Raw genomic sequence first — 115,343 nt, forward strand, 5'->3', positions numbered from 1 at the left:
GCCGGCCGGTGGGCCGACCGTCAGCGGCGGCACCGGCGCGGACGGGCTGTGCGCGCAGATTTCGCCCGGCGCTTCGGTCAGCGCGTAGGCCTGGAGCACCGGCACGCCGAGTGCGTCCCCGAGCCGCAGCCGCAAGGTCTCCGGCAGCGGGGCCGACGCGGACCGCACGAACCGCAGCCGGTGGCCGTCGAGCTGCCCGTCGGCGGCGAACGCGGCCACCCGCGCGTGGATCGCCGGGACCGCGCTGTACCACGTCGGCGCGAAGGAACGGAACGCGGCGAGCATCCCGTCGTCGCTGTACCCGGGCAGGCAGACGACGCTCGCCCCGGCCGTCAGCGTCGACAGCACCACCCCGACGAGACCGTGCGTGTGGTGCAGCGGCAGCACGTTCAGCCCGCGGTCGGCGGGGGTGAGTTCGAGGGTCCCGGCGACGAGCGACGCCGCGTGCCGCAACGCCTCACGCGGCAGCGGCACGAGCTTCGCCGCGCCGGTGCTGCCGGAGGTCCGCACGAGCAAAGCGGTTCCCGGCACCGAACACCGCGGCCCGGACAGCCTGCCGACCTCGTCGAAGGGCCTGACCACCGGAATCCCGGCCTCGGCTTCGGACGTCTCGGAAACGAGCACGGACGCGCCGAGGTCCGCCGCCGGCTGCCCGGACGGCAGCGGCGCGCAGACCGCGACCGAGGCCGTGGCGAGCAGCGTGGCGACCGCGAGCGGCGAGTTGCCCATGGCCACCGCGACGACCTGGTCGGGTGCCACGAGCCCGCGCAGCCACTCGGACAGCGCGTCGACCTGTTCGGCCAGCTCACGGTAGGTGGTGACCGTGCCGTCCTCCGCGAGCAACGCCGGCCGGTCGCCGCGGGTGGCCAAGGCCGGCTCGATCATCGACGCGCTCCTTCTCCCCGCCGCTCCCGCAGGGCCTGGATGCCCACGACGTCGTCGGGCAGCGCGTCCGGCATGTCCTCGTCGAAGCGCGAGAGCACGCGGGTGCGCAGCGCCGCCAGGCCGAGCGCGACGATCAGCAGCCCGAGCACGACGTAGCTGAACCCGATGCCCCGGCCCGGGCCGGTCCCGAGCACCGCGCCGACGCTCGCGGCGAGCCCGCCGCCGGGCATGAGCAGCGGCTCGAACAACCCGATCACCAGCGGCGCCACCACGATCAGCCCGAGCGGGATGGTCGACCACGCGATCATCTGGTCCAGCGCGAACACCCGGCCGTGGTACCGCTGCGGCACCTTGACCTGCACGATCGTCGCGTGGATGCCGTTGACCAGCGCCACGCAGAAGAACATCCCGGCCAGCCCGGTCGCGACCACGGCGACGTCCGCGTGCAGCCCGGCGAACGCACCGCAGAAGCCCATCACGACGCCGGCGGTCAGCATCCCGCGCATCCGCCGCCGTCCCGGCCCGCCCCACATCGACATCGCCAGGCCGCCGAGCGCGGCGCCGATCCCGCCGAGGAACGACACCGTGGCCACTGTGGACAGTGACCCGAAGGACAGCACCAGCGGGAAGATCAGCAGGATCACCGCGGAGAGGAAGATGTTGAGCAGCCCCATGTAGGCGACCATGCCGCGGATGTAGCGGTTGCCCATCGAATAGCGCCAGCCGTGGACGATCTCGCGGCCGAGCGACTCGCGGTGCTTGTGCGGCATCGACCGCGGGAACCGGACCGCGGCGACGACGGCGACCGCGACCGCGAAGCTGACCAGGTCGAACACCAGGATCCCGCCCAGGCTGAACAGCGAGATCGCGGCGGCGGCGAGCAGCGGCGCGATGAACTGGCCGATGCCGGTGGACAGCTGCACGACGCCGTTGGCGTGGCCGAGGAAGTGCTTCGGCACCAGCTGCGGCACCGCGGACTGGTAGGCCAGCCGCTGGAAGACCAGCGCGACCGACAGCAGCCCGAGCCCGATCCAGATCTGCCAGATCTGCAGGTCCCCGGTGAAGTAGACCAGCGCGAAGACACCCTGGATGACGCCGGACGCGCAGTCGGCGGTCAGCATCACCTTCCGCCGGTCGCAGCGGTCCACGATCGCCCCGGCCACCGGCGCCAGGAACAGCCCGAGCATGCCGAAGATCCACGACGTCGCGTACGACGTCAGCGAGCCCGTGGTGAGGTAGATCCACAGGGGGATCGCGTACTCGGTCAGCTGCGAGCCGGTGATCGACACGAGCTGGCCCGCCGCGACCGTCAGGAACCGGCCCAGGCTCGGCTGGGGCGTTCGTGGTGGCGGCACGTCGTCGGGGGCCTCGGAGACTTCGGCGAACCACCAGCTCGCGTCCTCGCCGCGGGCCTCGTGCGTCAGCTCGTCCGTGGTCCCGGCGGCGAGGGCCGGGTGCACGGAGGTGATGATCTCGGCGAGCTCTTCGGGGCGGAACCGCAGGAAGTAGTGCCCGGCCTCGTCGAGGACCACCAGCGCCGTCTTCCGGGTGACGATCTGCCACTCCCGGTACCGCTCTTGGTAGTACTCGGTGATCGGGTCGCGCTCGCCGACCACCGAGATGATCGGCGCGCGCAGCTTCGCGGCGCCGGTGTCGAGCAGCGCGGAGAAGTAGTCCTCCGCGTTCGCGCCGTCCTCGCGCATCAGCTTGACGATCAGCTGGATCTCTTCGGGCGGCAGGCCTTCGAGGTCGGCGCCCATGCCGCGCAGCCAGTTGGCCCACGACCGGTCGCTGCGCAGCCGCTTCAGCTTGGTCAGCTGTCCCAGCTTGCCGAGCGCGCCGCGAACCGGCAGCGCGAACGGGAAGTTCGCGGCGACGTAGATCGCGTCGATCTCGCGCCCGGCCGCCTCCAGCCGCCGCGCGATCTCGGTGGTCAGCGCGCTGCCCAGGCAGTGGCTGTAGAGGACCAGGGGGCCGGTGACGCGCTCGAGGATCTCCTCGACGCACTCCTGCGCGATCTCCTCCAGCGGCAGTGATTCCTCGACGACGCCGGGGTCGTGGCCCGGCAACGCCACGGCGAACAGGGTGCACCCGTGCGGCAGCGCGTCGGCCAGCGGCTGGAAGACGACCGCGCTGGTGCCCGCATACGGCACGCCGACGTAGGTGACCAGCCGCTCGTGGCCGGGGATCGGCCGGGTCAGCTCGTAGAGCCGTTTGCCCGCACGGCTTTCCGCGCCCGGCGTTTCGATCATCGCGGCCAGCTCGCGGATCGTCGGCTCGGCGAAGACGTCCATCACCGTGATCCCGGGCGTGCCCTCGGGCAGGCGGCGGCGCAGCCGCGAAACCACCTTGGTGGCCAGCAGGGAGTGCCCGCCGAGGTCGAAGAAGTCGTCGTCGATGCCGACCCGGTCCAGCCCGAGGACCTCCTGCCACAGCTGCGCCATCAGCTTCTCGATGTCCGTGCGCGGCTCGGTGCCGCCGGCGTCCGCAGTGGACGATGCCGGTGCGGGAAGCGCCTTCCGGTCGAGCTTCCCGTTCGGGGTCAGGGGAAAGGTGTCGAGCGTGACGTAGGCGCTGGGCACCATGTCGTCGGGCAGGAGGCGCTTGAGCCGGTCCTTCAGCTCCTCCGGCCGCGGTGTCGCGCCCACGAGGTAGGCGACCAGGCGCTGGTCGCCGGGCCGGTCCTCGCGCAGGGCCACGACGGCGTCGCGCACGTCGTCGCCGCGCAGCGCGGCCTCGATCTCGCCCAGCTCGACGCGCTGGCCGCGGATCTTGACCTGCGTGTCGATCCGGCCGAGGAACTCGAGGGTGCCGTCGGGCCGGTGACGCGCCAGGTCGCCGGTCCGGTACAGCCGCGCGCCGGGTTCGAAGGAGTCCGGCACGAACCGCTCTTCGGTCAGCTCGGGCCGGTTCAGGTAGCCGCGCGCGACGCCGACGCCGCCGATGTGCAGCTCACCGGGCGTCCCCGGCGGAACGAGCCGCCGGTCCGCGTCGAGGACGTACAGCCGGATGTTGTCGATGGGCCGCCCGATCGGCACCCGCGTCAGCCCGTCCAGGAGCTCCGGCCGGCAGTGCCAGTGGCTGACGTCGATCGCCGCTTCGGTGGGGCCGTACAGGTTGTGCAGCTCGACGCCGGGGAAGCGGCCGGTGAACCGGCGGGCGAGGTCGGCGGGCAGTTCCTCGCCGCTGCAGATCACCCGGCGCAGCGCCGGCGCGCCGGCATCCTCTTCGGCGAGGAACACCTCCAGCATGGACGGGACGAAGTGGACGGTCGTGACGTCTTTCGCGATCAGGCTCTGGAGGTAGGCGGCGTCCTTGTGCCCGCCCGGCTTGGCGAGCGTCAACCGGGCGCCGGTGATCAGCGGCCAGAACAGCTCCCACACCGAGACGTCGAAGCTCACCGGCGTCTTCTGCAGCACCACGTCGTCGGCGCCGAGCCCGTAGGTCTGCTGCATCCAGTGCAGCCGGTTGACGATCGCCCGATGTTCGGTGACCACGCCTTTCGGGCGGCCGGTCGAGCCCGAGGTGTAGATGACGTAGGCCGCATTGTCCGGCCCCGCAACGGGTTCCAGGCGCTCGCCGCGGACGACGTCGTCGAGCTGGATCGGCTTGCGTTCCAGCGGCGGCAGCTCGTCGAGCAGGCGTCGCTGGGTGAGGATCGCGGCGGGGCGAGCGTCGGAAAGCATGAACGCGAGCCGCTCGGCGGGATATTCGGGATCCAGCGGCAGGTAAGCCGCCCCGGCCTTGAGGATCGCGAGGAGCCCGACGACCAGCTCGGGTGAGCGCTCGGCGCAGATCGCGACGACGTCGTCGGTGCCCACGCCCTGATCCCGCAGCAGCCGCGCGATGCCGTTGGCACGGGCGTCGAGGTCCGCATACGACAGTTCGCTGCCTTCGAAAGTGACGGCCACCGCGTCCGGCGTCCGAGCCGCCTGCGCCTCGATCATCGCGGTCAGCGTGGTCTCGGGGAAGCCGGCGGCGGTGTCGTTCCACGCGGTCAGGACGTTCGCCAGCTCGGCCTCGCCGAGCACCGGCAGCTCGCCGAGCGGGGTGTCCGGCGCGCTGACGGCGGCGTCCAGCAGCGTGCGCAGGTGCTCGCCGACGCGGGTGACGTCGGCGTGGCCGATCCGGCGGCTGCTGTACTGCAGGATCAGGGTGGGCTCGCCGTTGCCGGCGACGACCTGGAAGTGCAGCGCGTTGCGCGCGGCGAACGCGAACTCCGTCCAGTCCACGGTGGCTTCCAAGCCGGTGAACTCCGGCGCGGCGGACCGGTCCCGGTAGCTCAGCGACACCGGCGCGAGTGCGGTCGCGGGCCGGACGCCCGAGACCGCTCGCGCGAGTGGCACCTCCCAGTGCCGGTACAGCTCGCGTAGCTCGGCCCGTACTCCTTCGCCGAACGTCCGGAACGGAGTCGTCGCGTCGGCGTCGAGGGCGATCGGCAGCTCGTTGACGAACACGCCGACCGCGTGCCGGTGGCGCGGGGTGCGGGTCGACAGGTCGATCGCCACCGAAGGCCGCGCGTTGCCGTAGCGGAAGAGCAGCGCCTGGATCGCGGCGAGCAGCAGCTCGAACTGGGACAGCCCGAGGTCGCGTGCCGACTCCCGGAGCCCGGCGGGGAGGGTCAGCTTGACGAACTCGCCGTCACGGGTGTCCGGTGGGCCGTCGAGCCCGGGCAGCACGACGTCCTCCGGAAGCGGCCGCGTCGCCCAGAATGCCTTGGCCTGCTCGAGCGCCGCCGCGACCCGTTCGGTCTCGCCCTCGACGTGCTCCCGATAGTCCGGGGGAGCGGCCGGGAGGTCCGGCTCGGTCCCGGCGACGCGGGCGTTGTAGCAGGCGGCCAGATCGCGCAGCAGGACGTCCTTCGACGCGCCGTCGAACACCAGGTGGTGCACGACGATCAGTAGTTCGTGCCCCTCGAACAGGACGAACCTCGAGAGTGGCCCGTCCCCGAACGGCCGCGTGATCAGCTCGCGCCGGGTACCCGCCGCGCGTTCCAGGACCGGCGGATCCTTCTCGACGAGGGTGACGGAACCGTCGTTTTCGGACAGTCCACACGCGAGCAGCGGATGCCGCGCGACGACGTCGCCGCACGCCGCGGCCAGTGTGTCCACGTCGAGGTCGCCGCGCAGGACGACCGACAGCGGGATGTGGTACGCCGACCCCGCGTCGACCGCGCGCTCGGTGAACCAGATCCCGTTCTGCGCCAGCGATGCCTGCCTCATCGGACCTCCCTCAGCTGGGCCAGGACGAGCTCGGCCAGCCGGTCGATCGCCGGCGGCTCGTAGGTGAGCCGGTTGTGCACGAGCCAGCCGGTGATCCGGCCGTCCGGGTGCTCGGTGAGCGCCAGTTCCGGCACGCTCAGGTCCGGGCCCGGCATCGGCCACGAGAACATCAGCTCGCGCGGCAGCTCGACCGGTCCGGATTCGAGGCCGGGGAAGTGCACCGGCCCGCCCCAGCGTTCGAAGCGCAGCCAGGCCGGCTGCGGGATCCGGCGGCTGAACTCTTCGTACGGGTAGTACTGGTGCTCGGTCGCGTCGAGCACGACCTGCCGGACGCGGGGGAGCAGCTCCTCGAACGGCGGGTCGTCGGCGACGTCGATGCGTAGCAGCAGCGACTGGACCAGGCAGCCGACCACGGTGTCGAACTCCGGCTTGGTGCGTCCGGGAAGCGGCGACATCACGACGACTTCGTCGCTGCCGGCCCACTCCGCCATTGCCTTGGCCCACACCGTGAGGAGTCCCATGTAGACGGTCGCACGCTGCTCGGCGACCTTCGCGCGCAGCCGCTCGACCAACTCGGACGGAATCTCGAACGGGACGGAATGTCCTTCGAACGCAGCGATTTCGGCCGAGCGTGGCGCGCCGGAGAGGGTGGCCGGAGCACCGTCGAGGGCGTGCTGCCAGAACTCCCGCGCTTCGGGCCAGCGAGTCCGAGCCCAGGCCGAGACGTCGGCCGCGCGACCCGCCGGAGGAAGGCGGTGGCCCTGGCCTGCATAGCATTCGCCGAGTTCGCGCAGCAGCACGCCCATCGAATGCCCGTCGAAGACGAGGTGGTGCACGCCGAGCACCAGCACGAACTCCTCCGGGCCTTCCTCGATCACCAGCGCCCGGACGAGCGGGCCGCGTTCGAGGTCGAACGGCCGCTCCAGCTCGGCGCACGCCTGCCGCACCGGATCGTCGGCGAAGACCTCGTCGAAGTCCGGCTCGCAGCGGTCCAGCACCTCGGCCTGGCCGCCGGGGAACACCGTGCGCAGCGCGTCGTGCCGGGCGACGACGTCGTCCAGCGCGCGGCGCAGCGCCGGGACGTCGAGGAGGTCGGTGATCCGGATCGCCACCGCGACCGCCGATACCGCCCGCGGCTCGGCCGTCTCGCCGAGCCAGCGCAGGAAGTACTCCTGCAGGGAGCTGAGCGGGACGCCGTCCGACACATCGACTTCCACTCGAGCGGCGGGTCGCCGGTCGGCGAGTTGTCTCGCTTGGGCGGCGAGATCGGGAAAGTCGAACACGAAGGACACCGGGACTTCGACGCCGAACTCCTCGGCCGCGAGCGCGGCGAACCGAGCCGCGGCGAACGAATCCCCACCCGCGGCGAAGAAGTCCGCGCCCGCCGGGACGTCCCGGCCGAGCGCCCGCGCCCACAGCCCGGCGAGCCGTTTTTCGGCGTCGGAAGCCGGAGCGGCGGATTCGGAAGGCGCGTCGAAGAGGTCCCGGAGTGTCCGCTTGAGCACCTTCCCGGCGTCGTTGCGGGGCAGGGCGTCGAGGATCAGCCAGCGCGCGGGGATCTCGTGCCGCGCCAGCCGGGTGGCGGCGAACGCACGCAGGTCGTCGACCGGTCTGCGCAGAACGACGGCCGCGGCCGGGACCGAGCCGAGCACGGGGTGCGACAGGCCGAGCACGGCGGCCTCGCGGACGTCCGGATGCGCGTACAGCTCCGCCTCGATCCGCAGGGTCGAGATCTTGAACGCGCCGGACTTGATCACGTCGCTCTCGCGGTCGACGAGGTAGAGGTAACCCTCGTCGTCGAGGTGCCCGAGGTCGCCCATGCGGATCCAGCCGTCGCGGAACACCGCCGAAGTCGCGCTCGCGTCGCCGAAGTAGGTCCGCGCGGTGGTCGGCGAGCGCAGCCAGACCTCGCCGGTTTCGCCGGTCGGCAGCGGGTGGCCGGCGGCGTCGGTGATCCGCAGGTCGCCGTCCGCGGGCTGCCCGACCGCCGCGGGCCGGTCCGGGTCGAAGATCATCACCGTCTGGGCGGGCGCGGCCTCCGTGGAGCTGTAGTAGTTGACGATGTCGGCGTTTTCGAACGCCGTGGCGAGGGTCTTGGCGATCTCCGGCGGCAGCGCGGCGGCGGTCGAGCCGAGCAGCAGCACCGACGACAGGTCGTACCGGTCGAGCGCGCCGCTCGCGACGAGGTCGATCGCCATGGCGGGAACGAGGAACGCCGTCCCGACGCGGTTTTCCTCGATCAGCGCGCAGAATTCGGCGGCGTCGAACCGGGGGAGGACCAGCGCGGCGGGTTCGGCGGTGAGGGCGTTGAACAGCATCGTCTGCGCCGCGTTGGTGCCGAGCGGGAAGGCGTGCAGGAACAGTTTCGAGTGCGCGAGCGGCCGCCGCCGCATCCGGGGGTGGTAGCCGTAGGTCAGGTTGACGTGGGTCGCGCTGACGCCTTTCGGCCGGCCCGTCGTGCCCGAGGTGAACAGGATCTGGGCCAGGTCGCCGGGCCGGACGTCGACGCCGCCCGGCCGGTCCGTGATGACGTCCTCGATCGCCCATCCCCGAGCGTCGAGGCCGGTGCCGTGGATCAGGCCCGCCGCGCCGAATTCGGTGAGCAGCCTGGTGATTTCGGGGCCGGGCGTGCGTGCGGAGATCGGCATCGCGACCGCCCCGGCCGCCTGCACGCCGGCGTAGGCGGCGGCGAAATCGAGCCAGTCGTGCTCGTCGAAGAGCAGTCCGACGCGGTCGCCTCGCCGGACGGCCAGCCCGGCCGCGATCCGTGCCGCCCGGTCGTGCCAGGCGCCGAAGGTCAGCGCTTCGCCACCGACGCGCATCGCGACGCGATCGGGTTCGCGGGCCGCGCGGTCGCGCAGCAGCCCGGGGAAGGTTTCAGCCATCGCCCGCCTCCAGCAGCCGGGCCGACGCGCTCGGCTCGTACCCGGATTTCCACAGCTCGGCCAGGGTCAGCAGCAACGGCAGCGACCGGTCCGGCGGCAGGTCCGCCGCGTGCTTCTCGAGGAGCAACTGGGTCAGCTCGCGCCGGTCGTCGCGGGTGTGGCCGAACGTCATCGAGCCCGCGTGCCGCCGGTACCGCTGGCCCTCGACCGGCGCGACATCGCCTTCGAAGCCGGCGCGGGCCAGCCGCAGATACAGGTCCCAGTCCTCGTACGCGGGCAGGCTCTCGTCGTAACCACCGACGGCGTGCAGGGCTTCCTTGCGGAACACGCCGGTCGCGCGGCCGTGCGTGTTGACCACCATGCTGACGTCGCCGGCGTGCCCGAGCGGCGCCTGGACGTGGTCCAGCAACCCCGTGTAGCGCAGGTAACCGACCACATAGGACAGTTCAGGGTGTCGCGCGAGCGCGGTGACAGCCGGGCCGAGGAACCCCGGCGGCAGCTCGTCGTCGGCGTCGAGCGGCACGATGTAGGCGCCGCGGCTCGCGGCGATCCCGGCGTTGCGGGCGGCGGACAGCCCGGCGTTGGGCTGGCGCACCTTGACCACATCGGACAGCGCGTCGAACGCGGCGACGGTCCCGGGGTCGGTGGACCCGTCGTCGACCACCACGATCTCGACGTCGTCGTACCCGGCGGCACGCACGGAAGCGAGCGCGGCGGCGAGGAACCGGCCCTGGTCGAACAGCGGGATCACGACGCTCACCAGTCCCGGCTCGACCGGCGTGGCGACGGTTTCGACCTGCGGGAAGTGCAGCGCCTGACGCTTTTCGGTGCACGCCGGCGCCTCGTCGAAGAGCGCCTCGGCGAGGGCGGCCGGGTCGTCCGGGGCGACGACGATGCCGCCGCCGTGCTGCTCGACGACGTCGGCCGCGGTACTGCCTTTCGGTGCCACGACAGTGCACCCGCGCGACAGGGCGAACGCGGCGGTGCTCGGGCATTCGGCGTCGCCGGCCGGGAGGACGCAGCGGGCACCCAGCGGTTCGTCCTCGATCGGACCGCCGAAGGTGACCGCGCGGCGGAGGTGTTCCGGCAGGCCGCGGCGCAGGTGGTCGCGATAGGACCGGCCGAGCGGATCGGTCGGGGTGTCCTCGCCGCGCAGCGCGAACCGGGTTTCCGGGTGGACGTCGAGCACGAGCGCGGCCGCCTCGAGGAACGTCTCGATCCCGGCGTCCGGGCGGTACGCGCCGAGCCGCCACACCTCGGGCCGGGTCCGGCTCGCGGCGGGCGTCACCGGCGTCGCGACCGTGGTGGTGACGTCGGCGTGCTCGGCGCAGTAGCGCTCGGCGAACACGGTGAACTGGTGCTCCGCGGTGAGCGGCCGGTGCGCGGCGGGGCCGTCGGCGGCGCTCGACCACGGGCAGCGGACGACGCTCAGCGTGGTGCGGCCGAACTCGCCGAGCAGGCGTTTCGCCCGGATCGTGCTCAGGCCCTCGGCCCCGGCGTCCAGGAACTCGACGACGTCCAGGTCGCCGAGGGCGCGCAGGGTGTCGAGGACGCGGTCGGCGTAGCGGTGCGCCTCGGCGAAGTAGCGGTGGTCCGGCCGTGCGGGCGCGGTCGGGACCCACCCGACGCGATCGTCCTTCCGCGACGGTGGCAGCTCCTCGGCGACCAGGAAGACGTGATGGCCGGCCTCGGCCGCTTCGCGGGCTCGTGCGAAGACCCGGGCGCCGTCGCCGAGCAACCGGTCGGCGGCGAGGTCACGACAGGAAAGCGCGATCCGCATGGTGCACCGGCATCACCGACATCTGGCCCCCAGTGTCGCAGCTTGTTCGATCCTGGTTGATGAGCTTCACATCATGGCCATCGGCCTGTCAATGTCTGTGGCATTTTGATCGATCATGGGTGATATCGCCCGGAGTGACCGCGACGAACGACGGCAGCACCCGCTCCGCGCCCGGGAAGGCCAGCCCGGACGTCACCTCGTTCGGCACGGCGACGCAGCGCAGCCCGGCCGCGACCGCGGCGGCGACACCGGCCGGACTGTCCTCGAAGGCCACGGCGTCGGCGGCGGGCACATCGAGTGCGTCGAGCGCGGCCAGGTAGACGTCCGGCGCGGGCTTGGGCCGATGCCCGTCCAAGGCGGACACGACCGCGAAGTGGCCGGTCACCCCGACCCGCTCCAGGTGCTCGCTCACCCAGTCGCGCGTCGCGCCCGACGCGACGGCGAGCCGCAGCCCCTCGGCCCGCGCGGCCGCGAGAAACTCGCCGACGCCGTCCCGCAGCGGCAGCCGGGAGGCTGCGGTCAGGTGCGTCTCCCGCCACCGCGCGACGACGGCCTCGCGATCGACCGTCCCGATCGCGGCTTCCAGGTGGGCCAGCACGGCGGCGACGCTCGACTGCCCGCCGATCACCGCCTGCCACACCGGCAGCGGCAGGTCGGCACCGTACCCGGCGAGCACCTGCCGCCAGGCGCGGAAGGCCGAGGCCTCGGTGTCCACCAGCAGCCCGTCGAAGTCGAAGATCAGCGCGCGCATGACCCGTGAGTGTGGCAGCCGCCGCTCAGGCCGCCCGGCCGCCGCCCACCACCTGGTCACGCAGCGTGCGCAGCGCCTCGTGGTCCACTGTGGACGGATCGGCGGCGAGCCACTCGCCGATCTCGTGCAGGAACTCCTCCGGCGTCATCGGCGCGACGGGCAGGTCGCCGGGGTCCGCCGTGGACAGGTCGCCGCTGCGGCTCGGGTACACGATCATCACGCCGCGCAGGGCCACGCCCGGCAGGAGGTCGCGGTAGGCGGCGAGGCTCTCGGCGAGCCGGCTGCCGCCGCCGCGGAACGGCCTTCCGTTGCGCAGCAGCCTGCCGTCCTCGGCGGTCCCGTAGTGCCCGGGCAGCCACAGCTTCGACTCGATCAGCACCAGGCGTTTCCCGCACAGCACGGCGTGGTCGACGTCGGCGAACACCGAGCCGGGCCAGGCGAGGCCGTGGAAGATCCGGGCGCCGGGCAGCCGGGTCAGGTAGCCCTCCAGCAGGTCCGCGGTGAGGCGCTCGGCCAGCTCGTCGCGCTCGGTGCCGGGCGTGCCGAACACGGTGCGGCCGCCGAACTCCTCGGCGTACTCCTCGCGGGCCTTCCTCGCGCGCAGGTAGCCGCGGGCGAGCCGCTGGACCAGCAGCGCGGTCCCGGCGGTCAGCAGCAGCCAGACGACGAGCACCGGCGGCGAGAACCCTACCCCGGTCACCAGCGGCAGCAGCACGAGCACCATCCCGGCCACCGCGGCGACCGCCGGCGCGTGCCCCGGCCCGCGCCGCCTGCCGTGCCGCATCCGGGTGTCCTCGGCGGCGAAGTGCCACCAGCTCAGGTCTTCGGCGTCGAGATCGGGCAGGCCGGGGACGAACCCCGGCTCGTCGCCGAAGCGGCGTCGCGGCCGCGCCCGGACCGGCACGGGCACCACGGTGGCGCCGCCGGAGTCGTAGCGGGCCCGGGCGACGGGGTCGCTCAGGACGTCGTAGGCCTCGCGAAGCAGCCGGAACGTGCCGACCGTACCGCCGCCGTCGGGGTGCATCGTCTTGGCCAGCCGGCGGTAGGCCGTCTTGACGTCGGCCGCCGTGGCGTCCCGGCGGACGCCGAGCACCTCGTAGTAGTCGACGTCGGGCACGCGGGCGTTCACCTCCGGTTGGCTGCGCGAAGACTTTATGGGGTCGGGGTTTCGCGTCCGTCACCGCCTCCTCGGCGCGCCAGGGTGATGCCCGCGCGCCAGGTCACCGCGGTGTCCGACGTTCTACCGCCGTCGGCGGCCCGCGTGGGCGGCCCGGTGTGGTGGCTTCCGCGGGAGCGTGACGGCGCGTCTCGCGGCGCCTGCGTCACGTTTGCGGTGCTCGGCGACCGTCCATTGAGGACTGTTTGTCGCCCGGAAGTGTTGCGGTCGCCGGAAAATGCGGGTTGTACGTGACTTTTCGTAGTCGGATTTCACTCGAATAGACGCGAACACGTGTTCGAATACTCGGCTACGATGGAGGCATGTCCCCGGCAACCCCCAGACGTGACGGGCCCACCGCCACCCCACCTCGGCAGCGGGCCCGTCACCCTCACCGCTCGCGCAGCAGGAACCGCTGCAGCTTCCCGCTCGCGTTGCGCGGCAGCGCGTCGATGAACCGCACCCGGCGCGGGTACTTGTACGGCGCCGCCACGGCTTTGGCGTGTTCCTGCAGGGCGTGCACGACGTCCGGGCCCGGGGTGACGCCGGGCCGCAGCACGACGAACGCGGTGACGACCGCGCCGCGGTCCGGGTCGGGCGTGCCGACCACCGCGCACTCCTCGACGTCCGGGTGGGTCAGCAGCACCTCTTCGACCTCGGGAGCGGCGATGTTGTAACCGGAGGAGACGATCATGTCGTCGCTGCGCGCCACGAACCGGAAGTAGCCGTCCGGCTCGCGGACGTAGGTGTCGCCGGTGATGTTCCAGCCGTCGCGCACGTAGTCCGCCTGCCGGGGGTCGTCGAGGTAGCGGCACCCGGTGGGGCCCTGCACCGCCAGCAGTCCGGGCGTGCCGTCGGGCGCCGGCCGGCTGCCGATATTCAGGCCGGTATTCAGGCCGGTATTCAGACTGTCGACGTCCAGGACGGCGGCGCGGAAACCGGGGACGACCTTGCCGGTCCGGCCGGGGCGGACGTCGCCGTCGGCCGCGGAGATGAACACGTGCAGCATCTCCGTGCTGCCGATGCCGTCGATGAGCGGCCGTCCGGTGACCTCGCGGTACTGCTCGGCCACGGTGGCGGGGAGTGCTTCCCCGGCGGAGACCGCGCGGCGCACCCCGGCCAGCAGCGGCCCCTCGCCGGCGGCGAGGATCGCGCGGTAGGCGGTCGGTGCGGTGAACAGCACCGTCACCGCCTGCTCGGCGACGATCGACGCCAGCTCCTTCGGCGTCGCGCGTTCCAGCAGGAGCACGGAGGCGCCGGCGCGCAGCGGGAACACCAGCAGGCCGCCCAGCCCGAAGGTGAAGGCCAGCGGCGGGGTGCCGCAGAACAGGTCGCCGGCTTCCGGCCGCACGACGTGCCGGGAAAAGGTGTCGGCGATGGCGAGCAGATCGCGGTGGAAGTGCATGGTCGCCTTCGGGGTCCCGGTCGTGCCGGAGGTGAAGGCGAGCAGCGCGACGTCGTCGGCGGCCGTCGGCACGTCGGCGAAGGCCGCCGGGTGGCGTTCGCAGCGCTCGGCCAGTTTCATACCGTAGGCGACGACGGGCAAATCCGGCGGTAGTTCGTCGAGCAGGTGCTCGTCGCACAGGGCGACGCTCGGCCGGGCCTTCTCGACGATCTTGTCGAGCTCGTGCCGGCGCAGCATCGGCATGGTCGTCACGGCGACCGCGCCGGCCTTGAGGACGCCGAGCCAGCACGCCGCGAGCCACGGCGTGTTGGTGCCGCGCAGGAGCACGCGGTTCCCGGGCACGACGCCGAGTTCGGCGGTGAGGACGTGCGCGATGCGGTTGGCGCGGGCAAGGACCTCGCCGTAGGTCCACGTCTCGTGCGGCGACTTGTCCGGCGACTTGTCCGGCGAGCGCAGGCATGGCCGGTCCGGGCCCAGGCGGGCGATGGTGTCGTCGAGCAGCGCCGTGGCGGCGTTGAGGCGGTCGGGGTACCGCAGTTCCGGCAGGTCGAACACGAGCCGCGGCCACTGGTCGCCGGGCGGCAGCCGGTCGCGGCAGAACGAGTCGGTGTGAGCGCTGGGAGTAAGCCTCATCGCAGCCCCTCGGGTCTCGACCGCAGGATCGCTCCGTACCTCGAGGAATGTAACACCGGTTGCGACCGTCGAGAAGGCGCAATGTCGTACCGATGACGGCGGCGACCGAGAGGCGATTTGCGTGTCAGTCCTCCGCGGCGGCCGGGGCGACGACGGCGTCCGGCTGGCCGGCGCGGCGGAGTGCCTCGGCGACGAACCCGCCGGCCTTCAGTTCCTCGACCAGCCCGTGCAGGAACGCGATCGTCGCCGGGCGGCGATCGGGGGTCGTGCAGACGGCCTGGCGGATCTCCATGAACCGTTCGGGGATGACTCGCGTCCCCGGGTGCGCGGCGGCGTAGGCGGTCACCGGACGGCGGATCCCGGCGGCCACCTCCAGGCCGTGGGCTTCGAACGCGGTGACACCGTCTTCGCCGCGCACGATCGTCGCGTGCCGGAGGGTCCTGGTGAGGTACAGGTCGTAGGCGGACCCTTCTTTCACCCCGATCCGCACGCCCGGCCGGTCCACCTCGGCCGGCGAAGCGAAGGGCGACTCGCGCGGCACGAGGTACACGCCTTCGATGACGACGTACGGCGCGGTGAAGGCCACCTCGGCCGCCCGGGCCGGCTCGACGGCCAGGAACGCGAGGTCGGCGGCGCCCGAAGTCAGCGCTTCGAAGGACTTGCGCGCCGCGTCGAAGCAGGCGAACTCCACGGGCACGTCCAGCCGCGCGGCCACCTCGCGGGCAAGATCGACGGTGACCCCGCCCGGTTCGGCCGGCGTACCGTGCGCGAGCACGGGATTCCCGAGGTTGACGGCGGCCCGCAGGGTACCGGTAGGCGCGAGATCGGCGGCGACGGCGGAAAGTTCTCCCATGCCCGGCGACGGTAGCGGGACTCCCCGCCGGCCGCCCCGCGGTTGTCGCTCACGCTACCGGCTGCCCGTGGTGGTCGTTGGTGTCGTCGGCTGCCCCGCGGTTGTCGCTCACGCCACCGGTGGCCGGTCCGCTGTGGCCAGCTCGTAGACCGTCTCCTGCTGGTACACCTCGCCCGGCCGCAGGACCGTGCTGGGGAAGTCCGGGCGGTTCGGCGAGTCCGGGAAGTGCTGGGCCTCCAGCGCGAACCCGGCGCCGCGGTGGTACCGCCGGCCGCTGGTGCCGGCCAGGTCCTCGGTGAGGTAGTTGCCCGAATAGAACTGCAGGCCCGGCTCGGTCGTCCACATCGTCAACAGGCGGCCGGACGCCGGGTCCCATGCCCGGGCGGCGAACGGCGAACCGTCGTCCAGCACCCAGTTGTGGTCGTAGCCCTGCCCGATCACCAGCTGGGGGTCGGGCTCGCCGAGGCGGGCGCCGATCGACGTCGTGGTGCGGAAGTCGAACGGCGTTCCTTCGACCGGGGCCGGGTCGCCCATGGGGAGCAGGCCCTCGTCGGCCGGGCAGAAGCGGCTTGCGTTGATCGTCAGCCAGTGCTCGTGGACGTCGCCGCTGCCTTCGCCCGCCAGGTTCCAGTACGTGTGGTTGGTCAGGTTGACGACCGTCGGCGCGTCGGTGGTCGCACGGTAGGTGATGCGCAGCCGGTCGCCCGGGTCGACGCGGTAGGTCACCTCGGTGGTGAGCCGGCCGGGGTAGCCCTGGTCGCCGTCCGGGCTGATCAGGGTGAGCCGCAGTGCGGCACCTTCGGCGTCGGCGAACGCGGCCGCCGACCACACGCGTGTGTCGAACCCTTCGGGGCCGCCGTGCAGGCTGTTCTTTCCGTTGTTCACCGGCACCCGGTGCAGGACGCCGTCCAGGGTGAACGTGCCGCCGGCGATCCGGTTGGCGTACCGGCCGATCAGCGCGCCCAGGAACACCCGGGCCGCGTCGGGCCGGTTGTTGGCGACGTACCCGTCCAGCGTGGGGAAGCCCAGGACGACATTGCCCGGCCGCCCGTCGCGGTCCGGTGCTTCCAGTGACTGGATCACGCCGCCGTAGTCGAGGACGCGGACGGTCAACCCGCCCGGCCGGCCCAGGGTGTACCGGTGGACGTCGGCGTCGCCGGCGCGGCCGAAGAACTCCCGGGTGGGCTCGGGCAGGGGCAACACGGTCATCGGACGGTCCTCCAGCGGCTGTTAGCGCTAACAGTCCGTGAAGACTCTAGGTTCGCGGGCACGCACGGTCAAGAGACGCGTCCGCCGCCCGCCGGGCGGGTGCCCAGCAGGCGGTGGGCCCGCAGCGCCATCTGGATCTCCAGCCGCTTCGCCGGGTCCGCCAGCCGGTCGCCGAACAGGTCGGTCAGCTGGCTCACCCGGTACCGGACCGTCTGCGGGTGGATGCCGAGGGCCTGCGCGATCTCCGGGGTGCTCCCGTTGTGCTCCAGCCAGCTCAGCAACGTCTCCGACAGCCGCGTCTGCTGCTTCGCCGTCAGGTTCCGGAAGGGGGCGAGCACCTTCGCCGACAGCTCGTCCAGCAGGAACCGGTCGGCCAGCAGCCAGTGCGTCGCCAGGTGATCGGCCGTGTGCGTCACCGGGTCGTCGCCGGCCAGGCCGCGGCGGACGAGGTCCAGCGTGCGGCGGGCCCACAGGAGCGACGTCGCCGCGTCGGCCGGGCGGACGCGGGGGCCGACCGCCGCGCGCCAGCCCGGCAGGCGGCCTTCGAGCCCGCGCAGGTCGCGGTCCGGGTTCGGGGTCAGCAGGCAGGGCTCGGGGCCGTCGAGATCGACGAGCACGTCGTCGGCGACCTGGGGAGACGGCGGGCGCTGCAGCTCGGTCCGCGGGTCGAGCGCGACGACGGTGACCCACTCCGGCATGGTCCACTGCGCCGCCTTGGCCATCGTCGCGAGCGCCGCGGGGGACGACGGCGGGCTGGCGAGCAGCAGTTCGAACAACCGGCGCCGCCGCCGGTCGAGCGTGCCCGTCGCCATCGCCTGCGCCAGCGTGTATCCCTCGACCGAGTAGGACGAAATCTCTTCCACGTAAGCGAAGATGGCCTCCGCGCCGACGCAGAGCACCGCCGCCGGGAAGCGGTGGGCCTGGCCCAGCTCGGCGATGTAACGCCACGCCGCCCGGCCACCCGCGCGGTAGGCGGCCTGCAGCGAGTTGAGGCTGCCGCCGTCGTGGTGGACGCGTTTCCCGACCTCCACGAACAGCTTCGCCCAATTGTCCTGAGTGGACGCCAGGTTCTCGATGCTGTCGATGCAGCTGAGCACCGCGTGCTCGATGGCCAGCACGATCATCTTGCCGAACTCGCCCTCGAGGGGCTTGGCGTACTCCGGCACGGACCGCTGGATCTCCTCGAGGATCCGCCGGGCGAGCGGGTCGGCGTGCGGCCGGAACCGCCGCGCGAGCTCCGACGGCAGCGAGCACCACAGCTGCCGCGCGCGGGGAGCGCTCCTCGGGTGCGGAACCGCCGCCGCCTGCGTGACCGTCCGGGTCATGGTCATGGTCCACACCCCTCGCAGCACCTCGTGGAAAGGTCGCGCCTTCGTCGGCGCGGAGGTCATGTACTCACACGGGATCGGACTTGGCAACCGCCACCCCTGCGCGGAGATCGGGTTCTGTCACCCCGGGGCCAACAGCCGCACCGGGGTTTGTCACGTGCCCGACAAACCGCGGATCACTCACCGTGGCACGGGTTTCCGCACTCCGATTTGTGAAGCGGGACGGTATCTTCGCGCGCCTTCCCGTTGTTAGCGTGATCAACCCCGGTACGCGGGAGGAGACGGATGACGACGCTCGTTTCGTGGTGCTTCCGCCGCGCCGGCGTGGTCACCGTGCTGTGGCTGGTGGCGCTGGCCGGGCTCGGGTTCGCCGCGCTGCGCACCGGCGCGGCCTTCCGCGACACGGTGGACCTGCCCGCCGCGGACAGCACGGCGGCGGCGAACCTGCTGCGCGGCAGCGGGGCGGCCGGCGACGAGGAACGCGTCGTCGTCCGCGCGCCGGACGGCCCGGTCGACAGCGGCGCGGGCCGCGCCCGGCTCGACGCGCTCGCCGCCCGGCTGACGACGGTCCCGCACGTCGTCGCGGTCTCCCCACCACCCGGCCGCGTGTCCGCCGACCGGACCACCGCGGTGCTCACCGTGCGGTTCGACGCGCCGGCCACGGACCTCGGACAGGGCACGGCCGACGCGTTCGCCGCCGTCGTCCGCGACGCCGCCGGCCTCACCGCCGGGGCGTCCGGCGAGCTCGCCGCGACGACGGCGGCCGCGCCCGACCTGGGCAACGCCGGGATCGGCCTGCTCGCCGCGGCCCTGGTGCTGCTGGTGACCTTCGGCTCGCTGACGTGCGTGCTGCTCCCGGTCCTCACCGCCGCGGTGTCGGTCGGCTGTGCGCTCGCCGCCGTGACGCTGGTGTCGCACGTCCTGACCGTGCCGAAGATCAGCACCGAGATCGCCGCGCTGCTCGGGCTCGGTGTCGGCGTCGACTACGCGCTGTTCGTGCTCACCCGCTACCGGCAGGGTCGCCGGGACGGCACCGAACCGGCGGCGGCGCTGGCCGTCGCGGCCGCGACGTCCGGCCGCAGCGTGGTCTTCGCCGGGCTCACCGTGTGCGTGTCGCTGGCCGGAATGCTGACCGTCGGCCTGCCGTTCCTGACCGGGATCGCGGTCGCCGCCGCCGTTTCGGTGCTGCTGACGGGGTTCGCCGCACTGACCCTGCTGCCGGCGTTGCTGCGGCCGGTCGCCCGGCGGATGCGTGTCCGGCCGGACGGCAGCGGCGGCCGCTGGGCCCGGCTCGCGCGGTCGGTGACCGCCCGGCCCGGGCCGTACACCGTGGCCGCGCTGCTGGTCGTGGCCGTGCTCGCGCTGCCGATGACCGAGCTGCGGCTGGGCGTGCCGGGCGCCGCGTCCGACCCGCCCGGCAGCGTCACGCGGACCGCCGCCGAGTTGCTGGAAGCGGGCTTCGGGCCGGGCGCGGACGCCCCGCTGCTGGTCGTCGGGACCAGCGGCTCGCCGGACATGCTCCGGGAGGCGCTGCTCGCGAGCGCCGACGTCGAGCCGCCCGTTCCGCTGCCCGGGGATCGCTGGCTGCTCACGGTGATCCCGAGGACCGCGCCCGACGATCCGGCCACCGGCGACCTACTGGCCTCCACGCGGGTGATGGCCACCGTCGTCGGCAGCCCGGACGCGCACGTCGGCGGCGCCGTCGCGGCCAAAGCCGACTTCTCGGCGGCGATCACCGCGCGGCTGCCGCTGTTCTTCGCCAGTGTCGTCGGTATTTCGGTGCTGCTGCTGGCCTGGGTGTTCCGCAGTGTGCCGATCCCGCTGACCGCGGCGGTGATGAACCTGCTGACGGCGGCCGCGACGACCGGCGCGGTCGTGTTCGCCTTCGGCGGCCCGATCGAGCCGTACCTGCCGGTGTTCCTGTTCGCCGGGCTGTTCGGGCTGTCCATGGACTACGAGGTCTTCCTCATCGCCCGCATCCAGGAGGCGTGGCGCCGCCACGGGGACACGCGCGCGGCGGTGGTCGACGGCGTCGCGGCGACCGGCCGCACCATCACCGCCGCCGCGTTGATCATGGCGCTGGTGTTCGTGTCGTTCGCCTTCGTCGACGCCCGCGTCGTGCGGGAGGCGGGTGTCGGGCTGACCGTCGCCGTGCTCCTGGACGCGGTCGTCGTCCGGTGCGTGCTCGTGCCCGCGGTGATGGCCCGCCTCGGCCCGGCGAACTGGTGGTTTCCCGGCCGCCGGACGACGGTCGTCCGCGAGCCGGTGGGGAGCGCGCGATGACGCGGCGGACGGCGACGCTGGCGCTGGTCGCGCTCGGGGCGTTCGTCACGACGCTGGACAACACGATCGTCGCCGCGGGCGCGCCGTCGATCGCCCGTGACCTCGCGCTGGGCCTCGGGGCACTGCCGTGGGTCGCGCTCGGGTACATGCTGCCGTTCGCCGGGTTGCTGCTGGTGGCGGGCGCGCTGGTGGACTGCTGGGGACGGCGCCCGGCCCTGACGGCCGCCCTCGTCCTGTTCGGCTGCGGCGCGGCGGCGGGCGGGCTGGCGGGCTCGCTGTGGCTGCTGGTCGCCGCCCGCGTGCTCCAGGGCGTGGCGGCCGCCTTCCTCGTGCCCGGCCTGCTGAGCCTGCTGCGGACGAACCTCGACGCGCGCGGCCGGACGCTCGGCGCCGCGGTCTGGACGGCGTGCCTCGCGGCCGCGCTGGCCCTCGGCCCCGCCCTCGGCGGTGTCCTGAGCGAATACCTCGGCTGGGCCTGGATCTTCTTCGTCAACCTGCCCTTCGTGGCGGCGATGCTCGTCCTGGTGCCGGCAGCCGTGTCACGCGGCCGGGCCGGGGGGACCCGCGCGCCGCCGGTGACGGCGATGATCCTGGTGACGGCGAGCCTGGTGCTGCTCACCACGGCGCTGGCCGAACCCCGGTTCGCGCTGCCGCTGCTCGCCGCGGCGGCCGTGCCCGGCGTGGCGTTCCTGATCCGGGAGCAGCGGGCGCGGGAGCGGCTGGTCCCGGCGGCCCTGACCGGCAACCGGGTGTTCACGGGGGCACTCGTCCTGCAGCTGCTGTGGGGCTTGGGGATTTCGGGCGTCTTCTTCTACACGCCGCTGCTGCACCAGGAGTTCCTCGGGCTCGGCCCGCTCCGCGCCGGGCTGCCGCTCGCGCTGGTCGCGGTGGCGGTCGTGCTGGCGGCGCCGTTCGTCCCCGCCGCCGCGTCCCGCGCCGGTCCACATCGGACGGTGGCGGCCGGGCTGGCCGCGGTCGGGACCGGGTTGCTCGCCCTCGCCGCGGTGAACCACATCCCGGCGCTGCTGCCCCGCGTCGCGGGCATGGTGCTGATCGGGGCGGGCTCGGCGTTCACCGTCCCGATGACCTCACACGCGCTGGATGTCGTGGCGGAGCAGCATTCCGGTGCGGCTTCCGGGTTGCTCACCGCGGCCCGGGAGCTGTCGAGCGCGCTGGGCGTGGCGGCGATCGGTGCCGTGCTGACCGCGGTGCGCGGGCTGCGGCTCGACGCGGGCGTCCCGCCCGGTGCGGCCCTGGCGAGCGGGTACACCGCCGGTCTGCTCACCGCGGCCGGGCTGACGTTCGCCGGCGCGCTGCTGGCCGTCCGCGTGCTGCGGCACCGTGCTACCTCGTCGCCGCATGACAAAAGCGCGGTCCCCTGATCCGTTTCCCGATGAGTATCCGAGTTCGCGTTCGTTGACAACCGCACCGGCGGCTCTTCACTCTGCGCCGGTAACCGCTCTTTGCGAGGAGCCATGGAAACCATTTCCCAGCCGGTTCCCCTCACCGGCGAAGCAGCTGCCGACGGCGAGTCGTTCGCGACCCTGCTGGGCCACTGGGCGCGCCGCCTCGGCGACCGGGTCGCGGTGACCTACCTGGACCACCGGTACGGCGTGGACGGCCGGGCGGTGACGCTCACCTGGCGCGAGCTCGACGAGCGGGTCGACGCGGTCGCCGCGCGACTGTCCGAACTGGCCGGTCCCGGTGACCGGGCGGCGGTGCTGGCCGGTCAGTCCGCCGACTACGTCGTCGCGTTCCTCGGCGCGCTGCGGGCCGGGCTGGTCGCCGTGCCGCTGTTCGCCCCGGGCCTGCCCGGACACGAGGGCCGGCTGGCCGCGGCGCTCGCCGACTGCGGCCCGCGGGTCGTGCTGACCACGGCCGCGGAAACCGGCGCGGTCACCGGGTTCCTCGGCGGTTGCGGCGTCGCCGCGGCGGTGGTCGCCGTCGACACCGTGCCCGCGGTCGCGCCCGGGACGCGCGACTGGCCTGCGCCGGATCCCCGCGAACCGGCGTACCTGCAGTACACCTCGGGTTCCACGCGCTCGCCGGCCGGGGTCGTGCTGACCCACGGCAACGTGCTCGCCAACGCGCGCCAGGCGTGTGCCGCCTACGGCGCCGAAAGCGGGACGACGTCGGCGGTGAGCTGGCTGCCACTGTTCCACGACATGGGGCTCATCCTGGGCATCGGCGCGCCCGTGGCCGGCGGCCTGGCGTCGGTGCTGATGGACCCGCTGGCGTTCCTGGAGCGGCCCGCACGGTGGTTGCGGGCGCTTTCGGCCAGTCCGGGCGGGATCAGCGCGGCCCCCAACTTCGCCTACGCCTACTGCGCTTCGCGGGTCACCGAAGCCGAAAAGGACTACCTGGAGCTGAGCCGGGTCGTCTCGCTGATCAACGGCAGCGAGCCGGTGCTGCCGGCCACGATCGCGAAGTTCCACGACGCCTTCGCCGGGTGCGGGCTGCGCCCGGAGGTCCACCGGTCCTCCTACGGCCTGGCGGAAGCCACCGTCCTGGTTTCCGTCACGGACGCCGGGAAGCCGCCCCGGCAGGTCACCTTCGACCGGGCCCGGCTCGCCGCCGGGCACGCCGAGCCGGCCCCGCCCGGCGCCGCCGCCACGACGCTCGTCTCGTGCGGGCGCCCGGTCGGCCAGCGCGTGCGGATCGCCGACCCGGTGACCGGGGCGCACGCCGAACCCGGTGCGGTGGGCGAAATCCGGGTCAGCGGCCCGAATGTCGGAAGCGGGTATTGGGGCCGGGCCGAAGCGTCGGCGGCCACCTTCGGCCTGCCGCCGCGCGATCCGGGCACCGGCGAGGGCTGGCTGGCGACCGGCGACCTCGGCGTGGTCTTCGACGGTGAGCTGTTCGTGACCGGCCGCCTGAAGGACCTGGTCGTCGTCGACGGCCGCAACCACTACCCGCAGGACATCGAGCAGACGGCGGAAGAGCACCCGGCGGTCCGGCCGCATTCCGCCGCGGCCTTCGCGATCGACAGCGGCGAAGGGGAAGCCGCGGTCGTCGTCCTGGAGCGCGCCAAGGACACCGAAGCCGACGTCGTCGCGGCGACGGCGGAACTGCGGGCGGCGGTGTCGGCCGGGCACGGCCTGCGCCTGCACGACGTCGTCTTCCTGCCGCCCGGCGAGGTGCCACGCACGTCGAGCGGCAAGATCAGCCGGGCTCGCTGCCGGGAGTCCTATCTGGACGGAACGCTCACCGTGCGGCGGCTCGCATGAGCGCGCCGGACGCCGCCGCGATCCGCGCCTGGCTGACCGCGCGGACCGGCGAGGCCGACCCGGACCGGCCCCTGCACGAAACCGGACTGTCCTCACGGGACGCCACGGTCCTCGCCGCGGACCTCGGCCGGTTCGTCGGCCGCCCGCTCGCCCCGACGCTGGTGTGGCAGTACCCGACGATCACCGCGCTCGCCGACCATCTGTCCACTGTGGAATCGATGCCGGATTACATTCCCTTGCGGGAGGACGGGGAACCGATCGCGGTCGTCGGCCTCGGCTGCCGCCTGCCGGGCGGGATCGAGTCCCCGCAGGCGTTCTGGCGGTTCCTCGAGGCCGGCGGTGACGGCATCGGCGAGGTCCCCGAGGGCCGCTGGGAGACGTTCGCCCCGGCCGAAGACCTCGCCGGCGTGCCCGCGCGCGGCGGGTTCCTCGACGACGTCGCCGGGTTCGACGCGGAGTTCTTCGGCATCACCCCGCGCGAGGCCGAGGCGATGGACCCGCAGCAGCGGCTCCTCCTGGAGGTCGTCTGGGCGGCGCTGGAGCACGCCGGCATCCCGCCGGGCCGCCTGTGCGGCAGCCGGACCGGCGTGTTCGTCGGGCTGTCGGCCACCGAGTACGGCTCGCTGACGATGACCGACGTCCCGGGCGTCGACGTCTGGTCGGGCACCGGGGCCGCGGCGAGCATCGCGGCGAACCGGCTCTCGTACCTGCTCGACCTGCGCGGTCCCAGCCTGACCCTGGACACGGCGTGTTCGTCGTCGCTGGTCGCGGTGCACCAGGCGGTGCAGAGCCTGCGCCGCGGCGAGAGCGAGACGGCGCTCGCGGCCGGGGTGAACGTGCTGCTGTCGCCGGGGATCACGGCCGGGTTCCACCGCGCGGGGGTGCTGGCCGCGGACGGCCGCTGCAAGCCGTTCGACGCCGGCGCGGACGGCATCGCCCGCGGCGAGGGCTGCGGGGTGGTGGTGCTCAAGCCGCTGCGGGCGGCCCGGCGGGCGGGGGACCGGGTGCTGGCGGTGATCCGCGGCAGCGCGGTGAACTCCGACGGCCGGTCCAACGGCCTGACCGCACCCAACCCGGAAGCCCAGGCCGCCCTGCTGCGCGACGCCTACGCGGTATCGGGCGTCGATCCGTCCTCTGTGGACTACGTCGAGGCGCACGGGACCGGGACGCCGCTGGGCGATCCGCTGGAGGCGGGGGCGCTGGTTTCGGTGCTCGGGGCCGGGCGCACGTCGGAGCGTCCGCTGCTGCTCGGCTCGGTGAAGAGCAACCTGGGCCACCTCGAAGGCGCGGCCGGGATCACCGGGCTGCTCAAGGTGGTGCTGGCGATGACGCACCGGCGGCTGCCGCCGAGCCTGCACTTCCGCACGCCGAACCCGCACATCGACTTCACCGGGCTGGAGGTGGTCGCCTCGGGCACGGACTGGCCGCGCTACTCCGGGACCGCGCGGGCCGGGGTGTCGGCGTTCGGGTTCGGCGGCACCAACGCGCACGTCGTGCTGGAGGAATGGCCCGCGGCGGCGTTCCCGCCCCGCGGTGGGCCGGAGGGCCCGCAGGTGTTCGCGTTGTCGGCCCGGTCGGCGGAGGTGCTGCGGACGCGGGCCGCGGAGCTGGCGGACTGGCTCGAGTCCCGCGAGGTCCCGCTCGACGCGGTCGCGTCGACGCTCGCCCACCGGCGCGAGCACCTGCCGGTGCGGGGCGCGGTGGTCGGGGAGAGCCGGGACGAAGTGGTCACGGCGTTGCGCGAGCTGGCGGCGGGCCGGGGTATCACGAGCGGCGCAGCCGGTGCCGGTCCCAAGCGCCCCAATGTGGCATTGGGTGCGTTGGATGCACCGAACGCCACATTGGGTGCGTTGAGCGCACCGAACGCCACATTGGGGCGTTCGGGAGTCGTCTTCGTGTTCTCCGGCTATGGGTCCCAGTGGAGCGGGATGGGACGGCTGCTGCTGCGCTCCGAGCCCGCGTTCCGCGCGGAGATCGACGCGCTGGATCCCGTCTTCCGCGACGGCGCCGGGTTCTCCCTGCGGGAGGCTCTCGAAGGCGAACTCCCCGGCCTGGCCGCGACCCAGCTCGCCTTGTTCGGGATGCAGCTGGCCCTCGCCGAGCTGTGGCGGGCGCACGGCGTCGCTCCGGCCGCCGTGCTCGGGCACTCGATGGGGGAGGTCGCCGCCGCTGTCGTCGCCGGGGCGCTCGATGTCTCCGGCGGGCTGCGGATCATGGCCGCGCGGGCGCGGCTGCTCGCCGAACTCGACCTCGGCGGCGGTGGTGCCATGGCCGTCGTCGAGCTTTCCCCCGCCGAGGTCGCGGAATTTCCCGAAGTCACCGTCGCGGTGTACGCGTCGCCGACCCAGTGCACCATCAGCGGGGCCGCCGACGCCGTGGCGGCCGTGGTCGAGCACGCCGAAAGCCGCGGCAGGCTGGCCCGGCGGCTGCCGGTCGGCGGGGCCGGGCACTCCGCCGCCGTCGATCCCGTGCTCGGGCGGTTCCGTGCCGCGCTGGCCGGGCTCGCTCCCGGGCAACCCGGAATCGCTTGCTACAGCAGCGTTCTCGACGATCCGCGGGAGACGCCCACCTTCGACGCCGACTACTGGGCGGCGAACCTGCGCCGTCCGGTGCGGTTCAGCCAGGCCCTCCAGGCGGCCGCCGAAGACGGCCACACCGTCTTCGTCGAAATCTCGCCGCACCCGGTGGCTCTGGCCGCCGTCGAGCAGACCGTCGGCGAAACCGGCCTGGCCTCGGCGAGCCGCCGGATCGACGAGCGGACGGCCTTCCTGACCAGCCTCGCCCGGCTGCACGTCGACGGCCGGCCCGGGGTGCTGGACGCCCGGCCCCGGACGTCGCCGGTCGAGCTGCCCGGGCCGGTCTGGCGGCACCGGCGGTTCTGGCCGCGGCCCGCCGTCCGCTCGGGCGGTGCGCATCCGCTGCTCGGCGTGCACGTCGAAAACCCCGCCGGCGGGCACCTGTGGCGCGGGGACGTCGGCACCGCCGCGCTGCCGTGGCTGGCCGACCACACCGTGCGCGGCGAACCCGTGTTCCCGGCGACCGGCTTCCTCGAACTGGCCCTCGCCGCGGCCGGGCCCCGCGGGCGCGTCCTCGACCTCGAACTGCGCGAGCTGCTCCCGCTGGCCGGGCACACCGAGGTGACGACCGGTCTCGGTGGCACCGAGCTCAGCGTGCACGCCAAGTCCGCGCGCGGCGAGTGGGTCCGGCACGCCACCGCGCGGATCGGCACCGGGGGCACGCCGTCACCGCCGTTCGGGAACGCCGGCGGCGAACCGGTCGACCTGTACCGGGCGCTGGCCGAGCTGGGCCAGTCCTACGGCCCGGCTTTCCGCGGCCTGCGCCGGGTGACCGCCGCGCCCGGCCGCGCGTCGGCGGCGATCGTGCAGCCCGAAGCCGACCACCCCGCCTACGTGCTGCACCCCGCGCTCGCCGACGCCTGCCTGCACGCGCTCGCCGCGGCCGTCGGCGAGGCGGACGCCCTCTACGTGCCGCTCGCCGTGGGCGAAGTGGTCGTCGCCGGGGACCCGCGCCGGGGTGTGCGGGTGGACGCCGTGCTCGGGGAAGCCGGGGACGGCGTGCTCGGCAGCGTCCAGCTGGTCGACGCCGACGACGTCGTCCTCGTGGAGTTCCGGGACGTCTACTGCCGCCGGTTCCGCGACACGGCGTCGGCGAGGCTGCTGTTCGAGGCGGCCTGGCAACCGGCCGAGCTGCCCGCCGCGCCGGCACGGGCCCACCGCTGGATCGTGCTGACCGACGGCGAATGCGCCGGGGACGACGTGCGGACGGCCCGCCTCGGCGACCGGCGGCAGCTGGCGAAGCTGCTGCGAGACGGCGAAGTGACCGCGGTGCTCGCCATGCTCACCCGCGAAGCCGGACCCGACCCGGCGGGGGCGGCGCGGCTGGTCGAGACCCTGACCGGCGTCGTCGCCGAGCTGGCCGAGCTGCCGGTGCCGCCCCGGTTGTGGCTGGTCGGCACCGGCGCACAGAGCGTCCTGCCCGGCGAGCGGGGCGATCCGGACCAGGCCGCGCTGCGCGGGCTCGTGCGCGTGCTCGCCTTCGAACACCCCGAACTCCGGGTGAGCCAGGCCGACTTCGACGGCGACGCGGCCCGGCTGTGGGACGAAGTCCGCGCGGACGGGCCGGACGACGAGGTCGCCTGGCGCGACGGCGTCCGGTACGCCCGGCGGCTGGTCCGTCCCGCGCTCGGCGACCCGGTGCGCGAGCCGGTCCGCGATGGCGCCTACGTCATCACCGGCGGGCTCGGTGGCCTCGGCCTCGCCGCGGCGAAGTGGCTGGCCGGCCGGGGTGCGACGCGGCTGGTGCTGAACGGCCGGCACGCCGCCGACCCCGGCCTGGGCGACCTGGGCGCCGACGTGCGGGTGGTGCCCGGAGACATCGCCGAGCCGGGCACGGCGGAGAAGCTGATCGCGGCGGCCGTCGAAGGAGGCGTGCCACTGCGCGGGGTGCTGCACGCTGCCGGTGTCCTGGCCGACGGCGCCGCGATCACCCTCGACGGCGACGCGCTCGACGCCGTCTGGCGGCCTAAGGCGCTGGGTGCCTGGCGGCTCCACGAGGCGACCGCCGGGCACGAACCCGACTGGTGGCTGGTGTACTCGTCGGCGGCCGCCCTGTTCGGGTCGCCGGGCCAGACCGCGTACGCCACCGCGAACGCGTGGGCCGACGCCCTGGTCGCGTGGCGCCGGGCCCAGGGCCTCCCGGCGGCGACGATCGGCTGGGGCGCGTGGGGCGAGACCGGCGCCGCCGCCGGCTCGGCCAACCCGGTGCTCGACCCGCTCGGCACCGAGGAAGCCCTGGGCGCGCTGGACGACGTCCTGGCGTGCGACCGCGCCGCGACCGGCGTGGCCCGGGTGGACTCCGCGACCGTGCTGGAGTTGTTCCCCAGGCTGGCCGACCGGCCGTTCTTCGCGCTTTTCGCGCCGCGGACCGAACCGTCCACTTGGGACGGGCTGGACGCGCTGCGTGCCGTCCCGCCGGAGGCCGCACGGGCCGCGATCGCCGACCACCTGAGCGGGCTCGTCGCGGACCTGCTGGGCCTGGCCGAGGTCGACCGGACCGTGCCGCTCACCCAGCTCGGCCTGGACTCGCTGTCGGCGATGCGCGCCCGGGGCGCGGTGGAACGCGACTTCGGCCTGCCGCTGCCGATCCCGCTGCTCCTGCGCGGGGCCAGCCTGGCGGAGCTCGCCGGCCACCTCGCCGAGCAGGCCGGCTTCGGCTCCGCCGCGCCGCGCGAGCCCGCCGCCGCCGGGCCGCGCGACCCGGCCGAGCGCTGGGTGGCCCGGCACTGGCAGGCCGCACTGGGCGGGCCGGAGCCGGGGGTGCACGACGACTTCTTCGCCGCGGGCGGCGACCTCGAACGGGCGCGGCGGTTGTGGTCGGTTTTCGCCGAAGAGCTGGACTCGGTGCCGGACGTGGAACGGCTGTTCGCGACACCGACGGTCGCCGCGATGGCCGACCTCCTGCGCGCGGAGCTCGAAGGCCACGGCGGCGGCCCGGTACGGCTGCTGCGCGACGGCGTCGGCGCCGAGCCGGTGTTCCTCTTCCACCCCGCTGGCGGGCCGACGAGCGTTTACCGCGAGCTCGTGCGGCTGCTGCCCGAAGGCCGGCCGGTGTACGGGTTCGAGCGGATCGACGAGGACACCGTCGAGGGCAAGGCCGCCCGCTACCTCGAGCTGATCCGCGAAATCCAGCCCCACGGCCCGTACCGGCTGGGTGGCTGGTCGTTCGGCGGCTGCCTGGCGCACGAGACCGCGCGGCGGCTGACCGCGGCGGGCGAGCGGGTCGACCTGGTGGTCCTGATCGACACGATCCTGCCGCTGCCGGACACCGGGACCCCGGCGGAAGAGCTGCTGCTGGAACGCTTCGACCGGTTCGCCGACCACGTGTCGCGGACGTACGGGGTGCCGTTCACCGTGCCGCGCGAGGAGCTGGCGCGGCTGGACGAGGACGCCCAGATCCAGTGGGTCATGGCCAAGCTGACCGAGTACGTGCCGGACATGGGCGCCGGCGTCCTGCGCCACCAGTACGAGTCCTATGTGGACGCCCGGGTCGCCGAGCGGTACACCCCGGGCCGGCACGACGGCCGCGTCCTGCTGCTGCGGGCCCGCGAGCCGCACCCGCTGACCACGACGCTCGACCCGCGCTACCTGCGCACCGACGACACCCTCGGCTGGGACGAGTTCTGCGGCGCGCTCGAAGTGGTGCGGGTCCCCGGCGACCACGTGTCGATGATCGACCCGCCGCACGTGACCGCCCTCGCGGCGGCGCTGGCCGAGCGGCTCGAGGCGGAGGTGCGGTGATGGACGAGCTCACCCCGACCACGGCGTTCCGCATCGCCGACCTCGCCGCCCGGCAGGACGAAGCCGTCCGGATCGCCGAGAAGCGGGCCGTCGACCGGCAGCACGCCAAGGGCAAGCTGACCGCCCGCGAGCGCATCGGGCTGCTGCTGGACCCCGGGTCCTTCGTGGAGCTCGACCAGTTCGCGCGGCACCGCTGCGCCGAGTTCGGGATGGACGCCCACCGCCCGTGGGGCGACGGCGTGGTCACCGGGCACGGCACCGTGGACGGCCGCCAGATCTGCGTGTTCTCCCAGGACTTCAGCGTCTTCGGCGGCAGCATGGGCGAGGCCTCCGGCGAAAAGGTCCTCAAGGTGATGGACCTGGCCATGACCCTGGGCTGCCCGGTCGTCGGGATCAACGACTCCGGCGGCGCCCGGATCCAGGAAGGCGTCGTCTCGCTGGCGTACTACGCCGAGCTGGGCCGCCGCACCGCCCACGCCTCCGGGGTCGTCCCGCAGATCTCGATGATCATGGGCCCGTGCGCCGGCGGCGCGGTCTACGCCCCGGCGATGACCGACTTCACCGTGATGGTCGACGAAACCGCGCACATGTTCGTCACCGGCCCGGACGTCGTGCACGCCGTCACCGGCGAGCGGGTCACCGCCCAGGAGCTCGGCGGCGCGGCCGTGCAGAGCGAGGTGGCGGGCAACGCCCACCACCGGGCCGCCGACGAGCGGGACGCGATCGACTGGGTGCAGACCCTGCTCGCGTACCTGCCTTCGAACAACCTCGACCCCGCGCCCGAGTACGCCGACGACACCGCCCCCGATGTCACGGCGGCCGATCTCGAGCTCGACCGGCTGGTGCCCGACTCGCCGCACCAGACCTACGACATGGCCGAGCTGATCGCCCGGCTGGTCGACGACGGCGAGTTCACCGAGGTGCACAGCGCCTTCGCGGCCAACATGATCTGCGCCTTCGGCCGCGTGGAGGGCCGGACGGTCGGCGTCGTCGCGAACCAGCCGCGGCACCAGGCCGGCGTGCTCGACATCGACGCGTCCGAAAAGGCCGCCCGGTTCGTGCGTTTCTGCGACGCCTTCGGCATCCCGCTGCTCACCCTGGCCGACGTCCCCGGCTACCTGCCGGGTACGGACCAGGAACGTGGCGGGATCATCCGCCGCGGCGCGAAGCTGATCTACGCCTACTCCGAAGCGACCGTGCCGAAGGTGACCGTGGTCGTCCGCAAGGCCTACGGCGGCGGCTACGCGGTCATGGGGTCCAAGCACCTCGGCGCGGACGTCTCGATGGCGTGGCCCACGGCCGAAATCGCGGTGATGGGCGCCGAAGGCGCGGTGCGGGTGCTGTACCGGCGCGAGCTGGCCGCGCTGCCGATCGAAGAGCGGGAAGCCGCCCGCCGCCGGCTCACCGAGGAGTACCGCAAGCGCCACACCGGCCCGTACCTGGCCGCCGAACGCGGCTACGTCGACCAGGTCGTCACGCCGTCGCAAACCCGCCTGCAGGTCGCGCGGGCCCTGCGGGCGCTGCGCACCAAGCGGCAGACCCTGCCGCCCAGGAAACACGGAAACATCCCCCTGTGAAAGAGGTGTGGCGATGAAGCGGTTGCGGATCGCCTTGGTGCTGTCGGTCGTCGGGGTCCTGCTCGCCGGCGGGGTGACCGCCACCGCCGAAGCGAGCCCGGCGACCGCCGACGACGGTGCGAAAGTCGTGCAGGAGACGTGGCTGGACGCCCGGACCGTCGACCTGAAGATCGACTCGCCGGCGCTGGGCACGACCGGGATGGTCCGGCTGATCGTGCCGTCCGGCTGGGCGGCACAGCCCACGCGGACGTGGCCGGTGCTGTTCCTGCTGCACGGCTGCTGCGAGCCGGTCGACTACCGCTCGTGGGACCAGTTCACCGACGTGAAGGCGTTCACCGCGACCAAGGACGCCCTCGTCGTGATGCCGACCGACGGGCCGGCCGGGATGTACACGAAGTGGTGGAACTTCGGCCTGAGCAGCACCCCGGACTGGGACACGTTCCACACCGCCGAAGTCCGCCAGATCGTCGAACGGGGCTACCGCGGCGGCACGCGCCGGGCGATCGCCGGGCTGTCGATCGGCGGCTACGGCGCCCTCGCATACGCGTTCCTGCACAAGGGGATGTTCGGCGCGGCGGCCTCCTACAGCGGTGTGCCGGACACGCTCTACCCGGGCATCCCGGCCTGGATCGCCGGCATCCTGATCCGCACCGGGTCCTACAACATCGTGAGCCTCTGGGGCGACGTCTGGTCCATGAAGCCGCTGTGGTCCGCGCACAACCCGGCCGACCACGTCGATGACCTGCGCGGCACGGCGCTCTACGTCTCGTGCGGCAGCGGGCAGGCCGGGCCGCTCGACCCCGCCGGGGCGCAGGGCGACGTCCTGGAGACGTCGGCCCTGTTGTCGTCGCAGAGCTTCACCGACAAGCTGCGGCAGGCGAACATCCCGGCGACCGTCGACTACTACGGGCCGGGCACCCACAGCTGGCCGTACTGGCAACGCGCCCTGCACAACTCCTGGCCGGTCCTGGCCGGCGCGCTCGGCCTCCCGGCCTGAGCGGATTCCCTTTCCCCGATGGAGGTTGCGATGAAGCACGTCCATGTCCGGTCCCTGCTGCCGGCGCTCCTGGCCTGCTGCCTGGTGGCGCTCGGGGCGGTGGCCGCGAGCCCGCCCGCCGTCGCCGCGGCGCCGGTCCTGCCCGGCCCGTTCGACGACTCCTTCTACACCCCGCCGTCCCCGCTGCCCGCCGGGAAACCGGGTGACGTCATCCGGTGGCGGCCCACGGTGCCACTGCTGAACGCGCTCAACGCCGATGCCTGGCAGGTCATGTACCTCTCGACCAACGCGCAGGGCCGTCCCGACGCGGTGACCGGGACGATCCTGGTACCGAAGGGAGTCGACCCGGCCAAGGCGCCGATCGTCGGCTACGCCGTCGGCACGCAGGGCCCGGCGTTCAAGTGCACGGCCTCCAAGGCGATGGAGCGCGGCACGCTGTACGACCAGCCCGCCATCAACGACTCGCTGTCGAGCGGCTACGCCGTCGCGGTGACCGACTACGAGGGCTACTCGCCGACCACCGTGCCCACCTACATCACCGGGCAGTCCATGGGCCCGGCCGTGATCGACTCGGTGCGGGCGGCGCAGAACCTGCCGTCGGCCAAGCTGGCCAAGAGCGCCAAGGTGATCTTCCAGGGCTACTCGCAGGGCGGCGGCGGATCGATGTGGGCCGGGGAGAAGCAGCCCACGTACGCGCCTGAGCTGAACGTCGTCGGCGTCGTCGCGGGCGGGGTACCGGCCGACCTGACCGAGGTCGCCAAGGGCCTCGACGGCTACGTCGGCTTCGGGTTCCTGGCCTTCGCCTCGGTCGGGCTCGACGCGGCGTACCCGGACCTGAAGCTGGACTCCTTCCTCAACGACACGGGCCGTCAGCAGCTCGACGACGCGAAGAAGAACGCCTGCATGCTGGAGCTGCTGCTGAACTACCCGTTCAAGAAGATCAGCGACTTCACGACGTCGAACCCGCTGGACACGCCGCAGTGGCAGGCGCGGCTGGCGCAGAACAAGCTCGGTGCCCACCCGCCGCGGGTGCCGGTGTTCCAGTACCACGCGAGCACCGACGAGATCGTCAACACCCCGCAGGCGGAAACGCTGCGCCGGACGTACTGCGCGGCCGGGGTCCGCGAGCAGTGGAACACCTATCTCGCCGACCACGTCTCCGGAGTTCTCGCCGGGAACGCGGATGCCCACCAATGGATCGTCAAGCGCTTCAACGGCGAAACCGCCCCGGCCAACTGCTGAGGAAAGAAAGTCCGTGAAGGCCTCCTTCCCGGCTCTTATGGCCGGGAAGGAGGCCTTCACGGACTGGGATCAGACTTTGCCCGCGACGAAGTCGGCGGCGTCGTCGGCTTGGCCGCCGTAGCTCAGATGGGCCAGGATGTCGGTGCCGCCGGACTGGCAGATCGGGTCGCCGGACGCGCAGTAGTCCTTGGTGCGGCCCTGATAGGGGCCGGTGACCTGGCGGCCGATCGCGCGGATCGGGTTGCCGAACAGCACGATGGCCGCGATCCGCGGTGCCAGGTCCGCCGGGATGGTCGCGACGATCGGGCCGCCGACGAGGGCGCCGTCGCTGCTGACGCCGATCGAGTTGTCCACGACGTTGGCGCCCTGGGAGTAGCCGACGAGGACGAATCGCTGCTGCGGGCAGGAAGCGGCCTGGGAGCGCACGTGGTTGACGAGGTCGGTGTTGCCCTTCTGCACCGACGCCGGCTCGCCGAGGTCGGCCGGGTAGTCCACGCGGTAGCCGCTCAGCGAGCGCGGCTGCAGCCGGTTCTGGATCGCCTGGTAGACCGGGTCTCCGACGAACACGCCCAGCGTGCCGGGTTCGAAGGTGCCGCGGGCCACCGGTACGTCGATATCGGTGCACTGCGCGGCCGAGGCCGCGGGCGCGGCGGCGACGGTGAGGCCGGCGGCGGCGAGACCGGCCGTCACTGCGGCGGACAGAAAACGATTCCTGGGGACGCGAATCATGGTCGATCAACACCTCTTTGTGTCGAAACGGGAGTCGGCAAGCGCTTTCCGTGGGGATCGGAAAGGGAAACGACGCTTGTGGTAAACGCAGCGTCGCAGCGGTGGCCGGCCCCGGCAAGAGGTGTTTTCGCTTCACGCCGGGAATTGTCCAGGTGGTGACAAAGAGTCCTGAGTGGACGCTCAGGTGGTGAACTGACCGGCCGGCTGCGCGGTCTCGAGCCGGTCCAGCAGCGCGGGATCCAGGCCCCGCAGCGCGGCCATGACGAACCCGGTGGCCAGTTCGCCCGCCGCCATCGGGTCGAGGCCCGGGGAGTGCGAGACGTGCATCGCGGCGCGGCCCACCAGGCCGACCATCATCGCCCCGAGCAGGTCCGCGCCGGGCCCGGCCGGGCGGCCGTGGCGGTGCAGGTGTTCGCGCACCTGCCCGATCACGTGCGTGGTGATGGTGTCGGCCAGGGCGCGGCGCTCGTTCGACATCTCGTCGACGGCGGAGTCGAACAGCAGCCGGAAACTCTCCGGGTGGGCGCCGGCGTACCCGAACATGGCCATCACCGAGATCCGGACCCGCTCCTCCACCGGGTGCCCGCCCGCCGATTCGTGGGCGCGGATCACCCAGTCCCGCAAGGCGGCGACCTCCCGGGTCACGGTGGTGCGGAAAAGGGCGGCTTTGTCGCCGAAATGCGCGTAGAGAGTGGGCTTGGTGGTATCGGCGCGATCCGCGATCAGCCCCATGGTGGCCTGCGCGTATCCCCGTTCGGCGAACACGGCGCGCGCGGCGTCGAGCAGTTCGTCGTCGGTGGGCCGGGCGGCCGGGCTGCGGCGAGCGCTGGATCGATCAGGAGAACTCTGCCGGCTCATGGAGGTGTACTCTACGGTCTCCCTGCTTTACTGTCAGGTAAAGCACGCTCCGTCGCCGTCCCCGGTGGAGGAACCCTGGTGTCCCGCGACAGTGCTCGGCAAGCCGTCCCGGCTCCCCGGGACGCCGGTGAAGACGTACTCCGGAGAAGAGAACTGGCCTCGCTCATGCGCCCGGCCCTGCCGGCGCTGGTGGACTCGATCGTCCGGGAGGTGTGGCGGGCGGTCCCGGTCTACGCCCGGCCGGGCGACTACGGCCGCGTGACCCGGCACGGCGTCGAGTGCGCCGTCGCGCTTTTCGTGGACCTCGTCGAGGACCCGCTGGCCTCGCGGGACCGGCTGTACGAGACCTGCCGCCGGCTCGGGGCCGGCGAGGCGCGGGAGGGCCGGACCCTCGACGACCTCCAGTCGGCCTACCGGATCGGCACCCGGGTCGGCTGGCGCTGGATCATGCGGCTGGGCCGGCGGCACCGGCTTTCGTCCGCGGTCATGGCCCAGCTGGCCGAGATGCTCTTCGGTTTCGCCGACGAGCTGGCCCGGATGTCCAGCCGGGGCTACCGGGAAGCCTGCGCGGAGATCGACGGCACCCGGGCGGGCCTGCGACGGCGGCTGCTGCGGCTGCTCGTCGGCCCGGGCGCGGTCCCGGAAGCGGTGCTCGCCGAGCTCGCGGCGGCGGCCGGCTGGCCGGTCCCCCGCGAAGTGGTGGCGGTCGCCGCCGAGGCGACGGTGAGCGCGTCGTGGGGCCCCGAAGTCCTGGCCGACCTGGACCCGCCGCAGCCGCACCTGCTGCTGCCCGCCCCGGCGGACGCGCGGAGCCTGACCCGGCTCGGCACCCGCGTCGCGGTCGGGCCGCCGACGGAGCTCGGGGCGGCGGGGCACTCCCTGCGCTGGGCGAGAACCGCCCTGCGGCTGGTGGCGGACGGCGCGCTCCCGGACGCCCCCGTCACGTGGTGTACCGACCACCTGACCGAGCTGTGGCTGCTGCAGGACTCGCCACTGGCCGAGCAGGTCGCCCGCCGGGAGCTGGCGCCGCTCGCGCAGTTCCCGGACCGGACGCGCGGCCGGCTGGGCGAAACCCTGCTGTCCTGGCTGCAGAACGGCGGCAACTCCGAGAAGATCGCGGTGGACCTTTCGGTGCACCCGCAGACGGTCCGTTACCGCGTGCGCCAGCTGAAGCAGGCCTTCGGCGACCGCCTCGACGACCCGGACGCGCGGTTCGCCATGCAGGCCGCGCTGCGCGCGTCGGGCCTGCGCATCGCCCGGAACGAGTTCCCCGCCGCCGAGTCGTAGCCGCTTTCCGGCCCCACCTTGTCCAAAGCGAGAACATGTTCTAGTTTTGGGCGTGGAAGGTGGTGTGCCGGTGAAGACGGATCTGGGCCTGACCGGGGCCGTGGTGCTGGTCACCGGCGGTGTCCGCGGGGTCGGCCGGGGCATCAGCGACGTGTTCCTCGCCCATGGCGCCCACGTGGTGACCTGTGCGCGGCGCGAGGCGCCGACTTCGGCGGAGTTCGTCGCGTGCGACGTCCGTGACGAGGCCCAGGTGGCGGCTTTGGTCGAGGGGATCGTCTCGCGGCACGGGCGTCTCGACGTGGTGGTCAACAACGCCGGCGGCGCGCCGTATGTGTCGGCGGCGGAGGCGTCGCCGCGGTTGCACGAGAAGGTGGTGCAGCTGAATCTCTTGGCGCCGTTGCTGGTCGCGCAGCACGCGAACGCGGTGATGCAGCGTCAGGAGTCCGGCGGCTCGATCGTGATGATCTCGAGCGTGAGCGGCACGCGCCCATCGCCCGGCACGGCGGCTTACGGCGCCGCGAAGGCAGGTCTGGATTCGTTGACTGCGAGCCTGGCAGTCGAGTGGGCGCCCAAGGTGCGGGTCAACGCCCTGGACGTGGGGATGGTGCGGACCGAGCAGGCGCATCTGCACTACGGGAGTGAGGCCGCGGTCGAGGCGGTCGGGAAGACCGTGCCGCTGGGCCGGTTGGCCGAGCCCGAAGAAGTCGGGGCGTGTGCCGCGTTCCTGGCGTCGGGCCTGGCCTCTTACGTGTCAGGTGCGACGTTGCGCGTGCATGGCGGGGGAGAAGTGCCGGCGTTTCTCGCCGCGGCGGATGTCAATCATCGGGAGGGTTCGTGAGCGGGTTGTGCCAGGGCCGGGTGGTCGTGGTGACCGGGGCCGGACGGGGGATCGGGCGGGCGCACGCGCTGGCCTTCGCCGCCGAGGGCGCGTCGGTGGTGGTGAACGACGTGGACGCCGGCGCGGCCGCGGAAGTCGTCGAGGCCGTCGGTGAGCGGGCGGTGGCGAACACTTCCGACGTGGCCGATTGGGCCGGTGCGAAGGAGCTGATCGACGCCGCGCTGGAGCAGTTCGGCCGCCTGGACGTCCTGGTCAACAACGCGGGGTTCCTCCGCGACCGGATGCTGGTCAACCTGGGCGAAGACGAATGGGACGCGGTCGTCCGCGTGCACCTGAAAGGCCACTTCGCGCCCTTGCGGCACGCGGCGGAGCACTGGCGGGCCGAAGCGAAGGCCGGGCGCCCACCGCAGGCCCGGGTCATCAACACCAGTTCGGGTGCCGGGCTGCTGGGCAGTGTGGGGCAGGGCCACTACTCGGCCGCGAAGGCGGGTATCGCGGGGCTGACCGTGGTGGCGGCCGCGGAGCTGGCTCGCTATGGCGTCACCGTGAATGCGATCGCTCCGGCGGCGCGGACCCGGATGACCGAAGGGGTGTTCGCGTCGATGGCGCGTCCGGACTCCGGGTTCGACGCGATGGCGCCGGAGAACGTGTCGCCGCTGGTCGTCTGGCTCGGCAGTACGGAGTCCGCCGACGTGACCGGCCGGGTCTTCGAAGTCGAAGGCGGGAAGGTGTCGCTGGCGCAGGCTTGGCGGCACGGCCCGGCTGTCGACAAGGGCGCTCGCTGGGATCCGGCGGAACTCGGTCCGGTGGTGAAGGAACTGCTCGAGCGCGCGCCCGAGCCCGAACCGGTCTACGGAGCGAGCTGATGGGCATCCTCACCAAGCGTGATGGGCATGTCGAGGTCGTCACGGTCGATTTTCCGCCGGTGAACGCGCTACCCGTGCAGGGCTGGTTCGATTTGGCCGACGCGATCACGCAGGCCGGCCGTGACCCCGATGTGCACGTGGTGATCCTCCGGGCGGAGGGCCGGGGCTTCAACGCCGGGGTGGACATCAAGGAGATCCAGCGCACCGCCGGTTATGACGCCCTGGTCGGCGCGAACAAGGGCTGTTATGCGGCGTTCGGCGCGGTCTACGACTGTGCGGTGCCGGTCGTGGCCGCGGTGCACGGCTTCTGCCTCGGCGGCGGGATCGGCTTGGTGGGCAACGCGGACGTGATCATCGCCTCCGACGACGCCACCTTCGGCGTCCCGGAAGTCGAACGCGGCGCGCTCGGTGCCGCGACGCATCTCGCGCGGCTGGTGCCGCAGCACCTCATGCGCACCCTGTATTTCACCGCCCGGAAGATCACCGCGGCGGAATTGCACGCGCACGGCTCGGTGTACCGGGTGGTGCCACGTGCCGAACTCGACGAGGCGGCCCTCGAAGTCGCCCGGGACATCGCGAAGAAGGACACCCGCGTGATCCGGGCGGCGAAGGAGGCGTTGAACGGCATCGACACCCAGCAGGTGCACCGCAGTTACCGGTTCGAGCAGGGGTTCACCTTCGAGTTGAACCTGCTGGGTGCGTCCGACGAGGCTCGTGAGGAGTTCTTGAATGGCCGATAAGCGTACGAGCCTGGATGAGGTGGCGGCCGAGCTGAAGGACGGGATGACCGTCGGGATCGGTGGCTGGGGTTCCCGGCGCAAGCCGATGGCGCTGGTCCGCGCGATCCTCCGCACCCCGGTCAAGGACCTCACGGTCGTGTCCTACGGCGGCCCCGATGTCGGTCTGCTGTGTGCGGCGGGCAAGGTGAAGCGGGTGGTGTTCGGGTTCGTCACCCTCGACTCGATCCCGTACGACCCGTGGTTCGGCCGGGCCCGGGAGACCGGGGCGATCGCGGTGACCGAGTACGACGAGGGGATGTTCGGGACCGCCTTGTCGGCGGCGATGCAGCGGCTGCCGTTCCTCCCGACCCGGGCGGGGCTGGGTTCGGAGGTGATGCGCGCCAACCCGGATCTGCGGACTGTCCGCTCACCGTACGCCGATGGTGAGGAGCTGGTCGCGGTTCCGGCGCAGCGGCTGGATGTGGCGTTGGTGCACCTCAACCGGGCCGATGCTCGCGGCAACGCCCAATATCTCGGCCCGGACCCGTATTTCGACGAGTTGTTCGGCCTGGCGGCGGACCGGTGTTTCGTGTCGGTGGAGAAAGTGGTCGGGACAGCGGAGCTGACGGCGGCCGGGCCGGTGCAGTCGTTGTTGCTCAACCGCGGGGCCGTCGACGGCGTCGTGGAGGCACCGCGGGGCGCGCATTTCACCACCGCCGTGCCCGACTACGGCCGGGATGAGCGGTTCCAGCGGCACTACGCCGCCTGCGCGAAAGATCTGGAGGCGTGGCCGGGGTTCGTGGACCGGTTCCTGTCCGGCGACGAGCGCACCTATCTGTCCGAAGTGGACAAGTTCGAGGCGGAGGCGGCATGAGCGGCGTGACCCGGGCCGAGATCGTCGTGGTGGCGGTGGCCGAGCTGTTCCGCGGCGACGGCGAGATCCTGGCCAGCCCGATGGGCCTCATCCCGCAGCTGGGCGCGAAGCTGGCCCGGTCGACGTTCGAGCCCGATCTGCTGATGTCCGACGGCGAGGCCCACCTGATGACCACGGACGGGGTGGTGGAGGGCTGGCAGCCGTTCCGGAAGATGCTGGACACCATCGTCCCGCACGGCCGGCGGCACGTCGTGATGGGGGCGAACCAGATCGACCGCTACGGCAACCAGAACATCTCCGCCATCGGCGACCACGCCCGCCCGGCCAAGCAGCTCCTGGGAGTGCGCGGCGCCCCGGGGAACACGATCAACCACCGCACCAGCTACTGGGTGCCCCGGCACAGCACCCGGGTGTTCGTCGACACCGTCGACGTCATTTCCGGGGTCGGCTACGACAACGCCGCCAAGGCCGGGCCGTCGGCGCAGAAGTACCACGACGTCCACCGCGTGGTCAGCAACCTCGGCGTCTTCGACTTCACCGGCGAGGACCACGCGATGCGGGCCGTGTCGCTGCATCCCGGCGTCACCCGCGACGAGGTCGCCGCCGCGACCACGTTCGAAGTCGACATGTCGGCCGCGGAGACGACCCGGGAGCCCACCGGGGAGGAACTGCGGCTGATCCGCGAAGTCCTCGATCCGAAGAGCCTGCGCGACCGGGAAGTCCCGGCGTGAAGACCGCGCTGACCCGGCTCGTCGGCGTCGAGCACCCGGTCGTGCAGACCGGCATGGGCTGGGTCGCCGGCCCTCGCCTGGTTTCGGCGACCGCGGAAGCCGGGGCGCTCGGCATCCTGGCGTCGGCCACGATGACATTCGGCGAGCTGGAATCCGCGATCACGGAGGTGAAGAAACGCACCGAGAAGCCGTTCGGCGTCAACCTGCGCGCGGATGCGGTGGACGCCGGTGACCGCGTCGACCTGCTGATCCGCGAAGGCGTCAAGGTCGCGTCGTTCGCGCTCGCGCCGCGCAAGGAGATGATCGCGAAACTGCGTGACCACGGCGTCGTCGTGATCCCGTCGATCGGTGCCGCCCGGCACGCCGAGAAGGTCGCCGGCTGGGGCGCCGACGCCGTGATCGTCCAGGGCGGCGAGGGCGGCGGACACACCGGGGGAGTGGCCACCACACTGCTGCTGCCGTCGGTACTGGACGCCGTCGACATCCCGGTCGTCGCCGCGGGCGGCTTCTTCGACGGACGTGGGCTCGCCGCCGCCCTCGCCTACGGTGCCGCGGGCATCGCGATGGGCACCCGGTTCCTGCTGAGCAAGGAGAGCACGGTCCCGGACGAGGTCAAGCGCCTCTACCTCGAGCAGGGCCTCACCGGCACGGTCGTCACGCGGCGCGTCGACGGCCTCCCGCACCGCGTCCTGCGCACCGACCTGGTCGAGAAGCTCGAAGGCTCGGGACGGATCAAGAGCCTGGCACAGGCCGCGCGCAACGCCCTCCGGTTCCGGAATATCACCGGACTGTCCCCGGTTGCGATGGTCAGGGAAGGCCTCGCGATGAAACACGGCCAGGACCTGACGTGGAGTCAGCTGGTCATGGCGGCCAACACTCCCATGCTGTTGCGCGCCGGGCTCGTCGAAGGCCGCACCGACGCGGGAGTGCTAGCGTCGGGACAGGTGGTGGGCATGATCCACGACCTGCCCACGGTCGCCGAGATCGTCGCGGGCACAGTGGCCGAGGCAGGTGAGATCCTGCGCCGCCTCGGCCGGGAAACGGGAGGTTGAGCAGGTGCGGCTGAAGGTCGGTTACAAGGCGTCGGCGGAGCAGTTCGGGCCGCGGGACCTGGTCGAGTACGCCGTGCGTGCGGAAGAGGCCGGCCTCGACTCGGTCTGGGTGTCGGACCACTTCCTGCCGTGGCGGCACGAAGGCGGGCACGCGCCGTGGGCGCTGGCGTGGATGCCGGCGGTGGCCGAGCGGACGAAGCGGGTGCAGATCGGCACGAGCGTGCTGACCCCGACGTTCCGGTACAACCCGGCGGTGATCGCGCAGGCGTTCGCGACGATGTCGCTGCTGTCGAACGGCCGCGTGATCCTCGGGGTGGGGACCGGTGAGGCGCTGAACGAGATCGCCGTCTCGGGGCGTGAGTGGCCGGAGTTCAAGGAGCGGTTCGCGCGGCTGCGCGAGTCGATCAAGCTGATGCGCGAGCTGTGGACCAAGGACAAGGTCGACTTCGAGGGCGACTACTACACGCTGGTCAACGCGAGCATCTACGACCGGCCGGAGCAGCCGGTGCCGGTGTACGTCGCGGCGGGCGGACCGGTGGTCGCCAAGTACGCGGGCCGCTCGGGTGAAGGGTTCATCTGCACCTCGGGCAAGGGCATGGACCTCTACACCGAGAAGCTGATGCCCGCGGTCAAGGAAGGCGCTTCCGCCGCGGAGCGGGACGCCGAGGACATCGACCGGACGATCGAGATCAAGCTGTCCTACGACCGCGACCACGAGAAGGCCCTGGAGAACACGCGGTTCTGGGCGCCGCTGTCGCTGACGGCGGAGCAGAAGCACACGGTCTCTTCGGCGGAGGAGATGGAACGGCTGGCCGACGAGCTGCCGATCGAGCAGATCGCCAAGCGGTGGATCGTCGCCTCCGACCCGGACGAGGCCGTCGCCCAGATCAAGCCGTACCTGGACGCGGGCCTCAACCACCTCGTCTTCCACGGTCCCGGCCACGACCAGGAACGCTTCCTGGCCCAGTTCTCCGAGGACGTCCTGCCGAAGCTGCGCGCCCTGGCCTGATCGCCGCCGTTCGATTTCAGAGCCGTTCGATGATGGTGACGTTGGCGGTGCCGCCGCCCTCGCACATCGTCTGCAGGCCGTAACGCCCGCCTCGGCGCTCCAGCTCGTGCAGGAGCGTGGCGAGGAGCTTGGTCCCGGTGGCCCCGATCGGGTGGCCGAGGGCGATCCCGCCCCCGTTCACGTTCACCCGGCCGGGGTCCGCGCCGGTTTCGTCCAGCCACGCCAGGACCACGCTGGCGAACGCCTCGTTGACCTCGAACAGGTCGATGTCGCCGATCGCGAGCCCGGCGTTCCGCAGCGCGTGCGCGGTCGCCGGGATCGGGCCGGTCAGCATCCACACCGGGTCCGCGGCGCGCACCGACAGGTGGTGGATGCGGGCCCGCGGGATGAGGTCGTGTTCGTCCACGAACGCCTCCGAGGCGAGCAGGGCCGCGCTCGCGCCGTCGGAGATCTGGCTGGCCACCGCCGCCGTCAGGCGTGAGCCCTCGCTCAACGGCTTGAGCCCCCGCATCCGCTCCAGGCTGGTGTCCCGGCGAGGCCCTTCGTCGTGCCGGAAGTCGTCGACCGGCACGATTTCCGCGTCGAACCGGCCTTCGTCGATCGCGGCCAGGGCCCGCTGGTGACTGCGCAGCGCGTACTCCTCCATGGCTTCACGGCTGATGTCCCAGTGCTCGGCGATCATGTCCGCGCTGCGGAACTGCGAGACCTCGGCGCTGCCGTAGCGTTCCTGCCAGCCCTTGGAGCCGGAGAACGGGTCGTCGAAGCCGTATTCGCGCCCGGCCAGCATCGCCGCGCTGATCGGGATGCGGCTCATGTTCTGCACGCCCCCGGCCAGCACCAGGTCCTGGGTCCCCGACATGACGGCCTGCGCGGCGAAGTGCACTGCCTGCTGGCTGGAGCCGCACTGCCGATCGATCGTCACGCCGGGCACGTGGTCGGGGAACCCCGCGGCGAGCCACGCGGTGCGCGCGATGTTCCCGGATTGGGGGCCGAGGGTGTCGGTGCAGCCGAAGATGACGTCGTCGACGAGGTCCGGGTCGACGCCGGCGCGCTCGACGACCGCCTTGATGACGTGCGCGCCCAGGTCGGCGGAGTGCCAGCCGGACAGCGCGCCGCCGCGCCGTCCTACCGGGGTGCGGACGGCGTCGATGAGGAAGGCTTCGGGCACAGGGGCTCCTAGGGGTGCTGGCTGCTGACGGAGACGACTTCGCCGGTCAGGTAGCTGGCGTAGTCGCTGGCGAGGAAGACCATGACGTTGGCGACTTCCCAGGGTTCGGCCGCGCGGCCGAAGGCTTCCTGTTTGGTGAGATCGGCCAGGAGTTCGTCGCTGGTCACCTTCGCCAGGAACGGGTGCATGGCCAGGCTGGGGGCGACGGCGTTGATCCGGACACCGTGCTCGGCGGCGTCGAGAGCCGAGCACCGGGTGAGCGCCATGACGCCGGCTTTGGCGGCGGCGTAGTGGGCCTGTCCGGCTTGGGCGCGCCAGCCGATCACGGACGCGTTGTTGACGATCGCCCCGCCGCCGCCCTGGGCGACGAACTGCTTCAAGGCGGCGCGGGTGCAGCGGAAGGTGCCGGTGAGGGTGATGTCGAGGACGCGGGACCACTCGTCGTCGGTCATCTCCAGGACCGACTTCGTGCCGCCCAGCCCGGCATTGTTGATCATCACGTCGAGGCGGCCGAAGTGCTCGATGGTGCCGTCGATCAACGCCTGGACCTGGTCTTCTTTCGTGACGTCACAGGGCAGTGCGTGGACTTTGCCGAACTCGGCGAGTTCGGCGGCTTTCTCCTTCAGGCGGCGTTCGTGCCAGTCGCTGATCACCACGCCGGCGCCTTCTTCGAGGCAGCGTTTCGCCACCGCGGAGCCGATCCCGGTGCCCGCGGCCGCGGTCACCACGACCACTTTGCCGGAGAGCAGGTCGTGGCCGGGTGGGTACTGGGGGATCACGGACGGGCCTCCCGGGGTAGGCCGAGGACGCGCTCGGCGATGATGTTGCGTTCGATTTCGTCCGACCCGCCGTAGATGGTGTCGGCGCGGGTGAACAGGAACAGTCGCTGCCACTCGTCGAGTTCGGTGCCGTCGGCGACCATCGAGCGGGTGCCGCGGGCGCGCATGGCGAGTTCGCCGAGCCCGCGGTGCCACTGTGCCCACAGCAGCTTCCCGACGGCGACTTCGGGGCCGGCTGGTCGTCCCAGCGTTCGCAGCGCGTGCGCGCGCAGCACCCGCAGGCCGATCCGGGCGCGCGTCAGGTCCGCCCGAAGCAGCGGGTCGTCGTAGGTGCCGAGGCGCTTGGCTTCGGCGGTGATGGCGTCGAGTTCACGCCGGAACCCGATCTGCTGGCCCAGCGTCGACACACCGCGTTCGAAGCCGAGGGTGGCCATGGCGATCTTCCAGCCCTCGCCCGGTGCGCCGACGACGTGGTCGGCGGGGGTGCGGGCGTCGTCGAAGAAGACCTCGTTGAACTCCGAGGTGCCGGTGAGCTGCTGGATCGGCCGGATGGTGATGCCGTCCTGGCGCAACGGCACCAGCAGGTAGGACAGGCCGTGGTGGCGCTGGGAGCCGGGTTCGGTGCGGGCGACGACGAAGCACCAGTCGGCCACGTGGGCCAGGGAGGTCCAGATCTTCTGGCCGTTGATGATCCATTCGCCGTCGCGGAGGACTGCCGAGGTCGAGACGGCGGCGAGGTCGGAGCCGGCACCCGGTTCGGAGTAGCCCTGGCACCACAGTTCCTCGACGTCGACGATCTTGGGCAGGAACCGTTTCTGCTGCTCAGGCGTGCCGAACGCGATCAGTGTCGGACCCAGGAGCTGTTCGCCGATGTGGTTGACCCGGGCGGGGGCGCCGGAGGCGGCGTACTCCTCGTGGAACGCGACCTGCTCGTCCAGGGACAGGCCGCGGCCGCCGTGTTCGACCGGCCAGCCCACGCACGTCCAGCCCGCCGCGGCCAGGTGGCGTTCCCACGCCAGCCGCAGGTCGAACTCCTCGTGTTCGCGTCCCGGGCCGCCGAGACCACGCAACCGGGCGAACTCGCCGGTCAGGTTGGCGGCGAGCCAGTCCGCGACCTCACGGCGGAATCCCGTCGCTTCCACGCACGCCTCCTTGCTGCCAGGGCGGTCCGGCACCTAGGGTAATGAGAACACGTTCTAGTTTGCCGGTCCAGAGGAGGGTGTGGTGGTACCAACCACGATCCCGGCCGTCGTCCGGGACGCCGCCGCGAAGTTCGGTTCCGCGGAAGCCCTGGTCGACGGCCCCGTGCGACTCGGGTACGACCAGCTTCTGGAACGTGTTCGGACGGTCGCCCGCGCGTTCGCCGCGGGGGGTGTCCAGCCGGGCGACCGGGTCGCGATCAACCTGCCCAACACCCACCACTGGGTCCTTTCCGCGCTCGGCGCGCTCTACGCGGGCGCGACGCTGATCCCGGTCAACACGCGGTTCACCGCGACCGAGACCGTGGACCTACTCGTCCGCGGCCGGGTCAAGGCCCTCGTCGTCGCCGCGGACTTCCTCGGCGCGGACCGCTACGCCGCGATCCGGGAGACCGGCGTGGAGCTGCCGGACCTCGGCACCGTCGTCCGGGTGGCCGTCGAACAGCCCCACCGGCCGGTCGAGGGCACCCTGGGCTGGGACGAGTTCCTGGCCCTGGCCCCGCAGGTCCCGGAGGCGGAGGCCGAGGCGCGGGCGGACGCCGTCGGGCCGGACGACGTGAGCGACATCCTGTTCACCTCCGGGACGTCGGGCCGCTCCAAGGGGGTGCTGTCGGCCCACCGCCAGGTCGTCGACGTCGCCACGGCGTGGGCGGACTGCGGGCAGGTCACCGCCGACGACCGGTACCTGGTGATCAACCCGTTCTTCCACAGCTTCGGCTACAAGGCCGGCATCGTGGTGGGCCTGCTGACCGGCGCGACGCTCGTCCCGCAGGTGGTGTTCGACGTCCGTGCGGTGCTGAAGACGATCGAACGGGAGCGGATCTCGGTGCTGCCGGGCGCGCCGACGGTCTTCCAGTCCCTGCTGCGCGAGCCGCGCAAAGGTGACCTCTCCTCGTTGCGGCTCGCCGTCACGGGGGCGGCCACGGTGCCCGCCTCCCTGGTGCGCCGGATGCGGTCGGAGCTGGGCTTCGAAATCGTCCTCACCGCCTACGGCCTCACCGAAGCGGTGGTGGTGACGATGTGCCGCCCGGGCGACGACGCCGAGCTGGTGGCCCGGACGTCCGGCCGGGCGACCGCGGGCTTCGAAGTGGCGATCCAGGGTTCGCCGGGGGAGATCGTCGTCCGCGGGCCGAACGTGATGCTCGGCTACCTCGACGACCCCGAAGCGACGGCGAAGGCCATCGACGAGGACGGCTGGCTGCACACCGGCGACGTCGGCGAGCTCGACGCCGAAGGCAACCTGACGATCACCGACCGGCTCAAGGACATGTACATCAGCGGCGGCTTCAACGTCTACCCGGCCGAGGTCGAACACGCCCTGACCGAGCTGGACGGCGTCCGCGACGTCGCCGTCGTCGGCGTCCCGGACGAGCGGCTCGGCGAGGTCGGCAAGGCCTTCGTCGTCGGCGCCGGGCTGACCGAGGAGACGGTCCTCGGCTTCTGCCGCGAGCGGCTCGCCAACTACAAGACCCCGAAGTTCGTCGAGTTCCTGGACGAGCTGCCCCGCAACGCTTCCGGCAAGGTGCTGAAGCGCGTGCTCAGTGAGGAGAAGGCATGAGTGAGCCGGTGGTCCGGTCGGAGCGGCGGGGGCCGGTCGCGGTGGTGACGATGAACCGGCCGGAGTACCGCAACGCCCAGAATTCGGCCATGACCTATGCCCTCGATGACGCCTTCGCCGCTGCGGTGAACGATCCCGAGGTGAAGGTGATCGTGCTGGCGGGGGAAGGGAAGCACTTCTCGGCGGGGCATGACATCGGTACCCCGGGCCGGGATGTGGACCAGACGTTCGAGCGGCGCGCGGTGATGTGGTGGGACCACACCGACCGCGCGGGTGGTGATCAGCGCTTTGCCCGGGAGTCCGAGGTGTACCTGGGCATGTGCCGCCGGTGGCGGGAGATCCCGAAGCCGATGATCGCCAGCATCCAGGGCGCCTGTATCGCGGGTGGGCTGATGCTCGCCTGGGTCTGCGACCTGATCGTCGCTTCCGATGACGCGTTCTTCGCCGATCCGGTGGTGCGGATGGGCATCCCCGGTGTGGAGTATTTCGCGCACCCGTGGGTGCTCGGTCCCCGCGCGGCGAAGGAAGTGCTGTTCACCGGGGAACGCTTCACGGTGCAGCAGGCCAAGGAATGGGGGATGGTCACCCGGATCGTGCCGCGCGCCGAACTGGAACAGCACACCCTCGAACTCGCGGAAAAGATCTCGGGAATGCCGCAGTTCGGGCTCGCTCTGGCGAAAAAGGCCGTCAACCAGGCCGAGGACCTGATGGGAATGCGGTCCGGCATGGACTCCGTCTTCGGGCTGCACCACCTGGCGCACGCCCACAACGCCGAGACCTCGGAGGACTCGCTGGGCGGGCAGTCGGCGCGGTCGATGCGCGATGCGAACAAGGGGGCGTGATGGATCTCGACATCGACGCAGCCTCCGCCGTCTTCCGGGACGAGGCCCGCGACTGGCTCGCCACCCATGTGCGCTCGCTGCCCTCGATGGACACCGCCGAAGGCTTCGCAGCCCACCGCGAGTGGGAGGCCGAGCTGGCGGAGGCACGGTGGTCGGTGGTGTCGTGGCCGACCGAGTATCACGGCCGGGACGCCTCGATGCTGCAGTGGCTGCTGTTCGAGGAGGAGTACTACGCGGCCGGGGCACCGGGCCGGGTGTCGCAGAACGGCATCTTCATGCTCGGCCCGACACTGTTCGCGCACGGCACCCAGGAGCAACGCGACCGGATCCTGCCCCCGATGGCGACCGGGGAGCAGGTGTGGGCCCAGGCGTGGTCGGAACCGGAGGCGGGCAGCGACATCGCCGCCTTGCGCAGCACCGCGGTCCGCACGGACGGTGGCTGGTTGTTGTCGGGGCAGAAGACGTGGAGTTCCCGGGCCGCGTTCGCCGACCGGGCGTTCGGGCTGTTCCGGACCGACCCCGAGGCCCAGCGCCACCACGGGCTGACCTACTTCATGGCCGACCTACGCGCCGAAGGTGTGACGGTCCGCCCGATTCCGCAGCTGGACGGCGAACCCGGCTTCGCGGAGATCTTCTTCGACGAGGTGTTCGTGCCGGACGAGGACGTGATCGGCGAGGTCGGGCAGGGCTGGCGGGTCGCGATGACCACGGCCAACAACGAGCGCGGCTTGTCGCTGCGCAGCCCGGGCCGGTTCCTCGCCGCGGCCGATCGGCTGGTGGATCTGTGGCGCTCCCGGGATTCCCCCGAGTCCACAAGGGACAGAGTGGCCGACGCGTGGATCGGGGCGCGCGCCTATCAGCTCTACACCTTCGGCACGGTGAGCCGCCTCGCCGAGGGTGGTGAGCTGGGGCCGGAGTCGAGTGTGAACAAGCTGTTCTGGTCCCACCTCGACGTCGAACTGCACGAGACCGCGCTGGATGTGCTCGGCCCCGCGGCGGAGACCGACCGGGCATGGGTGAACGGCTATCTGTTCTCCCTGGCCGGGCCGATCTACGGCGGCACCGACCAGATCCAGCGCAACACCATCGCCGAACGGCTGCTGAAACTCCCGAGGGAGCGCCGATGAAGTTCCAGCTGTCCCCGGAACAGCGCCAGTTCTCCGCGTCCCTGCACGACTTCCTCGCCGGCGCGGACACCGCGGCCGTCGCCCGGGCCTGGGCGGCCGGGGACCACGACCGCGGGCTCAAGCTCTGGCGCGGGCTCGCCGAACTCGGCGTCCCGGCCCTCCTGGTCGACGAGGAGCACGGCGGCCTCGGCGGGTCGCCGGTCGACGCCGTCGTCGCCTTCGAAGCCCTCGGCTACCACGCCGTGCCCGGCCCGCTGGTCGAGACGGCCGTCGTCGCGCCGGCGGTGCTGACCGGCGACCGGCTCACCGCCCTCGCCGAAGGCGACCTCCTCGCGACGGTCGTCGCGCCTCCCGAAGTCCCCCTCGCGCTGGACGCCGATGTCGCGGGCGTGGTCCTCGACCTGACCGCCGGGGAGATCACCGACCCGGAGACCGAGGCCGTCCGCTCGATCGACCCCGCACGGCGGCTGTTCCGGGTCACCGGCGCCACCCAGGGGACAGCCACCCCGGCCGCCTTCGACCGCGGGGTCCTCGCCGTGGCCGCCCAGCTCCTCGGGGCGGGACAATGGCTGCTCGACACTTCGGTCGCGTACGCGAAACAGCGTCATCAGTACGGCCGCGCCATCGGCGAGTACCAGGCGGTCAAGCACCTCCTCGCCGACGTCGTCACCCAGCTCGAACTCGCCCGTCCGCTCCTCTACGGCGCGGCTCTCGCCGGGGAGACCTTCGCCCGCGACGTCTCGGCGGCGAAGGTCATGGCCGGCGACGCCGCCCACCTCGCCGCGCGGACCGCCCTGCAGGTGCACGGCGCCATCGGCTACACCGCCGAGCACGACCTCGGCCTGCGGCTGACGAAGGTGCGGGCCCTGGCCGGGGCCTGGGGGACCGGTTCGTTCCACCGGGCGCGGGTCCTGCGATGACGGACCCGATGGACACCGGGGAAGCCCGGGCGCTGCGGGACGCCGTCCGGGCCCTGCTGACGCGCCGGTCCGGGCCGGAGGCGGTGCGGGCGGCCATGGAATCGCCCCTGGGGTACGACGACAAGCTGTGGTCGACGCTCTGCGAGCAGATCGGCGTCGCCGCCCTCGCGATCCCGGAGCAGTACGGCGGAGCGGGCGCCGGACTGGCCGAGGTGTGCGTCGTGCTCGCGGAACTCGGCCGGACACTCACCCCCGCGCCGATGCTGGGTTCGGCGGTCCTCTGCGGAGAAGCGTTGCTCCGCACCGGGAACGGCGACGCCTGCGAGCGGCTGCTACCGGGCATCGCCGCGGGAACGACGCTCGCCGCGCTGGCCTGGTCCGATGTGGACGGTCAGGCGACGTTGACGGCGTCGGCCGCGGGCCTCGACGGCCGCGCCTGCTACGTCCTGGACGGCGACATCGCGGACGTCCTCCTGGCCGTGGCCCGTACCCCGGACGGGCCGGGCCTGTACGAAGTGCCCGTCGAAGGCGTCCGCCGGGAACGCGTCACCAGCCTCGACCCCACGCGGCGGCTCGCCGTCGTGGACTTCGCGTCGACGCCGGCGCGGCGGCTCGACGTCGGCGGGTTCACCGAGCCGCTGCGGCAGCTGCAGGCCACGGCGGTCGTCGCCGTCGCCGCCGAACAGGTCGGCGCGGCGGCCCGCGCGCTGGAACTGACGGTGGAGTACACGAAACAACGCCGTCAGTTCGGTCGCCCGATCGGGTCGTTCCAGGCGCTGAAGCACCGGATGGCCGACGTGCACGTCCACGTCGAAGCGGCCCGCTCGGCCCTGTACGCGGCATTGGTGGACGGCGACCCGGAGGCCGTCTCCGCGGCGAAGCTGGTGTGCGGCGAGGCGTTCGCCCACGCGGCGGCGGAGATGATCCAGCTCCACGGCGGCATCGCGATCACCTGGGAGCACGACGCGCATCTCTACTTCAAGCGCGCCCACGGAAGCGCCCTGCTCTTCACGGACCGGGACGGCGCACCGGGAGGATGATCGCCGAGGGCCGGTCCGGTGCGTGGTGCACCTCCTGGTCCGCGGCGAGCAGCGTGACCGCGGTGGCGTGGGGCTCGCCGGTGCCGGGGTTGCGTGCGTAGCGCGGGAAAGCGCCGCTGGAGACCTGGACCCGGATGCGGTGCCCGCGCCGGAACCGGTGCGCCGTCGGCCACATCGCCACCGTGACGGCGGCCGGCTCGTCCGCGTTCCGCAGGCTGGTGAGGCCGTCGCAGACGTTGACCGAACGGCCCTCCGGATCGACGTCGCAGAGCCGGACGAAGACGTCGGCGAACCGCAGGCTCGAACGGAAGAAGATCTCCGCGCTCACCTCGCCGATGACTTCGACGTCTTCGCCGAGCACGGCCGTGGTGTAGGTGAGGACGTCGGCGCGGGCTTCCAGCGCCGCGTTGTCCACCCGGCCCGCGTCGGGGGCCATGCGCACGCCGCCGGCCGCCGGGGTCGGGTCCGCCGGGTCGTAGCGGTAGCGGCCGGGCTCGGACCCGGTCGGCGCGTCCGGGGACAGCGTGCCGCCGGAATGCAGGTGGAACCGTTGCGGCGCATAGCCTTCCGGCGGCCACGAAGCGAAGTCGCGCCAGGCTTCCTCGCCCATGACGAACAGCCGGACCGGCGCCCGCGCCGGCGGTTCCTCGCCGCGGGCGTGCGCGAGCCCGAACTCGAGGGTCTCCCGCAGCGTGGTGCCCGTCGAGCCGAGCAGGTCGGAGCGGCCGGCGTGGGTCCACGGCCCGACCGTGAGCCGCGGCCACCGTCCCGCGTCCTGCAGCGTCCGGAAGTCGCGCAGCTGGCCGGGCAGGAAGATGTCGTACCAGCCGGCGATCGAGCTGACCGGGACGGTCACGTCGGCGACGCGCTTGCGGTGGTCGATCTCGGCCCAGCGCGGGTGGTGCTCCGGGTGCGCGAGGACGTCCTGGATGTAGTCCGAGCGGTGGCCGATGGCGACGACGTCGGCCTGCGCGAGCGGCAGCGTGTTCAGCGCCTGGACCAGCTTCTTCGCCTGGCCGCGCTGCCGCAGCAGCGCGAAGCGCCGCTCCTGGGTCGCGACCTGCACACCCCAGCCGAACGGCGTCTCGAGCGAAAGGCCGTCCTCCCGCAGGAACTCCAGCGTCAGCCCGGACTCCGTGACCTGCGGGACGATCGCCTTGACCTGCGGCGGCAGGCGGTCGGCCACCGCCCACTGCACGTAACCGAGGTAGCTGGCGCCGACGAGCACCATCGCGTCGCCGAACCACGGCTGAGCCACGACCCAGTCCAGCGTCGCCAGGCCGTCCTCGCGCTCCTGCCGCAGCGGGTCGAAGACGCCACCGGACCCGAAGCCGCCGCGGGTGCTCTGCACGAGCACCTGGAAGCCGCGTTCCGCCAGGGGCCGGGCCAGGAGCACGCCGAACACGCCCTTGCGGCCGTAGGGACTGCGCACCAGCGCGGTCGGCAGCCCGTCCCCGCCCGAGCGTGGCGCCCACCGGTCGGCGAGCAGCTCGGCGCCGTCGGGCATCGGGACGCGCAGGTCCCGCTGGACGACGAGGTTCCGGGTGGCCGGCGCGGGCAGCTTCAGCAGGCGCTCGAGAAGATGGCTGATCGGGTTCACCGGCAGGGCTCCTTCGTGATCAGGTCCGTGACGACCGACCGGATCGCCGTGAGCCGGTCGGTGAACTCCTCCGGGTCCAGGGGCTCGGGCCCCTCGATCACCCAGGCGTTGACGAGCGCGCCGGCCCCGCCGGTCAGGAAGGCGGCGAGGTCCTCGACGCCCTGGCGCCCGAGCCGGTCGCCGAGCATCCGGCCGATGCCCTCCCGGTTGAGCGGCAGGAACACGCTCGTCAATGCCTGGTTGAGCGCGAACGCGGACGAACTGGTGAGCAGCGCCCGGTAGAACCGCCGATGGGTGGCGAAGTGCCGGGCCAGCGCCAGCATCGGGGCGCGTTCGTCGCCGGGGGCCGCCTCCGACAGCCCGTCGAGCGGCCCCTCGAGCAGCTCCCGCCGCACGAGGTCCAGCGCGGCCTCCAGGAGCAGGGCGTCCCGGTCGCCGAACTGCTGGTAGAGCACCTGCCGGCTGACGTCCGCCGTCTCGGCGATGTCCGACACGGGGACGGCGGCGGTGCCCCGGTCACCGACGAGGGCGATGGCGGCCCGCATCAGCGCGGCACGCGACCGGCGCACCCGCCGGTCCTTGGCGGGGACCTCGGTCGTCCAGTCGGCGTCCATGCGCTCGATAATGAACAGGTGTCAAGAAAATAGCAAGTGTTCGTTAATTCGCGGCGCCGGGGGGAATGCGAGGATGCGGGCATGTCATCGACCATGCGGGCGTACGTCCTCACCGGACCGCGGGAAGGGGCGGTGCGGGAAGTCCCCGCGCCGGAGGCCGTCCCGGGTGAGGTCGTCGTCGACGTCGAGCGGGCCGGCGTGTGCGGCACCGACGTCGAGTTCTTCACCGGCGAAATGACCTACCTGCACCAGGGGCACGCGGCGTACCCGATGCGGCTCGGCCACGAATGGGCGGGCACGGTCTCCGCCGTCGGCGAGGGCGTGGACCCGGCGTGGCTCGGCCGCCGGGTCATGGGCGACACCATGCTCGGCGACCGGACGTGCCGCCGGTGCCGGAAGGGCCACCAGCACACCTGCGAACGACGCCAAGAGGTCGGCATCCGCGGCGGGCGCCACGGCGCACTGGCCGAACGGCTGGCCGTGCCGGCGTGGTCACTGCACGCGCTGCCCGACGCGGTCGACCCGGTGCTCGGCGCCCTGGTCGAACCGGGCGGCAACGCGCTGCGCGCGGCCCGGGCGGCCGGCGTCGGCGCCGGAGACCGCGCCCTCGTCCTCGGACCGGGGACGATCGGGCTGCTGACGGCCCTCTTCCTGCGCGCGGCGGGTGCCGAAGTGCACCTGATGGGTCTCGACGGCGGATCTCTGGACTTCGCCCGCGGCCTCGGTTTCCCGGGCGCCTGGACCCGGGAGACGCTCCCGGACCTGCCGTTCGACGCGGTTGTCGACGCAGGCGGGGCAGCCGACCTGCCCGCGTTCGCGGTGGACGTGGTGGAACCGGCCGGCCGGGTCGTCTACATCGGACTGTCCGGCCGGCCCAGCCGCGTCGACAGCCGCGAGCTGGTGCTGAAGGACGTCACGGCGGTCGGTGTCCTCTCGGCGTCCCCGGGGCTGGCCGACACCATCGCCGCCTACGGCAGCGGAGCGGTCGACCCGCGCCCGCTCGTCGCCGCGACCGTGGGCCTCGACCAGGTCGGGGCCGTGCTCGCGGGGGAACGGATCGGCGGCCCGGGACCGAAGATCCACATCGACCCCCGGCGCTGACGTTCAGCGCTGCGCGAAGAACTCCGGCTCCGCCGGCCTCGACAGTCCGGTGCTCGAGCATGGTTCTCCCCTGTCCACTCCGGACGGTACGGCTCAGCCCCGGGGTGACGCGAGCGTCGTCGGCCGGGTGCGCCCGCGCAGCGTGACGTCCCCGGCCGCCGTCCACCGGGCGGCTTCTTCCGCGGCGGACGCCTCGACGGCCGTCCACGACGCGAGCAGGCGGCCGGGTGCGGTCTTCGCCAGCTCGGTGAGGCGGGCGGCTTCGTTGACCGGGTCGCCGATCACCGTGTACTCGAAGCGGCGCGGGTCGCCGACGTTGCCCGCGACCGCGTCCCCGGTCGCCACGCCGATCCCGGCCGGGCCGTCGGGGACTTCTTCGGCGAGCCGGCGGGCGATCGCGCGGCCGGCGGCCAGCGCGCAGGTCGCGTGATCGTCGAGTGCGGCGGGCGCGCCGAAGACGGCGAGGACGGCGTCGCCGACGAACTTGTTGACCAGCCCGTGGTGCCGGCCGACCTCGTCGACGACCACCGCGAAGAACCGGTTGAGCAGGGCGACGACCTCCTCGGGCGGGCGGCTCGCGGCCAGCGCCGTCGAGCCGACCAGGTCTGCGAACAGCACCGAAACCGTGCGCACCGTGCCGCCGAGCCCGGTGTCGTCCTCGGACGTGCGCATCGCCTCGACCGCGACCTCGTGCCCGACGTGCCTGCCGAACAGGTCGCGCAGCCGTTCCCGTTCGGCCAGCCCGGCCGCCATCCCGTTGAACCCGGCCTGCAGCAGCCCGAGCTCGGTCCCGTCGTAGACCGGGATTTCGACGGCGAAGTCGCCGGCCCGGACGCGGTTCAGCGCGTCCTGGACCGAAGTGATCGGGTTGACCACCGCGCGGGCGGTGAACACGGTGACCAGCAGGCCGAAGCACAGCACGACCAGCCCGAGCACGATGACCGACACGGCGAGCTTCGTGGTGGAGACGTCGCCGCGCACCCAGGCCAGCACCGCGGTGACCACCAGCCCGGCCACCGGCACCCCGGTCCCCAGGCACCAGAACAGCAGCATCCGCAGGTTGACGCCGCCGTGGAGCGGGCGCGGCGGCGTGGTGCCGGCCAGCGCCAGCGCCGCGTACGGCCGCAGGGCGAACTCCCCGAACAGGTAGGCGATCGCGCAGACGACGACGGCGGCGAAGGCGACGACGAGCAGCTCGGTGAGCATGACCTCCGGCTGGAAGACGGCCGCGAGACCGCCGAAGAGCAGCGTCGCGACACCCCACAACACGGCTTGCACGGACGTGAGCCGCAGCGGGACGCGCAGGCTGGCGGCGCGCTCGGCGTCGGTGGGACGGCGTCCCTCGGCCGCCCAGCGCAGCGTCCGCAGCGCCCCGCGCGTGCCCCAGAGCGTGCCGGCGACGACCGCCGAAACGACGTACACCGGCACGGCGACCGCGGTGACCCGCACGAGGTCACCGGACATGCCCGGCGACGGCATGAGCAGGGCCGCGAGCCCGACCACGACCAGCGCGCCGATCACGTGGGTGGCGATCAGCGAGGCGGTGAGCCTGCCCTGGACGCGCCGGCGCAACGCGGCCGTGTCGTGCTCCAGCCCGGAGCCGGGGGAATCCACGCGCTGAGTGTACGGATGTTCACCGAGTTGCCCCGAGACGGGTCTTCAGGTATGTGTTACGGTTGGTAACAGTGAACGTCGGTAACACTTGACGCGGAGGTCGGTCATGACGAGCACCAGCGAACGGGAGACGGTGGCGCGGCGTCTGCTCGACTCCTCGGAGCAGCTGTCCTACGACCCGCTCGAAGAGGTCGACTGGGAGACGCCGCTCGACACCGGCTACCACGGTGCGAGCCCGGAGTGGAGCACGCTCTACGGCACGTCCTACTGGGCGGAAATGACGCCGGAGCAGCAGCGCGAGCTGACCCGCCAGGAGGCGGCGTCGGTGGCCAGCACCGGGATCTGGTTCGAGATGATCCTGCAGCAGATGGTGCTGCGGGACTTCTACGCCAAGGACCCGACCGATCCGGCGTTCCAGTGGGCGCTGACCGAAATCGCCGACGAGTGCCGGCACTCGATCATGTTCGCCCGCGGCGCGGCGAAACTGCGCGCGCCCGCGTACCGGCCGCGCCGGTTCGTCGTCGAGCTGGGCCGGGTCTTCAAGGCGACCGCGAGCGGCGAGGCCGCCTACGCGGCGATCCTCGTCGCCGAGGAGGTCCTCGACGTCATGCAGCGGGACTGGATGCGCGACGAGCGGGTGGTGCCGTTCGTGCGCACCATCAACAACATCCACGTCGTCGAGGAGTCGCGGCACATGAAGTTCGCCCGCGAGGAGACCCGCGAGCGCCTCGAGGGCGCCGGGTGGCTGCGGCGGCAGCTCACCGGCCTGGTCGTCGCGATCGCGTCGTACTTCATCGTCACGAGCATGGTGAACGCCCAGGTCTACGAGAACGCCGGACTCGACGGCAAGCGCGCGCGGCGCGAGGCGAAGGCCAACGAGCACCACAAGTCGATGCTGCGGTCGAGCTGCTCCGGGCTGATGGAGTTCCTGCACTCCGCGGGGCTGCTCACCAAGTCGTCGCTGTGGTTCTACCAGCGCGCGAACCTGATCTGAGATGGCGTTCGCGATCACCCAGACCTGCTGCGCCGACGCGTCCTGCGTGTCGGTCTGCCCGGTCAACTGCATCCACCCGACGCCGGACGAGCCGGACTTCGCGCACACCGACATGCTCTACGTCGACCCTGACACGTGCATCGACTGCGGTGCCTGCGCCGACGCCTGCCCGGTCGACGCGATCTTCCCGGCCGCTGCCTTGACCGGGCCGCTCCGGGCGTACGCGGACATCAACGCGGAGTACTACGCGGGCCGGGACGTCCTGGCCTCGGCCGGGCCGAACTTCCACCCGTGGGCGCCGCCGTCGTTCACCCGGGTCCTCCCGAGCGACTTCGCCCCGCTGGACGTCGCCGTCGTCGGCAGCGGGCCGGCGGGCATGTACGCGGTCGAAGACCTGTTGCTGCACACCAACGCGCGCGTCACGCTGATCGACCGGCTGCCGCTCCCGGGCGGCCTGATCCGCTACGGCGTCGCACCGGACCACCCGTCGACGAAGAAGATCGGCGAGACGTTCGCCCGGTTCCACGACCACCCGCGGCTGCGGCTGCGGCTCGGCGTCGCGGCCGGTCCCGAACTGGCCGGCCGGCACGACGCGGTGATCTACGCGGTGGGGGCGACGGAGGCCCGGCGGCTCGGCGTGCCGGGGGAGGACCTGCCCGGCAGTATCCCGGCGGCCACCGTCGTCGGCTGGTACAACGGCCACCCGGACGTGGCCGCCGTCGACCTCTCGGCGGAGCGCGTGGTCGTCGTGGGGGCCGGCAACGTCGCCCTCGACATCGCCCGCATCCTCACCGCCGACCCGGATTCCCTGGCGGGGACGTCGATCGCGCCGGCGGCGCTGGAGCGGCTGCGGTCGAGCAAGGTGCGCGAGGTGGTCCTGCTGGCCCGGCGCGGCCCGGAGACGGCGGCGTACACCCGCCCGGAGCTGCTGGCGCTGGCCGCCCGCGGCGACCTGGTGGTGGACGCGCACGACTCGCGGATCGCGGCGGCCATCGACAACGCGGCGGCGGGGGAGAAGGCGGCGCTGCTGCGAGGGGTGCCGCGCGAGAGGGTCGACTGGCCGGCACCGCCCCCGGACGGAGTCCGCCGCGTGGTCCTGCGGTTCCACTCGGCGCCGGTCGCCTTCCGCGGCGACACCGAGGTCCGCGGCGTGGCCGTTTCCGGCGGCGTCGAGATCCCGGCGGGCCGGGTGGTCCGGGCGGCGGGCTTCCGGGGCGCCCCGGTGCCGGGCCTCCCGTTCGACGAGGACACGGGCACGGTCCCGAACGTCGCCGGCCGGGTCACCCCGGGAACGTACGTGGCGGGCTGGATCAAGCGCGGCCCGACCGGCGGCATCGGGGCGAACAAGACGTGCGCGCGCGAGACGGTGGGGACGTTGCTGGAAGACGCCGTCGCCGGGCGGTTGCCGTCGCGCCGGAAGGGACTCGCGTCGAAACTGCCCGGCCGCGCTTGACCGGCGGACTGTGACCCGATCGCCAACGAATTATCCACGTATTCTGTTGGCGGCTGGCGAGTCTGCTGGTTCCACGGGCTGCGATTCCCGCTGCCCTCGTGAGGTAACCTGCTGCGGCAGTGTGGATCCGGGGAGCGGCGCCGGTTCGGGTATCGGCGAGAGTGGGATAATCGGTGGACAAGCCTGAAATAGTCCAAAAGCCCTGGCGGGACCGTTCGAACACGCTCGGGGTGATCCCCGGCAAGTCCGATGGGCAGGCCAATTCGTTGCGGGGTGTGGTCGAGCAGCTTCCGCTCGCCGGCGGCCAAGACGTTCAGCTGACCTTTCTCGGTGGTGAGGTGCGGTCGGTCCGGTGCGACGAGTTCTTCAACCGGCAGTTGACGCGTGGCGCCATCGTGGTCCGGTCGGCCAAGGACAAGTGGGATGCCTCGCCGGCGACCCGCTATTGGTTCGACACCGGGGATGACATCTTCTTCGCGAAGCACCTGCATGCGAACGTCAAGCTTTTCGGCGAGCTCCTCGCGCACATCCGCGATCAGCCCGACGACTACCGGCCTCTCGAGCTGGCCCAGCGCTACAACCTGGCGTGGACCAGTCTCGATCAGATCCATCGCCGCGTCTCCTGGATGCAGGCGCTCGGGCTGCTCGAACGCTGGGGCCACGCGAAACTCGTTGTCACCGACAACGGCCGGAAGTTCCTCGACGAGGTCGACCTGGTCCTGCCGGAGACCGTGGCGCAGAACCTGGAACCGCTCGAGGATGAAGCCGCCGACCTGCCTGAGCCACCCCCTTTCCTCGCTGAAGCATTGGACCGCTTCGGAGCCGCGGACCTTGAGGGCCGGAAGATCTTGATCGGCTATATCCCGAGGGGGCGAAAGGGAGCCGGACGTCCCTCCGACGCCAGTCAGTCGAGTATCTTCGACGCGCTTCGCAACTATCTCGACCTCGTCGGTTCGGGCGCATCGTCGGACGAGATCTTCGAGAAGGCTCAGATAGCTTTCGGGCAGAAGAAAAGTTCGTACACACAGAGCATGAACACGCTGCGCAACATGGGTGTCGTCGACATGGTTGCCTTCAACCGGTTCGGTGTGCCGCCCGAAATGAGCGGGATCCTGCAACCGGGGAGCGAAGTCGATTTCGTCCGGCATCTGCACCTGCGCTACCGGTTCGTCGGAGAACTGCTGGCAGCCATGGACGGTAGTACGGCGGCCTCCAGTCTCGTCGAGGTCGCCAAGTCCCAGTACGACCTGAAACAGATCGATGGTGCGGAGGTCCGTACCCGCTTGACCTTCATGGCCGAGGCCGGGTTGGTGGAAAGGATCGACTGGTCTCGCTACCGGGTCACGGCCAACGGCCGGGCGCTGGCGGCGGAGCTGGCGCTGGAGAGCGGCCGGAAAACCGCGGCCGGCTCGGAACGGCGAGAACGGGACGAAGTTCCGGAGGCGTCCGCTGATCGTGCGCTCGCCGAGACGATCGCGGACCTGCGCCGGTACGGGAACGCCAGTGACGCGAGCACGCAGTTCGAGCGCGCCTTGGCACTCGCGTTCGAGTTTCTCGGCTTCAGAGCCGAGCACCTCGGCGGCAAGGGGCAGACCGACGTGTTGATCACCGTGGAACTGTCGCCGGCCGACCGATACCGCGCCATCATCGACGCCAAGGCGTCCGCGAGTGGTGTGATCAGCGACAACGCCGTCGCCTTCGACGCGATCAAGGATCATCTCGACCGGCACAAGGCCGATTACGCCGCGGTGGTGGGGCCGGAGTTCGCTCCTCGGGTCAAGAGCTGGGCGGCCAACCACCGCATCACCTTGCTGACAGTGGAAGAGCTGATCAGCCTGCTCGCGTTGCACCGCACGTCGCCCCTGACCCTGCCTCAGTTGCGGCTGCTCTTCGAGAACCCCGACGATCCGACCGTGATCTTCGACTCGTACGGCGCCGCGGCGCGCTCAATCGAGGTGTTGAAGCGGATCGTGGATGTTCTCTACCAGGAAGCCAACGACGACGATCCGATGGCTGAAGGCTACATAAGCACGGAAAACCTGTACTTCACCCTGCGGAAGGAACTCACGCCCCGCCCCTCGAAGGCCTTCGTAGACGACTGCCTGACGTTCCTGTCGAGCAGTCTCGTTCGCGCGGTCCAGCGAGACGATGACAAGTACAAGCTGATAGACGGTCCGACGAACATCGAGCGGCGGCTCTTCGGATTGAGTTCGAGCCTGGGATCCCTTTCGTTGCAAGGCAACGGCTAGCTCGCGTCTTCGCCGGGTAGCCTTGCCCGGCGGCGCCGGCCGCGCTTGACTCCGCCGCTTGCGCCCGGTGTCGTGAACGGCTCTTTCCTACCCCCAGTGGACAGGAAAGAGCCGTTCACCACACCGGGGGCCCGCTCAGACCACCTCGAGGACCGGGGTGGCCGCGGCGAAGGCGTCCGCCGCCGCGAGGTCGAACTCGCCGTGGTCGCTGCCGAGGCCCTGGGCGACGAGGGCGGCCGCCGCGCAGCCCAGTGCCGCTGCCTCGCGGGGTGGCCGGCCGAGGCCGATGCCGCGGAGGAAGCCCGCCGAGAACGCGTCGCCGCAGCCCGTCGTGTCCACCACCGGGACCGCGAACGCCGGCACCGCGATCGTCTCCTCCGCCGTCACCACCAGCGCGCCGCGTGCTTCCCGCGTGACCGCCACGCAGCCGACGCCCCGCTCGAGCAGCGCGCGGGCGCCGTCTTCGAGCGTGACCGCGCCGGTCAGGCCGAGCACCTGGTCCTCGTTGGGCAGCAGGTAGTCCAGAAAGGACAGTGCGGGCGCGAGCCAGGCGAGCACCCCGGGATCACCGGGGGCCAGCAGGTCGGCCGACGTCACCACGCCCGCCTCGCGCGCCGGGGCCAGGAGCTTCGCCGCCTTCTCTCCGCCCATCAGCTCGGGACCGCCCAGGTGCAGGTGGGTCGCGCGGGCGATCTCCTCGGCGGGCGCGTCCGAAGGCTCGTACGTCAGGTTCGCGCCCGGTACGTGGAAGGCGGGCCGGCTGCCGTCGGGGCGGATCGGCAGCACCGAAGCCGACGTCTGCACGCCGTCGCGGCGCAGCACCAGGGCCGTGTCGACGCCGTGGCGGGCGAGCATCGCCAGCAGCAGGTCGCCGATCGGGTCGGCGCCGATCGCGCCCGCCGTGCGGACCGTCGCGCCCAGCTTGGCGAGCGTGATCGCGGTGGCCGCGGCCGTGCCCGCCGGCCCGAACCGGATCTGCTCGACCAGGGCCGCGCCCTGGCCCTCCGGGATAGCCTCGACCGGCCGGACCTGCACGTCGAACACGTGCGCCCCGAGGGTGACGACCGTCTGCGTCATCGGCCGTACCCCCGGCTCACGGCCGCGGCGACGACGGCGTCCTGCTGCTCCTGGTCGAGGACCCGCGGCGCGCCGAGCGTCGCGGCCCGCACGTACAGGCCGCACGCCCACTCCAGCAGCAGAGCGTTGTCGACCGCGGCTTCGAGGGTCGGGCCGTGGGTGACCGCGCCGTGGTTGGCCAGCAGCGCGGCGGACTTGCCTTCCAAGGCCTCGAGAGTCGCCGCGGCCAGTTCGGCGGATCCGAAGACGGCGAACGGCGCGACGCGGACCGCGCCGCCGAGGGCCAGCTGCTGGTAGTGCACGCACGGCAGCTCGTCGAGGACCAGGGACACCGCGGTCGCCTGCGGTGCATGGGTGTGCACCACCGCGCCCGCGCCGTGCTGCCGGTAGATCCCCAGGTGCAGCTGGAGTTCCGAGGTCGGGGCCCGCTCGCCGGCGACGACGGTGCCGTCCAGGTCGACGACGGTGACGTCGTCGGCCGTGGCCCGGCCCAGCACCACGCCGGTCGCGGTCACCGCCACGTGCTCGCCCACCCGGACGCTCACGTTGCCCGCGCTGCCGATGAGCAGGCCTTCGCCCGCGAGCCCGTGACAGGCCCTCGCCACGGACCGCCGCGCCTCGTCGAGCGCCGCACTCGCCACTGTCATGCGCAGAGGCTAGAATAAACCCGAATCAAAGTCACGTTCAGGTTTGGGGAGCGGATGACGGAGAGCCGGCTGCGCCGGGTGCCGCGCCAGGCGCGTTCGCGGGAAAAGCTGGCCAAGGTCCTGGAAGCCGCCGACCGCCTGCTCGCCGAGGACGGCGTCGAGGCGCTGACGACGACCCGGGTCGCCGCCGAGGCCGGCGTCTCGGTGGGCGCGCTGTACCAGTACCTGCCGGACCGCGACGCGATCACCGAGGCACTCGCCGAGCTCTACCTCGGCCGCCTGGAAACCCTCATGGACTCGTTCGCCGAGCAGGCGGCGGCGGAGCGCTGGGCCGATCCCGTCGGCCTGCTCGTCGACGCCTTCGCCGGGCTCTACCGCGCGGAACCCGGCTTCCGCGCGCTGTGGTTCGGCCGCGGGCTCACCGACGGGACCCGGGAAGCCGACCGCGCGCACAAGCGCGTGATGGCCACCGGGGTGCACCGCGTCCTCGTCGCGCAGAAGCTCCTGCGCGACGACTACGCGTCCGCGGTGGCGTGCCGCACGGCGTTCCTCGCCGCGGACGCGGTGATCCAGGAGGTGTTCCGCGGCGACGGCGCCCCCGAACTCCTGGAGCCGGTCAAGACGATGCTGCGGGCCTACCTCGGGCAGCTGCCCCGGCCGTAGCTACACGTCGAACGTCAGTGAACGGCGGATCACGTCGAGGGCTTCGTCGGCCCACGACATGATGGACAGGCTCGAGTCGACGATCGCCGGTGGAGTGTTGACGAGGGTGTCGTGCCGGATCAGCCGGCCGAAGTCGACCAGAACCGGGTCGGGCCGCGGGTCGCCGTTGGGCGTTTTGAACTCGACGCCGGCGATGCGCATGACGTTGATCAGTTCTTGGGCGAGGATGCCGTAGGCGACGGTGGTGGGGTGGATACCGTCCAGGGAGAAAAGGCCGCCGCCGTCACGACGGGTGCCGTCGCTGCTGATGAACCGTGAGTCGAGGGGTGGGTCGCAGGCTCGCAGTTCGGCCGGCAGCACGTACGGTTTCCACCACCGGGGCTGCGCCAGTGGGTCTTCGATGTAGCGGCGCTGGGCGAGCCGGTCGAGGAGACCGGCGGTATCGAGGAGGTACCAGTCCCGTGGCTCGGCTTCGTCGGTTCGTGCCCGGCGGACGACCTTGGTGATCGCCTTGTTGTACTGGTCGATGGCCGAGTCCACCGCGCGTGCGTCGTCGGCCGTGATGTGGGGGTCCCGGGTGGGGTCGAACTGTTCGTCGCTGATCCAGGGCCGCGTGTAGTAAGGGAAGTACCGGGACCCCGGGGCGACTTTGGTGTGGACACCGCGGGCGAGCGGCACGATCGTCACGTGCGGCACCGTGCACCAGATGACGTGCCGGGCCTTGATCTGCTTGACCTTCTCCTCGACCAGCTTGAGTTCCTCGATGAAGTGCTCCGGGCGCCAGACTGTGTATTCGCCTTTGCCGCCGAGGGTGTTGTAGCCCTCGCCGCTCCAAACCACCTTCAGGTCGATGACACTGCGCAGGGCATTGTTGGCGCCGAGGAACACCACCAGGGTTTCGATGCCGGCGTCTCCGTCGTCGGTCTCGTTTCCCAGGGCGGCGGCCGCGTCGAAGAGCGTCATGTCCGCGTTGGCGTCCGTGGTCGGGTAGACGCGCAGTGCGGCGCGCTCGCTGTTGTTTTCGACGAACTGCTTGAACAAGTCGTCCTTGGCCTGCCCCAGGTTCGCCCGGCACTTCGCGGCGCTGAGTTCGAGCGCGTCGCGCAGATCCCAGCCGTAGACGGAAAGGTTGTGCATGACCGTGCCGACCGAGGGGATCGCGGCCCCGGCTCCGCGCTCCCAGTAATCCTCGACCCGGTCCATGAACTGGCGCCCGCGGAACAGGGCGAGCGGCAGTTCCCACCAGTCGACCGTGCGGCCGCAGGAACGCTCGAGTTCCCGCAAAAGCAGCTCGATGTTGAACGGAAGACCGCCGTAACCGTCATAGCGCGGATAGCGGAACTGGTCGAGCCAGCCCAGCTCGTAGGCGATGATGGCGGGGTAGGAGACGTCGGTGTGGAAGACGGACCCGCTCTGGAACCCGTGCGTCAGCGAGTCGCCGATGGTGACCAGGCGGTGGCGTGGTTTGTGGCCGGCGTTCCAGTTCCGCGGAACCTCCTCGTTCAGCGTCGGGTCCCAGGCCGGTTCGCGGGCGACGCTGCCCGACTTCTTTTTGGCCATGGCAGCCGCCTCCCGAGTAACGACGATGTCTCGTAAGGCGGTAGTCGCGAGCCCGGGAGGGGCGGTTACAGTCCGAAATGCCTGACCTTCGTGGTTCACGCCTTTGGACTATGAGGTTTCTTGTTTGTGACCTCAGTTAGGCATTTTCAAAACTCTCCGTATTAGTAGCGACGAGGAACTCCTCGCCCGGGACGACGCGGAGACCATCGGCCCGCCCCGCGAAGTACCGCTCGTTCAGCTCCGCGCCCGAAACGTGGGCGACATCGCGGAACCCGGCTTCCCGAGCCAGCTCCAGTATTTCCGCGGGGGAGAAGGCGCTGACGAACGGCGTCCCGGCCGCCTTCGCCTTGCTCGCGGTGGCCTCGTGGCGCTCGCGTTCGTCCTCCTCGAGGAGCTCGGCGGGCAGCATGAACGTCATCGCCAGCGTGGAACCCGGCGCGAACCCGGCGATCCGGCGCAGGGTGGCCGCGTTCGCTTCCTTCGTGAGATACATGCTGACGCCGGTCGAGGCGACCACCGCGGGTTCGTCCGGGTCGAAGCCCGCGGCCGCGAGCCGGTCCCACCACGGCGTCGTCTCGAAGTCGACCGGGACCAGGTGCAGCCAGTCCGGTACGCCCCAGCCGAGCTCGTCGAGGCGGGCGCGTTTCCAGGCCTGCGGGCCCGGCTGGTCCACTTCGAACACCCGCAGGCGGGCGGCGATTTCCGGACGGCGCTGGGCGAAGGTGTCCAGCCCGGCCCCGAGGATCACGTACTGGCCCACGCCGCGGCCGGCCTGCTCGGTGACCAGGTCCTCGACGAACCGGGCCCGCGCCACCATGCCGGCCCGGTAGCGGCCGGCGGTGGCCGGGTCCATGTCGTCGCGGTCGCGCCAGCCGTCCCCCGGGGCGGCCAGCCGCAGGCCGAACTCGTCGGCGAACACGTGGGGCGGCGGATCGACCTCGACGTGCAGGGCCCGCCACAGGGCGGTCCGCACCGCCGTGCTGTCCGGCGCCGCCACGTCAGGCCCTCCCCGGTGCCGACAGCGTCCACGTCCGCCCGTCGGGGTCGCGGACCGTCATTTCCCTCGTGCCGTAATGGGTTTCTTCGAACGGGGTGACGACCTCGACGATGTCGTCGGCCTGGAACGCCTCCGCGTCGGGAACCTTGAACACGATCTGCGTGCGGGTTTCCTGGCTTTCCGGCACCTCCGCGATGAACAGCCAGGGGCCGTCGCCGTTGCGCAGCTGCCCGGAGTTGTGGTCGGTGGCGAACTCGATCTCGTACCCCAGTGCCTGGAAGAACTTGGCCGCCTTGCCCCAGTTGTGGGTCTCCAGGTAGATCGCCTCGACGCCTTCGGTCGTCATGTCAGTGCTCCTCTTCGGGATCGGTGGCGAGGTAGGCGCGCAGCGCTTCGGCGACGAGCGCCGAAAGCGACTGCTCCGTCTCGATGGCCCGGTGCTTCACCTGCCGGATCAGGCCGATCGGCAGGTACACGTTGAACTGCTTGACGTCTTCGTCGCCCACGAATCGATGCTAGCATGCTAGCAAGCTAACCGGTCAGGCCGTCGAGTCCCGGATCACCAGCCGGCACGGCCGGGTGTGCCTGCCGGTCGAGGGCTCGCCGTTGATCGCGGCGAGCAGCGGGTCGGCGGCCGTCCGCCCGAGCGCCTCGAGCTCCATGTCGACGCTCGTCAGCGGCGGCTGGCAGGCCGGCGCCATCACGTCCCAGTTGTCGAAACCCACCAGGGCGACGTCGCCGGGGACGCGGCGGCCGGCCGCCTGGAGCGCGTCGGCCGCGCCGCGGGCGATCTGGTCGCTGCCGCAGAACACCGCGTCGAAGGGGTCGCCGGCGCCCAACAGGTGCCTCGGGTGGTGCCCTGGTGGGTTACGTCGGGAACGGCAGCGCGAACTACCTGCAGTTCAACGGCGTGAACGCGACCGCGGGCGCGCATCCGGTGACGATTTTGCTACGCCTCCGGTGAGGCGCGTTCGTTGACGGTCAGCGTCAACGGGGGTGCCGCGGTCTCGGTCACCACACCCGGCACCGGCGGCTGGGACACCGTCGGGTCCGTGCAGGTCACGCTCACCCTGGCCGCGGGGGTGAACACCATCCGCCTCGGCAACCCCTCGGGCCGGGCGCCGGACATCGCCCGGATCGTCGTCGGCTGAGCGCCGGTGGAGGGCCCGCCCGGATTCGCCGGGGTGGCCTTCGCGGATTCACTGCGCGGGTTCGCCGGAGGGGACCGGGAGCCGGGTGCCCAGGGCGACCGGGGTGCCGAAGTTCGGTGTCCCGTCCGCGTTCCAGGTGAACTTCTGCGCGCGGGTCGTCCGGTTCAGGTCGCAGCCGCCGTTCACGGAGTCGTTGGCGTGGTAGACGATCCAGTCCTCGGTGCCGTCGGGCGATTTGAAGAACCCGTTGTGGCCCGGCCCGAACACCGAGTTCACGTTTGCAGCACTTCGGCGCCTTCGTTGACCGCGCCGCCGACGTTTTCGGGAACCGGCCATCAGGTGCTGCGGCAAATGATTCATCCCCGGGTGAGATATCGGTGGAAGAACGCGCTGAGGGCTGTCTTCTGGGTGGCGAAGCTGCGCCCCGCGTCGACGGTTCCGATGTACGGCGCGACCACCGCGGGGTCCAGGCCGAGCTGGGGGAGGAGCACCTGGTAGTCGGTGTAGCTGAAGTGCTCGCCGTCCGGGACGCGCAGTTCGCGGACCCGGCCGCGCTGGTTGCGGAGGAACTCCTGCCACGAGGCGTCGGAGGCGGCGCTGTGGTCGCCCGCGCTCATCAGCAGGAAGGGCCGGTCGAGGCCTTCGGTGACGGCCCGGCCGAAGTCGCGATCGGACTGGGAGTACGCCATGCTGCCGTCGAGGTCGGCACCGGCGTCGACGCGGCGGTCGGCCACCATCGTCTCGCCGGTGGTGAACCCGCCGGCGGAGTGGCCGAACATGCCGACGCGGGTGAGGTCGAGGGACAACCCGGCGGGCAGCTCGCGGTGTTCGGCGTCCGGGTTCCCGCCCCGCGCCAGGACTTCCAGCGCGTCGAGGACGAACCGGATGTCCGCCACCCGCGTCGCGATCAGCTGCTTGCCGGCGCCCGCGGGCGGCCGGACCTGCGGTTCGACGCGGCCGCCGGGAAACTCGACCGCCGCCGGTTCGTGCGTGTGGTCGACGGCGACCGTCACATAGCCTTCGCTCGCGAGCTGCTCCAGCTGCGCGGTGCCGACCGACCGGGGAAACTGGGCGCTGGGCGAGTAGAGCACGACGGGCCGCGGGCCGCCGGCGGCGGGCGCCCCGGTGCGGGCGTGCGTGGGAAAGGTGTAGTCGAGCCGGCCGGCGGGGATGCGCAGCAGGTTCGCGTCCTGCTCGGCGACGGGCCCGGCGACCCCTGGCGTGAGGTAAGGCGCCTTCGGGCCGGCGCCCGGCCGCGCCGGGTAGCGGACGGTCACCATCAGCTCCCGGGTCGTGCCGGGAACCCACGGATCGGCGCGACCGGAGTCGACGAGGTGCAGTTCGGTGCTGCCCACGGCACAGGGCCCGGTGGGGGCGGGAAGCTCGAGCCGGGTGCCCGCGGCCGCTGAAGCGGGAACTGCGGTCAGGAGGAGTGCGCCGGCCAATCCGGCGGTGAGGGCTTTTCGCATGGTTTGACCGTATTGACGGCCTCGCCGCGCGACATCGGGATGATCACCGAGATCGTCCCCGTCAGGGGGTGGCCCGGGCGCCCGGCCCGGGCCACCCCCGGCAGGCTCAGAAGCCGTAGACGGTTTCGTAGACGCGCTGCTCGTTGGCCGCGACGAGCCCGTTGGCCCACAGCTGGTTGACCCGGGCGCGCTCGGTCGCGTTGGGCACCGCGTTGGTGCAGGACGGGCCGGGGCCGCCACCCGACATCAGTTCCGAGCACGGGCCCGAGTAGTGGTCGGGCAGGCCGAGGGCGTGCCCGGTCTCGTGCGCCGCGATGCGGGTCGGGTTGTACTGGCGGGCCTGGGTGTAGTCGATGAAGATGGTGCCGCTGCCGTGCCCGTTGGTCGAGGCGTAGGAGCCGCGGGGGTCGTTGCCCTCGGTGTAGCGCAGGCTGGCGCCGGAGTTGCGCTCGACGAGCTTGACGTTGGTGACGCTGCGGTTCCAGTTGGCGGCACCGGCGTTGATGACCGAGCGGAACGTCGGCGCGCTGGCGGTGCTGTAGTACACCGTGGTGACGGCGGCTTCCTGCTCGGTGGCGGCCGACGCGGTCCCCGCGGCGAGCGGGGTCATGGTCAGGGCGAGCGCGACGGCGCCGGCCAGGGCGAACTTCCTCGACATCGGGAGTCTCCTCGTGGGGACGGGGATTTGCCGGAATTGCGCGCGCTGTCGAGAATTTACCCGGAAGTCACCTTCGCTGGAGCCGACTAACGTAGGGCCCGGAAAGTGGTGATTTCCCAGCACTATCGTTGGGTTGACAGGCCAGGTTCAGGGCCTCCTCGGCGGCCGACAGGGGGATCATGGCGATTCGTGCGGCGGTGTTCGACATCGGCGACGTCTTGGAGATCGCACCCGACCTTGGCGTCAGCGCGCGGTGGGAGGCCAGGCTCGGCCTCGGGGAGGGTGAGCTCCGCCGGCGGCTGGCGGAGGTCTGGGAAGCCGGGGCCATCGGCGCAGTCGCCGAAGACGAGGTGCGTCAGGCGATCAGCGATCGACTCGGCGTCGCCCGGGGGCGAGCCGATGCGATCATGGCGGATTTCTGGGAGCAGTACCTGGGCACCGGCAACTCCGAGTTGATCGAGTACTGCCGGGGGCTGCGCCCGCGCTGTCGGACCGGCATCCTGAGCAACAGCTTCGTCGGCGCCCGGGCGCGGGAACAGGCCGCGTACGGGTTCGAAGATCTCGTGGATGACATCGTCTACTCGCACGAGGTCGGCCTCAGCAAGCCGGATCCCCGGATCTACGAGCTCACCTGCGCCCGGCTCGAGGTCCGTCCCGAGGAAATGATCTTCCTCGACGATCTGGAGCCCAACGTCGCCGCTGCGCGTGCGGTCGGCATCCACGGGATCCACTACCGGGACAACGCTCAGGCGATCGCCGAGATCGAGGAGCTGCTGACGTCAGCCGGCGGTTGATCGCCTGAAGGTGAGGGCGAGCAGCTGCTGCTCCAGCTTCCGCACGGCGGCCACGTCGATGCCCACGCCCCACAGCGGCGCCGTGCTCGCGCCGTCGGCTGCCGCGACCACCAGGGTGACGACGTCGTCCGGGAGACCGTCGTCGTGGAGCTCGCGCTCCCACCTCTCCGCGTCCGCGCGGGCCAGCTCGGCGATTTCCGGGATCGAGGTCAGCTGCGCGATCAGGGCGATGGTTTCGCGGACGGCGACCTCGTCGTAGGAGGTGTCCAGCGACGCCCGGACGTACGCGCGCGTCAGCCGGCCCGGGGCGGTGTCGGCCGGGTCGAGCGCCGCTTGCACCTCCGCGCGGAACTCGTCGAGCAGGTCCTGGGCGAGCGTGCGCACCAGCGCGTCCTTCGCCGGGAAGTGGTACAACAGCCCGCCTTTCGACACGCCCGCCGCCCGGGCGATGTCGTCGAGGGAAGCCGAGACGCCGCGGGTGCGGATGACCGTCGCGGCCGCGTCGAGCAGGGCGCGGCGCGTCTCTTCCGGGCTGCGCCCGGCCTTGCGAGGCATGCTCAGTCCTTTCCGGACGGAATGGTACGCCAGGCGATCAGCGCGGCGACGGCGGTGACGACGGCCGCCGCGAGCGACGTCACCTGCATCGCGCCGGTGAAGGCTTCCCGTGCGGCGTGGGCGAGCGGCGATCCCGGGTCCAGCACGCTCGCGGCGCCGGCGAGGGAGTCGCGGACCTCGCCCGGGAGCGGGCCCGCCGGCAGGAACGCGCGGTAGACCAGGTTCACCACCGAGCCGAGGATCGCGATGCCCAGCGCCGCCCCGAGTTCGTAGGCGGTCTCGGAGATCGCCGACGCCGAGCCGGCCTTGTCCCGCGGGACGGCGGACAGCACCGAATCGACGGTCAATGTCAGCGCCAGCCCGACGCCGAGCCCGACCGGCACGAGCGTCAGGCCCAGCCACCAGTACTGCGGCGCCCGTTCGGCGACCGACACCAGGGCGAGGCCGAGCGCGGCGACGGCGAGCCCCGCCGCGACGGCCCGTCCCCGCCCGAGCCGTCCGGCGACCATGCCGACAGCGGCCACGACGACGATCGAAGCGAGCGTCGCGGGCATCTCGGCGAAGCCGGCCTGGAGCGGTGAGAAGCCGCGGACCAGCTGCAGGTACTGCGAGAAGAAGAACAGCAGGCCCATCAACGCGAAGACCGCGATGAAGTTCGCCGCCACCGCGCCGCTGAACGCGCCGTGGCGGAACAGGGTGACGTCGATCAGGGGAGCCTCGGCTCGCCGCTGGCGCCGGATGAACAGGGCCCCGGACACCAGCCCCAGCGCGGCCGCCACTCCCACCTGGACGTCGAGACCCGAGCTGACGGCGTGCTTGACCGCGTAGACCAGCGGGACGATCGCGGCCAGCGACAGCCCGGCCGACAGCAGGTCGAACCGCCCCGGGTCCGGGTCGCGCGATTCCGGCAGCAGCCACGCGCCCGCGATGAGGAAGACGACGACGATCGGCACGTTGATCAGGAACACCGAGCCCCACCAGTAGTGCTCCAGCAGCGTCCCGCCGACCAGCGGGCCCAGCGCGATGCCGCCGCCGGAGCCGGCCGACCAGATGGCGATGGCGCGGGTGCGCTCGCGCGGGTCGGCGAACAGGGTCCGGATGAGCGACAGCGTCGACGGCATGATCGTCGCGCCGGCGACGCCGAGCAGCAGCCGCGCGACGACGAGCACGCCGGCGGTGGGGGAGAAGGCGGCCAGCGCGGACGCGAGCCCGAACGCCGCGGTGCCGATGAGCAGCACCTTCTTGCGCCCGAAGCGGTCGGCGAGGTTCCCGGCCGTGACGAGCAGCCCGGCCAGGGCGAGGGAGTAGACGTCGCCGATCCAGAGGATTTCGGTGGCGGTGGGCGCGAGTTCGCGGGTGAGCGACGGCACGGCCAGGTACAGCACGGTGCCGTCGACCGCGAGCAGGAGCACGGCGCCGACGAGGACGCCCAGCGCGGCCCAGCGGCGCCGGGGGCTCAACGGCCGGACGGAGGACGGCAGGGTGGCGGTCATAGCGCTTACTATACCGTCTGGACGGTACAGTAACGCTCGTGAGACCGGCCACCCGCCGGGAATTGTCGTGGGCGCCACGGTCGTTGTGCCGGGGCGAAGGTCCCCGCCGGTCCCGGGGAAGACGGGACCCGGACAGGGCCGGACGGCCCGGTTCGCCGGTACGCTGGAGCAGGCGGAAGGAGGCGGACGTGACGGCGGAAGAGCTGGTCATCGAGTTCGCCCTGACGCGCATGGACCACCCGGACCTCGAATTCGACGAGATCGCCGCACTCGTCGTCCGCCGGGGCGGCCCGGAGCGGGAACTGGAGTTCGCCTCCCGCAACCTCGCCGACCGCGGCGAACTGCGCGGCGCGGCCTTCCCGGCGGCGGTGGAGTACGTGTTGCGGGTGGTGCTCACCCTGCGGGGGCCGTCGGACTAGTCCACTGTGGACGGGCGGACGAGGCCGCTCCCGGCTGTGTTCCGCACCCGGGGGAGGGGCCGGTTCTCGCCGCGGTGCGGTGGTCGTGGCCGCTGAAGCCCCTCCTGTTGGCGGGGGAGTCCCGATAGGCGCGGAGACGAGTCCGCGCCGGCCACCGTCGGCGCCACCTCCGCGCAGGCCGGTGTCACCGCGCGTTCGACGGATTCGCTCACCGTGCGCACCAAGGTGCTCGCCGAGCGGCACCGGTTCGGCGCTCGCCCTCTCGCCGGAGTTCCGGCCCGCGGCCCGTTTGGTCCCGCCGAGTCCCCCTGCGTTGCCGCAACTTTACCGGCGGAACCCTTTCGACCCCGGCCGTTCTATGTTAAGAAACTTTACTAACTACTACTCGGAGGCACGCCGTGAGTTCACCCACTCGGTCCGGGGAACCGCCCGCCCTTGAGCGCAAGATCGGCCCGCTGCAGGCCACCGCGATCAACATGACGCAGATGTGCGGGATCGGCCCGTTCGTCACGATCCCCGCCATGGTCGCCACCATGGGCGGCCCGCAGGCGATGTTCGGCTGGATCATCGGGGCGATCGTCGCGCTGGCCGACGGGCTCATCTGGGCCGAACTCGGCGCCGCCATGCCGGGCGCCGGCGGCACCTACCTCTACCTGCGCGAAGCGTTCCAGTACCGCACCGGGCGGCTGATGCCGTTCCTGTTCGTGTGGAGCGCGGTGCTGTTCATCCCGCTGATCATGTCGACCGGCATCATCGGCCTCGTCCAGTACCTCGGCTACCTGATCCCCGGCGTGACCGACGACGCCGGCACGACGCCGCTGGGCAAGCTCATCGGCGTCGGCATCACGCTCCTCATCGTGCTGGCCCTGTTCCGGAAGATCGGCCAGATCGGCAAGCTGACCACCGGCCTGTTCGTGGTCATGCTGGTCGCCGTGCTCGCCACGATCGTCGCGGCGTTCTCGCACTTCAGCGGCGCGCAGGCGTTCGCCTTCACGCCCGGCGCGTTCAGCTCGGCCGGCGAGGGCACGTTCTGGGGCGGCCTCGGTGCCGGCCTGATCATCGCGATCTACGACTACCTCGGCTACAACACGACCGCCTACCTCGGCGGCGAGGTCAGCTCGCCCGGCCGGACCATCCCGCGGTCGATCATCTACTCGATCCTCGGCATCATGAGCCTCTACTTCCTGCTGCAGGTCGGCGTGCTCGGCTCGATCCCCCTGGACCAGCTCAAGACCGCCACCTCGGTGGCCTCCTCCGTCCTCGAGCAGGCCTGGGGCACCGGCGCGGCCAAGGTGATCACCGTGCTGATCGTGGTCGCCGCGATCGGCTCGGTGTTCGCCGGCCTGCTCGGCGGCTCGCGCGTGCCCTTCGAAGCCGCGCGCGACAAGGTGTTCCTCCCGGTGTTCGGCAAGCTGCACCCGAAGCTGCACCTGCCGACCGCGGGCGTGCTCACCATGGGCGCGATCACGATCATCGGCTCGCTGTTCACGCTGACCGACGTCATCAACGCGGCCGTCGCCACCCTGGTCATCATCCAGTCGCTGGCCCAGGTCGTCGCGATCTGGACGCTGCGGCGGCGGCAGCCGAACCTCAGGCGCCCGTACCGGCAGTGGCTCTACCCGGTGCCGACGCTGCTCGCCTTGGTCGGCTGGGTCTACATCTACGTCTCCGCGACCTGGCTCTCGATCGGGCTCTCGCTGGGCTGGATCGCGGTCGGCGCGATCGCGTACCTGGTCTACGCGAAGGCCGAGAACACCTGGCCGTTCGGCCCCAAGGAGATCAAGGAAGCCTTCGCCACCGAACCGGAAGGAGCTCAGGCATGAGCCGGAAGCTCGCGGTCCTCGCCGCGCTGCTCCTCGTGCCCGGGGTGCTCAGCGTGGCCGGGCCCGCCGCCGCGCAGGACGCGCAGGCGGCCGCCCGGCCGCACGGGCTCAGCACGATCGGCCTGCCGGGCTGGCAGGTCCTGACCACGGCGAGCGTCAAGGACGGCGGCGACAAGGTCTCCACGCCCGGCTACGTCACCAAGGGCTGGCTGCCGGTCGAGGTCGACGACGCCGGCGCGCCCGGCACCGAGATCAACGCCCTGGTGCAGAACGGCAAGTGCCCGGACGTCTTCTACTCGGACAACCTGCGCAAGTGCTTCGGGTACGTCGACAAGCTCGGCCCCGTGGTCACCAAGCCGTTCTCCGACCCGTGGTGGTACCGCACCGACTTCACCCCGGACATCAAGCCGGGCCAGCACGCGAAGCTGACCATCCCCGGCATCGTCGGAGAGGGCGACGTCTGGGTGAACGGCACGCTCGTCGCCACGAAGGACGTCGTCAGCGGTGCCTTCGCCGGGCACACCTTCGACGTCTCGAAGCTGGTGAAGCCGGGCAAGAACACCCTGGCGATCAAGGTCTACCCGAACAACCCGCTGAAGATGTACACGCTCGACCAGGTCGACTGGAGCCAGATCCCGCCGGACAACGACACCGGCATCCAGTTCCCGCCGACCCTGCAGGTGTCCGACGCGCTGACCGGCGACAACGCGCACGTCGTGCAGGACAACGCCGCCGACCTGTCCAGCTCGAAGCTGACCGTCAAGGTGGACGTCACCAACGACGCGGCGACCGCGCAGACCGGGGACGTCGCCGCGACGATCGCGCCCCCTTCGGGCGCGCCGATCGTCGTCACCCGGCGCGTGACGATCCCGGCGAACACCAAGCAGACGGTGACGTTCGCGCCGGTGAAGATCGCGAAGCCGCAGGTCTGGTGGCCGTACTCGATGGGCGCCCAGCCGCTGTACACGCTGAGCACCGCGGTGTCGCAGAACGGCGTGCTGTCGACGTCGTCGAAGAGCACCTTCGGCATCCGCACGGTCACCTCGCGCCTGGTCGGCAAGTCCGCGCCGCTGCCCGAGGGCGCGCGGCAGTTCACGATCAACGGCAAGGACTTCGTGTTCCGCGGCGGCGGCTTCGCGCCGGACCTGTTCCTGCGCTACGACAAGGCCGACACCGCGCACCAGATCGCGCTGATCAAGAACCTGGGCCTCTCCGGCGTCCGGCTCGAAGGCCACGACATGCCGCAGGACTTCTACGACCAGGCCGACCGCGCCGGCCTGCTGGTCATCGGCGGTTTCCTGTGCTGTGACGCCTGGCAGCCGGACACCGCCGAGCAGCTCGGCGAACGGGACCTGCGGATCATCCACGACTCGTCGGTGAGCATCGCGCAGCGCGAGCGCAGCCACCCCAGCGTGTTCAACTACGGCTGGAGCGACAACGAGCCGTTCCCGAACCAGGAGAACGCCGTCCTCACCGCGTTCAGGCAGGAGGACTTCCAGGTCCCGATCATCGCGTCGGCGGAGTACAAGAGCACGCCGACGCTGGGCAACTCGGGCGAGAAGGAGGGGCCGTACGACTGGGTCCCGCCGTCGTACTGGTACGACAGCTCGCACTTCGACGCCTCGGACGACAGCCGCACGAACGCGGGCGGGGCCTGGGGTTTCGCGAGCGAGCAGAGCGCCGGGCACACCGTGCCGACGCTCGACTCGATCAGGCGGTTCCTCTCGCCCACCGAGCAGGCGAAGCTGTGGCAGGACCCGGCGTACAACCAGTACCACGCGAACTTCGAGCCGGACCACGGCGGCTACGCGTTCGGCACGCTGTACACGCTGGACCAGTCGATCCTGCAGCGGTACGGGAAGTGGACCTCGCTCGAGTCCTATGTGGACCTCGCGCAGATCGCCAACTACGAGAACACCCGCTCGCAGTTCGAGGCCTTCCTGCACCACTCGACGGACAAGGACAATCCGTCAACCGGCGTCGTCTACTGGCAGCTCAACAAGGGCTGGCCGACGCTGCTGTGGTCGCTCTACAACGACGACGGCGACCAGCCGGGCGCGTACTTCGGTGCCAAGAAGGCCAACAAGCCGCTGCACGCGCTCTACGGCTACGACGACGGGAAGGTGACCGTCGACAACCTCGGCGCGGCCGGCCAGTCCGGGCTTTCGGTGCAGGCCCGCGTGCTCGACACCGCGGGCAAGGTCCTCGACGACCAGACCGCGGGCGGGATCTCCCTCGGCAGCCAGGCCGTCAAGACCGGCGTCCTCAAGCCGAAGGTGCCCGCCGAGACGAAGGCGCCGGCGGCCGCGCAGGTCTACTTCGTCGAGCTGCAGCTGAAGCAGGGCGGAAAGGTCGTCGACCGGAACGTCTACTGGCTGTCCACGCAGAAAGACGTCGTCGACTGGGCGAAGACGCTGGGCAACCCGCAGGCGACGCTTTCGCAGTACAGCAACCTGCAGGCCCTGCGGAACCTGCCGAGGTCACAGGTCAGCGCCGTCGCCTCGACGAAGGCGGGCCGTGGCGGCGACCTCGTCACGACGGTGACCGTCACGAACACGGCGAAGAACCCCGGTGCGGCGTTCTTCCTGCGGGCCGACGTGCGCCGCGGGACACCGGACGGGCGTGAGGCGCCGGGCGACAACCAGCTCGTGAACGCGACCTGGGACGACAACGACATCACGCTGTGGCCGGGCCAGTCGCAGACGCTGACCGTCACCTACCAGGCCGCCGACCTGCGCGGCGCGGTGCCGGTGATCAGCGTCGACGGGTTCAACACCGGCCGGGTCGTGGTGCCGGGGAACGAGGGGACTGGAGGGTTCTCGGAGTGACAGGGGAACGGATTCTCGGGATCGACTTCGGCGGCACGAAAGTGGCGCTGGGGCTCGCCGACCGCGACGGCACCCTGCTGGCCACGCGCCGGCTGGACACCGACGCGCAGGCGGGAGCCGAGCAGGTGGTGGTGCGGGCGCTCGCCGGAGCCAGAAGCCTTCTGGCCGACGAGGGCGCGGTTCCGGCCTGCATCGGCGTCGTCAGCCCGGGAATCGTGCTGCCGGAGGAGATCCTGCTGGCGCCGAACGTGCCGGGCTGGGAGCAGCTGCGCCTGGCGGAGCTGGTGGCCGCGGAGTTCCCGGCCGTGCCGATCTCGGTGGGCACGGACGCGAAGGCCGCGGCGCTGGCGGAATGGCGGTGGGGCGCGCTGGCGGGGGCCGACCCGGCGGTGTTCCTGTCGCTGGGCACCGGCATCGCGGCGGCCGTGCTGATCGGCGGCCGGGTGCTGACCGGCGCCAACGGAGCTGCCGGCGAGATCGGGTACAACCTGCTCTCGCCGCAGGACACCGAGGGTTTCTCGAGCGGAGCGGCGCCGCTGGAAGAAGCCGTCGGTGGGCGTGGGCTGGGCGGCCGGGCGAGTGAACTGCTCGGCCGCCCGGTCACCGCCGCCGAACTGTTCGCCCTGGCCAAGGAGAACGTCGAGGCGAAGGAACTGGTGACGGCGGCGCTCGACGAGCTGTCGATGCACGTGGCCAACCTGGCGATCGCGCTGGACCCGCAGCGCATCGCGGTCGGCGGCGGGCTCGTCCGCTCGGCGGACGTGCTCCTGCCCGCGCTGGCGGACCGGCTCGCGCACGCGGTGCCGTTCCCGCCGGAACTGGTGGCCGCGCGCTTCGACCAGGACGCGGCACTGCTGGGCGCGGTGGCGCTGGCCCTGGGCGGTTAGGCGTCCGGGTGGTGTGCCGGTGCCCCGACCCGGCCCACCACCCGGCTTCAGGCCTGCGCCGCCGCCAGCTCGGTGCGGCGGAAGGCGGCGGGGGAGAGGGTGAACCAGACGAGCACGGCGCTGACCGCCTGGATCGCCGCGGCCATGACCCAGACGCCGCGCAGGCTCCAGTGCGCCGCGACCAGGCCGCCGGTGAGCGCGCCCAGCGGGGTCAGCCCCCAGGCCAGCGCGCGGTGGCCGGTGAGCACCCGGCCCAGCAGCGGCGCCGGGGTGAAGCGCTGGCGGCTGGACTGCGAGCAGACGTTCCAGATCAGCACGGTCGCCGTCAGGGACACCAGCACGCCGGCCACCAGCGGCGGCCACGGCGGGACGACGGCGATCAGCAGCTGCGCCACCACGCCGAAGCTCTGCGCGAACCGCATCGACCACGAATAGCCGAGCCGGTCCACCACTTTCTGCACGACGAACGACGACGCGACCCAGCCGACCGCGAGGCAGGCGAGCAGGAGGCCGTACCCGACCAGGCCGACGTGCAGGACCTGCGTCGCGTAGAGCACGAACATCGAGTTGCCGGCACTCGCGGCGAACGAGCCGAGGGCGACGTTGATCGTGATGGACCGCAGCAGCGGCGTCTTCACCAGGTGCCGCAACCCGGCGGACAGGTCGCGCAGCGGATGGGTCGTCGTGGCGACGGTCCTCGACTCGGACGGGATCCGCCGCGCGAGCAGCAGGGCGGCCAACGCGCAGGCGGCGGCCAGCCAGGCGGGCACCCCGGCCCCGACGGCGAGCAGGAACCCGGTCAGCGGCGGCACGACGAACTGGACGACACCCCGGTCGATCACCGTGAGCCGCGCGTTGGCGTGCGCCAGGCGGTCCGGTTCGACGAGCTCGGGCACGAGCGCGCCGCTGGCCCCGTCCCCGAGCACCTGCGCGGAGGTGACGACGAAGGCGACGGCCACGAGCACGGGCAGGCTGAGCAGGTGAGCGGAAGCGGCGGCGGCGAGCACCAGGGCCGCCCCGACCTGCACGGCGTAGGCCCAGGCGAGCACGGAGGTCCGCCGCACGCGGTCGATGAGCACCCCGGCGAACAGCGACAGCAACAGCCACGGCGCCTGCCCGGCGATGTTGAGCAGCGAGATCTCGCGCGGATCGGTGGTGACGGACACGGCGAGCAGCGGGAGCACCGCGAGCATCAGACCTTCGGCGGACGACCCGGACACCGCCACGGCCTGCAGCCGCACCCATCTGCTGGACATGATCGCCAGCATGCCGAAGAAACCGGTGAATCCCAAACGGATTAGCGCCGGCACTCGGGTCAGGTCGCGCCGGAGTCGCGCTTTTCGGCCGAGCCGGAGTGTGCCGAGGGGTCGAGCTGGCTCGATGCCGAGAGCGCCAGACGGGAGAACAACCTCCCGGAAAAGCCGAACAGCAGGGCGAGCGCCAGTGTGAAGGGGGACTCCTGGGCGGTGTTGGAGAATCCGGTGTAGAAGTTGGCGCTGTCGTAGAAGACGCTGCCCAGGACATTGAGATGGGGGTCGGAGAGGACCCGCACGAGAAGCAACCCGCCGACGGCCGTCAGCGCACCCGCGACCGGACTCAGGACCAGGAGGCCCCAAGAGGCTCGCTCCCGGCCGGTCAGCGCGGACACGACGGGCGCCAGGTAACCGCCCATCGCGCCCAGCAGGAGGATCAACGGGTGCCCGAGGGCGCAGGCGGTCAGCACGATTCCCGCGAGACCCATGGCGGTCAGCAGTACCGCCACCCGCTGCCGGTCGAAATCGTTGGCGATGGCGAGCTCACGTCGTTGATCGATCTCGCCTGCGCTTCGGTGATCGCACATCTCACGACGGAGTCCCCCGGGTGTTCGTTGCCCGGGTTGGCGAGGACATCCGGTACGTCCAACGCGAGTGCCTTCGATTTCACGACGACCGCCTCGCTGAGCAAGGGGAGGCTTTCGGGTGATTCCAGGGTTATCGCCTGGCGCTCCAGCGTGTGCAGGTCCTGCCAGCCGTACTGCACCTCGGTCAGGGTCATCCATGGAATCCACAGCGAGAGGGACGTGAGAACGTCGGGCTTCCTCGTGTCCAAGCGTCGGAGAAGCTCGTCGGCCTTCTCGAGAAGACAGTCCCGCAGGTGTTCCGTGGCTTCGGGCGGCGAGAGCGCCTCCAAGCGCCCGCGCAAGGCGAAGACGGCGGAGCGCAGCTGGGTGTAATGGGGAATGATGACATTGGTGCCGTGGTTGGCGACCAATGCGGCTATGTAACTCAAGCACGAGACGAAAACAAGGAAGCGGCTGTCGTGCGCCAGCTGGCGGATCACGGGAGCCGGGGAGTTCGTGAAAAAATCCGTCAGAATGCTGGTGATCAGCGCCGTCATGATGATCAGGGACAATATGATCCAATAGATCTTGCGCGCGCGTGGTCTCGCGAGGATTCCCTGGTCATCGTGGTGTACCCGGCGCACGCATTAATCATGCGCCCACTGTCAAGATGGTGTCATTTCCTGCTCTGCGACCGATCGCGTCACCTCGGCGGAATCATCGTTTCGACGCCGATTCCGGCCGCATCGCGGCCGTCAGCGGCGCACCCGGGTCGATTCGCGGACGACGAGTTCCGGGGTGAACACCACCGCCTGGTGCTCCACCGTCGTGTCCGCCGTTTCCGCCAGGAGGAGTTCCGCGGCCGTGCGGCCCAGGCGGCGGGCCGGCTGGCGGACCGACGTCAGCGGGACCGCCGCCGCGGCCGCGAACTCGATGTCGTCGTAGCCCACGATCGCCATTTCCTCCGGGACTCGGACGCCGGCGCCGACCATCGCCTGCAGCACTCCCAGGGCCAGGAGGTCGTTCGCGCAGAACACCGCCGTCGGGCGGGGGCTCGTGCCCAGCAGGCGGGCGCCCGCGTCGCGGCCCGAGGCGACGTCCAGGTTCGTCGCCTCCAGGACCGTCAGCTCCACCGCCGATCCCGCGAGCGCCGTGCGGACGCCCTGCTCGCGGTCGCGGCACTGTTCCAGGACGGCGGGGCCGTTGACGAACGCGATCCGGTCGTGGCCCGTTTCCCGCAGGTGCCGGGCCGCGAGGGCGCCGCCCGCGACGTCGTCGACCGACACCGAGCTCGCCTCCGACGCCGGTGCCTTGCGGTCGACGAAGACGTACGGCGTGCCGCTGCGCCGGAACGCGCGCAGGGCTTCGCCGGACGTCGTGACGGGGCTCAGCAGCACCCCGCGGACCCGCTGCTCGGCGAACATCGCCAGGTACGACGCCTCCAGGTCGGACCGCTGGCCGCTGTTGCCGGTGATGACGTTGAGGCCCTCGGCGTGCGCGGCCTGCTCGGCGCCGCGGGCGACGTCGACGAAGAACGGGTTGCCGAGGTCGAGCACCAGCAACCCCAGGACGCGGCTGCGACCCGCGCGCAGCTGCCGCGCCGACTCGTCGCGGACGTAGCCCAGCTCCTCGATCACCGACAGCACCCGGGTGCGGGTGGCCGCCGCGACCACGTGCGGCCGGTTGACCACATTGGACACCGTGCCGATCGAGACGCCCGCCCGCTTGGCGACGTCCTTGATGCCGACCACCGCACCCCCTCACCCGAGAAGGCGCGAGCCTATCATGGTCTGAAACGTTTCAGACCCATTTTCCCGACGTTGGTCGGACGATCATCCCGCTAGGCTCCGAGCCGGGTGAGACTGGCCGCTGGGAGGAGTCCGGGTGCGGATCTTCACGATCGTGCTGTCGCTGGTGCTGACGTGGGTGCTTTCCGGCGCGGTCGCGTCGGCCTCGCCCGTGCTCGAAGGGGACACCGACGATCCCGTGACCGCCGCGCCGGCGGTGACGCGGCCGGACACCCCGCACTGCACCGTCACGCTCGCCGACGCCTTCCGCTCCAACGCCGCCGACGGCAGCCCGCAGTACTACGAAGGCACGCTCACGCCGCCGAAGGCCTGCCCCGGCCCGTGGGCGAAGGTCGTCATGGACCAGACGGTGACCGTCGGCGGCCGCCAGTACGACCGGATCGGCGACCTGCGGATCGGCGGCACCGAAGTCTGGTGGGGGACCACCGAGGAGCCCAGCGGCGAGGGGCACCGCCCGATCACGTACCACTTCGACAAGGACCTCACGCCGTACGCCGCGTTGCTGCGCGCGCCGCAGCCCTTCCACGGCGGCATCGAGAACTACACCTCCTCCGTCTACACCGGCGTCTACGCCCAGACCGTGACGCTCACCTACTACCAGGCCGACCGGAAGCACCCCGCGGCCGCCGGCCCGGACCACGTCGCCGGCTTCGGGCACGCCGACGCGACCCCCGCGGCACCCACCGTGCACTTCACCGCGAAGGACCTGCCGCGCAACATCACCCGCGCCTACCTCGAGGTCACGCTCGAAGGGCATGCCTGCGACGAACAGTGGTTCGACGACGTCCCCGACGATGTGGCCGCGAAGTACCCGGCCGCCGGGCTCTGCGGGAAGGGGCCCTACCGCGAAGCGAACTTCGCGATCGACGGGGCTCCGGCCGGCAGCGCGTTCACGTTCCCGCACATCTACTCCGGCGGGATCGTGCCGCAGCTGTGGCGGCCGATCGTGGCGATCGACACCTTCAGCCTGCACGCCGAAACCTACGACGTGACGCCGTTCGCGGGCCGTCTCGTCGACGGCGGGACTCACGACATCTCCTTCTCCTTCCCGGACATCGGCGGCGAATTCACCGTCGTCCCGACCCTACTGCTCTACACCGACAAAAACGCCGCGCGGACGTCCGGGGCGCTGACCCAGGACGACGTCGCCGCCGCGCCCGAGCGCCGGACGGCCACGAAGGACATCGACGGCGGCGTGAACGTGACGGTCACCGCGAAACGCCACGACGTCACCGCGGGCTACGTCGACACTTCAGCCGGCCGCGTCTTCACGCGCGTCGAGCGCACTCGCGACTACCGCAACAGCGACGACGTCACCGGCGGCGGCTTCACCCAGCACGTCGTGCAGGCGGACGCCGGGCAGCAGACGTCGGTGTCCACTGTGGACGGCCGGGTGCGGTCGGCGGACCGGCACACCTGGTCCTACCCGCTGACCACGGACGCCACCGCGAACATCACCGACGACCAGAACCTGCGGATCTCCGGCTCGGCCGAGATGACCAAGATCCTCGGCGACTTCACCGGCGACGGCCGGAACTGGCGGCCCACGCGCGCGTCGCGGGAGTGGCTCAGCTCGTCCGGCGTCCTGGCCCGCACCAACGGCGTCAACACCGAAGCCGACGGCCGGTCGAAGACGCTCTACACCGGCACGGACGACCTCGGCCGGCCCTACTTCCACTACGCTGCCAGCGAGCACGGGCTGATCACCGCGAACGAAATTGTCGGTGGCCATCGATAAGGTCCGGCGCGTGACCGAACCTGCCTTCGTGACCGAGACCCGGACCGCCTACGACACCGTCGCCGACTCGTATGCCGAGGAGCTGCGGGACCTGCTGGACGCCAGCCCGTGGGACCGGGCGATGCTGGGCACGTTCGCCGAACTGGTCGGGGGGACCGGCCCGGTCGGTGATCTCGGCTGCGGCCCGGGCCGGCTGACGGGGTACCTGGCCTCGCTGGGGCTGGACGTGTTCGGCGTCGACCTCTCGCCCGGCATGGTCGACGCGGCCCGCCGGGCGCATCCCGGGCTGCGCTTCGAGGTCGGTTCGCTGGCCGCCCTCGACCTCGCGGACGGCTGCTTGGCGGGCGCGCTGGCCTGGTACTCGCTGATCCACACGCCGCCGGAGCGGCTGGCGCCGGTGGTGGCGGAACTGGCGCGGGTGCTCGCGCCGGGCGGGCGGCTGCTGACGGCGTTCCAGGTCGGCGACGAGCACCGCCGCATCACCAACGGCTACGGCCGCGACGTCGCCTTGGACGCCTACCGGCTGCAGCCGGACTTCGTCGCCGAGCTGTGCGTCGCCGCCGGCCTGGTGATCGAAGCCCGGCTGGTCCGCGAGCCCATGCCGTCGCTGCCCGAGAAAACGCCGCAGGCCTACCTGCTGGCCCGCAAACCGGCGTGAACCCCGTCTCGCCACCCGTCACCCGATCGGGCTAGTACGGTACTGTCGGGGCCATGGGGAGTCTCCGCTCACGGGTCCTGGGCTGGGTTGGCAGGCGGTACCTCGCCCGGCAGACCAAGAAGGGCTTCGACCTCGAAAAGATGTCGTCGTTCCTGCCCGACTCGGCGCTGCTCCCGCTGAAGCGGGACGGCCTCGACCCGGTCGCGGAGATCGGCGCGCGCCGGGCCGCCGAGCCCATCGGCAAGCTCGACCTGCCGTTCGGGATGAACGCGTGGCTGGTCACCGGGTACGACGAGGCGAAGGCCGTGCTCGGCAAGGTGACGGAGTTCTCGAGCGACTTCACCAACCTCGTCGGCAACGCCGGCGTGACCGCCGACCAGAACCCGGGTGGCCTCGGCTTCGCGGACCCGCCGGTGCACACGCGGCTGCGGAAGCTGCTCACCCCGGAGTTCACCATGCGCCGGCTCAACCGGCTGGCGCCGCGCATCGACGAGATCGTCGCCGAGCAGCTCGACGCGATGGCCGCGGCCGACGGCCCGGTCGACCTCTGGCAGGCGTTCGCCCTGCCGATCCCGTCGCTGACCATCTGCGAGCTGCTCGGCGTGTCCTATGAGGACCGCGAGGAGTTCCAGCGCCTCAGCACCGCGCGCTTCGACCTCTTCGGCGGCGCGGGCGCCTCGCTGGGCGCGATGTCGGAGTCGCTGACCTACCTGCTCGACATCGTCAAGAAGCAGCGCGAACAGCCCGGCGACGGCCTGCTCGGCATGCTGATCAAGGAACACGGCGACGAGATCGACGACCGCGAGCTGGCCGGCCTGGCCGACGGCGTGCTCACCGGCGGCCTGGAGACCACGGCGAGCATGCTCGCGCTCGGCGCGCTGGTGCTGCTGCGCGACGAGAAGGCGGTCGAAGCCGTCCGCGGCGACGACGAGTCGGTGCACCGCTTCGTCGAGGAGCTGCTGCGCTACCTGACCGTGGTGCAGATGGCGTTCCCGCGGTTCGCCAAGGAGGACATGGAGATCGGCGGCGTTCGCATCGCCGAGGGCGACATCGTGCTGGTCTCCCTGTCGGCCGCGGACCGCGACCCGAAACTCGGTTCGGACATGGAGAAGTTCGACGCGACCCGCGAGCCGACGTCGCACCTGGCGTTCAGCTACGGCATCCACCGCTGCATCGGCGCCGAGCTGGCCCGGATGGAGCTGCGCACGGCTTATCCGGCGCTCGTCCGCCGCTTCCCGAACCTGCGGCTCGCGGTGCCGGAGGACGAGCTCTCCTTCCGCAAGGTGTCCATCGTGTACGGCCTCGACGCGCTGCCGGTCCTGGTCGACTGACCGGGGTCAGTGCGGGATGGGCCGCCACGGCCGGCGCCCGACGCGGTCCCGGTGCGCCTCGATGACCAGGGCGACGTCCATCGCGGATTCCGTCTCGGCGAGCTCGCCGAGGTAGCCGACCCCGCCGGCCAGGATGGCCAGGTCCGCGGCGAAGTAGACGCCCATCAGCGGGTTCACGAACAGTTCGCTGCCCGCGGTGCGCGCGGAGCCGTGCACGTCCCCGAACTCGCCCCGCAGCGCGGCGGCGATCTGCCCCTGCACGATGCTGGGCCGGTCCGGTGTTGCCTGCTGCGCGTGCGCGACGGCGTCGAGGTAGGCCGCCGCCTCCGCCGACGCCGACGGGATCGACAGCGCACCCAGGTAGCCGCCCGCCCGGTCGAGGGCGGCGAGGTTCTCCAGCACGTGGGCGTGGCAGACGCCGTGGAAGGCATCGATGCCGAAGCCGAGGCTGACGACCAAGCGGTCCACCCCCGCCAGCGTGGCCACCGCGGCGAGGCCGGCCATGTCCTCTTCGGGCGTGCCGAGCCCGGACTCGTCCCCGCGCAGCAGGATGTCGGTGCCGCCGTCGACGAGCACGACGGCGTCGGCGGCGAGGTCCGCGACGAGGTTCTCGTACGCCTCGCGCAGCGGCCGGACGCCGGTGCGCGGGAAGGCGTACACGGCCGGCGGCCATCCCCGGCTCTCCAGCCACCGGGCGAGGGTGCGCTCCGGGAAGTACGCGTCGTCGCCCGCGCTCCCAGGCCGCACCCGGGCGACGCCGGGGGCGGCCCAGTCGTCGAGGTCGAGCCGGTTCAGGTCGCTGAACGCCAGGTTCGCCAGGTGCACTTCCTTGCCCTGCGCGCGCAGGGCCGCCGCCAGCGGGATCCCGGCGTAGACGTCGAACCCGCCACCCGCGCCGGCGACGAGCACGCGGCGCGCGGGCCGCAGGCGGGTGAACAGCGGCGGTTCGGCGAGGGTGTGCACCCCGCCATCGTACCCGGATCCTCCATTGTGGACAGTTCTCAACGGACGCCGCGGGGCCGGAACTGGATGCTGATCCGCGGGCCGGCCGCCCGGTTCGTCTTGGGGACGGCGTGTTCCCACGTGCGCTGGCACGAGCCGCCCATCACGATGAGGTCGCCGTGGCCGAGCGCGTAGCGGTGCGCCTCGCCGCCGCCACGCGGGCGCAGCGCCAGCTGGCGGGCCGTGCCGACCGAGAGGATCGCGACCATCGTGTCCTCGGTGCTGCCGCGGCCGATCGTGTCGCCGTGCCACGCGACGCTGTCGCGGCCGTCGCGGTAGTAGCACAGGCCCGCGGTGCGGAACGGCTCACCGAGCTCTTCGGCGTAGTGCGCGCTCAGCGCGTCGCGCGCCTCGGCGAGCGCGGGATGGGGGAGCGGTTCCGCTTCGCGGTAGAAGCACAGCAGCCGCGGGACGTCGACCAGCCGGTCGTACATCCGGCGCCGCTCCGCCTGCCACGGGACGCCGGTGACGAGTTCGGTGAACACCTCGTCGGCGCCGTCGAGCCAGCCGGGCTGCACGTCGATCCACGCGCCGGAGCCGAGGTCGGTCCGGCGCGGCGCCAGCGCGTGCACCGTGACGGGGCCGGACTCGCCGAACAGCGATGCCTGCAGGGCCGGGGTCGTCATGGGTCCGACCGTACACGATGTTCGAACAAATGTTCTACGTGAAACATCGCGAAAACCGGCCGGACCCGGCGCCGGTCAGTGCACGACGTCGTAGACGAGCTTCTGGATCCCGTTGCCGTAGGACGCGCTGTCGACGAGCTTCAGGTTCTGCTTGTCCTTGTCGGCGTCGCTGAACAGCCGCTTGCCCGCGCCGAGCAGGACGGGGAAGACGAGCAGGTGGTAGCGGTCGATCAGGCCCGCGTCGGCCAGGTTGCGGTTCAGCGTGGCGCTGCCGTTGACGATGATCGGCCCGCCCTCGGTCTCCTTGAGCGCGGCGACGTCGTCCAGGGAGCGGAGGATGGTGATCTCGCCCCAGTTGTCCACCAGGTCCTTCTCGCCGAGGGTGGTCGACACGACGTACTTGGGCATCGCGTTGTAGCCGGCGAACTCCACGGTCATGCCCGGCCAGACCGGGGCGAACGCCTCGTAGCTGACCCGGCCCATCATCAGCGCGGTGGCTTCCTCCTGCTCGGTGCCCTTGATCTCGTAGGCGGCCGGGTCGAACTCGACGTCCTTGAAGGTCCAGCCCGCGTTCCGGTAGCCCGGCTCGCCGCCGGGGGCTTCGACGACGCCGTCGAGCGAGACGAACGAGGTGGAGATCAGGGTGCGCATGCGGTGCTCCTCGGTGATCGTGATCGGTCTTCATGAGTCTGTCGAACGGGAGCCGCCGGATTCGACAGATCGCCGAAGAACTCTTGTCCGTGACGGCCCGGGCTCGTACAGTCACTCTCACGCCGGACAAAGGTCTGGACCTGTTGTCCCGCTACCGCCGCCTCGAGTGACACAGGAGGTTGACGGTGCGCAGACTTCACGGCGCGGGCGTGCTCGCGGCGGTCGTGACCGGGCTCGCGGTCTTCACCCCGGCGGCGGACGCCCAGGTCGGAACCGGTCCCTGGATCGCGGACTCGCCGGGCTACTCGGAGCAGGAGCGCGGGTGCGGCGACATCTCCGGGCTCACGTTCAAGCTCACCTGCTCCACCGGCAGCGGTGACCAGCGCGCGGAACGCCGCTACACCACCTACACCGGTGGCACCCACCAGTTCGAGGGTTCCTTCAAGATCACCAGCATGGGTGGTTCCCGGATCAGCCTGAAGCAGACGTTCCGGGACGGCTCCAGCGCCGGGCCGTTCTTCCTGCTGGCGGTGGAGAAGGGCGGCCGCCTCTACGCCGTCCACGGCGGGGAGACGATCGCCACCGGCGCGACCGTGGGCACGAGCGTCCGGGTCAACACGATCAACCAGGTGGGCAGTACGCACAAGGTGTACATCAACGGCTCGCAGAAGGACTCGGTCTCGAGCCCGTCCGGCAGCTACTACGACAAGTTCGGCAGCTACCGCACGGCGAGCGGCAAGGGGCCGATCACGGTGGAGTGGAGCGGGATCAGGTTCTGGCACAAGTAGCAATGCGACTACGGGCCGGCCGGGTGGCCGGTACGCCTCGGCGGTGACCGCACCGCCGAGGCATCCGGCCGTGTGGGCCGCGCGGCGGACGGAGAGCAGGGCCACCCGAGGCGAGGTCGAGCACGGTTTCCCAGGGCATAGACCGATGAGGCCACCCGAAGGCTGCTGTTCCTGACGCGGTCCCGCGTTCAGCCGAGGGTCAGCTGGTCGCGATGGAAGGCGAAGTGCCGGGTCGGGAACCGGTACACGTCGGCCAGGGTCATGTAGTCCCGGAAGAACGGGTCCCACCGGGTCGGGTAGTGCATGCCGCGGGCCAGTTCGTCGTCGGTCTCGCGGTCGAGGCGACGGTGCAGGGCCGCGATCGTCCGATCGAACAGCGCCAGCATCCAGCGTCTCGGCAGCAGGGTGCCGCCGAGCCAGGAGCCGGCGAAGTTGACCGCGTCGAACGGCACCGTACCGGCGTTCAGCAACCGGGCGTACCCGCGGCTCACCCCGTCGGGCAAGCGGCCGAACACCCGCACCAGCCACGACAACGCGCGGATGATCAGGTAGCCGAGCATCATGTGGAACAGCAGCTGGCGGTTGTTCCACCGGGTGCCCGCGCTGGGGCGCCGCAGGTCGCTTTCGCTTGCCCGGCCGAGCAGCTCGTGGAAGCTCTCGCGCGCCTGCTCCATCTCCGCGTGAACCGCCGCCTTGTCCACCGCCACAGTGTCCGCCGCTCGCGCTGAGAAGGCCAGCCATCACGCCGGGGGCGCCGCCCAGGCTTGCGGGTCGTCCCAGGCGGACAGCTTCAGCCCGCTCGTGAACCGGCGGTGCGCCCCGGTCAGCGGGTCGTCGAAGTCGAGGACCTTCGCCAGCAGCTGCAACGGTTTCGTGAAGTCGCCGAGGGGCTTCTCGCGCAGCACCGGGTAGAAGTCGTCGCCGAGGATCGGGATGCCGAGGCCGCTCAGGTGCACGCGCAGCTGGTGCGTCCGGCCGGTCGACGGCACGAGCCGGTAGCGTCCCAGCCCGTCGCGGTGGTCCAGCAGGTCGACGTAGGTTTCGGCGTTCGGTTCGCCCGGCACCTCGCGCGCGGCCAGCACCCCACGGTCCTTGACGATCCGGCTGCGGACGGTCCGCGGGAGCGCGAGCGCCGGGTCGTACGGGGCGACCGCCTCGTACTCCTTGTGCACCTTGCGGTCGCGGAACAGCGTCTGGTACTTCCCGCGCAGCTCCGGTGTGATCACGAACATCACCAGTCCCGCGGTGACGCGGTCGAGGCGGTGCGCGGGGGACAGGTGCGGCAGGTCCAGGTCGCGTCGCAGCCGCACGAGTGCCGTCTCGAGGATGTGCTGCCCGCGCGGGATGGTGGCCAGGAAGTGCGGCTTGTCGACGACCAGCAGGTGCTCGTCGCGGTGCACGACCTCGATCGGGAAGGGCACCGGCACCTCGTCCGGCAGGTCGCGGTGGAACCAGATGAACGAGCCGGGCGCATACGGCGTGTCGACGCCGAGCGGGCCGTCGGCGCCGTGGATGCGTTCCTCGCGCAGCATCTGCTCGATGCGGTCCGGCGCCACGCGGGGCAGCCGGTCGACGAGGTGTGCCAGCAGTGTCGGCCACTCGCCGTCGGCGGGCAGCTTGAGGCGGGCGGGCTCCAGCCCGTGGCGGGGCGGGATCGGTGGCCGGAGCTTGCGTCTCATCGTGCCCCGACTCTAGCTAACCCTCCGACGGCGTCCGGTAGCGCGCGAGGTAGCGGGCGGTCGCCTCGGCGTTCTTCGCTTCGGCGGCCTCGGCGCGGAGGCGGCGTCCGGTGTTGTGCGGGAAGCCCTGCCGGCCGAGGCGGTGCTCGACGCTCTCCTCCATGTACGCGCAGGAGTAGAAGTACGCGACCAGCGCGGCCATGACGACCAGTGAGAGCCGCAGCCAGATCGAGCCGGGCACCAGCAGCCACGCGGCGCACAGCGGCACGATGCCGATCGACCGCTGGAGCACGAACCGGGCGCGCCAATGCTTCGACGTCGCATCGTGCAGGGCCCAGTCGTTGTAGCGCTGGGGAAGCCGGACACCCACGGCGTAGCCGAGCCAGCGGAGCACTTCGGGTCGTTCCATGACTTCGAGAGTACACTAATGCTTAGTGTACTAATCATTAGCGCGATCGACGACACAGTAGGATCGGCGGCATGATCGACCTGGGTGAAGACCCCCTGAAGCTGGACCGGCAGGTGTGTTTCGCGCTGTCGGTGGCTTCGCGCAGCGTGATCGCGATCTACCGGCCGCTGCTCGAGCCGTACGGCCTGACGCATCCGCAGTACCTGGTGATGCTCGCGCTGTGGGAGCGTTCGCCCCGGTCGGTGAAGGACCTCGGCGTGACACTGCGCCACGAACCGGCGACGCTCTCGCCGCTGCTCAAGCGGCTGGAGGCGCTCGGGTACGTCACGCGCGCCCGGAGCCGGTCGGACGAACGGCGGCTGACGGTCGAGCTGACCGAGTCCGGCCGGGCGCTGCGGGCGGAGGCGGAGAAGATCCCGTACAAGGTGGTCGAGACGCTCGGCATGGACGTCGCCGAGCTGGAAGCGCTCCATTCCGTGCTCACCCGGGTCATCGACGCGACCGCCTGAGGAATTCCTGGCCGCCGGGCGCGTTCCCTCCGGAGAGCGTCCCGGGAGGAACCGTGCTGAAGATCAGGCTGGGCGTCGCACCGGCGCCGGGGACCGGGCCGGCGGAGTTCGCCGGGCTGGCGGAGCGGCTGGAGCGGGCGGGCGTCGACTCGCTGTGGCTGTCGGAGCTGGTCTACTCGCCGGAAGTCGACCCGATGATCGGCATGGCGCACGCGCTGGCGCGCACGCGGGCGCTGAAGGTCGGCACCGGCGTCGCGATCCTCCCCGGCCGGCACCCGGTCCTGGTGGCCAAGCAGCTGCGCACGCTGGCCGGCCTCGCGCCGAAGCGGGTGCTGCCGGTGTTCGGTCTCCGCCCGGCCCGCACGGCCGAAAACGCCCTGTTCCCGGTCCCGCCGGGTCGTCGCGCGGCGGTCTTCGACGAGTCGCTGGCCCTGCTGCGACGGCTGCTGGAGGAGGACGACGTCTCTTTCGACGGCGAGTTCTTCCGGGTTTCCGGCGTTTCGCTGGGGCCGCGTCCCGCGAAGCGCCTGGACGTCTGGCTGGGCGGAACGGCCCCGGCGGCCCTGCGCCGCGCGGGCCGTCTCGCGGACGGCTGGCTGGGCAGCTTCCACACGCCGTCCCAGGCGCGTGACGCCCGCATCGCCATCCAGCGAGCCGCGGCGGAAGCGGGCCGCGAGATCGAAGAGGACCACTTCGGGCTCAGCCTGGCGGTGGCGGACCGCGGCGTCCCGGACGAACTGGCCGCGGCGGCGGCCCGGCGACGTCCCGGAGTGCCGGTCGAAGACCTGGTGGCGACGAGCTGGGCGGAGGCCCGGCGGCTGGTGGAGCAGCACATCGAAGCCGGGCTGTCGAAGTTCGTCATCCGGCCCGGGCACGGGGACTTCGAGGACTTCCTTGAGAAGTTCCAGGCGGAGCTGGTACCCATGCAGAACTGACGCCGGGGAGGACGCCGTGGAACGGCCTGGTCTGTACTTTCCGTATGTCCACGTCCGCGACGAGAACTGGCTCAAGGCCGTCGCCCTCTACTGGCCGTCCGTGAGCCGCCTGGTGCCGGACGGCTACGTCAAACGGGACAGCCCCACCGCGAGGGCCCTGGCCGGAGCCGGCTTCCTCCGCGACCACGAACCGGGGGCGCTCGTGCCCGCGGCGTTCGACGATCTGCTGGTGACCATGCGCCGCAACGCCGACGCGCTCGAATCGGGCTTCAGCCTCGAGCGAGCCGAACTCGACTGGGACGGTCACACCTTCCGGGACTGCCTGCCGGCCGGGGAATCCTCCGCGCTCGGCTGGATCCACTGCACCAAGTTCCCGCCGGGAGCGGTGGACTATCTCGCCGGCCGCGGCCTGGCGAGGGTGGGACGGGATGGCGAGCTGGACCGGCATTGCGGCCGTCCTCAAGAGTGGATCGGGCTTCACCCGGCACTGGCCGGCGCGTACATGACCGCGCTCGCGACGCAGGTGAGCGGCTCCACCTACTGGGAGCCCCTCACCGACCAGCACGACCTGCGGGCGGCCACGCCGAACGACGACGTGCAGTGCGCGGTGCGCCTCCTGCTCGGCTCGGACAGCGCCGCGGCCAGGGAGGCCGCCGCGGTCGAGGCCTACGTCATGCTCGCCTTCCAGTACGTCCGGCCGGAACACCTCGAGGACGTCCCGGTCGACACCATCCTCCGCTGCCGCGAGGACCTCGCCGAGGAACTGCTCGCCTTCCGCCGTCACGTGGCCGCGCACCGGAAGGAACTCGTCGAGCTGGCGTCGGTGCCGGTGGCGGACCGCAGGCTGGAGTTGTTCGCCGAGCACGTCCGGCAGACGGTCGAGGTGCCGTTGCGGCAGCTCGAGAAGGGGATGAAGCTCCTCAAGCTCGATCCGACCCGGTCCCTGGTGATGACGAGCAGCGTCGCGCCGCCGCTGGCGCTCAACGCCGTGCTCGGCGCCGGTTCGGCCGTCGGGAACGCCGTCGGCGCGGTGGCGGCCGTCGGCAACGCCTGGTGGCAGGTGCACGGCCTGCGGGCGAAGGCGAAAGCCGCCTCGCCGGTCGGGTACCTGCTCGACGTCCGCGACCGGCTCGAACCGAAGACACTCGCCAAACGCGTGCGGAAGGTGTTCGCCGGGACCTACGGGCGCGCCTAGAACTCCAGCTGCTCGGTCTTCCTCGGCATCAGCAGCAGCGCACCCACCGACAGCACCGCGACCGCCAGCAGCCCCAGGAAGACGTAGTGCGTGGCATCCGCCAAAGCGCCCCGGACGAACGTCGCGACCGGCGAGTCCGTGTGCCCGCCCAGCACCAGGCTCGTCGCGTCCACCGACGGCGGCAAGTGCCCGGCCACCTCCGCCGGCGGCGAAGCGAACCTCGACGCCAGCGTCGCGTTGGCGATCGCGCCGAAGACCGCCGCGCCGACCGCGCTGCCCAGCGACCGGCTGAAGAGGTTCGTCGCCGTCACCACGCCGCGGCGGTCCCAGCCCACCACCGACTGGATCGCCACCAGGGTCGGGCTCGCCACCAGGCCCAGGCCCAGCCCCAGGACGAACGCCGCGAACGCCGCCGTCCAGATCGACGAACCGGCGCCGAGCAGTGCCACCAGGACACCGCCCGCGATGATGAACACGCTGCCGATCAACGCGGTGTCGCGGAAGCCGATGCGCAGGTAGATCTTGCCCGACAGGGACGCCGAGACCGGCCAGCCGACCGTCAGCGCGGCCACCGCGAACCCGGCCACCAGCGCACCCGCACCCAGCACGCCCTGGGCGTACGTCGGCAGGTACGACGTCAGGCCCATCAGGATCGCGCCCACGACCACCGCCACCAGGTTGCCGCCCACCAGCACCCGGCGGGTGAACACCCACAGCGGCAGCACCGGCTCGGCCGCGCGCTTCTCCACCAGCACGAACGACACCAGCAGCGCCGCGCCCGCGACGAAGATCGCCACGCTCGGCAGCGAACCCCAGCCCCACGCGACGCCGCCTTCGAGCAGCCCCAGGATCACCAGCGAGCAGCCGAGGGTGAGCAGTGCCGCGCCCAGGTAGTCGACCTTGTGCGGCTTGCGCTCCACCCGCTCGGCGAAGTTGCGGAACAGCATCAGCGCGGCGATCGCGCCGAGCGGCAGGTTGACGAAGAAGATCCACCGCCAGTCCAGGTACTCCGAGAACACCCCGCCGAGCGTCGGGCCGACCACGGAGGCCGCGGCCCAGACGCCGGCCACGTAACCCTGCACCCGGGCGCGTTCCTCCACCGTGTAGAGGTCGCCGATCACCGTCATCGACATCGGCTGGATCGCCCCGGCCCCGATGCCCTGGACCGCGCGGGCGGCGATCAGCACCGGCATGCTCCACGCGGCGCCGCACAGCACCGAGCCGGCCAGGAACGCCGCGATCCCGAAGAACATCACCGGGCGGCGGCCGAGCACGTCGGCGAACTTGCCGTAGAGCGGCACGGTGACCGCCTGGGTGAGCAGGTAGATCGAGAACAGCCACGGGAACTGCGAAAACCCGCCGAGGTCGCGCACCACCGACGGGACGGCGGTGGCGATGATCGTGCTGTCCAGCGCCACCAGCCCGGTGCTGAGCATGACCGCGATCAGGACCGGGCCGCGGTCGGACCGGAAGCCGACCCCTCTGGTCGCGGTGGGGGCCGGCATGGGTGGCGTGCTCGGGACGGTCATGACCGGAGTCAACTCCTTCGCCGCCCTAAGCATTCCGGGTGCCGGTGAATTCCGTCCCGGTCGCCGGTCGCGCAAGATGGTCAGGATGAACGACTGGATCCGGCCGATCGGGCGGGGCTGGGTGGTCCGCGACGCGGTCCCCGGCCCCGACGTCGACGAGTTCGCCGAGCCCGACCGGGTGATCGCCGCGCTCGCCGCGCCCGGAGCCGCCGACAGCCTCCTGGCGGTGCAGCACCCCGCCCGCACGCCGGCGGCCCTGGCCCGCGGGCTCGACCTGGCCGCCGCCGTCCCGGTCGCCCGCGCCGTGCTCGAACGGCTCCGCAAGCGGTTCTACCGGCCGGTGCGCGAGGTCGTCGCGCCCTACCGGATCGAAGGGCCCGACGGTGTGGCGCTGGGCCTGCTCTGCCTGGTCGACCCGGCGGCGGTGACCGACGACGGTGCCGCGCGGGTCCGCCACACCGAGGACGTCTACCCCGGCGTCGTGACCGAACGGGCCGCTGTGCTCGCCGGGCTCGGCTGCGCGACCAGCGCGGCGATGCTCGTCCCGGCGGCCGGCGGCGAGCCGCTGACCGAGCGGCTGGAGCAGGCCTGCGCCGCCCTCGGCCTGCCCGATCTGTCCACTTCGGACGCGGCGGGCCGCCGGCACGACCTGTGGGTGGTGCCCGCCGGGCCGCTGCAGAGGCGGCTGCTGGCTGCGGTCGCCGGCGCGGACCTGCTGGTCGCCGACGGCAACCACCGGGTGGCCGCGGCCGCGGCGGCCGGCCACGGCGCGCTGCTGGCCCTGGTCACCGCCGGGCCGCAGCTGCGGATCGGCGCGATCCACCGGGTGCTGACCGGCACCGGCCTCGGTCCGGAAGACCTGGTCTCCCGCTGGTGCGCGGCCGGGCTCGACGTCCGGTACGACGAGCACGCCGTGCCGGTGACCGGCGAGGTCGTCGTGCGCGCCGGCCCGGCCCTGCTGCGGGTGCCGCTGCCGGAGCCGGACGGGCCGTGGCCGGCGATCGACCACGAGATCGTCGAGCGGGTCCTCTTCGCCGACGCGCTCGGCGTGGACCCCGACGGGCCCTGCGTCCAGCCGCTCCCGGCCGGGCGGCCGCTGCCGCCGGACGCGGACGCCGTCGTGCTGCTGGCGCCGGTGCGGTATTCCGACGTCCTCGCGGTGCACGCGGCGGGGCGCCGGATGCCGCGGAAGGCGACCTACTTCACGCCGAAGCCGCGCAGCGGCCTCCTGCTGGCGGAGCTTGAGCGCGGGCGGGCGGCGACGTCCTGAACGACTCGTTCCTGTCGCCTGACGTCCTGAACGAGTCGTTCAGGACACGCGCGCGTCCCACCAGGTCAGGACGCGGGTGGCGAACAGCGTCAGCCACTTCGACGGCTCCCCGGCCGGGACGTCCACTTCGAACCAGACCCGGCCGGAGTCCGTCCGCTGTTGCAGCCACGTCCCGTCCGGCTGCCGGGCTTCGCGGATCAGGGCGATCGCCTCGGCCATCCGCTCGTCCGGCCGGCCGGCGTCGCGGAAGTACGCAGCCGCGTTGAGCACGTCGTAGCGCCAGCGGAACGGGTAGCCGAACTCGCGCACCCACGGCGCGATCGGCTCGCCGGTGGAAAGGCGGCGGAACAGCCGGCGTTCCAGCAGGTATTCCTCGCCTGCTCGGCGAGCCGCACGTGAAGCCGAAGTCCCGCCTGTCGCCTGCTCGTACGCGAGCAGGCCCTTGAGCGAGTTGAGTGTCGAGTGGACGGACGAGCGCGTCGAGCCGTCGACCCACGCGCAGTTCCAGCCGCCGTCGGGCAGCTGGTGCGCGACGAACCACTCGGCGATGCCGGTGACGTCCGCGCCGAGCCACACCCCGTTGGCCAGCGTCCAGGCGTTGATGCAGCAGTCGACTTCGCCGTCCCAGTAGGGCAGGTCGTCGTACTCCCAGCGGCAGTTCCGGGCGAGCGACTCGGCCGTGCCCTGCAGCGCCGCGGCGTCGAGCCCCCACTCGCGCAGGGCGTTCAGGGACCACGTCGTCGCCGTCCAGGGCTGCGGCTCGTCCCCGCGGAAGCCGGCCGGGAAGAAGGCGCCGCCGGCCCACTGGCCGTCGGGGTCCTGGTGCGCGAGCAGCCGCGCGCCGAACCCTTCGGAGGCGATCCGGGCCCGCGTCGCCTGCCAGACCTCGGGCGGCTCGCCCGCCAGGTCGCGCTCCACCTGCCAGCGCAGGGCCGGGTCGGAGTCGCGCAACCAGGCGAGCGGGTCCATCAGGCCCCCGTGACGCCGTCGATGGCCTCGCGCAGGAAGTCGGCGTGGCCGTTGTGCCGGGCGTACTCGTGGATCATGTGCAGCATCACCAGCCGCAGCGAGACGTCCTCGCCCCAGCGCGGCTGGTGGCCGGTGACGTCGAGGGACTCGGCCGCTTCTTCGATCTTGCGGGACTGCTCGACCTCGGCCTGCCACGCGTCGAAGGCTTCCGAGCGCGTCGACGAGCTCGCGTCGTAGGCGGCCTGGTAGTCGCCCTCGGCCGACCACACCAGCGGGACGTCTTCGCCGTTGATCACCCGCCGGAACCAGGTGCGCTCGACCTCGGCCATGTGCCGGACCAGGCCCAGCAGGGTGAGCGTGGACGGCGGGCTCGACGCCCGGCGGAGGTCCTCGTCGGACAGCCCGTCGCACTTCATGGCGAGGGTGGCGCGGTGGAAGTCGAGGAACGTGCGCAGCATTTCGCGCTCGCCCCCGGTCAGCGGTGGTTCGGGACGTTCAGTGGTCACCGGACAGTGTCTATCACGCCCAGAAATGTCGTACCCGTGTTTTAAGCTCGCCGCGTGGACTTGCCCGTCATGCCGCCGGTGCGGCCGATGCTCGCGAAAGCGGTGCACGAGGTACCTCGTGCACCGGGGCTGCTGTACGAGCCGAAGTGGGACGGCTTCCGCTGCGTCGTGTTCCGCGACGGCGGCGAGATCGAGCTCGGCTCCCGCAACGACCGCCCGCTGACCCGCTACTTCCCGGAGCTGGTGGAGCTGCTGGCCGCCGCGTTGCCGCCCCGCTGCGTCGTGGACGGCGAGATCGTCCTGGTCACGCCCGCCGGGCTCGACTTCGGGGCGCTGCAGCTGCGGCTGCACCCGGCGGCGTCGCGCGTGCGCAAGCTGGCCGAGGAGACGCCGGCCAGCTTCATCGCCTTCGACCTGCTCGCCCTCGGCGACACCGACCTCACCGGCGAGCCGTTCCGCGAGCGGCGCAAGCAGCTCGAGAGCATCCTGAGCACCGCGGCCGAAGGGCTGCAGCGCGTCCACCTCACCCCGCTGAGCGACGACCCGGCGCAGGCCGAGGACTGGTTCACCCGCTTCGAGGGCGCGGGCTTCGACGGCGTGATGGCCAAGCCCGCCGGCGAGCCGTACGAGCAGGACAAGCGCGTGATGTGGAAGGTCAAGCACGAGCGCACCGCGGACTGCGTCGTCGCCGGCTTCCGGTGGCACAAGGACGGCGCCGGCGTCGGTTCGCTGCTGCTGGGCCTGTTCGACGACGAGGGCGTGCTCCACCACGTCGGCGTCGCGAGCAGCTTCACGAAGGCGCGGCGCGGCGAACTGGTCGAGGAACTGGCACCACTGCGGGAAAACGCGCTCGACGGCCATCCCTGGCGCACCTGGGCCGAGTACGAACCGGACCCCGGCCGCAAGCCCGGCGCGATGAGCCGGTGGGCACCGCAGAAGGACCTCTCGTGGGAGCCGCTGCGCCCGGAGTGGGTGGCGGAGGTCCGCTACGAGCACCTGGAGGGCGGCCGGTTCCGGCACGGCGGGCGGCTGGTCCGGTTCCGGCCCGACCGCACGCCGGAGTCCTGCACGTACGCCCAGCTCGACGAGGCGCCGCCCGCCGAGCTCACGAAGCTGTTCGGGGAGGCGAGATGAGCGGCGCGGTGCTGCTCGACGTCGACGGCGTCGAGGTCAGGATCAGCAGCCCGGACAAGGTCTACTTCCCGGAACGCGGCGAGACGAAGCTGGACCTCGTCGAGTACTACCGGGCGATCAGCGGGCCGCTGCTGGCGCGGCTCGGCGGGCGCCCGCTGCTGCTGGAGCGCTACCCGGACGGCGCCGGCGGCAAGAACTGGTTCCAGAAGCGCGTCCCGAAGGGCACGCCGTCGTGGCTGACGACCACGGTCGTCTCGACACCGAACGGCACGACGAGCGACGCGCTGGTCGCGAAGGACCTGGCCCACATCCTCTGGGCGGTCAACCTCGGTTGCCTCGGCTTCCACGTCTGGCCCTTCCTCGCCGACACGCCCGAGGTGACCGACGAGCTGCGCGTCGACCTCGACCCGTCGCCCGGGATCGGCTTCGGCGAGCTGCGCGAGGCCGCGCTGCTGACCCGGGAGTTCCTGGCCGAGCACGGGATCGAGGGCCACCTCAAGACGTCCGGCTCGCGGGGCCTGCACCTGTACGTGATGCTCGAACCGCGGTGGGACGGCTTTCAGGTGCGGGCCGCCGCGGTCGCGCTGGCCCGGGCGCTGGAACGCCGGCACCCGGAGAAGATCACCGCCCAGTGGTGGAAGGAGGAGCGCGGCTCGCGCGTGTTCGTCGACTTCAACCAGAACGCCCCGCACAAGACGGTGTTCGGCACCTGGTGCGTGCGGCCCCGCGTGGGCGGCCAGGTGTCCACCCCGATCGCCTGGGACGAACTGGACACGATCGAGCCCGACACGCTCACGCTGAGCACGGTGCCCGCCCGCGTCGCCGAGCGGGGAGATCCGTGGGCCGGGGCGGGGGAGCGGCCGCAGTCGATCGAGCCGCTGCTGGAGATGTCCGAAGCGGACATGGCGAACGGGCTGATGGACGCGCCGTGGCCGCCGGTGTACCCGAAGATGCCGAACGAGCCGCCGCGCGTCGCGCCGAGCCGGGCGAAGAAGGATCAGTCCACTTAGGACGACGGCGGAGCGAGCCGCGGAGAGCGCTGGCCCCAGGCGAGCAGGGCGGCGAGGCCGGTCACCCCGAACACGGCGGCCAGCCCGACGGCGGAGCCCGCGGCCCCGGCCAGTGGTGACGCGGCGGTCTGCCCGGCACCGAGCCCGGCGAACGACCAGGTGACACCGCGCGCGGGCCGGGCCGGGAACACGCGCGTGGCCCAGAGGATGCACAGCCCGGTCAGCGCCATGTAGGAGACACCGAACAGCGCGCTGGAGAGGAGAGCCAGGCCAATCCCCGGCCGGGGCAGAGCCAGCAGGGCGATCCCGGCGGCCGCCATGGTCCAGGCGGCGAGGTTGGCGTTCCGCAGCCCGGTGCGGCTCGCGGCCCGTCCGGCGAGACCGCCGAGCAGCCCGGCCACGCCGATCGTGGCCCAGCACAGGGTGGAGGCCACGGTGCTCAGCCCGGCTTCGGCGAGCCGGGAGTGGGAGAACGTCCAGTACGGCGCGCTGGTCGCTCCGATGAGGACGGAGTTGACCACCAGCGGACCGACGGCTGCGGAGTTTCGATCCGGCCGGGGCGAGGCTCGCCGGGTGAGCAGGGTTTTGTCCTCCTGCTCGGCCGGCCCACGGCCGGTGACTGCGGGGGTTTGGTCCCGCTCAGGCAAGGGTCGCCCGGCGAGGCGGGATCCGCCCGCGCGCGGCACTTCCGGAGACCGGGGCAAAGTCCGCCAGGCGAGCACCGTCATCCCGGCGCCGAGCGCGGCGAACGTCCACCAGATCGCGGGCCAGCCGAACGCGAGCAGCGGCGTGAACGCCGACACGGCCAGCCCGAGCCCGGTTCCGGTGTTGGCCCAGGTCTGTGCCCGTGCCTGGACGCGCGAGCTGACCGTCTCGCCGATCAGCTGGGCCACCCCCGGCGACACCAGCCCCGCGCCGATGCCCGCGAAGGCGATCCCCGTCCCGAACACCACGACCCCGGGGGCCGCCGCCATGAGCGCCAACCCGAGCGTGGCCGAGGCCCCGGCCAGCAGCACCGTGCCGCGGGCGGACCGGCGGGACGTCACCGGGGACACCAGCAGCCCCACTCCGTAGCCCGCCGTGGACAGGCCGCCGAGGACACCCACCGCTGTGGTCGTGAGCCCGAACGTCTCGCTGAACCGGGGCACGAACAGCCCGTACGCATACCGCGCGAAGCCGTAGCAGAGGGCGATCACGCCCGCGCCCGCCGCGGCGGGCGCCCACCAGCCGGTCGTCTTCTCCTCCGTTCCGGTCACCATGCCACCCACTGAACAGACAGGTCTGTATGGTGTCAAGCAGAGCCAAGCTGAACCCGGAGGCGCGAGTGGCCCGTACCCGTCCCGGCGACGCGGGAGCGAAGGTGCTCAAAGCCGCGTCGGCCCTCTTCTACCGCGACGGCATCCACGCCGTCGGCGTCGACACCGTCGCGGCCGAAGCGGGTGTCACCAAAGCCGCTCTCTACGGCAACTTCGGCTCCAAGAGCGGCCTGGTCGTCGCGTATCTGAGGGAGCGGGACCGGCTGTGGCAGGCGGAAATCGACCGGATCACCGCCGGCCACACCGACCGACGCGAGCGGGTGCTGGCCGTGTTCGACGCGTACGAAGCCTGGCTGTCCCGCGACGGCTTCCGCGGCTGCGCGTTCCTCAACGCGACGTCGGAGTTCCCCGACCCCGCCGACCCGGTCCGCGAGGTCGTCCGCCACCACAAGACCGCGCTGCACGGCTACCTGCGGGCACAGCTCGAAACCACGGGCCGTGCCCAGGAACTGGCCGACGAGCTGATGCTCCTGCTCGAGGGGGCCGCGGTCAGGTCGGTGCTCGACCGGAGCACGCGGCCGTTCGTCACCGCGAAGCGGCTCGCGGTGACCTTGACCGGCTAGACCCGCAGGTCGAGCGCGAGCTGGTCCTCGCCATCGGCCGAGGCGACGCCGGAGAGCGTCGCGGCGCACGCCGGGCACGGCGTCACCTCGGACGTGGCCAGGTCCAGGGGCTTCCAGCTGCGAGACTCCCGTGCGCCGCACGCCGAACGCCGGTAGCGGAGGTCGCCGGAGCGGGTCATCAGGTGGGCCAGGGGGACGTCTTCGGGCAGCACGCCGACCAGGTACCAGCGTGGTGCGCTCACCGCGGTGGTCGTCATGGCCGTCAGTCTCCGTCGCGGCGGGTGCGACCCCGGGGCATTTGCCGATCTTCGGCGTGGCGGGAAGGCCTTCAGGGCAGGTAGCGGAGGATGTGCAGCAGGCCGCGCTCGTCGACCACCGACGGATCGGGTGCCACGCACCCTGCCAGCTCGGCGAGGACGGCGCCGGTGTCGATGCCGGCGCCGATCAGGACCAGTTCCGTCCGGTGCGGCGCGCCCGGCGGCCAGGCCGAGCGCTCCAGCTGCACGAACCCGCCGACCGTGTGCAGGTGGAAGCGCGACCCGGCGCCGAAGTCCGCCTGGCCCTTCATCCGGTACAGCCCGGCCGGGCGGCGTTCCAGGAACCCGACGAACGCCCGGGGCGCCAACGGCGTCTCCGCCGTGAAGGTGACCGTGTCGTAGTGGGCGTGCAGGTGCTCCGCGTGGTCGTCTTCCTCGCGCAGGTCGTCGAACGACAGCTGGCCGACCCGCTCGCCGCGGGGTTCCGGGTCGAAGAACAGCCGCGGGTCGACGCGCCCGTGCGTGGTGACCAGCAGCGGACGGCCCGGCGCCAGCTCTTCCACGGTCGCGGTCAGCTTGGCCAGCGTCCCGTCGGGCACCCGGTCGGCCTTGTTCAGCACCACGAGATCCGCCAGCCGCAGGTGGTCGGCCAGCTCCGGGTGACGCTCACGGGTGGCCTCGAACTCGGCGGCGTCCACCACTTCGGCCAGCCCGCCGTAGCGGATGTCGGGGTTCTCGCTGGCGATCATCAGCCGGATCAGGTCGCTGGGCTCGGCGATGCCGCTGGCCTCGACGACGATGACGTCGATGCCCGCCTCGGCACTCGACAGCCGCCCGAGCATCGCGTCGAGTCCGCTCGCGTCGACGGCACAACACAAGCAGCCGTTGCCGAGCGAGACCATCGTGTCGACCTGGCCGGCGACGGCGAGCGCGTCGACGTTGACCTGGCCGAAGTCGTTCACCACGACACCGACCCGGGCGCCCTCGCGGTTGGCGAGCAGGTGGTTGAGCAGGGTCGTCTTGCCCGCGCCGAGGAACCCGGCGACGAGGACCACGGGGATGCGCCTGGCGCTCACGAAACTCCCTCCCTCGGCCCGATCACCGTGACTCTAACGCCGCCGCTCCCATACACGGGCGGCCGCCCCCGGAGAAGGCCGTTCGGCGAATACCCACGAAAAGACGCAGTCGGCCGGTGCGAGAAACGATCACTTCGGTTTCGTCGTCCCCAGTGATCGATTGACGGAAAATGCGTTGTGCCATGTCCGAATAACGCTTGGTAGCGGTTGTTTTTTCAGCCTTCACCGGGATGACGTGGAATTGCGGGAGCGTACGGAGTGTCGGTCACGACCGGCGGAGTGCGTTTCGGCGGACGTGGGGTATCCTCCCCCGCCTGACCGGAAGTCCCAGGGCAGTGGGCACTTCCGGGCGCGGTGTCGTGGGCGACCATCGGAGGAACGGTGAACCTTTTCGTCGGGATGCAGATCACGATTTCGGAGAGTGGGGTAGCGCGATGACGGTTACACCCGAGCGGGTGACGACCCCGATCACGCTTTACCCTCAGCGCGTCTCGGGGGAGCAGGGTGTCAATTCCGCGGAAGCGGAGGAATTCCTGGACCGGATGTTCGCCGAAGGCGCCGCCGAAGAAGGCGACCGGTTCGAGACCCGGCTGGCGCAGGTGCGCGCCGAAATCGCGGAAACGGGCACCTACCGGCACACCGCGGCCGAGCTGGCCTACGGCGCGCGCGTCGCGTGGCGCAACTCGGCGCGCTGCATCGGCAGGCTGTACTGGCGCAGCCTCCGGATCCGGGACCGGCGCCGGGTCACCGAGCCCGCCGCGATCGCCGGCGAGTGCGTCGCCCACCTCCGCCAGGCCACCCGCGGCGGGCGGATCCGCCCGACCGTCACCGTCTTCGCCCCCGGCACCCCGGACGCGCCGGGGCCGCGCATCCACAACGAGCAGCTCATCCGCTACGCGGGGTACCGCCTCGAAGACGGTTCGGTCCTCGGCGACCCCCGGTACGTCGAGTTCACCGACCGGGTGCGAAGACTCGGCTGGCGGCCTCCCGAGCGAAGGGGGTCGTTCGACGTCCTCCCGCTGCTGGTCGAGGCGGACACCGGGGAGCCGCGGCTGTTCACGCTGCCCCCGGACGCTGTCCTGGAGGTCCCGCTGACCCATCCCGACCACCGCTGGTTCGCCGGGCTGGGCCTGCGCTGGCACGCCGTGCCGGCGATCAGCAACATGCCCCTGGAGATCGGCGGCGTCACCTACCCCGCGGCGCCGTTCAACGGCTGGTACCTCGGCACCGAGATCGGGGCCCGCAACCTGGCCGACGAGCAGCGCTACGACCTGCTGCCGGTGATCGCCGAGCTGATGGGCCTGGACACCGCCTCCGACCGCACGCTGTGGCGCGACCGGGCGCTGGTCGAGCTGACCCTGGCGGTCCAGCACTCGTTCGACGCGGCCGGGGTCAGCCTCGCCGACCACCACACCGAGTCGCACCGGTTCCTGTCCCACGTCGAGCGCGAGGAGCGGGCCGGGCGCCGGTGCCCGGCCGACTGGAGCTGGATCGTGCCGCCGCTGTCCGGCGGCCAGACCGCGGTGTTCCACCGCTACTACGACGACCCCGACCCGGCGCAGCGGCCGGCGTTCCTGCCGCCGGAGTGAACACCAGGGGTGTTGTCGAAGAGCAACGTGATAGCGCCCGTTCGGCGGATCGTGTCCGCCCCACGGCGCAGTCCGGCGCCGGAGGGCCGACAATGGACCCATGACCGCAGTCCTCGTCGCCTACGCCGGGCGGCACGGCGGAACCCGGCAGATCGCCGAGGTCATCGCCGCCGAGCTCGGCGAAACCGGCCTGACCGTGGACGTGCGCGACGCCGCCGACGTGGCCGGGGTCGGCGAATACGCCGCGGTCGTCGTCGGCAGCGCCCTGTACTACCACCGGTGGCGGCCGGAGGCCGTCCGGCTGCTGGAGCGCAACGCCCGGGCGCTCGCCGAGCGCCCGGTCTGGCTGTTCCACAGCGGGCCGTGCGGCCCGGGCGCGGCGACCCACCAGGTCAGCCTGCCGGCCAACGTGGCGATGCTGGCCGCGCGCATCGACGCGGAGCGCACCGCCACGTTCGGCGGCCGGCTGGACCCGGCGACCGTGCGCGGCCTGATCCCGCGGCTGATGGCGTCCGGGCAGCGGGCCGGCGATTTCCGCGACTGGGACCGGATCAAGGCCTGGGCGCGGGACGTCGGCCGCCGGGTCCGCACTCGCGTCACGCTCTGAGGCGCTCTTGCCCGCCGAGGGTGGTGGGTGCTACACCGTGCCTGAGGTCTTCCGGTGAAAAACCGACGGGACGGGGCGAACGTGACAGAACGGCAGGCGGAACCCACCCCGGCGAAGAAAGCGCTTACGTCGGATCAGCGCAACGCCTTCCTCGCGGCGCTGCTCGGCTGGAGCATGGACGCGTTCGACTACTTCCTCGTCGTCTTCGTCCTCGCGGACATCGCCAAGGACAAGTCGTTCGGCGCGACGGCGACGCAGCTGGCGTTCATCACGACGGCGACGCTGGTGATGCGCCCGGTCGGCGCCCTGTTGTTCGGCCTGTGGGCCGACCGCGTGGGCCGGCGGATCCCGCTGATGGCCGACGTCCTGCTGTACTCGGTGGCCGGCCTGCTGTGCGCGTTCGCCCCGAACTTCACGGTCCTGCTGATCCTGCGGTTCGTCTACGGCATCGGCATGGGCGGCGAGTGGGGCCTGGGCGCGGCGCTGGCGATGGAGAAGATCCCGGTGGCACGCCGCGGGTTCTTCTCCGGCCTGCTGCAGGTCGGCTATTCGATCGGGTACCTGCTGGCCGCGCTCGCGTACCTGCTGTTCCACTCGGCACTCGGGCTGGAGTGGCGCTGGATCTTCGTGCTCAGCATCTTCCCGGCGCTGATCAGCCTGCTGATCCGGGCGCGGGTCCGCGAGTCGGAGGTCTGGGAGGCCGCGCGGGAGAAGCTGCGGGTGACGCGGACGTCGGTCAAGGACATCCTGCTGAACCCGAAGGTGATCCGCCGGTTCGGCTACCTGATCCTGCTGATGACGGCGTTCAACTGGATGAGCCACGGCACCCAGGACGTCTACCCGAGCTTCCTCAAGGCCCACGAGAACGGCGGCGCCGGGCTCAGCGCGTCGACGAGCACGTGGATCGCGGTGCTGTACAACGTCGGCGCCATCATCGGCGGGCTGACCTTCGGCACGCTGTCCGAACGGCTGGGCCGCCGCCGCACGATCGTCACGGCGGCGGTGCTCGGCCTGCCGATCGTCCCGATCTTCGCTTTCGACCACGGCGCGGGCATGCTCGCGCTCGGCTCGTTCCTGATGCAGATCATGGTCCAGGGCGCGTGGGGCGTGATCCCGGCGCACCTGACCGAAATGTCCCCGGACGCGATCCGCGGGTTCTACCCGGGCGTGACCTACCAGCTGGGCAACCTTCTCGCGGCGCTGAACCTGCCGATCCAGCAGGCGATCGCCCAGTCCCACGGGTACACCTCGGCTCTCGTGTGGACGGTCGTGCCCGGGCTGGTCGCCGTCGCGGTCCTGACCGCGATCGGCAAGGAGGCCAAGGGAATCCGCTTCGGCGAGGCGGCGGTGACGACGGCCCCGGCGAGCGCGAAGTAGCCACCCGCTCTGGTCCCGGCAGGTCGTCGCCCGGCACACTACCGGGGTGCGCCCGGGACCGGGCGCGGGAGCGAGGGGTCTCGTGCGGCGTGGGTGGGTGGTCGCGGCGGCCGGTGCCGTCGTCGTGGGCGTGGCGGCCCTGGTGGTGTGGTGGCCGTCGGGTGGGGACGACGGCCTGCCGCCCGCGCGGGCGCGGGTGTACGCCGATTTTTCGACGTGCCTGCTCACGGCGGAACAGGGGCTGGCGAGCCCCGGCGTCCCACCGGTGTGGGCCGGGCTGCAGGACGCGTCCGCCGACACCACGACCAAGGTCTCCTACCTCGCCGCGGCGGGACCGGCGACCGACGCGAACTACCTCCCGTACCTGAACTCCCTGGTGCAGCGCCGCTGCGACGTGATCGTGACGGTGGGGCAGCCGGGCACCGCCGTGGCGGTCTCGCAGGCGGCCGCGCACCCGGGAATCCGGTTCGTGACCGTCGGCGGCTCGGGGCAGCCGGGTGCCAACGTCTCCCCCGTGGGGGTGAGTGAGCACGTTCGCGAGGACGTCGCCGGAGCGGTCCGGGAGGCCGCTCACGCCGCCGGGCACTGAAAATTTGGTCCTCGTTCGTCCTTTTTGGTCGTCTTTCGGCCGGTATGCGCTGTGTCCGTCGTCCCAGAAATACCTGGTTCGCAGTCTTTTCCGGACCGCTGCCCGTGTGGTGAACTCATCCGCCGTTCGTCGGGGATGGACATCGAGGGGGACCCGTGCGTCGTCGCGCCGCGAGAATTTGTGCTGCCTCGGTCCTATTGGGACTGGGGTTGTCGCTCGGCAGCGGGCAGGCCGACGCGGCTCAGCTGGCACCCGGCCACCTGCCGCTGGCGGAGCTGGGCTCGTGGCTCGGGTCGCTGTTCTCCGGCTCGCCGCACTGGGGCGCGACGCCGCGGCAGGCGTCCGGCACCGCCGACGGCAAGGGGCACTACGCGTCCACCGCGTCGACCCGGGCCGGTGGCGGCGCCGGGAAGACACCCGGCACCGGACGCGGTGAGCTGCCCGCCGACAACGGCCACCGCACCAAGCTGAACCCCGGCCCGAGCGGCGTGGCGTCCCGGGGCTTCGATCCCGCGACGAGCCGGCGCGACGCGGCGAAGTCGACCGCGACGATGAACTACTTCGCCAACGCCGACGGCTCGGTCACCCGCGACTACACGCGCGGCCCGGTCAACTTCGCCGACGGCCCCTGGGGCTGGCGGCCGATCGACACGTCCGTCCGCGGCGGCCAGGACGGCCGCTGGCACGAAACGGCCAATTCGCTCAATGTGGACTTCGCGGCCGACGCGGCCGATCCGGCGCTCGCCAAGCTGACCGTCGACAACGGCCACACGATCTCGTACGGGCTCCAGAACGCCCACGCCGTCAAACCCCGCGTCGACGGCCACACCGCGACCTACCCCGGCGCGCTCCCGGCCACCGACGTCACGCTCGAGCCCACGACCACCGGGCTCAAGGAATCCCTCGTCCTGCACTCGGCGGCCGCGGCGAACTCGTGGGTGTTCCCGCTGGAACTCGACGGGCTGAGCCCGCGGCTCGAGCCCGACGGCTCGGTGAGCCTGCTCGACGGCGCCGGCGCGATCCGGCAGCGGATCCCGCGCGGCTACGCCTTCGACGCGAAGGTCGACCCGGTCTCCGGCGTCCCCACCACCACCTACGCGGTCGCCTACGAACTGACCCAGGTTTCCGGGAAGCCGGCCCTGAAGATCACGCTCGACCCGAAGTGGCTGGCCGACCCGGCCCGCGTGTTCCCGGTGACCGTCGACCCGACCTTCACCGACACGCCGTCCTCGACGTACGCGGAGATCGGCGCGCCGGGCGACCACTCGATGGAGAAGACGGTCAAGATCGGGTCGTTCAACTCCGGCCCCGACTCGGCGAACACGTTCCTCCAGTTCCCGAAGGACCTCGACGGCTCGCAGGTCACGGTCAGCTCGGCGACGTTGAAGCTGTTCGACACCTGGGCGTCGACCTGCACCGCTTCGCGCCTCGACGTCGCCCCGGTGACGCAGGCGTGGACGCCGTCCGGGGTGAGCGCATACCCGGGGCCGTCGTACGGCGCCAGCATCGGCAACGTCACCCCGACGGTGCCCAACGCCTGCGCCAACCGCGCGGCCGACCGGACGGTGGGCGACTGGGTGAGCGTCCCGTTGTCGACGGCGACGTTCACCAACTGGGCCAACGGATCGGCGGCCGACTACGGCCTGGCCGTGTACGCGGCGACCAACGACTCCCTGCACTGGAAGCAGTTCGACTCCTGGCTGATGAACGCCGGCTACCAGCCGGTGCTGTCGCTGACCACGAGCGGCAACGTGCCGCCGGTCGTCGACTCGGCGTTCCCCGGCGCGGGCGGGACGACGACGAGCCTGGTGCCGTTCCTCTTCGCGACCGCCCACGACATCGACGCCGGCCCCGGCGCGCTGAAGTACCGCTACCAGGTCGCCGACTCGGCGGGCACGACCATCGCCGACTCCGGCCTGGTCAACGAGGGCACCTGGCGGGTGCCGGCCGGCAAGCTCAAGTACAACCAGACCTACTACTGGGCGGTCCAGGCCTACGACGGCTCGTCGTATTCGGCCGACCCGCCGTGGAACCCGCTCACCATCTCGGTCGACCAGCCGCTGGTGACCTCGTCGCTGTCGCAGAACACCGGCGTGCACGGCGTCGAGCCGAGCATCGGCAACTACACGACGTCGGCGACCGACGCCGAGGTCCGCACGGTCGGTCCGGCGCTTTCGGTGGTGCGCAACTACAACTCGCGTGACCCGCGGTCCGCCGGCGCGTTCGGCGCGGGCTGGTCGAGCGTCTTCGACGCGCGCGCGGCCGAGCAGTACGACTTCGACGGCTCCGGCACGGTCGTGAGCGTGCTCGTGACCTATCCGGACGGCTCCGAGGTCGGCTACGGCAAGAACGCCGACGGGACGTTCTCGCCGCCGGCCGGGCGGTTCGCGACCTTCAAGGCGGTCACCGGCGGGTACAGCCTGACCGACAAGAACGACACCGTCTACACGTTCACCCAGGCGCTCGGCTCCGGCGTCTACCAGCTGTCCTCGATCGCGGACGCCAGTGGGCGGACGGTGAACCTGACCGTGTCCGGCGGGCACCCCGCGGCGCTGACGTCCGGGGTTTCCGGCCGCGCGCTGCACCTCGCCTGGACCACACCGGCGGGCGCCACGAGCCCGCACGTCGCCTCGGTCTCGACCGACGACGTCACCGCGGGCGCGCCGCTGATCTGGACCTACAGCTACACCGGGGACCAGCTCACCGCCGTCTGCCCGCCCGGCACGACGACCGACTGCACCAAATACGGCTACACGTCCGGCTCGCCCTACCGCACCAGCATCCTCGACCTCGGCCCGCACTCGTTCTGGCCGCTCGCCGAGACGACCGGCACGACCGCGGCGAGCGCGGTACTGACCAACGAAGGCGTCGACGCGGCCACCTACCACAACGTCACGCTCGGCCAGGCCGGTCCGCTGGCCGGGTCTTCGGCGACCGCGGCCGGGTTCAACGGCACGTCGTCGTACGTGCAGCTGCCGCGGGCGGACGCTTCGGCGCCGAACACGATGTCGGTGTCGATGTGGTTCAAGACCGCGGCCACCAACGGCGTCCTGTTCTCCTACAGCACGATGCCGCTGACCGAGGCGACGAGCCCGGCGTCGCAGTACACGCCCGCGCTCTACGTCGGCAACGACGGCAAGCTGGTCGGCGAGTACTGGACCGGCGGCACGGACAAGACGATCACCACCGCCAACCCCGTCAACGACAACGCCTGGCACCACGTCGTCTTCACACACTCTTCGACGAGCCAGGGCATGTACCTCGACGGCCAGTTCGTCGGCTCCTCGATCGGCGCGATCGTGCCGATGGGCCCGCAGAACCGCTTCATCGGCGCGGGTTTCCTCGGCAACGCCTGGCCCGACCAGTCCCACGCCGGCCAGCCCGGCACCGCGACCTTCTTCAACGGCCAGATCGCCGACGTCGGCATCTGGGACAAGTCCGTGCCCGGCGTCCAGGAGATGCCGCTCTACCAGGCCGGCAAGCAGCAGGCGAGCCTGCTCACCTCGATCACCCGCCCCTCCGGCGCGGTGCACACGACCGTGTCCTACGACCCGGTTTCCCAGGCGGTCACGCAGATCGGCGACGAGAACGGCGGCACCTGGAAGTACGCGCCGCTCACCGCCACCGGGTCGAGCCAGGTCTACCGCGGTGCCGTGCTCGGCTCGCAACCCGAGCTGTACCAGCGGTTCGCCGACGCGCCTGGCACCGCCTCGCCCGCGGGCGAGGTGAACTACCGGCCGTCCGCCTACACGAACGCGACCCTCGGCGTGACCGGGCCGTTCACCGACTCGACCGCGGCGAAGTTCCCCGGCACGGTCGCCGGCGTCACGTTGCCCGACCACCTGGTGAACGCGTCGACCACCGCGTCGGTCGAGTTGTGGTTCACCACCACGTCGACCGCCGCGGGAACCTTGTTCTCGACGGGGAACTCGGCACTGGGCGCCGCGAACCCGTCCGGTGGCGCGATGCCGGTGCTGTACGTCGGCACGGACGGCAAGCTGCACGGGCACTTCTGGGACAACTCCGTCGCGGGCATGGCCTCGCCGGGCAAGGTGAACGACGGCAAGTGGCACCACGTCGTGCTCAGCGGCGCGAACACCAGCCAGGTGCTCTACCTCGACGGCCTGCAGGTCGGCACGCTGTCCGCGCAGATCTTCAACAGCGACCCGCTGAACTTCGCCGGCGCCGGCGTCTACAACAGCAACGGGTGGCCGGCCGCGCCGTCCGGGAACACCTGGAACTACTTCACCGGGTCCCTCGGCGAGGTCGCGTACTACCGGTCGGCGCTGACCGCCGCGCAGGTCACCCAGCACTTCCTCGCCGCGGGCAACTCGCAGGGCCTGGCGCCGCTCACGACGTCGACCATCACCGATCCGGCCGGCAAGACGTCGGTGCAGCAGTACGAACCGGGGGCGGGCAACCACAAGGTGTCCGAAACGGACACGAACGGCAAGCGCACCACCTACGGTTACGACACCTCGGGCTTCCTGCACACCACCACCGACCCGAACGGCAACGTGGTCACGGTCGGCCACGACGTCCGCGGCAACGTCGTCTCGCAGACGACCTGCCAGAACCAGGCCGCCGAGAAGTGCTCGACGTCGTACTCGACGTACTTCCCGGACGACACCACCGCGCAGCTGACGACGGCCGACGCGCGCAACGACCTGATGCTGACCTCGCGGGACCCGCGGTCGGCGAACGCGACCGATCCCGCGTACCTCACGACCTTCGGGTACGACACGGCCGGTAACCGCACCACGGTCACCACCCCGCCGGTGCCAGGCTTCCCGAACGGGCGCACCACGACGATCACCTACAGCGACGGCACGTCCGCGTTCCCCGCGGCCGACTCCGGGAACGTCCCCGCCGGGCTGCCGGTGAAGACGACTTCGCCCGGCGGCGCGGTCAACCGCATCGCGTACCTGCACAACGGTGACGTCGCGAACACGACGAACGCCGACGGCCTGGTCACCCGCTTCACCTACGACCCGCTCGGCCGGGTGCTGACGAAGACGGCGGTCTCGGACAGCTTCCCGGCGGGCCTGGTGACGTCCTACACCTACGACGGGAACGACCAGGTCGTGTCGCAGACCGACCCCGCGGTGACCGACCGGGTGACCGGGGCGGTGCACACCGCCGTCACCACCAGCGTCTACGACGCGAACGGGAGTGTCACGTCCCAGACCGTCTCCGACAGCACCGGCGGCGACGCGGCCCGGACGACGAGCTCGACCTACAACGACAAGGACCAGGTCGCCTCCACCACGGACGCGAACGGCAACGTCACCACCTACACCTACGACGTCTACGGCAACAAGAAGAGCGAAACCGACGCCAACGGCACCGAAACCGACTTCACCTACGACGGTGAAGGCCGGCTGCTCACGCAGGGCTTCTGGTCCACCGGCAACCCCGCCGACCCGAAGCCCGCGACGTTCGTGACCCAGAAGTCCAACGCCTACGACCCGGCCGGGCGCCTGGCGTCCGAAACGGACTCGATGGGCAACGTCACCGCCTACACCTACACCGACAACGGGCTGACCGCGACGGTCACCAAGAAGGACGCGACCGGCACGCAGTCCTTCGTCACCGAGTCGAACACCTACGACGCGGCGGGCAACCTCGTCGGCAAGGTCACCGGGAACGGCGCGAACACCTCGACGTCCACTGTGGACGCCGCGGGGCGGGTTTCCCAGGCCGTCGACGACCCCGCCGGCGCGGCGCGCACGACGTCGGTGTCCTACACCCCGGACGACAAGGTCGCGACGAGCACGCAGACCGACCCGTCGGGCCGCAGCCGCACGGTCAGCACGACCTACGACCCGATGGGCGTGCTCACCTCCCGCTCGGTGGCCGCGGACGGCACCGGGCACCCGGTCGGCTGGTGGAAGCTGAACCAGACCTCCGGCACCGCCGTCACCGACTCCTCGGGGACCGGCAACACCGCCGCGGCGACGGCGGTCACGTGGTCCGGCGGTGCCGCGGCCCTCGACGGCACGAGCTCGCAGATCGCGACCAACGGCCCGGTGCTCGACACCGCGGCGAGCTACACCGTGTCCGCCTGGGTCAAGCCGGCCATGCTCGGCTCGGCGTTCCAGACGTACGTGGTCCAGAAGGGTGCCGTGATGAGCGGCCTCTACCTCGAGTACGACGGCAACAGCCACAAGTGGTCGTTCTCCCGGTTCGGCACCGACGCGTCCAACGCCACCGCCTACCGCGCGGAGTCCTCGGCCGACGCGCAGGCCGGGGTGTGGACGCACCTCGCCGGCGTGTACAACTCGGGCACCGGCACCATGATGCTGTACGTCAACGGCGCGGTCGCCGGAAGCACGACCGACCCGTCGCCGATGGCTTCGGGCGGCTCGCTGGTGATCGGTCACGGCTGGTACCTCGGGGCCAACGGCAACTACGCCACCGGCCAGGTCGACAGCGTCCAGGCCTACTCGCGGGCGTTGACGGCCGCCGACGTCGCGACTGTCTACAACGGAGGCCGCAACGGCGGCACGGTCGCCTCGTCGGCGGCCGAGACGACGACGTGGACCGTGGACCAGCGCGGGCTGCCGACGTCGATGACCGACGCGAACGGCAACACGACGACGTACGCCTACGACGAGGCCGGGAAGCCCGCGGTGACCACCGCGCCGACGGTGAACGTCGAGACCAACGGCGGCTCGCCCACCGCGGTGCACCCCGTCACGACGACCGGGTACAACACCTTCGGCGAACCGGTCGAGGCCGTCGACCCGGACGGCAACCAGGTGACGACCGTCTACGACGCGGCGGGCCAGGCGGTGTCGGTCACCAACCCGAACTACACCCCGCCCGGCGGCGGCTCGCCGATCACGGCGACCACCGTGCGCACCTACGACAAGCTCGGGCAGGTCGTCGCCGAGAAGGACCCGCTCGGCCACGTCACGTCCCTGGCCTACGACCAGCTCGGCGACCTGGCCCAGGTGACCAAGCCGTCCGGCGCGAAGGTGGTGTCGACGTTCGACACCAACGGCGACCGGCTCTCGGTCGTCGACGCGAACGGCGCCCGGACCGAGGCGACCTACGACTTCCTGTCCCGGCCGCTGACGTCGATGGTCTTCGAACGCTATCCCTCGACGCTGACCGCGACGACGACGAGCTCCTACGCCGCCTCCGCGAGCAACCCGGGCGGCGCGCACCTGGCGTCGACCACGACACCGGCCGGTGCGGTGACGTCGTACGGCTACGACGCCCTCGGCGAGACCACCTCGGTCACCGACCCCGCGGGGAACACCACCCGGTACGGGTACAGCTACCTCGGGGAGCGGACGTCGGTCACCGCCGCCGACAGCACGTCGACGGTGACGGCCTACGACCAGTCGAGCCGTCCGGTGCAGGTGACCCGCAAGGACGCGACCGGCGCGGTGCTCCAGCAGACGTCGGCGGCCTACGACGCGGGCGGGCGTCTGACGTCCAGTGTGGACGGACGTGGTACGGCGCGGACGTTCACCTACGACGCGGGGAACCGCCTGTCGGGCGAGATCCAGCCGGTCTCGGCGACGGCGTCGATCACCACGACGTTCGGCTACGACGCGGCGGGCAACCGGACCCGGTTCACCGACGGCCGCGGCAACCCGGCGATCACCCGGTTCAACTCCTGGAACCTGCCGGAGGCGCTGGTCGAACCGGCCACGGCCGCCTACACCGCCGACGCCGACCGGACGTTCACGTCGGTCTACGACGCGGCGGGGCGCCCGGTCACGCAGACGCAGCCGGGCGGGGTGACCGTGTCGGCGGGCTATGACGACGACGGAAACCTGGTCAGCCAGTCCGGCAGCGGCGCCGACGCGGCGACCGCGACCCGGACGTTCGGCTACGACGCCGGCGGGCGGATGACCTCGGCCGCGACCTCGGAAGCGGGCGTCACCGGCCATTCGGACCACCAGGCGGCCTCGAGCGAGACCTTCACCTACAACGACCGCGGCGGGCTGCTGACGGCGAGCGGTTCGGCGGGCTCGTCGTCGTTCGCCTACAACACCGAAGGCCTGATGACCTCGCGCATCGACGCGGCGGGCACGACGTCGTACGGCTACGACAACGCCGACCGGCTGTCGACCATCACCGACGCGGCGACCGGCGGCACGCAGACCCTGAGCTACAACGCGCTCAACCAGGTCAGCGGCGTGAAGTACGGCACCGGCAACGCGCGGACGTTCACCTACGACGGCCTGCACCGCCTGACCGGCGACGCGCTCAAGACGGCCGGGGGAGCGGCGATCGCGTCGGTGACGTACGGCTACGACGGGAACAGCAACCTGACGTCGAAGACGACGGCCGGGTTCGCGGGTGCGGCGGCGAACACCTACACCTACGACCTGGCCGACCGGCTGGCGTCGTGGAACAACGGCGTGAGCACAGTGGCCTACGGCTACGACGCT

At 71.9% G+C, this 115,343-nt stretch carries 93 protein-coding genes (2 of these 93 cut by a window edge); 47 read left to right on the forward strand and 46 right to left on the reverse strand.

The features are described from left to right. The 10 genes from AB0G28_RS15630 to AB0G28_RS15675 all read right to left on the reverse strand — a co-directional run. Positions 1-885, reverse strand: partial view of a non-ribosomal peptide synthetase gene (locus tag AB0G28_RS15630; protein WP_361088685.1) — the 5' portion only. Its footprint begins 708 nt before the window's first position; the window shows 885 of its 1,593 coding nt (coding positions 1-885); the start codon lies at positions 883-885; the stop codon falls past the left edge of the window. Next, positions 882-6,107 carry an amino acid adenylation domain-containing protein gene (locus AB0G28_RS15635; RefSeq protein WP_361088687.1) on the reverse strand — a complete coding sequence of 1,742 codons (5,226 nt, stop codon included), beginning with the start codon at positions 6,105-6,107 and terminating at the stop codon, positions 882-884. Before AB0G28_RS15635 ends, AB0G28_RS15630 begins: the two co-directional genes overlap by 4 nt. Continuing rightward, positions 6,104-8,992 carry an AMP-binding protein gene (locus AB0G28_RS15640; protein ID WP_361088689.1) on the reverse strand — a complete coding sequence of 963 codons (2,889 nt, stop codon included), beginning with the start codon at positions 8,990-8,992 and terminating at the stop codon, positions 6,104-6,106. The genes AB0G28_RS15635 and AB0G28_RS15640 overlap by 4 nt, the downstream gene beginning before the upstream one ends. Continuing rightward, positions 8,985-10,772 (reverse strand): glycosyltransferase, encoded by a 1,788-nt coding sequence (locus AB0G28_RS15645; protein WP_361088691.1) that lies wholly within the window; start codon positions 10,770-10,772, stop codon positions 8,985-8,987. Before AB0G28_RS15645 ends, AB0G28_RS15640 begins: the two co-directional genes overlap by 8 nt. A gap of 88 nt (positions 10,773-10,860) precedes the next feature. Then, positions 10,861-11,523: an HAD-IA family hydrolase gene (locus AB0G28_RS15650; protein WP_361088693.1), complete on the reverse strand. Its 663-nt coding sequence runs from the start codon at positions 11,521-11,523 to the stop codon at positions 10,861-10,863. A gap of 25 nt (positions 11,524-11,548) precedes the next feature. Further along, entirely contained in the window at positions 11,549-12,640 is a 1,092-nt protein-coding gene (locus AB0G28_RS15655) for a DnaJ domain-containing protein (protein ID WP_361088695.1), read from the reverse strand. Between the two features lie 430 nt (positions 12,641-13,070). Next, complete coding sequence (locus tag AB0G28_RS15660; RefSeq protein WP_361088697.1) at positions 13,071-14,717, reverse strand: AMP-binding protein; 1,647 nt, start codon at positions 14,715-14,717, stop codon at positions 13,071-13,073. A 124-nt stretch (positions 14,718-14,841) separates the two neighbouring features. Further along, positions 14,842-15,570, reverse strand: a complete 729-nt coding sequence (locus AB0G28_RS15665; RefSeq protein ID WP_361088699.1) for a transporter substrate-binding domain-containing protein — start codon at positions 15,568-15,570, stop codon at positions 14,842-14,844. Positions 15,571-15,678: 108 nt separating this feature from the next. Next, entirely contained in the window at positions 15,679-16,779 is a 1,101-nt protein-coding gene (locus AB0G28_RS15670; RefSeq protein WP_361088701.1) for an aldose epimerase family protein, read from the reverse strand. Positions 16,780-16,847: 68 nt separating this feature from the next. Further along, a complete protein-coding gene (locus AB0G28_RS15675; RefSeq protein ID WP_361088888.1) occupies positions 16,848-18,104 on the reverse strand; it encodes a helix-turn-helix domain-containing protein in 1,257 nt (418 codons plus the stop codon). Between the two features lie 288 nt (positions 18,105-18,392). Between AB0G28_RS15675 and AB0G28_RS15680 the strand changes: the two genes are divergently transcribed. From AB0G28_RS15680 to AB0G28_RS15710, 7 genes are all read left to right on the forward strand, one after another. After that, entirely contained in the window at positions 18,393-20,390 is a 1,998-nt protein-coding gene (locus AB0G28_RS15680) for an MMPL family transporter (protein ID WP_361088703.1), read from the forward strand. Continuing rightward, on the forward strand, positions 20,387-21,772 hold the full coding sequence (locus AB0G28_RS15685) for an MFS transporter (RefSeq protein ID WP_361088705.1): 1,386 nt from the start codon (positions 20,387-20,389) through the stop codon (positions 21,770-21,772). The genes AB0G28_RS15680 and AB0G28_RS15685 overlap by 4 nt, the downstream gene beginning before the upstream one ends. 93 nt (positions 21,773-21,865) lie before the next feature. Next, positions 21,866-23,617, forward strand: a complete 1,752-nt coding sequence (locus AB0G28_RS15690; protein ID WP_361088707.1) for a fatty acyl-AMP ligase — start codon at positions 21,866-21,868, stop codon at positions 23,615-23,617. Next, positions 23,614-29,934: an SDR family NAD(P)-dependent oxidoreductase gene (locus tag AB0G28_RS15695; protein WP_361088709.1), complete on the forward strand. Its 6,321-nt coding sequence runs from the start codon at positions 23,614-23,616 to the stop codon at positions 29,932-29,934. The genes AB0G28_RS15690 and AB0G28_RS15695 overlap by 4 nt, the downstream gene beginning before the upstream one ends. Next, positions 29,934-31,511 (forward strand): acyl-CoA carboxylase subunit beta, encoded by a 1,578-nt coding sequence (locus AB0G28_RS15700; protein WP_361088711.1) that lies wholly within the window; start codon positions 29,934-29,936, stop codon positions 31,509-31,511. The genes AB0G28_RS15695 and AB0G28_RS15700 overlap by 1 nt, the downstream gene beginning before the upstream one ends. Before the next feature lie 13 nt (positions 31,512-31,524). Then, positions 31,525-32,508 (forward strand): alpha/beta hydrolase family protein, encoded by a 984-nt coding sequence (locus AB0G28_RS15705; RefSeq protein ID WP_361088713.1) that lies wholly within the window; start codon positions 31,525-31,527, stop codon positions 32,506-32,508. A 30-nt stretch (positions 32,509-32,538) separates the two neighbouring features. Next, complete coding sequence (locus AB0G28_RS15710; RefSeq protein WP_361088715.1) at positions 32,539-33,750, forward strand: lipase family protein; 1,212 nt, start codon at positions 32,539-32,541, stop codon at positions 33,748-33,750. A 69-nt stretch (positions 33,751-33,819) separates the two neighbouring features. On the opposite strand, the gene AB0G28_RS15715 is transcribed toward AB0G28_RS15710, so the two are convergent. Together AB0G28_RS15715 and AB0G28_RS15720 are read right to left on the reverse strand one after the other, a co-directional pair. Then, positions 33,820-34,440 (reverse strand): cutinase family protein, encoded by a 621-nt coding sequence (locus tag AB0G28_RS15715; RefSeq protein WP_361088717.1) that lies wholly within the window; start codon positions 34,438-34,440, stop codon positions 33,820-33,822. 219 nt (positions 34,441-34,659) lie between these two features. Beyond that, positions 34,660-35,337 carry a TetR/AcrR family transcriptional regulator gene (locus AB0G28_RS15720; protein WP_361088719.1) on the reverse strand — a complete coding sequence of 226 codons (678 nt, stop codon included), beginning with the start codon at positions 35,335-35,337 and terminating at the stop codon, positions 34,660-34,662. 78 nt (positions 35,338-35,415) lie between these two features. On the opposite strand from AB0G28_RS15720, the gene AB0G28_RS15725 reads away from it, so the two are divergent. From AB0G28_RS15725 to fgd, 8 genes are all read left to right on the forward strand, one after another. Further along, positions 35,416-36,624 carry a helix-turn-helix domain-containing protein gene (locus AB0G28_RS15725; protein WP_361088721.1) on the forward strand — a complete coding sequence of 403 codons (1,209 nt, stop codon included), beginning with the start codon at positions 35,416-35,418 and terminating at the stop codon, positions 36,622-36,624. 70 nt (positions 36,625-36,694) lie between these two features. After that, a complete protein-coding gene (locus tag AB0G28_RS15730; RefSeq protein WP_361088723.1) occupies positions 36,695-37,462 on the forward strand; it encodes an SDR family oxidoreductase in 768 nt (255 codons plus the stop codon). Next, on the forward strand, positions 37,459-38,328 hold the full coding sequence (locus AB0G28_RS15735) for an SDR family oxidoreductase (RefSeq protein ID WP_361088725.1): 870 nt from the start codon (positions 37,459-37,461) through the stop codon (positions 38,326-38,328). The genes AB0G28_RS15730 and AB0G28_RS15735 overlap by 4 nt, the downstream gene beginning before the upstream one ends. Next, a complete protein-coding gene (locus AB0G28_RS15740) occupies positions 38,328-39,068 on the forward strand; it encodes an enoyl-CoA hydratase family protein (protein WP_361088727.1) in 741 nt (246 codons plus the stop codon). The genes AB0G28_RS15735 and AB0G28_RS15740 overlap by 1 nt, the downstream gene beginning before the upstream one ends. Beyond that, the gene (locus AB0G28_RS15745; protein WP_361088729.1) at positions 39,058-39,921 is read left to right on the forward strand and encodes a CoA-transferase; all 864 of its coding nucleotides are present in this window, start codon (positions 39,058-39,060) and stop codon (positions 39,919-39,921) included. The genes AB0G28_RS15740 and AB0G28_RS15745 overlap by 11 nt, the downstream gene beginning before the upstream one ends. Next, positions 39,918-40,652, forward strand: a complete 735-nt coding sequence (locus AB0G28_RS15750) for a CoA-transferase (RefSeq protein ID WP_361088731.1) — start codon at positions 39,918-39,920, stop codon at positions 40,650-40,652. Before AB0G28_RS15745 ends, AB0G28_RS15750 begins: the two co-directional genes overlap by 4 nt. Further along, positions 40,649-41,704 carry a nitronate monooxygenase gene (locus AB0G28_RS15755; RefSeq protein WP_361088733.1) on the forward strand — a complete coding sequence of 352 codons (1,056 nt, stop codon included), beginning with the start codon at positions 40,649-40,651 and terminating at the stop codon, positions 41,702-41,704. The genes AB0G28_RS15750 and AB0G28_RS15755 overlap by 4 nt, the downstream gene beginning before the upstream one ends. Positions 41,705-41,708: 4 nt before the next feature. Next, positions 41,709-42,713 carry a glucose-6-phosphate dehydrogenase (coenzyme-F420) gene (gene fgd, locus AB0G28_RS15760; protein WP_361088735.1) on the forward strand — a complete coding sequence of 335 codons (1,005 nt, stop codon included), beginning with the start codon at positions 41,709-41,711 and terminating at the stop codon, positions 42,711-42,713. A gap of 16 nt (positions 42,714-42,729) precedes the next feature. Here the strand turns inward: fgd and AB0G28_RS15765 are convergent, their stop codons facing one another. From AB0G28_RS15765 to AB0G28_RS15775, 3 genes are read right to left on the reverse strand one after another with little or no spacing between them, the layout of a single operon-like run. After that, the gene (locus AB0G28_RS15765) at positions 42,730-43,881 is read right to left on the reverse strand and encodes an acetyl-CoA C-acetyltransferase (RefSeq protein WP_361088737.1); all 1,152 of its coding nucleotides are present in this window, start codon (positions 43,879-43,881) and stop codon (positions 42,730-42,732) included. Between the two features lie 8 nt (positions 43,882-43,889). Beyond that, complete coding sequence (locus AB0G28_RS15770; protein WP_361088739.1) at positions 43,890-44,660, reverse strand: SDR family oxidoreductase; 771 nt, start codon at positions 44,658-44,660, stop codon at positions 43,890-43,892. Next, complete coding sequence (locus AB0G28_RS15775) at positions 44,657-45,802, reverse strand: acyl-CoA dehydrogenase family protein (RefSeq protein ID WP_361088741.1); 1,146 nt, start codon at positions 45,800-45,802, stop codon at positions 44,657-44,659. Before AB0G28_RS15775 ends, AB0G28_RS15770 begins: the two co-directional genes overlap by 4 nt. A gap of 82 nt (positions 45,803-45,884) precedes the next feature. On the opposite strand from AB0G28_RS15775, the gene AB0G28_RS15780 reads away from it, so the two are divergent. Genes AB0G28_RS15780 through AB0G28_RS15800 form a run of 5 tightly spaced genes read left to right on the forward strand, consistent with a single transcriptional unit; the run spans position 45,885 to position 51,346 of the window. Beyond that, positions 45,885-47,417 (forward strand): FadD3 family acyl-CoA ligase, encoded by a 1,533-nt coding sequence (locus AB0G28_RS15780; RefSeq protein ID WP_361088743.1) that lies wholly within the window; start codon positions 45,885-45,887, stop codon positions 47,415-47,417. Beyond that, the gene (locus AB0G28_RS15785) at positions 47,414-48,259 is read left to right on the forward strand and encodes an enoyl-CoA hydratase (RefSeq protein ID WP_361088745.1); all 846 of its coding nucleotides are present in this window, start codon (positions 47,414-47,416) and stop codon (positions 48,257-48,259) included. The genes AB0G28_RS15780 and AB0G28_RS15785 overlap by 4 nt, the downstream gene beginning before the upstream one ends. Beyond that, positions 48,259-49,386: an acyl-CoA dehydrogenase family protein gene (locus AB0G28_RS15790; RefSeq protein ID WP_361088747.1), complete on the forward strand. Its 1,128-nt coding sequence runs from the start codon at positions 48,259-48,261 to the stop codon at positions 49,384-49,386. The genes AB0G28_RS15785 and AB0G28_RS15790 overlap by 1 nt, the downstream gene beginning before the upstream one ends. Next, on the forward strand, positions 49,383-50,306 hold the full coding sequence (locus AB0G28_RS15795) for an acyl-CoA dehydrogenase family protein (RefSeq protein ID WP_361088749.1): 924 nt from the start codon (positions 49,383-49,385) through the stop codon (positions 50,304-50,306). The genes AB0G28_RS15790 and AB0G28_RS15795 overlap by 4 nt, the downstream gene beginning before the upstream one ends. Next, positions 50,303-51,346 carry an acyl-CoA dehydrogenase family protein gene (locus tag AB0G28_RS15800; protein ID WP_361088751.1) on the forward strand — a complete coding sequence of 348 codons (1,044 nt, stop codon included), beginning with the start codon at positions 50,303-50,305 and terminating at the stop codon, positions 51,344-51,346. Before AB0G28_RS15795 ends, AB0G28_RS15800 begins: the two co-directional genes overlap by 4 nt. Here AB0G28_RS15800 and AB0G28_RS15805 read toward each other — a convergent pair. After that, positions 51,315-52,946 (reverse strand): CocE/NonD family hydrolase, encoded by a 1,632-nt coding sequence (locus AB0G28_RS15805; RefSeq protein WP_361088753.1) that lies wholly within the window; start codon positions 52,944-52,946, stop codon positions 51,315-51,317. The genes AB0G28_RS15800 and AB0G28_RS15805 overlap by 32 nt on opposite strands. Further along, positions 52,943-53,560 carry a helix-turn-helix domain-containing protein gene (locus AB0G28_RS15810; protein WP_361088756.1) on the reverse strand — a complete coding sequence of 206 codons (618 nt, stop codon included), beginning with the start codon at positions 53,558-53,560 and terminating at the stop codon, positions 52,943-52,945. The genes AB0G28_RS15805 and AB0G28_RS15810 overlap by 4 nt, the downstream gene beginning before the upstream one ends. A gap of 81 nt (positions 53,561-53,641) precedes the next feature. Between AB0G28_RS15810 and AB0G28_RS15815 the strand changes: the two genes are divergently transcribed. Next, positions 53,642-54,661, forward strand: coding sequence for an alcohol dehydrogenase catalytic domain-containing protein (locus AB0G28_RS15815; protein ID WP_361088758.1), 1,020 nt, complete (start codon positions 53,642-53,644; stop codon positions 54,659-54,661). Between the two features lie 93 nt (positions 54,662-54,754). Here AB0G28_RS15815 and AB0G28_RS15820 read toward each other — a convergent pair whose 3' ends face one another. Continuing rightward, the gene (locus AB0G28_RS15820) at positions 54,755-56,275 is read right to left on the reverse strand and encodes an adenylate/guanylate cyclase domain-containing protein (protein WP_361088760.1); all 1,521 of its coding nucleotides are present in this window, start codon (positions 56,273-56,275) and stop codon (positions 54,755-54,757) included. Between the two features lie 106 nt (positions 56,276-56,381). Here AB0G28_RS15820 and AB0G28_RS15825 point away from each other — a divergent pair, with 106 nt between their 5' ends. From AB0G28_RS15825 to AB0G28_RS15835, 3 genes are all read left to right on the forward strand, one after another. Beyond that, positions 56,382-57,269 carry a diiron oxygenase gene (locus tag AB0G28_RS15825; protein WP_361088762.1) on the forward strand — a complete coding sequence of 296 codons (888 nt, stop codon included), beginning with the start codon at positions 56,382-56,384 and terminating at the stop codon, positions 57,267-57,269. 1 nt (position 57,270) lies between these two features. Beyond that, a complete protein-coding gene (locus AB0G28_RS15830) occupies positions 57,271-58,722 on the forward strand; it encodes an FAD-dependent oxidoreductase (protein ID WP_361088764.1) in 1,452 nt (483 codons plus the stop codon). A 173-nt stretch (positions 58,723-58,895) separates the two neighbouring features. Continuing rightward, positions 58,896-60,971 carry a restriction endonuclease gene (locus AB0G28_RS15835; protein WP_361088766.1) on the forward strand — a complete coding sequence of 692 codons (2,076 nt, stop codon included), beginning with the start codon at positions 58,896-58,898 and terminating at the stop codon, positions 60,969-60,971. A 135-nt stretch (positions 60,972-61,106) separates the two neighbouring features. Here AB0G28_RS15835 and AB0G28_RS15840 read toward each other — a convergent pair whose 3' ends face one another. Together AB0G28_RS15840 and AB0G28_RS15845 are read right to left on the reverse strand one after the other, a co-directional pair. After that, positions 61,107-62,048, reverse strand: a complete 942-nt coding sequence (locus AB0G28_RS15840) for a PfkB family carbohydrate kinase (RefSeq protein WP_361088768.1) — start codon at positions 62,046-62,048, stop codon at positions 61,107-61,109. Continuing rightward, positions 62,045-62,695, reverse strand: a complete 651-nt coding sequence (locus AB0G28_RS15845) for a class II aldolase/adducin family protein (protein ID WP_361088770.1) — start codon at positions 62,693-62,695, stop codon at positions 62,045-62,047. The genes AB0G28_RS15840 and AB0G28_RS15845 overlap by 4 nt, the downstream gene beginning before the upstream one ends. Positions 62,696-62,749: 54 nt before the next feature. On the opposite strand from AB0G28_RS15845, the gene AB0G28_RS15850 reads away from it, so the two are divergent. After that, on the forward strand, positions 62,750-63,358 hold the full coding sequence (locus tag AB0G28_RS15850) for a TetR/AcrR family transcriptional regulator (protein WP_361088772.1): 609 nt from the start codon (positions 62,750-62,752) through the stop codon (positions 63,356-63,358). Here the strand turns inward: AB0G28_RS15850 and AB0G28_RS15855 are convergent, their stop codons facing one another. The 5 genes from AB0G28_RS15855 to AB0G28_RS15875 form a co-directional block, all read right to left on the reverse strand. Beyond that, the gene (locus tag AB0G28_RS15855; protein WP_361088774.1) at positions 63,359-64,918 is read right to left on the reverse strand and encodes a hypothetical protein; all 1,560 of its coding nucleotides are present in this window, start codon (positions 64,916-64,918) and stop codon (positions 63,359-63,361) included. A gap of 136 nt (positions 64,919-65,054) precedes the next feature. Continuing rightward, the gene (locus tag AB0G28_RS15860; protein ID WP_361088776.1) at positions 65,055-65,915 is read right to left on the reverse strand and encodes an SAM-dependent methyltransferase; all 861 of its coding nucleotides are present in this window, start codon (positions 65,913-65,915) and stop codon (positions 65,055-65,057) included. Between the two features lies 1 nt (position 65,916). Then, positions 65,917-66,261: a VOC family protein gene (locus tag AB0G28_RS15865; RefSeq protein WP_361088778.1), complete on the reverse strand. Its 345-nt coding sequence runs from the start codon at positions 66,259-66,261 to the stop codon at positions 65,917-65,919. Between the two features lies 1 nt (position 66,262). Next, positions 66,263-66,421: a CopG family transcriptional regulator gene (locus AB0G28_RS15870; protein ID WP_361088780.1), complete on the reverse strand. Its 159-nt coding sequence runs from the start codon at positions 66,419-66,421 to the stop codon at positions 66,263-66,265. A gap of 33 nt (positions 66,422-66,454) precedes the next feature. Further along, on the reverse strand, positions 66,455-66,754 hold the full coding sequence (locus AB0G28_RS15875) for a substrate-binding domain-containing protein (protein ID WP_361088782.1): 300 nt from the start codon (positions 66,752-66,754) through the stop codon (positions 66,455-66,457). 135 nt (positions 66,755-66,889) lie between these two features. On the opposite strand from AB0G28_RS15875, the gene AB0G28_RS15880 reads away from it, so the two are divergent. Next, positions 66,890-67,066, forward strand: a complete 177-nt coding sequence (locus AB0G28_RS15880) for a hypothetical protein (protein ID WP_361088784.1) — start codon at positions 66,890-66,892, stop codon at positions 67,064-67,066. A gap of 48 nt (positions 67,067-67,114) precedes the next feature. Here AB0G28_RS15880 and AB0G28_RS15885 read toward each other — a convergent pair whose 3' ends face one another. The 3 genes from AB0G28_RS15885 to AB0G28_RS15895 all read right to left on the reverse strand — a co-directional run bounded on the left by AB0G28_RS15885 (position 67,115) and on the right by AB0G28_RS15895 (position 69,193). Further along, positions 67,115-67,342, reverse strand: coding sequence for a family 43 glycosylhydrolase (locus AB0G28_RS15885; protein ID WP_361088786.1), 228 nt, complete (start codon positions 67,340-67,342; stop codon positions 67,115-67,117). A gap of 80 nt (positions 67,343-67,422) precedes the next feature. After that, complete coding sequence (locus tag AB0G28_RS15890; protein WP_361088788.1) at positions 67,423-68,535, reverse strand: alpha/beta hydrolase; 1,113 nt, start codon at positions 68,533-68,535, stop codon at positions 67,423-67,425. Between the two features lie 106 nt (positions 68,536-68,641). Then, the gene (locus AB0G28_RS15895) at positions 68,642-69,193 is read right to left on the reverse strand and encodes a snapalysin family zinc-dependent metalloprotease (protein WP_361088790.1); all 552 of its coding nucleotides are present in this window, start codon (positions 69,191-69,193) and stop codon (positions 68,642-68,644) included. Between the two features lie 179 nt (positions 69,194-69,372). Here AB0G28_RS15895 and AB0G28_RS15900 point away from each other — a divergent pair, with 179 nt between their 5' ends. Next, the gene (locus AB0G28_RS15900) at positions 69,373-69,987 is read left to right on the forward strand and encodes an HAD family phosphatase (RefSeq protein WP_361088792.1); all 615 of its coding nucleotides are present in this window, start codon (positions 69,373-69,375) and stop codon (positions 69,985-69,987) included. On the opposite strand, the gene AB0G28_RS15905 is transcribed toward AB0G28_RS15900, so the two are convergent. Both AB0G28_RS15905 and AB0G28_RS15910 read right to left on the reverse strand, forming a co-directional pair. Beyond that, a complete protein-coding gene (locus AB0G28_RS15905) occupies positions 69,973-70,542 on the reverse strand; it encodes a TetR/AcrR family transcriptional regulator (RefSeq protein WP_361088794.1) in 570 nt (189 codons plus the stop codon). The two genes, AB0G28_RS15900 and AB0G28_RS15905, sit on opposite strands and share 15 nt — an antisense overlap. Positions 70,543-70,544: 2 nt before the next feature. Beyond that, positions 70,545-72,035 (reverse strand): MFS transporter, encoded by a 1,491-nt coding sequence (locus AB0G28_RS15910; RefSeq protein WP_361088796.1) that lies wholly within the window; start codon positions 72,033-72,035, stop codon positions 70,545-70,547. Positions 72,036-72,223: 188 nt separating this feature from the next. Here AB0G28_RS15910 and AB0G28_RS15915 point away from each other — a divergent pair, with 188 nt between their 5' ends. From AB0G28_RS15915 to AB0G28_RS15930, 4 genes are all read left to right on the forward strand, one after another. Beyond that, positions 72,224-72,454 carry a hypothetical protein gene (locus tag AB0G28_RS15915; protein ID WP_361088798.1) on the forward strand — a complete coding sequence of 77 codons (231 nt, stop codon included), beginning with the start codon at positions 72,224-72,226 and terminating at the stop codon, positions 72,452-72,454. Between the two features lie 398 nt (positions 72,455-72,852). Next, positions 72,853-74,277 (forward strand): APC family permease, encoded by a 1,425-nt coding sequence (locus AB0G28_RS15920; RefSeq protein WP_361088800.1) that lies wholly within the window; start codon positions 72,853-72,855, stop codon positions 74,275-74,277. Next, on the forward strand, positions 74,274-77,105 hold the full coding sequence (locus AB0G28_RS15925) for a beta-mannosidase (RefSeq protein WP_361088802.1): 2,832 nt from the start codon (positions 74,274-74,276) through the stop codon (positions 77,103-77,105). Before AB0G28_RS15920 ends, AB0G28_RS15925 begins: the two co-directional genes overlap by 4 nt. After that, positions 77,102-77,992 (forward strand): ROK family protein, encoded by an 891-nt coding sequence (locus AB0G28_RS15930; protein ID WP_361088804.1) that lies wholly within the window; start codon positions 77,102-77,104, stop codon positions 77,990-77,992. The genes AB0G28_RS15925 and AB0G28_RS15930 overlap by 4 nt, the downstream gene beginning before the upstream one ends. A 47-nt stretch (positions 77,993-78,039) precedes the next feature. Here the strand turns inward: AB0G28_RS15930 and AB0G28_RS15935 are convergent, their stop codons facing one another. The 4 genes from AB0G28_RS15935 to AB0G28_RS15950 form a co-directional block, all read right to left on the reverse strand. Continuing rightward, a complete protein-coding gene (locus AB0G28_RS15935) occupies positions 78,040-79,248 on the reverse strand; it encodes an MFS transporter (protein ID WP_361088806.1) in 1,209 nt (402 codons plus the stop codon). Positions 79,249-79,307: 59 nt separating this feature from the next. Continuing rightward, positions 79,308-79,754, reverse strand: a complete 447-nt coding sequence (locus tag AB0G28_RS15940) for a hypothetical protein (RefSeq protein ID WP_361088809.1) — start codon at positions 79,752-79,754, stop codon at positions 79,308-79,310. Then, positions 79,739-80,368, reverse strand: a complete 630-nt coding sequence (locus tag AB0G28_RS15945; RefSeq protein WP_361088811.1) for a hypothetical protein — start codon at positions 80,366-80,368, stop codon at positions 79,739-79,741. Before AB0G28_RS15945 ends, AB0G28_RS15940 begins: the two co-directional genes overlap by 16 nt. A gap of 198 nt (positions 80,369-80,566) precedes the next feature. Further along, positions 80,567-81,562: a LacI family DNA-binding transcriptional regulator gene (locus tag AB0G28_RS15950; RefSeq protein ID WP_361088813.1), complete on the reverse strand. Its 996-nt coding sequence runs from the start codon at positions 81,560-81,562 to the stop codon at positions 80,567-80,569. A gap of 133 nt (positions 81,563-81,695) precedes the next feature. Between AB0G28_RS15950 and AB0G28_RS15955 the strand changes: the two genes are divergently transcribed. From AB0G28_RS15955 to AB0G28_RS15965, 3 genes are read left to right on the forward strand one after another with little or no spacing between them, the layout of a single operon-like run. Next, a complete protein-coding gene (locus AB0G28_RS15955; RefSeq protein ID WP_361088815.1) occupies positions 81,696-83,357 on the forward strand; it encodes a peptide-N4-asparagine amidase in 1,662 nt (553 codons plus the stop codon). 10 nt (positions 83,358-83,367) lie between these two features. Further along, positions 83,368-84,015, forward strand: a complete 648-nt coding sequence (locus tag AB0G28_RS15960; protein ID WP_361088817.1) for a class I SAM-dependent methyltransferase — start codon at positions 83,368-83,370, stop codon at positions 84,013-84,015. A gap of 53 nt (positions 84,016-84,068) precedes the next feature. Then, a complete protein-coding gene (locus AB0G28_RS15965; RefSeq protein ID WP_361088819.1) occupies positions 84,069-85,346 on the forward strand; it encodes a cytochrome P450 in 1,278 nt (425 codons plus the stop codon). 6 nt (positions 85,347-85,352) lie between these two features. Here the strand turns inward: AB0G28_RS15965 and AB0G28_RS15970 are convergent, their stop codons facing one another. The 3 genes from AB0G28_RS15970 to AB0G28_RS15980 all read right to left on the reverse strand — a co-directional run bounded on the left by AB0G28_RS15970 (position 85,353) and on the right by AB0G28_RS15980 (position 87,625). Beyond that, entirely contained in the window at positions 85,353-86,309 is a 957-nt protein-coding gene (locus tag AB0G28_RS15970; protein WP_361088821.1) for a DUF1152 domain-containing protein, read from the reverse strand. Between the two features lie 38 nt (positions 86,310-86,347). Next, positions 86,348-86,974 carry an alpha-ketoglutarate-dependent dioxygenase AlkB gene (locus tag AB0G28_RS15975; protein WP_361088823.1) on the reverse strand — a complete coding sequence of 209 codons (627 nt, stop codon included), beginning with the start codon at positions 86,972-86,974 and terminating at the stop codon, positions 86,348-86,350. A 75-nt stretch (positions 86,975-87,049) separates the two neighbouring features. Further along, complete coding sequence (locus tag AB0G28_RS15980) at positions 87,050-87,625, reverse strand: dihydrofolate reductase family protein (protein WP_361088825.1); 576 nt, start codon at positions 87,623-87,625, stop codon at positions 87,050-87,052. 209 nt (positions 87,626-87,834) lie between these two features. Here AB0G28_RS15980 and AB0G28_RS15985 point away from each other — a divergent pair, with 209 nt between their 5' ends. Further along, positions 87,835-88,413, forward strand: a complete 579-nt coding sequence (locus AB0G28_RS15985; RefSeq protein ID WP_361088890.1) for a hypothetical protein — start codon at positions 87,835-87,837, stop codon at positions 88,411-88,413. A 188-nt stretch (positions 88,414-88,601) separates the two neighbouring features. Here AB0G28_RS15985 and AB0G28_RS15990 read toward each other — a convergent pair whose 3' ends face one another. From AB0G28_RS15990 to AB0G28_RS16000, 3 genes are read right to left on the reverse strand one after another with little or no spacing between them, the layout of a single operon-like run. Next, positions 88,602-89,114, reverse strand: a complete 513-nt coding sequence (locus AB0G28_RS15990; RefSeq protein WP_361088827.1) for a DinB family protein — start codon at positions 89,112-89,114, stop codon at positions 88,602-88,604. Between the two features lie 39 nt (positions 89,115-89,153). Beyond that, entirely contained in the window at positions 89,154-90,092 is a 939-nt protein-coding gene (locus AB0G28_RS15995) for an RluA family pseudouridine synthase (protein WP_361088829.1), read from the reverse strand. 16 nt (positions 90,093-90,108) lie between these two features. Further along, the gene (locus tag AB0G28_RS16000) at positions 90,109-90,486 is read right to left on the reverse strand and encodes a DUF5313 domain-containing protein (RefSeq protein ID WP_361088892.1); all 378 of its coding nucleotides are present in this window, start codon (positions 90,484-90,486) and stop codon (positions 90,109-90,111) included. Positions 90,487-90,572: 86 nt separating this feature from the next. Here AB0G28_RS16000 and AB0G28_RS16005 point away from each other — a divergent pair, with 86 nt between their 5' ends. From AB0G28_RS16005 to AB0G28_RS16015, 3 genes are read left to right on the forward strand one after another with little or no spacing between them, the layout of a single operon-like run. Next, positions 90,573-91,010 (forward strand): MarR family transcriptional regulator, encoded by a 438-nt coding sequence (locus AB0G28_RS16005; protein WP_361088831.1) that lies wholly within the window; start codon positions 90,573-90,575, stop codon positions 91,008-91,010. A gap of 53 nt (positions 91,011-91,063) precedes the next feature. Then, a complete protein-coding gene (locus AB0G28_RS16010; RefSeq protein ID WP_361088833.1) occupies positions 91,064-91,945 on the forward strand; it encodes a TIGR03854 family LLM class F420-dependent oxidoreductase in 882 nt (293 codons plus the stop codon). Between the two features lie 16 nt (positions 91,946-91,961). Then, positions 91,962-93,140, forward strand: coding sequence for a DUF6236 family protein (locus tag AB0G28_RS16015; protein WP_361088835.1), 1,179 nt, complete (start codon positions 91,962-91,964; stop codon positions 93,138-93,140). Here AB0G28_RS16015 and AB0G28_RS16020 read toward each other — a convergent pair. After that, on the reverse strand, positions 93,137-94,669 hold the full coding sequence (locus tag AB0G28_RS16020) for an MDR family MFS transporter (RefSeq protein ID WP_361088837.1): 1,533 nt from the start codon (positions 94,667-94,669) through the stop codon (positions 93,137-93,139). The genes AB0G28_RS16015 and AB0G28_RS16020 overlap by 4 nt on opposite strands. Before the next feature lie 85 nt (positions 94,670-94,754). Here AB0G28_RS16020 and AB0G28_RS16025 point away from each other — a divergent pair, with 85 nt between their 5' ends. Next, on the forward strand, positions 94,755-95,939 hold the full coding sequence (locus AB0G28_RS16025; RefSeq protein ID WP_361088839.1) for a DUF1015 family protein: 1,185 nt from the start codon (positions 94,755-94,757) through the stop codon (positions 95,937-95,939). A 39-nt stretch (positions 95,940-95,978) separates the two neighbouring features. Here AB0G28_RS16025 and AB0G28_RS16030 read toward each other — a convergent pair whose 3' ends face one another. Both AB0G28_RS16030 and AB0G28_RS16035 read right to left on the reverse strand, forming a co-directional pair. Next, entirely contained in the window at positions 95,979-96,908 is a 930-nt protein-coding gene (locus AB0G28_RS16030; RefSeq protein WP_361088841.1) for a squalene cyclase, read from the reverse strand. Further along, positions 96,908-97,414: a DinB family protein gene (locus AB0G28_RS16035; RefSeq protein ID WP_361088843.1), complete on the reverse strand. Its 507-nt coding sequence runs from the start codon at positions 97,412-97,414 to the stop codon at positions 96,908-96,910. The genes AB0G28_RS16030 and AB0G28_RS16035 overlap by 1 nt, the downstream gene beginning before the upstream one ends. 54 nt (positions 97,415-97,468) lie before the next feature. Between AB0G28_RS16035 and AB0G28_RS16040 the strand changes: the two genes are divergently transcribed. Both AB0G28_RS16040 and ligD read left to right on the forward strand, forming a co-directional pair. Then, positions 97,469-98,548: an ATP-dependent DNA ligase gene (locus AB0G28_RS16040; protein WP_361088845.1), complete on the forward strand. Its 1,080-nt coding sequence runs from the start codon at positions 97,469-97,471 to the stop codon at positions 98,546-98,548. Beyond that, a complete protein-coding gene (gene ligD / locus AB0G28_RS16045) occupies positions 98,545-99,558 on the forward strand; it encodes a non-homologous end-joining DNA ligase (RefSeq protein ID WP_361088846.1) in 1,014 nt (337 codons plus the stop codon). The genes AB0G28_RS16040 and ligD overlap by 4 nt, the downstream gene beginning before the upstream one ends. Here ligD and AB0G28_RS16050 read toward each other — a convergent pair. Continuing rightward, positions 99,555-100,817 carry an MFS transporter gene (locus AB0G28_RS16050; protein ID WP_361088848.1) on the reverse strand — a complete coding sequence of 421 codons (1,263 nt, stop codon included), beginning with the start codon at positions 100,815-100,817 and terminating at the stop codon, positions 99,555-99,557. The genes ligD and AB0G28_RS16050 overlap by 4 nt on opposite strands. Positions 100,818-100,843: 26 nt before the next feature. Between AB0G28_RS16050 and AB0G28_RS16055 the strand changes: the two genes are divergently transcribed. Continuing rightward, the gene (locus tag AB0G28_RS16055) at positions 100,844-101,437 is read left to right on the forward strand and encodes a TetR/AcrR family transcriptional regulator (protein ID WP_361088850.1); all 594 of its coding nucleotides are present in this window, start codon (positions 100,844-100,846) and stop codon (positions 101,435-101,437) included. Here the strand turns inward: AB0G28_RS16055 and AB0G28_RS16060 are convergent. Beyond that, positions 101,434-101,694: a hypothetical protein gene (locus AB0G28_RS16060; protein ID WP_361088852.1), complete on the reverse strand. Its 261-nt coding sequence runs from the start codon at positions 101,692-101,694 to the stop codon at positions 101,434-101,436. The two genes, AB0G28_RS16055 and AB0G28_RS16060, sit on opposite strands and share 4 nt — an antisense overlap. A 71-nt stretch (positions 101,695-101,765) precedes the next feature. Next, on the reverse strand, positions 101,766-102,770 hold the full coding sequence (locus tag AB0G28_RS16065) for a GTP-binding protein (RefSeq protein ID WP_361088854.1): 1,005 nt from the start codon (positions 102,768-102,770) through the stop codon (positions 101,766-101,768). Between the two features lie 455 nt (positions 102,771-103,225). Between AB0G28_RS16065 and AB0G28_RS16070 the strand changes: the two genes are divergently transcribed. The 5 genes from AB0G28_RS16070 to AB0G28_RS16090 all read left to right on the forward strand — a co-directional run. Next, complete coding sequence (locus AB0G28_RS16070; RefSeq protein WP_361088856.1) at positions 103,226-104,359, forward strand: nitric oxide synthase oxygenase; 1,134 nt, start codon at positions 103,226-103,228, stop codon at positions 104,357-104,359. Between the two features lie 100 nt (positions 104,360-104,459). After that, positions 104,460-104,966, forward strand: a complete 507-nt coding sequence (locus AB0G28_RS16075; RefSeq protein WP_361088858.1) for a flavodoxin domain-containing protein — start codon at positions 104,460-104,462, stop codon at positions 104,964-104,966. Positions 104,967-105,047: 81 nt separating this feature from the next. After that, the gene (locus tag AB0G28_RS16080) at positions 105,048-106,343 is read left to right on the forward strand and encodes an MFS transporter (RefSeq protein ID WP_361088860.1); all 1,296 of its coding nucleotides are present in this window, start codon (positions 105,048-105,050) and stop codon (positions 106,341-106,343) included. An 82-nt stretch (positions 106,344-106,425) separates the two neighbouring features. Continuing rightward, positions 106,426-106,932: a hypothetical protein gene (locus AB0G28_RS16085; protein ID WP_361088862.1), complete on the forward strand. Its 507-nt coding sequence runs from the start codon at positions 106,426-106,428 to the stop codon at positions 106,930-106,932. Between the two features lie 209 nt (positions 106,933-107,141). Then, on the forward strand, positions 107,142-115,343 hold the 5' portion of the coding sequence (locus AB0G28_RS16090; protein WP_361088864.1) for a LamG-like jellyroll fold domain-containing protein. Its footprint extends 2,535 nt past the window's final position; 8,202 of the gene's 10,737 nt are visible here — the first part of the coding sequence; the start codon lies at positions 107,142-107,144; its stop codon lies beyond the right edge, outside the window.

It is taken from the genome of Amycolatopsis sp. NPDC021455 (genome assembly GCF_040640995.1).
Classification (GTDB): Bacteria; Actinomycetota; Actinomycetes; order Mycobacteriales; family Pseudonocardiaceae; genus Amycolatopsis.

Coding starts and splice junctions, on each gene's coding strand:
- AB0G28_RS15635 (WP_361088687.1), bottom strand. CDS start 6,107: ATGAGGCAGGCATCGCTGGCGCAGAACGGGATCTGGTTCACCGAGCGC.
- AB0G28_RS15640 (WP_361088689.1), bottom strand. CDS start 8,992: ATGGCTGAAACCTTCCCCGGGCTGCTGCGCGACCGCGCGGCCCGCGAA.
- AB0G28_RS15645 (WP_361088691.1), bottom strand. CDS start 10,772: ATGCGGATCGCGCTTTCCTGTCGTGACCTCGCCGCCGACCGGTTGCTC.
- AB0G28_RS15650 (WP_361088693.1), bottom strand. CDS start 11,523: ATGCGCGCGCTGATCTTCGACTTCGACGGGCTGCTGGTGGACACCGAG.
- AB0G28_RS15660 (WP_361088697.1), bottom strand. CDS start 14,717: ATGAGGCTTACTCCCAGCGCTCACACCGACTCGTTCTGCCGCGACCGG.
- AB0G28_RS15665 (WP_361088699.1), bottom strand. CDS start 15,570: ATGGGAGAACTTTCCGCCGTCGCCGCCGATCTCGCGCCTACCGGTACC.
- AB0G28_RS15670 (WP_361088701.1), bottom strand. CDS start 16,779: ATGACCGTGTTGCCCCTGCCCGAGCCCACCCGGGAGTTCTTCGGCCGC.
- AB0G28_RS15675 (WP_361088888.1), bottom strand. CDS start 18,104: ATGACCCGGACGGTCACGCAGGCGGCGGCGGTTCCGCACCCGAGGAGC.
- AB0G28_RS15680 (WP_361088703.1), top strand. CDS start 18,393: ATGACGACGCTCGTTTCGTGGTGCTTCCGCCGCGCCGGCGTGGTCACC.
- AB0G28_RS15685 (WP_361088705.1), top strand. CDS start 20,387: ATGACGCGGCGGACGGCGACGCTGGCGCTGGTCGCGCTCGGGGCGTTC.
- AB0G28_RS15690 (WP_361088707.1), top strand. CDS start 21,866: ATGGAAACCATTTCCCAGCCGGTTCCCCTCACCGGCGAAGCAGCTGCC.
- AB0G28_RS15695 (WP_361088709.1), top strand. CDS start 23,614: ATGAGCGCGCCGGACGCCGCCGCGATCCGCGCCTGGCTGACCGCGCGG.
- AB0G28_RS15700 (WP_361088711.1), top strand. CDS start 29,934: ATGGACGAGCTCACCCCGACCACGGCGTTCCGCATCGCCGACCTCGCC.
- AB0G28_RS15705 (WP_361088713.1), top strand. CDS start 31,525: ATGAAGCGGTTGCGGATCGCCTTGGTGCTGTCGGTCGTCGGGGTCCTG.
- AB0G28_RS15710 (WP_361088715.1), top strand. CDS start 32,539: ATGAAGCACGTCCATGTCCGGTCCCTGCTGCCGGCGCTCCTGGCCTGC.
- AB0G28_RS15720 (WP_361088719.1), bottom strand. CDS start 35,337: ATGAGCCGGCAGAGTTCTCCTGATCGATCCAGCGCTCGCCGCAGCCCG.
- AB0G28_RS15740 (WP_361088727.1), top strand. CDS start 38,328: ATGGGCATCCTCACCAAGCGTGATGGGCATGTCGAGGTCGTCACGGTC.
- AB0G28_RS15745 (WP_361088729.1), top strand. CDS start 39,058: ATGGCCGATAAGCGTACGAGCCTGGATGAGGTGGCGGCCGAGCTGAAG.
- AB0G28_RS15750 (WP_361088731.1), top strand. CDS start 39,918: ATGAGCGGCGTGACCCGGGCCGAGATCGTCGTGGTGGCGGTGGCCGAG.
- AB0G28_RS15785 (WP_361088745.1), top strand. CDS start 47,414: ATGAGTGAGCCGGTGGTCCGGTCGGAGCGGCGGGGGCCGGTCGCGGTG.
- AB0G28_RS15790 (WP_361088747.1), top strand. CDS start 48,259: ATGGATCTCGACATCGACGCAGCCTCCGCCGTCTTCCGGGACGAGGCC.
- AB0G28_RS15795 (WP_361088749.1), top strand. CDS start 49,383: ATGAAGTTCCAGCTGTCCCCGGAACAGCGCCAGTTCTCCGCGTCCCTG.
- AB0G28_RS15800 (WP_361088751.1), top strand. CDS start 50,303: ATGACGGACCCGATGGACACCGGGGAAGCCCGGGCGCTGCGGGACGCC.
- AB0G28_RS15810 (WP_361088756.1), bottom strand. CDS start 53,560: ATGGACGCCGACTGGACGACCGAGGTCCCCGCCAAGGACCGGCGGGTG.
- AB0G28_RS15815 (WP_361088758.1), top strand. CDS start 53,642: ATGTCATCGACCATGCGGGCGTACGTCCTCACCGGACCGCGGGAAGGG.
- AB0G28_RS15825 (WP_361088762.1), top strand. CDS start 56,382: ATGACGAGCACCAGCGAACGGGAGACGGTGGCGCGGCGTCTGCTCGAC.
- AB0G28_RS15830 (WP_361088764.1), top strand. CDS start 57,271: ATGGCGTTCGCGATCACCCAGACCTGCTGCGCCGACGCGTCCTGCGTG.
- AB0G28_RS15840 (WP_361088768.1), bottom strand. CDS start 62,048: ATGACGCAGACGGTCGTCACCCTCGGGGCGCACGTGTTCGACGTGCAG.
- AB0G28_RS15845 (WP_361088770.1), bottom strand. CDS start 62,695: ATGACAGTGGCGAGTGCGGCGCTCGACGAGGCGCGGCGGTCCGTGGCG.
- AB0G28_RS15850 (WP_361088772.1), top strand. CDS start 62,750: ATGACGGAGAGCCGGCTGCGCCGGGTGCCGCGCCAGGCGCGTTCGCGG.
- AB0G28_RS15855 (WP_361088774.1), bottom strand. CDS start 64,918: ATGGCCAAAAAGAAGTCGGGCAGCGTCGCCCGCGAACCGGCCTGGGAC.
- AB0G28_RS15865 (WP_361088778.1), bottom strand. CDS start 66,261: ATGACGACCGAAGGCGTCGAGGCGATCTACCTGGAGACCCACAACTGG.
- AB0G28_RS15890 (WP_361088788.1), bottom strand. CDS start 68,535: ATGCGAAAAGCCCTCACCGCCGGATTGGCCGGCGCACTCCTCCTGACC.
- AB0G28_RS15895 (WP_361088790.1), bottom strand. CDS start 69,193: ATGTCGAGGAAGTTCGCCCTGGCCGGCGCCGTCGCGCTCGCCCTGACC.
- AB0G28_RS15900 (WP_361088792.1), top strand. CDS start 69,373: ATGGCGATTCGTGCGGCGGTGTTCGACATCGGCGACGTCTTGGAGATC.
- AB0G28_RS15905 (WP_361088794.1), bottom strand. CDS start 70,542: ATGCCTCGCAAGGCCGGGCGCAGCCCGGAAGAGACGCGCCGCGCCCTG.
- AB0G28_RS15910 (WP_361088796.1), bottom strand. CDS start 72,035: ATGACCGCCACCCTGCCGTCCTCCGTCCGGCCGTTGAGCCCCCGGCGC.
- AB0G28_RS15925 (WP_361088802.1), top strand. CDS start 74,274: ATGAGCCGGAAGCTCGCGGTCCTCGCCGCGCTGCTCCTCGTGCCCGGG.
- AB0G28_RS15935 (WP_361088806.1), bottom strand. CDS start 79,248: ATGTCCAGCAGATGGGTGCGGCTGCAGGCCGTGGCGGTGTCCGGGTCG.
- AB0G28_RS15945 (WP_361088811.1), bottom strand. CDS start 80,368: ATGACGGCGCTGATCACCAGCATTCTGACGGATTTTTTCACGAACTCC.
- AB0G28_RS15965 (WP_361088819.1), top strand. CDS start 84,069: ATGGGGAGTCTCCGCTCACGGGTCCTGGGCTGGGTTGGCAGGCGGTAC.
- AB0G28_RS15975 (WP_361088823.1), bottom strand. CDS start 86,974: ATGACGACCCCGGCCCTGCAGGCATCGCTGTTCGGCGAGTCCGGCCCC.
- AB0G28_RS15980 (WP_361088825.1), bottom strand. CDS start 87,625: ATGCGCACCCTGATCTCCACCTCGTTCGTCTCGCTCGACGGCGTCGTC.
- AB0G28_RS15995 (WP_361088829.1), bottom strand. CDS start 90,092: ATGAGACGCAAGCTCCGGCCACCGATCCCGCCCCGCCACGGGCTGGAG.
- AB0G28_RS16005 (WP_361088831.1), top strand. CDS start 90,573: ATGATCGACCTGGGTGAAGACCCCCTGAAGCTGGACCGGCAGGTGTGT.
- AB0G28_RS16020 (WP_361088837.1), bottom strand. CDS start 94,669: ATGACCGTCCCGAGCACGCCACCCATGCCGGCCCCCACCGCGACCAGA.
- AB0G28_RS16025 (WP_361088839.1), top strand. CDS start 94,755: ATGAACGACTGGATCCGGCCGATCGGGCGGGGCTGGGTGGTCCGCGAC.
- AB0G28_RS16030 (WP_361088841.1), bottom strand. CDS start 96,908: ATGGACCCGCTCGCCTGGTTGCGCGACTCCGACCCGGCCCTGCGCTGG.
- ligD (WP_361088846.1), top strand. CDS start 98,545: ATGAGCGGCGCGGTGCTGCTCGACGTCGACGGCGTCGAGGTCAGGATC.
- AB0G28_RS16050 (WP_361088848.1), bottom strand. CDS start 100,817: ATGGTGACCGGAACGGAGGAGAAGACGACCGGCTGGTGGGCGCCCGCC.
- AB0G28_RS16055 (WP_361088850.1), top strand. CDS start 100,844: ATGGTGTCAAGCAGAGCCAAGCTGAACCCGGAGGCGCGAGTGGCCCGT.
- AB0G28_RS16060 (WP_361088852.1), bottom strand. CDS start 101,694: ATGACGACCACCGCGGTGAGCGCACCACGCTGGTACCTGGTCGGCGTG.
- AB0G28_RS16075 (WP_361088858.1), top strand. CDS start 104,460: ATGACCGCAGTCCTCGTCGCCTACGCCGGGCGGCACGGCGGAACCCGG.